This window comes from Lelliottia sp. 489 (assembly GCF_050435885.1).
GTDB classification, from domain to species: Bacteria; Pseudomonadota; Gammaproteobacteria; order Enterobacterales; family Enterobacteriaceae; genus Enterobacter; species Enterobacter nimipressuralis.
Map to the genome: position 1 here is coordinate 230,685 of NZ_JBNDLC010000004.1, position 114,481 is coordinate 345,165.

The 114,481-nt window shown below is 54.6% G+C and carries 110 protein-coding genes, 4 tRNA genes and 1 pseudogene (2 of these 115 only partly in view); 56 read left to right on the forward strand and 59 right to left on the reverse strand.

Annotation, left to right across the window (positions count from 1 at the left end):
* Positions 1–504: the 5' portion of a deoxyribose-phosphate aldolase gene (deoC, locus tag ABIE11_RS14735; protein WP_103947176.1), read on the reverse strand. 276 nt of this gene lie to the left of the window's left edge; 504 of the gene's 780 nt are visible here — the first part of the coding sequence; the start codon lies at positions 502–504; the stop codon falls past the left edge of the window.
* A 261-nt stretch (positions 505–765) separates the two neighbouring features.
* Here deoC and ABIE11_RS14740 point away from each other — a divergent pair, with 261 nt between their 5' ends.
* Together ABIE11_RS14740 and ABIE11_RS14745 are read left to right on the forward strand one after the other, a co-directional pair.
* Positions 766–2,313, forward strand: coding sequence for a YjjI family glycine radical enzyme (locus tag ABIE11_RS14740; RefSeq protein WP_429184773.1), 1,548 nt, complete (start codon positions 766–768; stop codon positions 2,311–2,313).
* Positions 2,288–3,148 carry a YjjW family glycine radical enzyme activase gene (locus ABIE11_RS14745; protein WP_429184774.1) on the forward strand — a complete coding sequence of 287 codons (861 nt, stop codon included), beginning with the start codon at positions 2,288–2,290 and terminating at the stop codon, positions 3,146–3,148. The genes ABIE11_RS14740 and ABIE11_RS14745 overlap by 26 nt, the downstream gene beginning before the upstream one ends.
* Here the strand turns inward: ABIE11_RS14745 and ABIE11_RS14750 are convergent.
* The 8 genes from ABIE11_RS14750 to ABIE11_RS14785 all read right to left on the reverse strand — a co-directional run bounded on the left by ABIE11_RS14750 (position 3,143) and on the right by ABIE11_RS14785 (position 9,487).
* Positions 3,143–3,925, reverse strand: a complete 783-nt coding sequence (locus tag ABIE11_RS14750) for a TatD family hydrolase (protein WP_181827301.1) — start codon at positions 3,923–3,925, stop codon at positions 3,143–3,145. The two genes, ABIE11_RS14745 and ABIE11_RS14750, sit on opposite strands and share 6 nt — an antisense overlap.
* Complete coding sequence (locus ABIE11_RS14755) at positions 3,922–4,974, reverse strand: patatin-like phospholipase family protein (protein ID WP_107702304.1); 1,053 nt, start codon at positions 4,972–4,974, stop codon at positions 3,922–3,924. The genes ABIE11_RS14750 and ABIE11_RS14755 overlap by 4 nt, the downstream gene beginning before the upstream one ends.
* A gap of 143 nt (positions 4,975–5,117) precedes the next feature.
* The gene (locus ABIE11_RS14760; protein WP_002887716.1) at positions 5,118–5,279 is read right to left on the reverse strand and encodes a DUF1328 domain-containing protein; all 162 of its coding nucleotides are present in this window, start codon (positions 5,277–5,279) and stop codon (positions 5,118–5,120) included.
* A gap of 83 nt (positions 5,280–5,362) precedes the next feature.
* Positions 5,363–5,980, reverse strand: a complete 618-nt coding sequence (gene osmY, locus ABIE11_RS14765) for a molecular chaperone OsmY (RefSeq protein ID WP_102104543.1) — start codon at positions 5,978–5,980, stop codon at positions 5,363–5,365.
* A gap of 305 nt (positions 5,981–6,285) precedes the next feature.
* A complete protein-coding gene (prfC, locus tag ABIE11_RS14770; RefSeq protein WP_102104542.1) occupies positions 6,286–7,875 on the reverse strand; it encodes a peptide chain release factor 3 in 1,590 nt (529 codons plus the stop codon).
* Positions 7,876–7,966: 91 nt separating this feature from the next.
* Positions 7,967–8,644, reverse strand: coding sequence for a pyrimidine 5'-nucleotidase (gene yjjG / locus ABIE11_RS14775; protein WP_100777741.1), 678 nt, complete (start codon positions 8,642–8,644; stop codon positions 7,967–7,969).
* Positions 8,645–8,661: 17 nt separating this feature from the next.
* Positions 8,662–9,105: a ribosomal protein S18-alanine N-acetyltransferase gene (gene rimI / locus ABIE11_RS14780; protein WP_102104541.1), complete on the reverse strand. Its 444-nt coding sequence runs from the start codon at positions 9,103–9,105 to the stop codon at positions 8,662–8,664.
* Positions 9,074–9,487 carry a DNA polymerase III subunit psi gene (locus tag ABIE11_RS14785; RefSeq protein ID WP_100777743.1) on the reverse strand — a complete coding sequence of 138 codons (414 nt, stop codon included), beginning with the start codon at positions 9,485–9,487 and terminating at the stop codon, positions 9,074–9,076. Before ABIE11_RS14785 ends, rimI begins: the two co-directional genes overlap by 32 nt.
* A 102-nt stretch (positions 9,488–9,589) precedes the next feature.
* Between ABIE11_RS14785 and rsmC the strand changes: the two genes are divergently transcribed.
* From rsmC to ABIE11_RS14805, 4 genes are all read left to right on the forward strand, one after another.
* Positions 9,590–10,618 carry a 16S rRNA (guanine(1207)-N(2))-methyltransferase RsmC gene (rsmC, locus tag ABIE11_RS14790; protein WP_429184775.1) on the forward strand — a complete coding sequence of 343 codons (1,029 nt, stop codon included), beginning with the start codon at positions 9,590–9,592 and terminating at the stop codon, positions 10,616–10,618.
* A gap of 156 nt (positions 10,619–10,774) precedes the next feature.
* A tRNA-Leu gene (locus tag ABIE11_RS14795) sits at positions 10,775–10,861 on the forward strand.
* 29 nt (positions 10,862–10,890) lie between these two features.
* Positions 10,891–10,977 (forward strand) — tRNA-Leu (locus tag ABIE11_RS14800).
* A 33-nt stretch (positions 10,978–11,010) separates the two neighbouring features.
* Positions 11,011–11,097: transfer RNA gene (locus tag ABIE11_RS14805), tRNA-Leu, on the forward strand.
* A 43-nt stretch (positions 11,098–11,140) separates the two neighbouring features.
* On the opposite strand, the gene ABIE11_RS14810 is transcribed toward ABIE11_RS14805, so the two are convergent.
* Complete coding sequence (locus ABIE11_RS14810; protein WP_100780767.1) at positions 11,141–11,410, reverse strand: DUF1435 domain-containing protein; 270 nt, start codon at positions 11,408–11,410, stop codon at positions 11,141–11,143.
* A 216-nt stretch (positions 11,411–11,626) separates the two neighbouring features.
* On the opposite strand from ABIE11_RS14810, the gene ABIE11_RS14815 reads away from it, so the two are divergent.
* Positions 11,627–12,691, forward strand: coding sequence for a GGDEF domain-containing protein (locus ABIE11_RS14815; RefSeq protein WP_102104538.1), 1,065 nt, complete (start codon positions 11,627–11,629; stop codon positions 12,689–12,691).
* 98 nt (positions 12,692–12,789) lie between these two features.
* On the forward strand, positions 12,790–13,578 hold the full coding sequence (fhuF, locus tag ABIE11_RS14820) for a siderophore-iron reductase FhuF (RefSeq protein ID WP_181827298.1): 789 nt from the start codon (positions 12,790–12,792) through the stop codon (positions 13,576–13,578).
* A gap of 81 nt (positions 13,579–13,659) precedes the next feature.
* On the opposite strand, the gene ABIE11_RS14825 is transcribed toward fhuF, so the two are convergent.
* Positions 13,660–15,003 (reverse strand): PTS sugar transporter subunit IIC, encoded by a 1,344-nt coding sequence (locus ABIE11_RS14825; protein ID WP_100777747.1) that lies wholly within the window; start codon positions 15,001–15,003, stop codon positions 13,660–13,662.
* A 328-nt stretch (positions 15,004–15,331) separates the two neighbouring features.
* On the opposite strand from ABIE11_RS14825, the gene ABIE11_RS14830 reads away from it, so the two are divergent.
* Positions 15,332–15,790 (forward strand): YbaK/EbsC family protein, encoded by a 459-nt coding sequence (locus ABIE11_RS14830; RefSeq protein WP_100777748.1) that lies wholly within the window; start codon positions 15,332–15,334, stop codon positions 15,788–15,790.
* Positions 15,791–15,836: 46 nt separating this feature from the next.
* Here ABIE11_RS14830 and bglJ read toward each other — a convergent pair whose 3' ends face one another.
* Both bglJ and ABIE11_RS14840 read right to left on the reverse strand, forming a co-directional pair.
* Positions 15,837–16,460, reverse strand: coding sequence for a DNA-binding transcriptional activator BglJ (bglJ, locus tag ABIE11_RS14835; protein WP_129035777.1), 624 nt, complete (start codon positions 16,458–16,460; stop codon positions 15,837–15,839).
* 11 nt (positions 16,461–16,471) lie between these two features.
* A complete protein-coding gene (locus tag ABIE11_RS14840) occupies positions 16,472–17,194 on the reverse strand; it encodes a response regulator transcription factor (RefSeq protein WP_100777750.1) in 723 nt (240 codons plus the stop codon).
* A 400-nt stretch (positions 17,195–17,594) separates the two neighbouring features.
* Here ABIE11_RS14840 and ABIE11_RS14845 point away from each other — a divergent pair, with 400 nt between their 5' ends.
* The 9 genes from ABIE11_RS14845 to opgB all read left to right on the forward strand — a co-directional run bounded on the left by ABIE11_RS14845 (position 17,595) and on the right by opgB (position 25,084).
* Complete coding sequence (locus tag ABIE11_RS14845; RefSeq protein ID WP_429184776.1) at positions 17,595–18,371, forward strand: threonine/serine ThrE exporter family protein; 777 nt, start codon at positions 17,595–17,597, stop codon at positions 18,369–18,371.
* Positions 18,362–18,835 carry a threonine/serine exporter gene (locus tag ABIE11_RS14850; protein ID WP_100777752.1) on the forward strand — a complete coding sequence of 158 codons (474 nt, stop codon included), beginning with the start codon at positions 18,362–18,364 and terminating at the stop codon, positions 18,833–18,835. Before ABIE11_RS14845 ends, ABIE11_RS14850 begins: the two co-directional genes overlap by 10 nt.
* A gap of 65 nt (positions 18,836–18,900) precedes the next feature.
* Positions 18,901–19,542: a TetR family transcriptional regulator gene (locus ABIE11_RS14855; protein WP_102104535.1), complete on the forward strand. Its 642-nt coding sequence runs from the start codon at positions 18,901–18,903 to the stop codon at positions 19,540–19,542.
* 41 nt (positions 19,543–19,583) lie between these two features.
* Positions 19,584–20,036, forward strand: coding sequence for a MarR family winged helix-turn-helix transcriptional regulator (locus tag ABIE11_RS14860; protein WP_429184777.1), 453 nt, complete (start codon positions 19,584–19,586; stop codon positions 20,034–20,036).
* 84 nt (positions 20,037–20,120) lie between these two features.
* Entirely contained in the window at positions 20,121–20,549 is a 429-nt protein-coding gene (locus ABIE11_RS14865; RefSeq protein ID WP_100777755.1) for an organic hydroperoxide resistance protein, read from the forward strand.
* Positions 20,550–20,673: 124 nt separating this feature from the next.
* A complete protein-coding gene (gene dnaT / locus ABIE11_RS14870; RefSeq protein WP_429184778.1) occupies positions 20,674–21,213 on the forward strand; it encodes a primosomal protein DnaT in 540 nt (179 codons plus the stop codon).
* A gap of 1 nt (position 21,214) precedes the next feature.
* Positions 21,215–21,952, forward strand: a complete 738-nt coding sequence (dnaC, locus tag ABIE11_RS14875; protein WP_100777757.1) for a DNA replication protein DnaC — start codon at positions 21,215–21,217, stop codon at positions 21,950–21,952.
* Between the two features lie 83 nt (positions 21,953–22,035).
* Positions 22,036–22,521, forward strand: a complete 486-nt coding sequence (locus ABIE11_RS14880) for a DUF2501 domain-containing protein (protein ID WP_100780768.1) — start codon at positions 22,036–22,038, stop codon at positions 22,519–22,521.
* Between the two features lie 271 nt (positions 22,522–22,792).
* A complete protein-coding gene (gene opgB / locus ABIE11_RS14885) occupies positions 22,793–25,084 on the forward strand; it encodes a phosphatidylglycerol--membrane-oligosaccharide glycerophosphotransferase (protein WP_123429536.1) in 2,292 nt (763 codons plus the stop codon).
* A 94-nt stretch (positions 25,085–25,178) separates the two neighbouring features.
* Here opgB and tsr read toward each other — a convergent pair whose 3' ends face one another.
* A complete protein-coding gene (tsr, locus tag ABIE11_RS14890) occupies positions 25,179–26,849 on the reverse strand; it encodes a methyl-accepting chemotaxis protein (protein ID WP_102104533.1) in 1,671 nt (556 codons plus the stop codon).
* A gap of 239 nt (positions 26,850–27,088) precedes the next feature.
* Between tsr and ABIE11_RS14895 the strand changes: the two genes are divergently transcribed.
* From ABIE11_RS14895 to ABIE11_RS14915, 5 genes are all read left to right on the forward strand, one after another.
* Positions 27,089–27,991 (forward strand): helix-turn-helix transcriptional regulator, encoded by a 903-nt coding sequence (locus tag ABIE11_RS14895; RefSeq protein ID WP_429184858.1) that lies wholly within the window; start codon positions 27,089–27,091, stop codon positions 27,989–27,991.
* A gap of 211 nt (positions 27,992–28,202) precedes the next feature.
* Positions 28,203–30,356 carry a carbon starvation CstA family protein gene (locus tag ABIE11_RS14900; RefSeq protein ID WP_429184779.1) on the forward strand — a complete coding sequence of 718 codons (2,154 nt, stop codon included), beginning with the start codon at positions 28,203–28,205 and terminating at the stop codon, positions 30,354–30,356.
* A gap of 97 nt (positions 30,357–30,453) precedes the next feature.
* A complete protein-coding gene (locus ABIE11_RS14905) occupies positions 30,454–30,657 on the forward strand; it encodes a YbdD/YjiX family protein (RefSeq protein ID WP_100777762.1) in 204 nt (67 codons plus the stop codon).
* A 10-nt stretch (positions 30,658–30,667) separates the two neighbouring features.
* Entirely contained in the window at positions 30,668–31,621 is a 954-nt protein-coding gene (yjiA, locus tag ABIE11_RS14910; RefSeq protein ID WP_102104531.1) for a GTPase, read from the forward strand.
* 360 nt (positions 31,622–31,981) lie between these two features.
* Positions 31,982–32,527 carry a YfaZ family outer membrane protein gene (locus ABIE11_RS14915; protein ID WP_100777764.1) on the forward strand — a complete coding sequence of 182 codons (546 nt, stop codon included), beginning with the start codon at positions 31,982–31,984 and terminating at the stop codon, positions 32,525–32,527.
* 59 nt (positions 32,528–32,586) lie between these two features.
* Here ABIE11_RS14915 and ABIE11_RS14920 read toward each other — a convergent pair whose 3' ends face one another.
* The 3 genes from ABIE11_RS14920 to ABIE11_RS14930 form a co-directional block, all read right to left on the reverse strand.
* The gene (locus ABIE11_RS14920; protein WP_429184780.1) at positions 32,587–35,127 is read right to left on the reverse strand and encodes a penicillin acylase family protein; all 2,541 of its coding nucleotides are present in this window, start codon (positions 35,125–35,127) and stop codon (positions 32,587–32,589) included.
* 217 nt (positions 35,128–35,344) lie between these two features.
* On the reverse strand, positions 35,345–36,715 hold the full coding sequence (locus ABIE11_RS14925) for an NAD-dependent succinate-semialdehyde dehydrogenase (protein ID WP_100777766.1): 1,371 nt from the start codon (positions 36,713–36,715) through the stop codon (positions 35,345–35,347).
* A gap of 136 nt (positions 36,716–36,851) precedes the next feature.
* Positions 36,852–36,992: a hypothetical protein gene (locus ABIE11_RS14930; RefSeq protein WP_181827292.1), complete on the reverse strand. Its 141-nt coding sequence runs from the start codon at positions 36,990–36,992 to the stop codon at positions 36,852–36,854.
* A 400-nt stretch (positions 36,993–37,392) separates the two neighbouring features.
* Between ABIE11_RS14930 and xapA the strand changes: the two genes are divergently transcribed.
* From xapA to ABIE11_RS14950, 4 genes are read left to right on the forward strand one after another with little or no spacing between them, the layout of a single operon-like run.
* Positions 37,393–38,226 (forward strand): xanthosine phosphorylase, encoded by an 834-nt coding sequence (gene xapA / locus ABIE11_RS14935; RefSeq protein WP_102104528.1) that lies wholly within the window; start codon positions 37,393–37,395, stop codon positions 38,224–38,226.
* Positions 38,227–38,270: 44 nt separating this feature from the next.
* Entirely contained in the window at positions 38,271–39,470 is a 1,200-nt protein-coding gene (gene tsgA / locus ABIE11_RS14940) for an MFS transporter TsgA (protein ID WP_102104527.1), read from the forward strand.
* 20 nt (positions 39,471–39,490) lie between these two features.
* Positions 39,491–40,426 carry a LysR family transcriptional regulator gene (locus ABIE11_RS14945; RefSeq protein WP_429184781.1) on the forward strand — a complete coding sequence of 312 codons (936 nt, stop codon included), beginning with the start codon at positions 39,491–39,493 and terminating at the stop codon, positions 40,424–40,426.
* Between the two features lie 47 nt (positions 40,427–40,473).
* On the forward strand, positions 40,474–41,745 hold the full coding sequence (locus ABIE11_RS14950) for a DUF445 domain-containing protein (RefSeq protein ID WP_107702320.1): 1,272 nt from the start codon (positions 40,474–40,476) through the stop codon (positions 41,743–41,745).
* 27 nt (positions 41,746–41,772) lie between these two features.
* On the opposite strand, the gene ABIE11_RS14955 is transcribed toward ABIE11_RS14950, so the two are convergent.
* The 8 genes and pseudogenes from ABIE11_RS14955 to ABIE11_RS14990 all read right to left on the reverse strand — a co-directional run bounded on the left by ABIE11_RS14955 (position 41,773) and on the right by ABIE11_RS14990 (position 53,027).
* Complete coding sequence (locus ABIE11_RS14955) at positions 41,773–43,401, reverse strand: alpha-glucoside-specific PTS transporter subunit IIBC (protein WP_429184782.1); 1,629 nt, start codon at positions 43,399–43,401, stop codon at positions 41,773–41,775.
* Positions 43,402–43,434: 33 nt separating this feature from the next.
* Complete coding sequence (locus tag ABIE11_RS14960; protein WP_429184783.1) at positions 43,435–44,523, reverse strand: glycoside hydrolase family 88/105 protein; 1,089 nt, start codon at positions 44,521–44,523, stop codon at positions 43,435–43,437.
* Positions 44,520–46,907, reverse strand: coding sequence for a hypothetical protein (locus ABIE11_RS14965; protein ID WP_429184784.1), 2,388 nt, complete (start codon positions 46,905–46,907; stop codon positions 44,520–44,522). Before ABIE11_RS14965 ends, ABIE11_RS14960 begins: the two co-directional genes overlap by 4 nt.
* A 250-nt stretch (positions 46,908–47,157) precedes the next feature.
* Positions 47,158–48,830, reverse strand: a pseudogene (locus tag ABIE11_RS14970) (hypothetical protein).
* 69 nt (positions 48,831–48,899) lie between these two features.
* Positions 48,900–49,967 carry a DUF2955 domain-containing protein gene (locus tag ABIE11_RS14975; RefSeq protein ID WP_312069867.1) on the reverse strand — a complete coding sequence of 356 codons (1,068 nt, stop codon included), beginning with the start codon at positions 49,965–49,967 and terminating at the stop codon, positions 48,900–48,902.
* On the reverse strand, positions 49,957–51,024 hold the full coding sequence (locus ABIE11_RS14980; protein WP_123429545.1) for an HlyD family secretion protein: 1,068 nt from the start codon (positions 51,022–51,024) through the stop codon (positions 49,957–49,959). Before ABIE11_RS14980 ends, ABIE11_RS14975 begins: the two co-directional genes overlap by 11 nt.
* A gap of 2 nt (positions 51,025–51,026) precedes the next feature.
* Complete coding sequence (locus tag ABIE11_RS14985) at positions 51,027–51,491, reverse strand: MarR family winged helix-turn-helix transcriptional regulator (RefSeq protein WP_100777776.1); 465 nt, start codon at positions 51,489–51,491, stop codon at positions 51,027–51,029.
* 126 nt (positions 51,492–51,617) lie between these two features.
* Positions 51,618–53,027: an aldehyde dehydrogenase family protein gene (locus ABIE11_RS14990; RefSeq protein WP_429184785.1), complete on the reverse strand. Its 1,410-nt coding sequence runs from the start codon at positions 53,025–53,027 to the stop codon at positions 51,618–51,620.
* A 99-nt stretch (positions 53,028–53,126) separates the two neighbouring features.
* Between ABIE11_RS14990 and ABIE11_RS14995 the strand changes: the two genes are divergently transcribed.
* The gene (locus tag ABIE11_RS14995; protein ID WP_429184786.1) at positions 53,127–54,029 is read left to right on the forward strand and encodes a LysR family transcriptional regulator; all 903 of its coding nucleotides are present in this window, start codon (positions 53,127–53,129) and stop codon (positions 54,027–54,029) included.
* On the opposite strand, the gene ABIE11_RS15000 is transcribed toward ABIE11_RS14995, so the two are convergent.
* Positions 54,016–54,495, reverse strand: coding sequence for a carboxymuconolactone decarboxylase family protein (locus tag ABIE11_RS15000; RefSeq protein WP_429184787.1), 480 nt, complete (start codon positions 54,493–54,495; stop codon positions 54,016–54,018). The genes ABIE11_RS14995 and ABIE11_RS15000 overlap by 14 nt on opposite strands.
* A gap of 101 nt (positions 54,496–54,596) precedes the next feature.
* On the opposite strand from ABIE11_RS15000, the gene ABIE11_RS15005 reads away from it, so the two are divergent.
* Complete coding sequence (locus ABIE11_RS15005) at positions 54,597–55,988, forward strand: PLP-dependent aminotransferase family protein (protein ID WP_123429549.1); 1,392 nt, start codon at positions 54,597–54,599, stop codon at positions 55,986–55,988.
* Positions 55,989–56,093: 105 nt separating this feature from the next.
* Complete coding sequence (locus tag ABIE11_RS15010) at positions 56,094–56,348, forward strand: DUF4282 domain-containing protein (protein WP_102104517.1); 255 nt, start codon at positions 56,094–56,096, stop codon at positions 56,346–56,348.
* 45 nt (positions 56,349–56,393) lie between these two features.
* Here the strand turns inward: ABIE11_RS15010 and ABIE11_RS15015 are convergent, their stop codons facing one another.
* On the reverse strand, positions 56,394–56,564 hold the full coding sequence (locus ABIE11_RS15015; RefSeq protein ID WP_100777782.1) for a DUF1127 domain-containing protein: 171 nt from the start codon (positions 56,562–56,564) through the stop codon (positions 56,394–56,396).
* 176 nt (positions 56,565–56,740) lie between these two features.
* Between ABIE11_RS15015 and ABIE11_RS15020 the strand changes: the two genes are divergently transcribed.
* The gene (locus ABIE11_RS15020) at positions 56,741–58,156 is read left to right on the forward strand and encodes a PLP-dependent aminotransferase family protein (RefSeq protein WP_181827279.1); all 1,416 of its coding nucleotides are present in this window, start codon (positions 56,741–56,743) and stop codon (positions 58,154–58,156) included.
* Positions 58,157–58,195: 39 nt separating this feature from the next.
* On the opposite strand, the gene foxA is transcribed toward ABIE11_RS15020, so the two are convergent.
* The 9 genes from foxA to ABIE11_RS15065 all read right to left on the reverse strand — a co-directional run bounded on the left by foxA (position 58,196) and on the right by ABIE11_RS15065 (position 69,214).
* Positions 58,196–60,304 (reverse strand): ferrioxamine B receptor FoxA, encoded by a 2,109-nt coding sequence (foxA, locus tag ABIE11_RS15025; protein WP_429184859.1) that lies wholly within the window; start codon positions 60,302–60,304, stop codon positions 58,196–58,198.
* A gap of 121 nt (positions 60,305–60,425) precedes the next feature.
* Positions 60,426–61,397: an AraC family transcriptional regulator gene (locus tag ABIE11_RS15030; RefSeq protein ID WP_429184860.1), complete on the reverse strand. Its 972-nt coding sequence runs from the start codon at positions 61,395–61,397 to the stop codon at positions 60,426–60,428.
* 98 nt (positions 61,398–61,495) lie between these two features.
* Positions 61,496–62,164 (reverse strand): OmpA/MotB family protein, encoded by a 669-nt coding sequence (locus tag ABIE11_RS15035; protein WP_181827277.1) that lies wholly within the window; start codon positions 62,162–62,164, stop codon positions 61,496–61,498.
* An 8-nt stretch (positions 62,165–62,172) separates the two neighbouring features.
* Entirely contained in the window at positions 62,173–63,807 is a 1,635-nt protein-coding gene (locus tag ABIE11_RS15040; protein WP_429184788.1) for a hypothetical protein, read from the reverse strand.
* Complete coding sequence (locus ABIE11_RS15045) at positions 63,804–65,069, reverse strand: hypothetical protein (protein ID WP_429184789.1); 1,266 nt, start codon at positions 65,067–65,069, stop codon at positions 63,804–63,806. The genes ABIE11_RS15040 and ABIE11_RS15045 overlap by 4 nt, the downstream gene beginning before the upstream one ends.
* 10 nt (positions 65,070–65,079) lie before the next feature.
* A complete protein-coding gene (locus ABIE11_RS15050; protein WP_429184790.1) occupies positions 65,080–66,009 on the reverse strand; it encodes an ATP-binding protein in 930 nt (309 codons plus the stop codon).
* A gap of 296 nt (positions 66,010–66,305) precedes the next feature.
* Positions 66,306–67,190, reverse strand: coding sequence for a hypothetical protein (locus ABIE11_RS15055; protein WP_429184791.1), 885 nt, complete (start codon positions 67,188–67,190; stop codon positions 66,306–66,308).
* The gene (locus tag ABIE11_RS15060; protein WP_429184792.1) at positions 67,187–67,924 is read right to left on the reverse strand and encodes a DUF3944 domain-containing protein; all 738 of its coding nucleotides are present in this window, start codon (positions 67,922–67,924) and stop codon (positions 67,187–67,189) included. Before ABIE11_RS15060 ends, ABIE11_RS15055 begins: the two co-directional genes overlap by 4 nt.
* A 168-nt stretch (positions 67,925–68,092) precedes the next feature.
* Complete coding sequence (locus ABIE11_RS15065) at positions 68,093–69,214, reverse strand: JmjC domain-containing protein (protein WP_429184793.1); 1,122 nt, start codon at positions 69,212–69,214, stop codon at positions 68,093–68,095.
* A gap of 118 nt (positions 69,215–69,332) precedes the next feature.
* Between ABIE11_RS15065 and ABIE11_RS15070 the strand changes: the two genes are divergently transcribed.
* Positions 69,333–69,716: an SH3 domain-containing protein gene (locus ABIE11_RS15070; RefSeq protein WP_429184794.1), complete on the forward strand. Its 384-nt coding sequence runs from the start codon at positions 69,333–69,335 to the stop codon at positions 69,714–69,716.
* Between the two features lie 29 nt (positions 69,717–69,745).
* On the opposite strand, the gene ABIE11_RS15075 is transcribed toward ABIE11_RS15070, so the two are convergent.
* Both ABIE11_RS15075 and ABIE11_RS15080 read right to left on the reverse strand, forming a co-directional pair.
* Positions 69,746–70,351: an ATP-dependent Clp protease proteolytic subunit gene (locus ABIE11_RS15075; RefSeq protein ID WP_102104512.1), complete on the reverse strand. Its 606-nt coding sequence runs from the start codon at positions 70,349–70,351 to the stop codon at positions 69,746–69,748.
* A gap of 64 nt (positions 70,352–70,415) precedes the next feature.
* The gene (locus ABIE11_RS15080; protein WP_107702332.1) at positions 70,416–71,186 is read right to left on the reverse strand and encodes a DeoR/GlpR family DNA-binding transcription regulator; all 771 of its coding nucleotides are present in this window, start codon (positions 71,184–71,186) and stop codon (positions 70,416–70,418) included.
* 269 nt (positions 71,187–71,455) lie between these two features.
* On the opposite strand from ABIE11_RS15080, the gene ABIE11_RS15085 reads away from it, so the two are divergent.
* A complete protein-coding gene (locus ABIE11_RS15085; RefSeq protein WP_429184795.1) occupies positions 71,456–71,842 on the forward strand; it encodes a VOC family protein in 387 nt (128 codons plus the stop codon).
* Positions 71,843–71,944: 102 nt separating this feature from the next.
* Positions 71,945–72,766: a GNAT family N-acetyltransferase gene (locus ABIE11_RS15090; RefSeq protein ID WP_429184796.1), complete on the forward strand. Its 822-nt coding sequence runs from the start codon at positions 71,945–71,947 to the stop codon at positions 72,764–72,766.
* Here ABIE11_RS15090 and ABIE11_RS15095 read toward each other — a convergent pair.
* Positions 72,751–73,173, reverse strand: coding sequence for a FosA family fosfomycin resistance glutathione transferase (locus ABIE11_RS15095; RefSeq protein WP_429184797.1), 423 nt, complete (start codon positions 73,171–73,173; stop codon positions 72,751–72,753). The two genes, ABIE11_RS15090 and ABIE11_RS15095, sit on opposite strands and share 16 nt — an antisense overlap.
* Before the next feature lie 204 nt (positions 73,174–73,377).
* Here ABIE11_RS15095 and trpS point away from each other — a divergent pair, with 204 nt between their 5' ends.
* The gene (trpS, locus tag ABIE11_RS15100; RefSeq protein WP_429184798.1) at positions 73,378–74,382 is read left to right on the forward strand and encodes a tryptophan--tRNA ligase; all 1,005 of its coding nucleotides are present in this window, start codon (positions 73,378–73,380) and stop codon (positions 74,380–74,382) included.
* Between the two features lie 38 nt (positions 74,383–74,420).
* Here the strand turns inward: trpS and ABIE11_RS15105 are convergent, their stop codons facing one another.
* Positions 74,421–75,815 (reverse strand): MFS transporter, encoded by a 1,395-nt coding sequence (locus ABIE11_RS15105; protein WP_102104506.1) that lies wholly within the window; start codon positions 75,813–75,815, stop codon positions 74,421–74,423.
* A 45-nt stretch (positions 75,816–75,860) separates the two neighbouring features.
* Positions 75,861–76,949 (reverse strand): cellulase family glycosylhydrolase, encoded by a 1,089-nt coding sequence (locus ABIE11_RS15110; protein ID WP_429184799.1) that lies wholly within the window; start codon positions 76,947–76,949, stop codon positions 75,861–75,863.
* 197 nt (positions 76,950–77,146) lie between these two features.
* Between ABIE11_RS15110 and ABIE11_RS15115 the strand changes: the two genes are divergently transcribed.
* Entirely contained in the window at positions 77,147–78,157 is a 1,011-nt protein-coding gene (locus ABIE11_RS15115; RefSeq protein ID WP_429184800.1) for a LacI family DNA-binding transcriptional regulator, read from the forward strand.
* 268 nt (positions 78,158–78,425) lie between these two features.
* Here ABIE11_RS15115 and dcm read toward each other — a convergent pair whose 3' ends face one another.
* Positions 78,426–79,736, reverse strand: coding sequence for a DNA (cytosine-5-)-methyltransferase (dcm, locus tag ABIE11_RS15120; RefSeq protein WP_429184801.1), 1,311 nt, complete (start codon positions 79,734–79,736; stop codon positions 78,426–78,428).
* A gap of 96 nt (positions 79,737–79,832) precedes the next feature.
* On the opposite strand from dcm, the gene ABIE11_RS15125 reads away from it, so the two are divergent.
* The 4 genes from ABIE11_RS15125 (at position 79,833) to ABIE11_RS15140 (ending at position 83,395) form a co-directional block, all read left to right on the forward strand.
* Positions 79,833–81,353: an McrB family protein gene (locus ABIE11_RS15125; protein ID WP_429184802.1), complete on the forward strand. Its 1,521-nt coding sequence runs from the start codon at positions 79,833–79,835 to the stop codon at positions 81,351–81,353.
* Between the two features lie 5 nt (positions 81,354–81,358).
* Entirely contained in the window at positions 81,359–82,606 is a 1,248-nt protein-coding gene (locus ABIE11_RS15130) for an LlaJI family restriction endonuclease (protein WP_429184803.1), read from the forward strand.
* A gap of 123 nt (positions 82,607–82,729) precedes the next feature.
* Entirely contained in the window at positions 82,730–83,149 is a 420-nt protein-coding gene (locus ABIE11_RS15135; RefSeq protein WP_429184804.1) for a tyrosine-type recombinase/integrase, read from the forward strand.
* Between the two features lie 33 nt (positions 83,150–83,182).
* Positions 83,183–83,395 (forward strand): hypothetical protein, encoded by a 213-nt coding sequence (locus ABIE11_RS15140; protein WP_429184805.1) that lies wholly within the window; start codon positions 83,183–83,185, stop codon positions 83,393–83,395.
* Between the two features lie 23 nt (positions 83,396–83,418).
* Here ABIE11_RS15140 and ABIE11_RS15145 read toward each other — a convergent pair whose 3' ends face one another.
* Together ABIE11_RS15145 and ABIE11_RS15150 are read right to left on the reverse strand one after the other, a co-directional pair.
* Complete coding sequence (locus tag ABIE11_RS15145; protein WP_429184806.1) at positions 83,419–83,709, reverse strand: hypothetical protein; 291 nt, start codon at positions 83,707–83,709, stop codon at positions 83,419–83,421.
* Positions 83,710–83,719: 10 nt separating this feature from the next.
* Entirely contained in the window at positions 83,720–84,130 is a 411-nt protein-coding gene (locus ABIE11_RS15150; protein WP_429184807.1) for a hypothetical protein, read from the reverse strand.
* Between the two features lie 196 nt (positions 84,131–84,326).
* On the opposite strand from ABIE11_RS15150, the gene yecR reads away from it, so the two are divergent.
* The gene (yecR, locus tag ABIE11_RS15155; protein WP_429184808.1) at positions 84,327–84,647 is read left to right on the forward strand and encodes a YecR family lipoprotein; all 321 of its coding nucleotides are present in this window, start codon (positions 84,327–84,329) and stop codon (positions 84,645–84,647) included.
* Between the two features lie 26 nt (positions 84,648–84,673).
* Here yecR and ABIE11_RS15160 read toward each other — a convergent pair whose 3' ends face one another.
* The 6 genes from ABIE11_RS15160 to rraB form a co-directional block, all read right to left on the reverse strand.
* Positions 84,674–84,934, reverse strand: a complete 261-nt coding sequence (locus ABIE11_RS15160) for a hypothetical protein (protein ID WP_429184809.1) — start codon at positions 84,932–84,934, stop codon at positions 84,674–84,676.
* Between the two features lie 9 nt (positions 84,935–84,943).
* The gene (locus tag ABIE11_RS15165; protein WP_429184810.1) at positions 84,944–85,270 is read right to left on the reverse strand and encodes a hypothetical protein; all 327 of its coding nucleotides are present in this window, start codon (positions 85,268–85,270) and stop codon (positions 84,944–84,946) included.
* 520 nt (positions 85,271–85,790) lie between these two features.
* A tRNA-Leu gene (locus ABIE11_RS15170) sits at positions 85,791–85,875 on the reverse strand.
* Between the two features lie 106 nt (positions 85,876–85,981).
* Complete coding sequence (locus tag ABIE11_RS15175) at positions 85,982–86,713, reverse strand: topoisomerase II (RefSeq protein WP_231276095.1); 732 nt, start codon at positions 86,711–86,713, stop codon at positions 85,982–85,984.
* Positions 86,714–86,740: 27 nt separating this feature from the next.
* On the reverse strand, positions 86,741–87,499 hold the full coding sequence (gene miaE / locus ABIE11_RS15180) for a tRNA isopentenyl-2-thiomethyl-A-37 hydroxylase MiaE (protein WP_123429573.1): 759 nt from the start codon (positions 87,497–87,499) through the stop codon (positions 86,741–86,743).
* Between the two features lie 170 nt (positions 87,500–87,669).
* Positions 87,670–88,095 (reverse strand): ribonuclease E inhibitor RraB, encoded by a 426-nt coding sequence (gene rraB / locus ABIE11_RS15185; protein WP_100777805.1) that lies wholly within the window; start codon positions 88,093–88,095, stop codon positions 87,670–87,672.
* Between the two features lie 99 nt (positions 88,096–88,194).
* Here rraB and argL point away from each other — a divergent pair, with 99 nt between their 5' ends.
* The 3 genes from argL to ABIE11_RS15200 all read left to right on the forward strand — a co-directional run bounded on the left by argL (position 88,195) and on the right by ABIE11_RS15200 (position 90,176).
* Positions 88,195–88,290 (forward strand): putative translational regulatory protein ArgL, encoded by a 96-nt coding sequence (gene argL / locus ABIE11_RS15190; RefSeq protein ID WP_228483316.1) that lies wholly within the window; start codon positions 88,195–88,197, stop codon positions 88,288–88,290.
* Positions 88,260–89,264 (forward strand): ornithine carbamoyltransferase, encoded by a 1,005-nt coding sequence (gene argF / locus ABIE11_RS15195; protein WP_429184811.1) that lies wholly within the window; start codon positions 88,260–88,262, stop codon positions 89,262–89,264. Before argL ends, argF (ABIE11_RS15195) begins: the two co-directional genes overlap by 31 nt.
* A 153-nt stretch (positions 89,265–89,417) precedes the next feature.
* A complete protein-coding gene (locus tag ABIE11_RS15200) occupies positions 89,418–90,176 on the forward strand; it encodes an IclR family transcriptional regulator (protein WP_100777807.1) in 759 nt (252 codons plus the stop codon).
* A 4-nt stretch (positions 90,177–90,180) separates the two neighbouring features.
* Here ABIE11_RS15200 and ABIE11_RS15205 read toward each other — a convergent pair whose 3' ends face one another.
* The 5 genes from ABIE11_RS15205 to ABIE11_RS15225 all read right to left on the reverse strand — a co-directional run bounded on the left by ABIE11_RS15205 (position 90,181) and on the right by ABIE11_RS15225 (position 97,092).
* Positions 90,181–91,800, reverse strand: a complete 1,620-nt coding sequence (locus ABIE11_RS15205) for a glycoside hydrolase family 43 protein (protein WP_429184812.1) — start codon at positions 91,798–91,800, stop codon at positions 90,181–90,183.
* 12 nt (positions 91,801–91,812) lie between these two features.
* Positions 91,813–93,195 (reverse strand): glycoside-pentoside-hexuronide (GPH):cation symporter, encoded by a 1,383-nt coding sequence (locus ABIE11_RS15210; protein WP_429184861.1) that lies wholly within the window; start codon positions 93,193–93,195, stop codon positions 91,813–91,815.
* Positions 93,196–93,549: 354 nt separating this feature from the next.
* Positions 93,550–95,517 (reverse strand): YjhG/YagF family D-xylonate dehydratase, encoded by a 1,968-nt coding sequence (locus ABIE11_RS15215; protein WP_123429576.1) that lies wholly within the window; start codon positions 95,515–95,517, stop codon positions 93,550–93,552.
* Between the two features lie 14 nt (positions 95,518–95,531).
* Positions 95,532–96,440, reverse strand: coding sequence for a dihydrodipicolinate synthase family protein (locus ABIE11_RS15220; protein ID WP_319424072.1), 909 nt, complete (start codon positions 96,438–96,440; stop codon positions 95,532–95,534).
* Between the two features lie 199 nt (positions 96,441–96,639).
* On the reverse strand, positions 96,640–97,092 hold the full coding sequence (locus ABIE11_RS15225) for a YhcH/YjgK/YiaL family protein (protein ID WP_409256016.1): 453 nt from the start codon (positions 97,090–97,092) through the stop codon (positions 96,640–96,642).
* 675 nt (positions 97,093–97,767) lie between these two features.
* Between ABIE11_RS15225 and arcA the strand changes: the two genes are divergently transcribed.
* The 10 genes from arcA (at position 97,768) to ABIE11_RS15275 (ending at position 106,261) form a co-directional block, all read left to right on the forward strand.
* Positions 97,768–98,988 carry an arginine deiminase gene (gene arcA / locus ABIE11_RS15230; protein ID WP_100777812.1) on the forward strand — a complete coding sequence of 407 codons (1,221 nt, stop codon included), beginning with the start codon at positions 97,768–97,770 and terminating at the stop codon, positions 98,986–98,988.
* Between the two features lie 10 nt (positions 98,989–98,998).
* On the forward strand, positions 98,999–99,910 hold the full coding sequence (arcC, locus tag ABIE11_RS15235) for a carbamate kinase (RefSeq protein WP_429184813.1): 912 nt from the start codon (positions 98,999–99,001) through the stop codon (positions 99,908–99,910).
* A gap of 104 nt (positions 99,911–100,014) precedes the next feature.
* Complete coding sequence (gene argF / locus ABIE11_RS15240; protein ID WP_100777814.1) at positions 100,015–101,019, forward strand: ornithine carbamoyltransferase; 1,005 nt, start codon at positions 100,015–100,017, stop codon at positions 101,017–101,019.
* A 47-nt stretch (positions 101,020–101,066) separates the two neighbouring features.
* The gene (locus tag ABIE11_RS15245) at positions 101,067–102,470 is read left to right on the forward strand and encodes a YfcC family protein (protein ID WP_100777815.1); all 1,404 of its coding nucleotides are present in this window, start codon (positions 101,067–101,069) and stop codon (positions 102,468–102,470) included.
* 106 nt (positions 102,471–102,576) lie between these two features.
* Complete coding sequence (locus tag ABIE11_RS15250; RefSeq protein WP_095280563.1) at positions 102,577–103,056, forward strand: arginine repressor; 480 nt, start codon at positions 102,577–102,579, stop codon at positions 103,054–103,056.
* 100 nt (positions 103,057–103,156) lie between these two features.
* The gene (locus ABIE11_RS15255; protein ID WP_095280562.1) at positions 103,157–103,261 is read left to right on the forward strand and encodes a pyrBI operon leader peptide; all 105 of its coding nucleotides are present in this window, start codon (positions 103,157–103,159) and stop codon (positions 103,259–103,261) included.
* A gap of 34 nt (positions 103,262–103,295) precedes the next feature.
* Complete coding sequence (pyrB, locus tag ABIE11_RS15260) at positions 103,296–104,228, forward strand: aspartate carbamoyltransferase (protein WP_100777816.1); 933 nt, start codon at positions 103,296–103,298, stop codon at positions 104,226–104,228.
* A 12-nt stretch (positions 104,229–104,240) separates the two neighbouring features.
* A complete protein-coding gene (gene pyrI / locus ABIE11_RS15265) occupies positions 104,241–104,702 on the forward strand; it encodes an aspartate carbamoyltransferase regulatory subunit (RefSeq protein WP_100777817.1) in 462 nt (153 codons plus the stop codon).
* A 190-nt stretch (positions 104,703–104,892) separates the two neighbouring features.
* Entirely contained in the window at positions 104,893–105,279 is a 387-nt protein-coding gene (locus ABIE11_RS15270) for an enamine/imine deaminase (protein WP_100777818.1), read from the forward strand.
* Between the two features lie 496 nt (positions 105,280–105,775).
* Complete coding sequence (locus ABIE11_RS15275) at positions 105,776–106,261, forward strand: SymE family type I addiction module toxin (protein ID WP_429184814.1); 486 nt, start codon at positions 105,776–105,778, stop codon at positions 106,259–106,261.
* 79 nt (positions 106,262–106,340) lie between these two features.
* Here the strand turns inward: ABIE11_RS15275 and ABIE11_RS15280 are convergent, their stop codons facing one another.
* From ABIE11_RS15280 to mgtL, 4 genes are all read right to left on the reverse strand, one after another.
* Positions 106,341–106,691 (reverse strand): hypothetical protein, encoded by a 351-nt coding sequence (locus tag ABIE11_RS15280; protein WP_429184815.1) that lies wholly within the window; start codon positions 106,689–106,691, stop codon positions 106,341–106,343.
* A 544-nt stretch (positions 106,692–107,235) separates the two neighbouring features.
* Positions 107,236–109,620 carry a beta-N-acetylhexosaminidase gene (locus tag ABIE11_RS15285; RefSeq protein WP_429184816.1) on the reverse strand — a complete coding sequence of 795 codons (2,385 nt, stop codon included), beginning with the start codon at positions 109,618–109,620 and terminating at the stop codon, positions 107,236–107,238.
* A gap of 196 nt (positions 109,621–109,816) precedes the next feature.
* Positions 109,817–112,525: a magnesium-translocating P-type ATPase gene (mgtA, locus tag ABIE11_RS15290; RefSeq protein WP_142503557.1), complete on the reverse strand. Its 2,709-nt coding sequence runs from the start codon at positions 112,523–112,525 to the stop codon at positions 109,817–109,819.
* A 213-nt stretch (positions 112,526–112,738) separates the two neighbouring features.
* The gene (mgtL, locus tag ABIE11_RS15295; RefSeq protein WP_220186778.1) at positions 112,739–112,792 is read right to left on the reverse strand and encodes a mgtA regulatory leader peptide MgtL; all 54 of its coding nucleotides are present in this window, start codon (positions 112,790–112,792) and stop codon (positions 112,739–112,741) included.
* Positions 112,793–112,983: 191 nt separating this feature from the next.
* Here mgtL and treR point away from each other — a divergent pair, with 191 nt between their 5' ends.
* Together treR and treB are read left to right on the forward strand one after the other, a co-directional pair.
* On the forward strand, positions 112,984–113,931 hold the full coding sequence (treR, locus tag ABIE11_RS15300) for a trehalose operon repressor TreR (RefSeq protein WP_100777823.1): 948 nt from the start codon (positions 112,984–112,986) through the stop codon (positions 113,929–113,931).
* Between the two features lie 125 nt (positions 113,932–114,056).
* Positions 114,057–114,481: the 5' end (the start) of a PTS trehalose transporter subunit IIBC gene (treB, locus tag ABIE11_RS15305; protein WP_429184862.1), read on the forward strand. Its footprint extends 994 nt past the window's final position; the window shows 425 of its 1,419 coding nt (coding positions 1–425); its start codon is at positions 114,057–114,059; its stop codon lies beyond the right edge, outside the window.

The following is a 114,481-nucleotide window of genomic DNA, read 5'->3' on the forward strand; positions in this document are numbered from 1 at the left end:
GGTTTTAATGAAATCCGCACCCGCTTTGATAGAGATTTCAGATGCTTTACGAATCAGCGCTTCTTCTTTCAGCTCGCCCGTTTCGATAATCACTTTCAGCAGCACGTTAGCCGCCGCACAAGCGTCTTTACAGGCTTTCACCAGGTCAAAACCGACCTGCTCGTTGCCGGCGATCAGCGCACGGTACGGGAACACCACGTCAACTTCATCAGCACCGTAGGCAATCGCCGCGCGGGTTTCAGCCAGCGCAATGTCGATGTCGTCATTGCCGTGCGGGAAGTTGGTGACGGTTGCGATACGCACGTCAGGCGTGCCCTGCGCGTTCAGCGTCTTACGTGCAATCGGGATAAAACGCGGATAGATGCAGATGGCAGCGGTATTGCCCACTGGCGTTTTCGCCTGATGGCACAATGCGATCACTTTTTCATTGGTGTCGTCATCGTTCAGGGTGGTCAGGTCCATCAGTTTCAACGCGCGCAGGCTGCTTGCGGTTAAATCGGTCATAACATTCTCCAACGGCTTCGCCGTATAAATTTTCACCGTGCGGGTCTGTGAGTATTCTAACATTCACCCGCATTCACACTTCGACATTCATCACAGTTAATGAAAACTGCATACAAATTTGCATTACTGTAATGAGATCAACTTCAAACTTTAGTCCTCAGGCTGCTGGCTAAAACAGCAATCACCCGCGTCGGATCAAATGGTTTCGCATGATGAGTTCCTACAATCGGCCCATCAACCGCAGAATAAAAGGAAGCGAACATGTCCACCTCCTGTCTCGATGCTTTGCAACAACGTTGCCAGCAAATTGTGACAAGCCCGGTACTGACAGCCGAGCAAAAACGTCATTTCCTGGCGCTGGAAGCGGAAAACAATCTACCCTACCCCGCGCTGTCACAGGCCGCGCGTGCGGCACTGGACGAGGGTTTCATCTGCGATATGTTTGAAGGCCATGCGCCCTTCAAACCGCGCTACGTTCTGCCGGACTACGCTAAATTCCTGGCAAACGGCTCAGAGTGGTTAGAGCTGGAAGGGGCGAAAGATCTCGATGAGGCCCTGTCGTTACTCACCATCCTCTACCACCATGTTCCATCCGTCACATCGATGCCGGTGTTTCTCGGCCATCTCGACGCGTTGCTGCAACCATATGTTATAATTCTAACACAAGAAGAAATTGATAGCCGAATAAAACGTTTCTGGCGTTATCTCGACAGAACCCTGCCAGACGCGTTTATGCACGCCAACATCGGCCCTGCGGATACCCCAGTCACCCGCGCAATTTTACGCGCTGACGCAGAGCTGAAGCAGGTCGCACCGAATCTCACCTTTATTTACGACCCGGAAATCACCCCTGATGATTTGCTGCTGAGCGTGGCGAAAAATATTTGCGAATGCAGTAAACCGCATATTTCCAACGGTCCGGTGAATGATAAAATTTTCACAAAAGGCCGTTATGGCGTAGTGAGTTGTTACAACTCCCTGCCGCTGGCGGGCGGTGGCAGTACCCTAGTTCGCCTCAACCTCAAGGCTATTGCCGAGAGCAGTGAATCAATGGACGATTTCTTTACCCGCACGCTACCGCACTACTGCCAGCAGCAGATCGCGATTATCGATGCACGCTGTGATTTCCTGTATGAGCAATCCGGCTTCTTTGAGAATAGCTTCCTGGTAAAAGAGGGGCTGATTGATGCGGATCGTTTTGTGCCGATGTTTGGCATGTACGGTCTGGCCGAAGCGGTGAATACCCTGTGCGAGAAAGCCGGGCTGAACGCGCGTTACGGCAAGGATGAGCAGGCCAATGCGCTGGGCTACCGCATGAGCGAACAGCTTGCGGAATTTGTCGAAAATACGCCGGTGAAACACGGCTGGAAGCAGCGCGCCATGCTGCATGCCCAGTCCGGAATCAGCTCTGACGCGGGTACTACGCCGGGTGCGCGTCTGCCGTATGGCGATGAGCCGGATCCGATTAGCCATCTGCTGGCCGTCGCGCCGCATCACAAATATTATCATTCAGGCATCAGTGATATTTTGACGCTGGACGAAACCATCAAGCGTAACCCGCAGGCCGTGGTTCAGCTGTGTCTTGGGGCGTTTAACGCCGGGATGCGCGAATTCACGGCCAACGTCGCCGGGAACGATCTGGTGCGTGTGACCGGGTATATGGTGCGCCTGTCAGATCTGGAGAAATACCGCGCGGAAGGCTCTCGTACCAACACCACCTGGCTTGGCGAAGAGGCCGCACGCAATACACGTATCCTTGAACGTCAGCCGCGCGTGATGAGCCATGAACAGCAGATGCGCTTTAGTTAGTCAGGTTATCCCCTTCTCCTGCGTGGACGGGCCGGGCAGCCGCCTGGCGCTGTTCCTGCAGGGGTGTAACCTGCGCTGCAAAACCTGCCACAACCCGTGGACCATTGGCCGCTGCAACGATTGTGGCGACTGCGTGCTTCACTGTCCGCACGATGCCCTGACCATTCAGGCCGGGCGCGTCTGGTGGCAGGAGAGTATCTGTCAAAAATGCGACACCTGTTTGCACGTCTGCCCGCAACAGGCCACCCCGATGGCGCAGCGTTTCAGCGTAGAGGAAATCCTTGGGCAGATTCGCACCGTCGCGCCTTTTATTGAAGGGATAACCGTCAGCGGCGGCGAAGCCACTACCCAGCTGCCGTTTGTGGTGGCGCTGTTTCGCGCCATCAAAGCGGACGCCTCCCTGAAACATTTAACCTGTCTGGTAGACAGCAACGGGCTGCTGAGTGAAACCGGCTGGCAAAAGCTGCTGCCGTTTTTTGAAGGTGCCATGCTGGATCTGAAAGCCTGGAACAACGAGCATCACCGTTTCCTGACCGGGCGCGAAAACCCGCAGATTAAAGACAGCATTCGCTGGCTGGCGCACCATCAGCGTTTAACGGAACTGCGGCTGCTGGTGATCCCGGATCATTGTGATTATCTGAAACATCTGGAGTCGCTGATCGCCTTTATTCACGCTCTCGGCGATGTGCCTGTCAGGATCAACGCTTTTCACGCCCACGGGGTGTACGGCGAGGCGGCCAGCTGGCGCAGCGCCACGGCAGAGGATGTAGAACCTCTGGCCTGCGCGCTGGAGAAACAGAGGATCGCGGTGATCCGTCCGGCGCTCTATTTATAGGGTGATGCCAAACAGATCTTCAGTGTTTTGCAGCAGCGCATCGGCGAGGGTTTCTGCCGGCTCAGCACGTAATTCACACAGCGTCGTAAAGACACGCGCCGCCTGCTCCGGGCGATTCGGCTGGCCCTGAAAACCGTTCAGTGGCATGTCCGGCGCGTCAGTTTCCAGCAGCAAGGATGACAGGGGCAACTGCGCCATCACGTCGCGGGTTTTACTGGCGCGCGGATAGGTGATTGTGCCGCCGACGCCAATTTTGTAGCCCAGCTCGATAAAACGTTGCGCCTGTTGCAGGCTTCCGGAAAAACCGTGCACTACGCCGGTTCGCGGCAGATCGGCGCGTTTGAGATGCATCGCCAGTTTGTCGTGAGTGCGTCTCGAGTGGAGGATCACCGGCAGATCGTGACGTTTAGCCAGTTTTAGCTGCGCATCCAAAAGCGCCTGCTGGCGGTCGAATTGCGGATCGTCACGATAGAGATCGAGACCGATCTCACCGATCGCCACCAGCTTGTTTCCGGCGGTGAGAATACAGGCTTCCAGCTGGTCAAGATGCGCATCCTGATGCGTTTCCACCACAATGGGATGCAGGCCCAGCGCGGCGTAGAGTGCCGTGTGGCTGCGGGCCAAATCGAGCACCCGCTCAAAATTCGCCGCTTCAATGGCAGGCACGATAATCGCCTGCACACCCGCCTTCGCTGCCTGCGCAATACTTTGCGCTTCGTTGCCGGTAAACGGCGGGAAATCAAAGTGGCAATGGGTGTCGACAAAGCGAAAAGTCACGCCAGATCCTCGTTATCAAAGGTCGTATCGTTCGCCTGCGGGGCATCCACCAGCGGCATCGTCAGGGCGTCGTTGGCCACAATCGCCGGCGGCGTGATGATGCGCTTATGCCGATAAATAGGCGGACTTTCGGCCAGCAGTTTCCCCACCGTTGCCAGGAAATAGCGAGCGCACAGACGCCCGGTTTTATAGTCATCGCGCAGCGCAGGTATGCGACTGCCCAGCGCCATGCTGTTAAGGGGTTTCGGCGGGTAGATTTCAAAGATTTTCAGCTTGCCCGGCGGCTTTTCGATAAACCGCTGCATTGCGCTGTAGCTGGTTTCATGCTGATGAGCGATGTTCACCAGCGGCTGCAGGCTACTGTCCCCAAGCCATTTTTCCATGCGCTTAAACCACTGCGGGGTGTAGTACATTTGCGACGGCACGGTGCGGATCACCACGATAGTTTGCGCGCCACGGCGGGCAGCTTCCTGAACGGGGACGGCGTCGCTGATTCCACCGTCCAGATAGTTGATGCCGTCGAGGGCCGCTGCGGTCCGGTAGAAGCCAGGAATCGCGCTGGATGCACGCAGAATATCCAGCCAGTTCTCTTTTTGCGGTGAGAAGTAGCCCGGCGTGTAGTCATCGCCCCGGCTGGCGCACATCCAGAACTCTTTTCCCGTATCAAAAAGGCGAGAAGCGGTGTCCATCGCCAGCGGCATCTGGCTGGAGGTGGAGTCTAAGAGCCAGTCCAGATCGATGAGATTTCCGCCGCGTACAAAGCGCAGCGGATTGAAGAAATCGCGAGAAGTGGTGTAACGCATGATCACTTTGCGTGCGTAACCGGGCTGGTTACAGACGTAGGCAGAGAGGTTTTGCGCCCCGGCGGACGTGCCAAAGAAGAGATCGAAGGGGTTAAATTGCGCGCGCATGAATTCATCCAGCACCCCGGCCGTGAAGATGCCTCGCTGCCCACCGCCTTCGCATACCAGCGCGAGCCGGCCGACGCGAAAAGGTTTTAACGCCAACGGCGCGATATTGCCGAGCGTAACCGGAATTCTCTGCCCCACTGCTACACCTGTTTTTCATTCTTCTGTTATTACACAGTAGCGCAAACTGGCCCTATGACTCAAACCAGAAAAAGCCAGTCGCAAGGACTGGCTTTTAGTGTGGTGTTGTCGGCTGTGTTTTCCGACGGGCTGATTACGCTTATCTAGGGACGACGGCGTCCGGTAAACAGGCTGACCAGGAACAGGATAATACCGACAACGAAAACAATTTTCGCCGCGCCGGCCGCTGTACCCGCCAGACCACCAAAGCCCAGAGCGGCGGCAATTAACGCGATAACCAGAAATATAATGCCCCAACGAAACATAAAACTCTCCTTTACCATAGTTAATATCAGCCGCTATATGTGAGCGCTCAGGTGCTCACAAGCGTTGTGTCCAAAAGTCGTTCTTATTTCGCTTTCAGATCGTTTTTGACGCTTTTAACGCCATCGACGGCTTTAGCGATAGTTTCGGCGCGTTCCACCTGCGCCTGGGAATCAACCGTACCGGAGAGCTGGACCACACCGTCGGTGGTTTCAACTTTCACTTTACGAGACGGTACGATGTCATCTGCTAATAGTTTAGCTTTGATTTCGCTGGTGGTTGCGGTGTCGCCTGCATAGCCTTTCACAGACGCGTCTTTAGCATCACGCACGTGCAGTTTGTCGCTGACTGAGGTGACGCCTTCAACGCCTTTCGCCACGGTGACGGCTTGTTCAGCCTGCGCCTGGCTTTCCACGAAGCCACTCAGGGTGACCACTTTTTTGTCAGTTTTTACGGAAATGTCGGTGCTCTTGATGTTTTCATCATCCACCAGAGCCGCTTTCACTTTTGCTGTGATAGAGCTGTCATCCATGAAATTACCGACTTTATTCATAGAGCTATCGATTTTTTGCCCTGCGCTGTCCGCGGTGGATTGCGCCTTATCCGTAGTAGTGCTTTCTGCCAGGGCAGAACCACTTACCAGGAGGCCACCCAGAGTGACTGCCAGCAGAGTTTTAGAAATCTTAAGTCTTGTCATATTCATCGATGTATTCCTGTAGTTTGCTCGGAAGTTGAGCGTCAAAACATCCCTTCATACTAGTTTTTAATCTTGCGAATAAACACACGGCCGGGATGAGAGACTCATGAACACGCATTGAACAGGACTATCATCCGCGCCCGGTGTTAAACACTGAGTTAAATATAGATCACATTGACAAAGCCGCTTTCAGAATCGGGCAAAAAACGAGCAATAACGCTAAAATCGCGTTGAATTAAGAACATTCCGCAAGGGATTAATAAGGCTGGAGTTTAAGAAGAGCACGGCGGGCGCCGTGCTCTGAGAAAGGATTAGTGCTCGCGGGTTTTGCGGAACTGAACGTCAGGATAGCGTTCCTGGGTCAGATTCAGGTTAACCATGGTTGGGGCGATGTACGTCAGGTTATCGCCGCCATCCAGCGCCAGCTGGATTTCGTTCTTACGTTTGAACTCTTCGAATTTCTTCACGTCAGCACATTCAACCCAGCGCGCCGTCGCCACGTTCACCGATTCGTAGATCGCTTCCACGTTGTACTCGCTCTTCAGACGCGCAACGACCACGTCGAACTGCAGCACACCGACCGCGCCCACGATCAGATCGTTGTTGGCAATTGGACGGAAGACCTGCACCGCGCCCTCTTCGGAGAGCTGGACCAGACCTTTGAGCAGCTGCTTTTGCTTCAGCGGATCTTTCAGACGGATACGACGGAACAGTTCCGGCGCGAAGTTCGGGATACCGGTGAACTTCATCATTTCACCCTGGGTGAAGGTGTCGCCGATCTGAATGGTGCCGTGGTTATGCAGGCCGATGATGTCGCCCGGATAGGCTTCTTCAACGTGTGAACGGTCGCCCGCCATAAAGGTCAGCGCGTCGGAAATGACAACGTCTTTCCCGATACGCACCTGGCGCAGCTTCATGCCCTTTTCATACTTACCGGAAACCACACGCAGGAAGGCCACGCGGTCGCGGTGTTTCGGGTCCATGTTGGCCTGAATCTTAAAGACGAAGCCGGTGAATTTCTCTTCTGCGGCTTCGACAAGACGGGAGTCAGTTTTGCGCGGCATCGGCTGCGGCGCCCACTCCACCAGACCGTCGAGCATATGATCCACACCAAAGTTACCCAGTGCGGTACCGAAGAATACCGGTGTGATTTCCCCGGCCAGGAACAGCTCTTTGTCAAACTCGTGAGAAGCGCCTTTGACCAGCTCCAGCTCATCGCGCAGCTGAGAGGCCAGCTCTTCGCCCACGGCCACGTCCAGATCCGGGTTATCCAGACCTTTCACGATACGCACGTCCTGGATGGTGTGACCTTTACCGGTCTGGTACAGATACACTTCATCTTTATAGAGGTGGTAAACGCCCTTGAACAGCTTACCGCAGCCGATCGGCCAGGTAATTGGCGCACAGGCGATTTTCAGCTCGCGTTCCACTTCGTCCATCACTTCCATCGGATCGCGGATGTCACGGTCGAGTTTGTTCATGAAGGTCAGGATCGGCGTATCGCGCAGACGGGTGACTTCCATCAGCTTACGGGTACGATCTTCTACCCCTTTCGCGGCGTCGATGACCATCAGACAGCAGTCAACCGCCGTCAGCGTACGGTAGGTATCTTCGGAGAAGTCTTCGTGGCCTGGGGTGTCGAGCAGGTTCACCAGGCAGTCGTGATACGGGAACTGCATCACGGAGGTGGTAATGGAAATACCACGCTGCTTTTCCATCTCCATCCAGTCCGATTTGGCGTGCTGGCTGGAGCCACGGCCTTTTACCGTACCGGCGGTCTGAATCGCCTGTCCGAACAGCAGTACCTTTTCGGTGATGGTCGTTTTACCGGCATCCGGGTGAGAAATAATGGCAAAAGTACGGCGCTTCGCCACCTCTTGCAGATAAGGAGACAACGTCATAATCAAATCTTCTTATATAAGCGCGGCAGCAGGCCACGCATCATGGAATACGAAATTGCGGCTATTTTACCCATCAATGGGGGGCAGGCAATCATTGTTTACACAGGAGTTGCTCCAGTTCGTTCAATGACGATACGGTCCAGGTCGGTTCGATGCCTTCAGGCAGCGCGCGACCGTGTGCGTTCAGCCAGCAGGTTGCCAGCCCGGACTTCATCCCGCCCAGAATATCCGACTCGGCGGTGTCTCCGACCATCAGCACGCGCTCACGTGCGGGATGGCCGGCTTTTTCCAGCGCATAGTCAAAAATACGCGGATCGGGTTTTGGCACGCCCACCTGTTCAGAGATCACCAGCGCGTCGAAATGATCGCGCAGGCCCGTGCGTTCAAGGCGGATCTGCTGCAGGGCGGTAAAGCCATTGGTGATGATCCCGAGCTTCACTTTGCCTTTAAGGGCATTAAGCAGGGAAATCGCCCCAGGCAGCGGTGCGCAAATCTCCGCCATCGCGTTGAGAAAAGCCTCGTTCAGCGCACCGGGAGAGACATTCAGACGCTCGGACCAGCCCTGAAAACGCTGGTGCTGGAGCTGTAACGCAGAGATGGCACCGTTCTGGTAATCCACCCAAAGCGGTTTGTTCACCGCCTGATAGTCCTGAAAATCTTCTGCGGTAAAGGTGACGCTATAGTCTAAAAACATCCGCTGTAGGCCGCCAAACGAATCAAACGTAAACAGCGTTTCGTCGGCGTCAAAGAAAATCCAGTCCCATTTCATCGTTACAACCTTATTTGTTATCCAAGCGGCAGCGCCATGATGATGGCGTCTTCGCGTCCCTCGGCAGTCGGGTAATAATTACGGCGAATCGTCGCCTCGTTAAAGCCTAAGCTTTCGTAGAGTGCGATGGCGGCCGCATTGGAGGCGCGAACCTCCAGCCACAGCGTGAAGACATCACGTGTCTCCAGCTCGCGTATTACATGTTCCAGCAGTTCCCGGGCCAGGCCACGGCGCTGGTATGCAGGATCGACGGCAATGTTAAACAGCGTCGCTTCATCCAGCACGACCTGCGTAATGGCAAATGCCGCCATTTCGCCATCGACATCCAGATGGAAATTCAGATAGCGCTCGCCCTGATTGCTGGCGAATGTTTTTTCGCTCCATGGAAAGGCATGGGCGCGCGTCTCGATCGCGAACGCTGATGCCAGATCAGACGTCGTGAGGGAAGAAATCGTGTTCATATTCACAGATTTGTTGCCATAGCGCGCTTCGCGCCTTTGGGTTTGCTTTCAATTCTTCCAGTGGCGGCGTAAGCAGCTGACCGCCCTCAAGGGGAGTCTCATCCGCAACGCCAAGCCGCCAGCTGTTGCAGCGGCTCTCCGGCGGCAGCATCGCCACGCGCTCGGGCGTCAGCTGTAACACCTGATCGGCGCTCACTTTCAGCGTACGCAGAACGTCGCTGACCAGCGTCTCAGTGAGCGAGGGCAGCTCTTCAGCCACCATGACCAGACGAACGTGTGCCGGAATGGAGATAGCGATTTCACCCTGCAACGCCGTCGGGCGACGCAGAGACCACTGGGTGATGCCCAGTTGCTGTAACTGCCAGTCACGTCGGGATGTCATAGGGAAAACTCCTGTCTGTCAGGCGCGCAAATATAGCAAATTCGTCGTATATCCGCCAACAAACTACTATAATCCCCGGCTGAGTTTATTGAGGAACAATTCATGTCTGCATTTACCCCGGCAAGTGAAGTCTTGCTGCGTCACAGTGATGATTTCGAAGAAAGCCGTATTCTGTTTGCCGGAGATATGCAGGACGATCTGCCTGCCCGTTTCGAATGCGCCGAAAGCCGCGCCCATACCCAGCAATTCCATCACTGGCAGGTGTTAAGCCGTCAGATGGAAGATCGCGTGCGCTTCAGCCTGGTGGCGGAGCAAAGCGATATCGCCGACTGCGATACGCTGATCTACTACTGGCCAAAGAACAAACCTGAAGCGCAGTTCCAGCTGATGAACCTGCTCTCCATGCTGCCGGTTGGCAGCGACATTTTCGTCGTCGGCGAGAACCGCAGCGGCGTGCGTAGCGCCGAACAGATGCTGGCGGAATACGCGTCGCTGAACAAAATCGACAGCGCGCGTCGCTGCGGTTTGTACCACGGTCGTCTGGAAAAACAGCCTGAGTTTGATGCCGAAAAAGCCTGGGGCGAATATCAGCTCGAAGGGCTGACAATCAAAACGCTGCCGGGCGTCTTTAGCCGCGACGGTCTGGATGTGGGCAGCCAGCTGCTGCTCTCCACCTTTACGCCGCACACCAAAGGCAAAGTGCTGGATGTCGGCTGCGGCGCAGGCGTGTTGTCTGCCGTGCTCGCCACCCACTCCCCGAAAGTGCGTCTTACCCTGTGCGACGTGAGCGCGCCGGCCGTTGAAGCCAGCCGTGCCACCCTTGCCGCCAATGAACTCGAAGGCGACGTTTTCGCCAGCAACGTGTTCTCAGAGGTGACGGGGCGTTTCGATATGATTATCTCCAACCCGCCATTCCACGACGGCATGGAAACCAGCCTTGAAGCGGCACAAACGCTGATTCGCGGTGCGGTACGTCACCTCAACAGCGGCGGTGAGCTGCGCATCGTGGCCAACGCCTTCCTGCCTTATCCTAATCTTCTGGATGAGATTTTCGGCTTCCATGAAGTGCTGGCGCAGACCGGTCGCTTTAAAGTTTACCGCACGGTTATGACGCGTCAGGCGAAGAAGTAATTTGCCGCCAGCCCGGCAGCGCATCGCGCTCCGGGCTATACAAATGCCGATTTTTGCAGCAATCAAAACATCCTGGGCAATTATCTGTTGACGGAAAGCTGAAAACATCTAGAATGCGCCTCCGTGGTTGCGATACTTTTTAAGTATTGATGGTATGCGACGGTGGCGGAATTGGTAGACGCGCTAGCTTCAGGTGTTAGTGTCTTTACGGACGTGAGGGTTCAAGTCCCTCCCCTCGCACCACAAACCATGTTTGATATTGTTCTCACCGGGCGACGGTGGCGGAATTGGTAGACGCGCTAGCTTCAGGTGTTAGTGTCTTAACGGACGTGGGGGTTCAAGTCCCCCCCCTCGCACCAACGAGGCAATATCAAAAAGAATAAGATAACAGTGCGAAGGTGGCGGAATTGGTAGACGCGCTAGCTTCAGGTGTTAGTGTTCTTACGGACGTGGGGGTTCAAGTCCCCCTCTTCGCACCACTTATCTTATCTCCTCCCTGATTAACTCCCTGTCATTTCCCTTTTATTTCAAACTCATCATTATTACCAGCATCCCACTGATCAGCGCGACGCAAGACGGCAGCAGAACGAAATGACGCAACTGCTTGTGCCAAATCATTCCTGATGTGACCAACAGACCCGACACGATAATCGCTTTCCAGACGTCCAATGAGAGATCGGCAAATGTCAGCCCAGCGATGACGATCCCCGGCAGCAACACACCCCATCCACTTCCCAGCGCCTTGCTCAACATGTTTTTCTCTCTCAACGCGATAATGATAACCAATATCATATGATAGGTTTTCTCATTTGTCAGCACTGGCCGATACAATCAGGCAACCTTTACCTTTCCCGTAATGACAGGATATGAGTAAGGTGATAAATTGCACACCTGTTAACTATTTATAATAAATTTCTGATATTTTAGTCCCTGATTATTGCGCAGTATTTCATTCACATCGGCAGCCATTAGTTTGATTTAATTCAGAATTACTAAAAATATACCGACATGACAGCACAATCCTGGCGTTCATTACGTCACAAGAAATATCAGTTATCTTTACGTTTATTTTTATTCCTGAACGCCGTGTCAGCACTTTTTACTGTGTTCAATCCCTTATACAGCGTGCATACGCTGACCCTGCCTGTCGCGCTTATTTTCACGCTCAGCCTGTCGCTGCTGGTCTGGCACTGGAAGAATAAAACCCGGCAGATCAATATTCCGCTGATTTCATTCATCTTTGGTGGAATTTGGGCCTGGCACATCGCCTGGAAATTTATGCTGGTCACGCAGGATCCTTATACCTTCCTGCTGCTGGCCCTGCTAAGCGTCCTGTTTATCGGCTCGCTGGCGTTTGCCAGTGATATCAAAGCATTTACTATCCACTCGCTGCCGACATTTCTGGTCTGTCTGTGGTTTTGCCCGCCCGAGTACTGGCCACGCATCGTTTACTCCCTCGCGCTGCCGATGATTGGGATTGCAATCCATCACGTGATTCAAAGACGTAACGATCGTTTTGCTCAGGACTTGCTGTACCGGCTGCTTGAGGAGCGGGAGACGCTCAACGATCTAAGTATGATGGACCCGCTGACCGGCCTGTATAACCGCCGTGGCCTGCAAAGCAGGCTGGAGAATCTGCCTACGCTTGAGCAGGGAGAACATTTCGTTCTGCTGCTGGATATCGATCATTTCAAGGCCTATAACGATCACTACGGCCATATGATGGGCGATCAGGCGCTGATTCGGGTTTCGGCTGCAATCCGTGACGCCGTGCGCTCACGCGATATCGTCGCCCGTTTTGGCGGGGAAGAGTTTATGGTGCTGCTGACCAGCGTCACGCTCGATCAGGCGCGCCAGACCGCCGAGCGTATTCGCCAGAAGGTCTACGACCTGAAGATCCCGCATATGTTTAATGAGAGCGTGGCGACCAACGTCACCATCAGTATTGGCATTGCGATTTATGAGTCAGAGGATATCGAAGCGGCGCTCGAAAAAGCGGATAAAGCGCTCTACGAAGCCAAGCACATGGGCCGCAACAATATCCTCTTAAGCCCTGAACTCCAGGCAGGATAAGCCCCACCTCCCGCTTTACCGACAAAAGGCTTGCGATCGGTTTGCTCTATAGCTAGGATTGGCAATCATTATCATTTAGATTTGTATCCTATTCTCCTATGGCTACTCGTTCCGCACAAATCGTTGATCCTGTCATCTGGCTAGCCCCTCCTGGCGCCGGGCGTTCAACGCTTGCGGATTCCGTACGGGAAACCATCGCCGAACATCGCGCTTACCTGCTCGATTTCATCAAGCTGGATGAACCCCATCCGCACCAGGCCATGACGCTGGCGCAGTGGTGTCGCCCGGCAGAAATGCACTCTTTGCTCGCGGTCTATTCCGATCATATCTATCGAAACCAGCCTAATCTTGCGCGAGAAAATAAACCGTTACTCTCACTGTGGGCGCAATGGTACATCGGGCTGATGGTGCCTCCGCTGATGATAGCCCTGTTAACCCAGGACGCCGCGCTGGACCTTTCTCCGGAGCATTTTTTCGTCGAGTTTCATGAAACCGGCCGTGCGGCCTGCTTCTGGATTGACGTCCATGAGGATCGGAATACGACGGTGCTGTCCGCGCAGGAGCGTATGGAAACGCTGGTGAAACAGGCGCTCATTCCAGTGGTAAATGCGCTGGAAGAGACTGGCGATATCAACGGGAAGCTTATCTGGAGTAATACCGGGTATCTCATTCACTGGTATCTGACCGAGATGAAAGCAGTGCTGGGCGATGAAACCGTCGAGGCGCTGCGTCAGTCCTGTTTCTTTGCCAAACAGCTTTCAGATGGCCAGGATAATCCGTTGTTCCGCACCGTGGTTCCGCGCGACGGATTACTGGTCCGTCGGACCTGCTGCCAGCGCTATCGCCTGCCGGATGTTCAGCAGTGTGGTGATTGTACGCTGAAGTAATATCTTTACAGGCTGCCCTCTTATAACGGGGGAAAATGCAAATACAAAAACGGCAACCGAAGTTGCCGTTTTGCTTTTTGATTAAGCCACCTGCTGGCTATCCTCTTCAGCGCGCTGTGCTTCTTCGGCTTCCTGCTCCAGCAACTGCTTCTCGTACACTTTAAAGAACGGGTAGTAGATGATGGCCGAGACCAGCGCCAGCAGGATGACCAGCACCGCCGCACGGAAGTCCCAGCCCAACGCCCACGCAGCACCCACCGGGGCCGGAGCGGTCCATGGCACCACAGAAATCACACGTCCAATCAGATCCAGCTTCATGGCGGCCCATGCGAGCACTGCGTTCACCATCGGTGCCAGCAGGAATGGAATGAAGAACACAGGGTTCATCACGATTGGGGTACCGAAAATTACCGGTTCGTTAATGTTAAAGAAGCTTGGTACAACGCTTAAACGGCCAATGGACCGCAGGTGTGCGGAACGGCTGCGCAGATAGCAGATCACCAGCCCCATCGTGGCGCCCGAGCCACCGATGACGATAAAGAAGGTCCAGAACGCTTCCATAAAGATATGCGGCAGTGGCGCACCCTGAGCCAGCGCGGTCTGGTTCATGCCCAGGTTAGTCAGCCAGAACATCTGCAGCATGCCTGACACAATCGCAGCGCCGTGGATCCCGGCAAACCACAGCAGGTGACCAATCAACACAGCCAGCAGAATTGCAGGCAGAGAATCCGCCGCCGACACCAGCGGTTTAAAGATCGACATAATCGCCTGAGGGATCAGCATGTCGAACTGAGACTGAATAAACAGGCTCAGGGGATAAAGCGTAAGCACCACGACCAGCACCGGGATCAGCAGATCAAATGAGTTTTTGATCATCGGTGGCACCTGGTCCGGCAGACGAATGCCAATATTGTGTGCCTTCAGGAAACGCATCATTTCCACGCAGTACACGGCCACAAGAATCGCAGTAAAGATCCCGGTCCCGCCCAGGCTATCGACCGGCATCGCCCCTTTGGTTTTCGGTGCAGCAACCAGTAAAAATGCCATCAGCGACAGCATCGCGCACATGAACGGGTCGAGCTGATGCGACTTAACGTAGTGCTTACCCAGGTTGTAGGCGATAGCCGCACAGATGTAGATCGACATGATTCCCATGGTCATATCGAACGGGGTCAGGATCTGCCCTTCGAACTGTTTCGCCATATCCAGCCACGCACGGGCAAAGCCCCATGTGGTGTCCGGTGAGAAAGGCGGGTAAGCAAACACCAGCAAGAAGGAGCCGACAATCATAAAGGGCATCGCGGAAATAAATCCGTCACGAATCGCCATCACGTGGCGCTGAGAGGAGATACGCCCGGCGACGGGACTGACATAGTTTTCAACGAACCGGAAAATAAGATTAAACGCAGCATGGTTGGCAGACATAGTGGGGCTCCTGTCAGACGTTCAGTTTGGACGCAGACGCGCCACACGGTGATCCATACATCATTGTCACCACCTTGCTGGTTCGTGTACCAGCGGTACCGCTCGGACAAATTGGTTTCATATTCGACTCTTATTATTGGATACAGGGGAAGTTACATCGTCAGTATTAATCTCTCCATCACACTCTGCAACCGGTTACTGTAACCGGTTTCCGTGAATGTGAAGGCGATCCAGAAAACGAGTGAACAGAATATTTGTTACCTAAGAGATATTTACAGAGCATAATTTCTTATGACAGATTACGCAGGATATTTGTCAGGAGATAACAATGAGTTTGCAGTCCGTACGGCAATTTTTTGCTGACAATGCCCCGGATATTGATGTCATCGAGCTTAGCCAAAGCACCGCAACGGTTGCATTGGCCGCAGCCGCCCATCATGTCGAGCCGGGACAGATAGCGAAAACCTTATCACTGAAGGTTAAAAACGAGGTGATTCTGGTGGTCGCAAAAGGCGATGCACGCCTGGATAACAAAAAACTGAAAAATGCGTTTGGCGCGAAAGCGCGGATGCTGTGCAGTGATGAAGTGGTGACGCTAACCGGGCATCCCGTTGGTGGAGTTTGCCCCTTCGGCCTGGAGACTCCGCTGGCCGTTTACTGCGACGTTTCCCTTAAACAATATGAGGAAGTGCTTCCTGCGGCCGGGTCAATTCACAGCGCAGTGCGTATCGCGCCTGAGCGAATGGCTGAGCTTACATCGGCTAAATGGATTGATGTCTGCATCTGATCGCTGCGCCAGGTTCCTCTGGCGCAATGATGCACAATGAAAAGCACTACGCCGCCTTAACAGTTAGTTTCAGCTCACGCATGGGCAACTGCCCCAGAATATCTGCCGCATGCAGCAGCCCCACATCGGAACTCACCCCCAGCTTCACCATCACATTATATTTATGCGCGCGAACGGTTTTGATATTGCGTTTAAGCTGCTCCGCAATTTCGGGAATGGAAAGGCCCGCCGAAAGATGGCGCATAATCGCCCGCTCCATTGGGCTTAACATTCTGGATAAGCTTCCTTGCCAGTGGGCAAAGGCGTTGTTATTGACTCGCTCGGTTTCGCTTAACAGAATGATCAGCAGTTTTTGCAGCTCAGCCAGTGAGGCCGACTTACTGATTATTCCGTGAAGACGGGAAGGCGTCAGTTGACCGATCAATCTTGCCTCAACGTCGTCTGCCGCCAGAATAATGCGCTGTATACCACTGTGGGTTAGGGCCAGTTCTCGCAGTGACACCAGACAATTTCTTCGTTCTTCTCGCACATCTGAAAGCGAATAGATCACCGAGAAAAAAGGAGTCTGTGAAAGCGCGGCCTTGAAACTGCTAAAGTTTTTAAACAGATGAAGGCGATATTCGCTAAATGGCGCGATGGCAAAGAGATGTTCAAGCCCCACGGCACTCATCGTGCATTGGTCTATGACAGCAATATCTCTTCCTGAGGCATTTGTTTCCATTCCTTTTGCTCTCCATAGGCTGAGATTAAGTTCAGCTCTCTCATTCCCTGTGTACTATTGATCCATGCGTACATTTCTGCATTTCCGTGCAGAGATAAACGACGCATCGCACTATTTTTTTGCGCACTGACGGTTTTATTGCTTTTTTTCAGTAACGTGGCGATTTGGTTTATTCCCCAGCCTTTTCCAAGCAGACGTAATACTTTACGTTCTGAGAGGGTCAGTATTACAGGGACTTTATACTCATTATCATCAACTCGCGGCTCAGGTGATAACAGCGTCTGACTTATCCGATCAGAATACTCGCTCCCCGCGCGGATCGCGTTGATGACGCCTTCGATAGGTTCCATATCCGAAAGCAGTGTGCTTTCGGGGCGTATGAGCAACTCAACAGCGAGAGGGTAAAGAGGACGTGAGACCAGAAAAATCCAGTGGATATCCCGGTATTGACTTAATAACAGATAATAGTGTTCAAGCGCGCCGCGAGGGTTGACGTAATCACCTGAAATATCAGCAACCACGACAGATGCACGATTTAAATTCTGTAAAGTCAGATCGTCATGTGTGCGGCAAAAAGACACGTCATATTCTGGAAAATGGCTGGCCATGATGCCGCCCAGACCGGTTTGCATCACCGGGATTTTACTGATAACGATTACTGATTTTCCCTTCACTGGTGACATAGATTCTCCGAATCCTTTCTTCATCTAATTAATGATATTAAAATCACGGCTCAGACATGGGCATTATCCTGACCCTAAGTTATTAGTACAGGTTATATTAACGATAACAACTATAATCCTGACATTGTTAAATCCGAGGATAATATAATACAAAAATCAGAATAACATAATAGTCCTTGCACAAAATATTAAACGCATCAAACTAAATTAATAAATTATATATATCATCAATTAGTATTCACGAAATAAATAACAAACACCCCAGTCCGCTCTGCGCCTGCCGTTGCATCCTGTCACTGATTGCACAAATGTTGATCTGACCCAGAGCCAGACAGGCTGCCGTTTGTGCTAAAAGTAAACATTCCAGACACTCTGGCAGTTCTCATTTTCAGGGCAACCAATGCAGGCAGATCAGTCGTCACAACGCGCCGCCACGCGACTATGCATACAGTGCGGTCTTTTCTTATTACAACACGGCGCAGAGAGCGCATTGGTCGAAGAGCTGTCGACCCGCCTGGGTCTGGCGCTGGGGGTGGACAGCGTAGAAAGCTCTATCTCGTCTAACGCCATCGTGCTGACCACCATAAAAGAGGGCCAGTGTCTGACGTCGACGCGCAAAAACCAGGATCGCGGCATCAATATGCACGTGGTCACCGAAGTGCAGCACATCGTCATCATGGCTGAACACAAGCTTCTGGACTTGCCCGGCGTTGAAAAACGGTTCAACCAGATTAAGCCGCTGCGCTACCCGCGCTGGTTAGTGGTGCTGATGGTGGGGCTGTCCTGCGCCTGTTTCTGCAAACTGAATAATGGCGGATGGGATGGCGCGGTGGTGACCTTTTTCGCCAGCGCCATCGCCATGTACGTACGCCAGCTCCTGACACAGCGCCATATGCATCCGCAGATAAACTTTTGTCTCACTGCCTTTGTCGCAACAACCGTCTCCGGTCTGCTGCTGCGCCTGCCTGTGTTTGTCAGCACAGCGAGCGTCGCCATGGCGGCCAGCGTCCTGCTGCTGGTACCGGGTTTTCCGCTGATCAACGCCGTCGCTGATATGTTCAAAGGGCACATCAATACGGGTCTGGCACGCTGGGCGATTGCGAGCCTGTTAACCCTCGCGACCTGCATCGGCGTGGTCATGGCCATGACACTCTGGGGGCTGCGCGGATGGGCATAATCGACTTTTTATTCGCTCTGGCACAAGACATGGCGCTGGCTGCCATTCCTGCCGTGGGCTTTGCGATGGTCTTTAACGTGCCGCAGCGCGCCCTGCCCTGGTGCGCCCTGTTAGGTGCTATCGGTCATGGTTCGCGAATGGTAATGATGACCGCCGGGTTTAACATCGAATGGTCAACGTTTATGGCCTCGATGCTGGTCGGCTGTATCGGCATTCAGTGGTCGCGCTGGTATCTGGCGCACCCGAAAGTGTTCACCGTGGCGGCGGTGATCCCGATGTTCCCCGGCATATCCGCCTACACAGCGATGATCTCGGCGGTGAAGATCAGCCACTTCGGCTACAGCGAGCCGCAAATGATCCTGCTGTTGAGCAATTTCCTCAAAGCCTCGTCCATCGTCGGCGCGCTCTCCATCGGTCTGTCGATTCCCGGTTTGTGGCTCTACAGAAAGCGCCCACGCGTTTGAATTTGTGTTCTCCCGCTGCCATGGCGATAATCCCTGCATTCTGTTTGGCGATGTAAGGAGTGGAAGTGGCTAACCCTGGCAGCGAATTCCCCGACCACCAAGATGATTCCAGCCTGAAGGACAAAATTTTTCAGAGCGCGATTACCCTGTTTGCCGAATACGGTCTGAACGGCGCGCGAATGGAGCAGATTGCCGAAAAAGCCGGCACCACCAAGCGCATGGTGGTTTATCACTATAAAAACAAAGAGAACCTCTATCTCCAGGCGCTGGAGTACGTTTACACCGAGATCCGCGCCAGCGAAAAACAGCTCAGCCTGTCAGGGCTGCCGCCCGTTGAAGCGCTGGTCCATCTGGTGGAAGCGACCTTTGATTACCACGCCGATCATCCGGATTACATTCGCATTATCTGCATGGAGAACATGCAGCGTGGCCGCTTTATGCAGCAGTCCAGCTATCTGCGTCAGGTTAATCGCAGCGCACTCGAACTGCTGGAAGCGATCCTGCAGCGTGGCAAAGAGAAGCAGCTATTTAATCAGACCGTTGATGCGCGCGACCTGCACCGTTTGATCAGCAGTTTCAGTTTTCATTACGTCGCCAACAGCTATACCTTCACGCTGCTATTTGAAGACGGCGCCGATGAGCAGGCCCAGCGCCAGCACTATCGCAAAATGGCCGTTCAGGTGGCCCTTCGCTATACCTGCCCATAAAATCGCTTGCAATTAAATCGCGCACTATCTATATTCATTTCATGAACGCGAAAACGAACGACACCACCGCTGCGCTGCTGCTGGATAACCAGCTCTGTTTTGCTCTCTACTCGGCAAATCTGGCGCTCAATAAGCTGTACCGGCAACTGCTGGCACCGCTTAACCTGACCTACCCGCAGTATCTGGTGATGCTGATTTTGTGGGAGCAGGATGACATTACGGTGTCGGAGATTGGCGAACGTCTGTTCCTGGATTCCGCCACCCTCACCCCGCTGCTGAAGCGTCTGGAAAGCGCTGGTCTGCTTGTCCGTCAGCGCTCGCGCCAGGACGAACGCCAGGTCGCCGTCACCTTAAGTGATGAAGGCCGCGCCCTCCAGCAGCAGGCGAAAAGTATTCCCCAGGCCGTGGGCTGTGCCGCACAATGCGATGCGGATTCCATGCTCGCTCTCAAGCAGCAGCTTGAGCAACTGCGCCAACAGCTTCATCGCGCCTGAGGCTATAGTTAATAAGATTTTGTTTACCCATATATATCGCGCACTATTTAATAGCGCGAATAACCGTAAGATGAGGAACCTGCCATGTCTTTAGAAAAAGTTGTTTATACCGCCAAAGCCAAAGCCACCGGAGGCCGTGATGGCCGTGCGACCTCTTCCGATGGCGTTCTGGATGTCAAACTGGGCGTACCGAAAGAGATGGGCGGTATGGGTGGCGAAGTCACCAACCCAGAGCAGCTGTTTGCGGCGGGCTACTCTGCCTGCTTCCTGGGCGCGATGAAATTTGTCTCTGCCCGTGACAAAATCGCGCTGCCGAAAGATGCGTTTATCGAAGGCGAAGTTGGTATTGGTCCACTGCCAACCGGTTTTGGTATCGAAGCCAAACTGAATATCCACGTGCCAGGTATGGACGAAGCCGAAGCCAAAAAGCTGGTCGACGCGGCGCATATCGTTTGCCCGTACTCTAACGCAACCCGCGGCAATATTGATGTGACGCTGAATATCATCGCCTGATAAGCCCCGACGTATGCAGCCCCGGTGCGCGCAGTGCCACCGGGGAAATCCCCCTCCGTCCCCCCTTCTCTCTGTGCTACTATGACCCCATATCACGACGTCGTATCCCAGTAGAGAAAGTGTTATGTCATCCAGACTCCTGACCACCAGCGTCGCCGGAATCGATGCCTTTGTGCGCGATCCCCGTGGCATCTTAACCAAAGCCGATGGCGGTACTCTCGCCGTGTTTGCCGACAACGCGCCCGCGTTTTACGCCATCACGCCTGAACGCCTGGCACAGCTTTTGGATATTGAAGCGCGTCTGTCGCGCCCGGTCAGTGACGTCGCGTTAGATACACAATTCTTTGAAGAACCGACCAGTGCGCCGGTTGCCGTCCCGATGGGCAAATTTGCGATGTACTCTGGCTGGCAGCCGGATGCGGATTTCCAGCGCCAGGCCGCCCTGTGGGGCATCGCCCTGACGCAGGCCGCCACGCCGGAAGAGCTGGCCGCATTTGTCGCGTACTGGCAGGCCGAAGGCAAAGTGTTCCACCACGTGCAGTGGCAGCAAAAGCTCGCGCGCAGTATTCAGATCAACCGCGCCAGCAACGGCGGCCAGCCTAAGCGCGATATCAACACCATTTCCGAACCCGATAATCAGATCCCACCAGGATTCAGAGGATGATATGAAAAACGTCGGCGACCTGATGAAACGTCTGCAAAAAATGATGCCTGCCAACGTAAAGCCGGCCTTCACCTCGGGTGAAGAGCTGCTGGCCTGGCAAAAAGAGCAGGGAAAGATGCGCTCCGAAGCCCTGACGCGGGAAAACCGCGCCATGAAAATGCAGCGTACCTTCAACCGCTCCGGCATTCGTCCCCTGCATCAGAACTGTTCCTTCGATAACTATCGCGTGGAAAACGACGGTCAGATGATGGCCCTCGCCAAAGCACGCCAGTATGTCGAAGAGTTCGACGGCAGCATCGCCAGCTTTATCTTCAGCGGCAAACCGGGCACCGGCAAAAACCACCTTGCGGCGGCCATCTGTAATGAGCTGCTGCTGCGCGGAAAATCGGTTCTGATCATTACCGTCGCCGACATCATGTCGGCGATGAAAGACACCTTCAGCAACCGCGAAACCACGGAAGAGCAGTTGCTGAACGATCTGAGCAACGTCGATCTGCTGGTCATTGACGAAATCGGCGTCCAGACCGAATCCCGCTACGAAAAAGTAATTATCAATCAGATCGTTGACCGTCGATCCTCGTCGAAGCGCCCGACCGGCATGCTCACCAACCATAAAGCGGAAGAGATGACCAAGCTGCTGGGTGAGCGCGTCATGGACCGCATGCGCCTCGGCAACAGCTTATGGGTGAACTTCACCTGGGATAGCTACCGCGATCGCGTTACCGGCAAAGAGTATTAGGATATTTCCAGGAATGGCGCGCCTTTCACAGGTATACACTGAAGCCACTTCCAGCCCGACAAGGGCCTTTTAGAGTGCATTTTATGAAAAAAAATCTTCTTCTCAGCACAGCATTTAGCGTCGTTCTGCTCACCGGCGCCGCTCACGCGGCCTCCTGGCAGGAGTCACTCTCCAGCGCAGCGAACGAACTGAGCAAAAGCAGCGGTAGCGCCCAGAGCGGCGGGCTGTCTGCTTCGTCCCTCACCAGTCTGCTGGGCGGCAGCAATCAGAGCCTGAGCGCTGGCACCATGAACAACGCGGCCGGTATTCTGGGCTACTGCGCCAAGCAGAAGCTGGCATCGGTCACTGACACGCAGAACATTAAAAACCAGGTATTAGATAAGCTGGGGCTGGATACGCAAGAGCAGAAGCAGGACACCAACTATATGGATGGGATCCAGGGCCTGCTGAATGCCAAAGATGGCCAACAGCTGAACCTAAGCACCCTCGGTGACTCCGCGCTGGCGAAACAGGTGAAGACCAAAGCCTGCGATCTGGTGCTGAAACAAGGCGTTAATTTCCTCTCCTGATCCATCCCATTTTCTGCCACAACACGCCGCGATTGTTCCGTTACTCTGACAACGCGGCGCCAGACTCGTATTTTTCTCATTCTTTTACGTCTCAGCCCGCGTATAACGCGATGCGACGGCGATCAAAATTTCCACTTTCTAAACCAAATCCTAACAACAGCACATTTTAGTGACACTAGAATTGCAGCTATGTGACTTCGCCATTAAATTGTATCAACCAAAAAATAATCAGTTAGCCAGCTAAGCGACTGGCGCTATTGAGGATAAGCTGTTGTCAGAGTTTATTTCCCTTGCCCTATTCCTGGCTTCCGTTGGCATCTATGCCTGGAAGGCCGGCCGCAACACCTGGTGGTTTATTGCCACATTACTGGTGTTGGGTATTTTTATTGTTTTAAACATTACCCTGTACGCCAGCGATTACTTTACCGGTGACGGCATCAACGACGCCGTGCTGTACACACTCACCAACAGTCTGACAGGCGCAGGAGTTAGTAAGTACATACTTCCGGGCGCAGGGCTGGTTCTGGCGCTGGTGGCGGTGTTTGGCACCCTCGGCTGGGTACTGCGTCGTCGCCGCCATCTTCCGCATCATATGGGTTATAGCCTGTTGGCCCTGGTGCTGGCGCTCGGTTCCGTCGATGCCAGCCCGGCCTTCCATCAGATTACGGAACTGGTGAAATCCCAGTCCCGCGACGGCGATCCCGATTTCACGGCGTATTACAAAGAGCCGTCGAAAACCATTGCGCACCCGAAACTGAATCTGGTTTATATCTACGGCGAGAGCCTTGAGCGCACCTATTTCGATAACGACGCCTTCCCGAACCTGACCCCAGATCTCGGCCCGCTGAAAGACGAAGGGCTGGACTTCAGCCACACGGCGCAGTTGCCGGGCACCGATTACACCATCGCCGGGATGGTCGCCTCTCAGTGCGGCATTCCGCTGTTCGCGCCGTTCGAGGGTAACGCCTCCGCGTCGATGTCGAGCTTCTTCCCGCAGAATATTTGCCTCGGCGATATCCTCAAAAACTCCGGCTACGAAAACTACTTCATGCAGGGCGCCAACCTGCGCTTTGCCGGGAAAGACGTATTCCTGAAATCCCACGGTTTCGATCACCTTTACGGTGCTGAAGAGTTAAAAACCACCGTCGCCGACCCGTCTTATCGCAATGACTGGGGCTTCTACGACGACACGGTGCTGGACGAAACCTGGAAGAAATTCGAGGAGCTGTCCAAATCCGGTAAACGCTTCTCGCTGTTTGCCTTAACCGTGGATACACACCATCCGGACGGCTTTATCTCGCGCACATGCGAGCGCAAAAAATACGCGATCAACGGCAAGGACAATCAGTCGTTCAGCGCCGTGACCTGCAGCCAGGAACATATCGCCGCGTTTATCAATAAAATCAAAACCTCGCCGTATTTCAAAAACACGGTGATCGTGGTCTCTTCCGACCATCTGGCGATGAAAAACACCGCGTGGGATGAGCTGAACAAGCAGGATCGAAGCAACCTGTTCTTTGTGATGCGCGGCGACCAGCCTCAGCAGGAGGTCATCGCCACGAAGCGTAACACCATGGATAACGGCGCAACGGTGCTGGATATTCTGGGCGGCGATAACTTCATCGGACTGGGGCGCAGCACGCTCTCCGGCCAGTCGCTTTCTGAAGTCTTCCTCAATATGAAAGAGAAGATTCTGGCGTGGAAACCGGACGTGATCCGTCTGTGGAATTTCCCGAAAGAGATGAAAGATTTCACCATCGACCAGCAGAAAAACATGATTGCCTTCTCGGGCAGCCACTTCCGCCTGCCGCTGCTGCTGCGCGTCTCCGATAACCGCGTCGAGCCGCTGCCGGAGAGCGAATACTCCGCGCCGCTGCGCTTCCAGCTGGCCGACTTCGCCCCGCGCGATAACTTCGTCTGGATCGATCGCTGCTACAAAATGGGCCAGTTGTGGTCCCAGCCGCTGTCGATTTCAACGGACTGGTGCGTGTCGCAAGGCCAGCTCGGCGGCGAACAAATCGTGCAGCGCGTCGATAAAGATCAGTGGAAAGGCAAAACCGCGTTCAAGGATACGGTGATTAATACCGACCGCTATCAGCGCAACGTGGATATGCTGAAAGTGGTCGATAACGATATTCGCTATAAAGCTGACAGCTTCGTGTTTAACGTGGCGGGAGCGCCGGAAGAGGTGAAGCAGTTTAGCGGTATTTCGCGCCCGGAATCCTGGGGACGCTGGTCAAACGCGCAACTCGGCGATGAGGTGAAAATCGAATACGCCCAACCGCTGCCTGAGAAATTTGATCTGGTGATCACCGCGAAAGCCTTCGGCCCGAATGCCAACAAACCGATCCCGGTGCGTATCGGCGACAAAGAGCAGACGATAACCCTCGGCAACGAAGTGAGTACCACCACGCTGCATTTTGAGAACCCGTCGCGCAGCAATACGGTCGTGATCGTTCCGCCCGATCCGCAATCAACGAACGAGGGCAATATTCTCGGGCATTCGCCGCGCAAACTGGGGATTGGGATGGTCGAAATGAAAGTGGTACAGAACGCCGGTTAACGGCACATCTGCGTGTATGTCGGGTAAGCACAGCGCCACCCGACAACATCACAAATGCCTAAAGCGCCCCGCCTGAACAGGGCGCTTTTTTACATCAGAAGGTTTCCCAGTTTTCACTGGACGCGGTCGTCGCGGCAGCGGCTTTACGCCCCTTCGCCGAGATCACTGGCGTTTTCAGACCGGCGTTATCACGTGATTTCTGCTGCTCTTGCTGAATGCGGAAGACCGCCACAGCCTGCGTCAGACGGCTCGCCTGCTCTTCCAGCGCGGCGGCTGCCGCTGCGGACTCTTCCACCAGTGAGGCGTTCTGCTGCGTCACACGGTCCATCTCCGCCACAGCCAGGCCGACCTGGTCGATACCGCGGCTCTGCTCATCAGACGCAGAGGCGATTTCGCCCATAATGTCGGTCACGCGGGTCACCGCATTCACGATTTCACCCATCGTTTCACCGGCGCTTTCCACCAGAGTAGAACCCAGCTCAACGCGGCCTACGGAGTCTTCGATCAGGCTCTTGATTTCGCGAGCCGCCTGGGCGCTACGCTGTGCCAGGTTACGCACTTCACCTGCCACCACCGCAAATCCACGGCCCTGCTCACCTGCACGCGCAGCTTCGACGGCGGCGTTCAGCGCCAGGATGTTGGTCTGGAAGGCAATACCGTCGATCACGCTGATGATGTCAGCGATTTTCTGCGAACTGCCGGCGATGTCACGCATGGTTTGCACCACGTTATCCACCACTTTCCCGCCTTTCTGCGCGGTCTCGGATGCACTCAGCGCCAGATTACTCGCCTGACGGGCGTTTTCGGCGTTCTGCTTCACGGTAGCGGTCAGCTGTTCCATGCTGGCAGCGGTCTCTTCGAGAGACGCGGCCTGCTGCTCGGTACGAGAAGAGAGGTCGTTGTTGCCGACAGAGATTTCGCTCGCGCCGCTGTAAATCGCGTTCGCGCCGTTACGCACGTCACCCACGGTGCTCACCAGCTCGCTCTGCATATGACGCAGGGTATCGGCCAGCTGTCCCATCTCGTTGGTGCCTTCGACGTCAATGCGCTTCACCAGATCGCCGCTGGCGATATGACGGATGCTGTCGATCAGACGATTCAAAGGCGAGATCAAGGATTGCTTGATGCCCAGCCAGACGCCAACGATCACCACGAGCACCGCGATCAGCACGCTGATCAGCACCCAGATCGCCTGAGTGTAAGAGCTGTTGCTGTCATCCACGGCGGTCTGATACAGATGATCGTTCTGCTGCAGATAGTTCACATACTGCTTCTCAAAACCATCCTGATAGCTCTGGGTCGGCTGATCGAAGAAGTCATTGATCTTACCTGCGCCCAGCAGCTGGATCAGCTCGGCCAGCGCACCGTGATAGATATCATAGTTACGCTTGATCTCCATGGCGGCAGCGTCGCTCTGACGCGGATCGCGCGGCAGTGCTTCGTAATCGGCCCAGTTTTTCTCCGCCTGCTTCAGGGAAGCGGACGCAATCTGCATCAGCTCTGCAACGGTCGCGCCGCTGCCGATATTGCTCTGATCCATCATGTAGCGAATACCCGCGCGGTTCAGGGTATTACGGGTTTGCAGCAACGCGACCCAGCTGCCGTTCAGCGTGGATTGTTGCTGGCGAATAGTTTGTAGGACAGTGAAGTTTTCTTTGTCATGCTTCAGGGCATTAAAGAAAAGACCACCGGATGTCAGTTGTAACAGGCCAAAAATAGCCAAAACCAGCAACAAGCTGGTGACAATCTTGATACGATTTAACATGTTTTCTCTTTCCATCAGACAGATAACAGAATTTTCGGCCTGGTTAGGGAAAACTTTACGAAAATCGTGTTGATGATTTGAACATTTACGGATGATTTCGCAAAAAACTATTAATGTTTATCCTAAATCGCGCCGTTATATATTCCATAAGATAAATTTTATCTCTGTCGCACTGACATATTCTGTCAGTGGCATCCTTATTCTTCAGAGATCCTCACCGCACTAAACGGGAATATAATATGACAACTCCAGCCCGCAGCCGCTCTGCTGAACGACTCGTCGATATTCTTATGGAGCTACATTTAAACGGCGTCGTTAACCGCCGCGATCTGATGCAAAAATATAAAATAACCGAACGTACGGTATATCGGGATCTGAATGCGCTGTCGCCGATTGTTCAGCATACGGGAAATGGTCTGTATCGCCTGATTCACGCCCAGCAAAATCCCAGCGGGCAAGGGCTGCACAACGCTGTCGCTAACTTTTTGAATGCTGACAGTTATTTCCCTGACAGAGGCACGGCGTTCTGGCAGAGTCTGGAGGCGCGCGTGGAAGAGAACCATATTCTGATCCTCAACAACGACGCTGAGCACTCGGTTCAGAATGATATTCGTCGTCATCTCACTGCAATTGAAAAAGCGATAAAAGAGCGTCACGTTTGCCAGATAGTTTATAAAGACAAAACTCGGCTCATTAATCCATACAAATTAATTAACAAAAAAAATATATGGTATTTACAAGCTACGGAAAATGGCAGGCTGAAATCCTTTTCATTAAGCCAGATCAGTTGGCTGGATATTCAAAAAGAGACTTTTTCGCTGGATAGCGATACGGCTCAATTACTGGAAAAAAATCTCGACCCGTGGGTGAGTGAAGAGGCCTTCGAGGTAAAAGTGTTTACCAACCATAGTATCTCGCACTACTTCACGCGCCGGGACCTGTTGCCGGAGCAGGAGGTGGTCGCAGAAAGCGAAGACGGGGTGACGATCCGCTGTCAGGCGGCACATGAAAATCAGATCCTGCCGCTCATCTTCTACTGGCTGCCGAACATTCAGGTGCTGGAGCCTCAGTGGCTGCGGGATAAACTCTTCGACACGCTCGAAGGTTATATGACAAATGCTACCGCCGACGCCCTCGAATAAACGATGTGATCTCAATCACATAAACCAGACCGCTGGCGGCGAGCCTTAACCACTCGCCCCGGCCTTTGACCGCTTAACCACCGCAATCAACCACTCACCCATTTACCTTCCTTTACACGCGCGACGATCTGGCAAGATCGCCTCAGCATTAATCAATACCTCCTCAAAATAAACTCAGGCCCTTTTTCCAGCTAAAAAACCAGGTCTAACTATGGATACGAAAAAACTACTTAAGCACGTACCCTGGGCGCTCCTCGGGATCCTCGGTGCTTTCTGTCTGGCGGTTGTCGCATTACGCCGGGGCGAACACGTAAGCGCCCTGTGGATCGTGGTCGCGTCGGTTTCCGTCTATCTGGTAGCGTACCGCTACTACAGTCTTTACATCGCGCAGAAGGTCATGAAACTCGACCCGACGCGTTCCACTCCGGCGGTCATTAACAATGACGGCCTGAACTACGTTCCTACCAACCGCTATGTGCTGTTTGGTCACCACTTTGCCGCGATTGCTGGTGCAGGCCCGCTGGTTGGGCCGGTGCTTGCCGCGCAGATGGGTTACCTGCCGGGTACCCTGTGGCTGCTTGCCGGCGTGGTTCTGGCAGGCGCGGTGCAGGACTTCATGGTGCTGTTCATCTCGACCCGTCGTAACGGGGCCTCTCTGGGTGAGATGATCAAAGAAGAGATGGGCCGCGTGCCGGGCACCATAGCCCTGTTCGGCTGCTTCCTGATCATGATCATCATCCTTGCGGTGCTGGCGCTGATCGTGGTGAAAGCCCTGGCAGAAAGTCCGTGGGGTGTGTTCACTGTCTGCTCGACCGTACCGATTGCGCTGTTCATGGGTATCTACATGCGCTTTATTCGTCCGGGCCGTGTCGGTGAAGTGTCCGTGATTGGTATCGTGCTGCTGGTGGCGTCCATTTACTTCGGCGGTATCATCGCTCACGACCCGTACTGGGGCCCGGCGCTGACCTTCAAAGACACCACCATTACCTTCGCATTGATCGGCTACGCGTTTATCTCCGCCCTGCTGCCGGTCTGGCTGATTCTGGCCCCGCGTGACTATCTGGCGACGTTCCTGAAAATCGGTGTCATCGTCGGTCTGGCGATTGGTATCGTGATCATCAACCCGGAACTGAAAATGCCAGCCGTGACCCAGTACATTGACGGTACCGGTCCACTGTGGAAAGGCGCGCTGTTCCCGTTCCTGTTTATCACCATCGCCTGTGGCGCCGTCTCTGGCTTCCACGCCCTGATTGCCTCCGGCACCACGCCGAAGCTGATGGCCAACGAAACCGACGCGCGCTTTATCGGTTACGGTGCGATGCTGATGGAATCCTTCGTGGCGATCATGGCACTGGTTGCAGCGTCCATCATCGAGCCGGGTCTGTACTTCGCGATGAACACTCCGCCTGCGGGCCTAGGCATCACCATGCCAAACCTGCATGAGATGGGTGGCGACAACGCAGCGCTGATTATGGCGCAGCTGAAAGACGCCAGCGCACACGCGGCGGCGACCGTCAGCTCCTGGGGCTTTGTGATCTCGCCTGAGCAAATCATGCAGACCGCAAAAGACATCGGTGAGCCATCGATTCTGAACCGTGCCGGTGGCGCACCAACCCTGGCCGTCGGTATCGCACACGTGTTCCACAAAGTGCTGCCGTGGGCTGACATGGGCTTCTGGTATCACTTCGGTATTCTGTTCGAAGCGCTGTTCATCCTGACCGCGCTGGACGCCGGTACCCGTGCGGGCCGCTTCATGCTCCAGGACTTGCTCGGTAACTTCGTGCCATTCCTGAAGAAAACCGACTCTCTGGTGGCGGGTGTTCTGGGTACTGCGGGCTGTGTGGGCCTGTGGGGTTACCTGCTGTATCAGGGCGTCGTTGACCCGCTGGGCGGCGTGAAGAGCCTGTGGCCGCTGTTCGGTATCTCTAACCAGATGCTGGCTGCCGTGGCGCTGGTCCTGGGTACCGTGGTGCTGGTGAAGATGAAACGCACCAAATACATCTGGGTGACGGTCGTTCCGGCGCTGTGGTTGCTTCTGTGCACCACCTGGGCGCTGGGCCTGAAACTGTTCAGCACCAACCCGCAGCTGGAAGGCTTCCTGTTTATGGCTAACCAGTACAAAGCGAAAATTGCCGCAGGCGGCGGTGAACTGACGGCACAGCAGATTGCCAACATGAACCATATCGTGGTGAACAACTACACCAACGCCGGTTTAAGCATTCTGTTCCTGGTCGTGGTCTACAGCATCATCTTCTACGGCATCAAAACCTGGATGAAAGTGCGCAACGCCGAAGGACGTACGGATAAAGAAACCCCGTATGTGCCTGTACCGGAAGGCGGCGTGAAGACCTCTTCACACCACTAAAACCCTGGCGGGTGGCGGCTACGCTAACCCGCCCTACGCAATACCTGTAAGCCCGGCAAGCGTAGCGTCGCCGGGCTTTTTCTATCTGGATGGCACAATGTTTGGTAACTTAGGCGAAGCAAAAAAATACCTCGGTCAGGCGGCGAAAATGCTGATTGGCATTCCGGACTATGACAACTACGTTGAACATATGCAGACCAACCATCCGGATAAACCGTACATGACCTACACAGAATTCTTCCGCGAGCGCCAGCAAGCGCGCTACGGCGGCGATGGCAAAGGCGGCGTACGCTGTTGCTAAAGGAGAGAACATGACCCCCATTGCAGTCACCCTGTTAACCGGCTTTCTCGGCGCGGGCAAAACCACCCTGCTGCGCCACATCCTCAACGAACAGCACGGCTTTAAAATCGCGGTGATCGAAAACGAATTCGGCGAAGTCTCTGTTGACGACCAGCTGATAGGCGATCGCGCCACCCAGATCAAAACCCTGACCAACGGCTGCATCTGCTGCACCCGCTCAAACGAGCTGGAAGACGCTCTGCTCGATCTGCTCGACAGCCGCGATCGCGGTGATATCGCCTTCGACCGCCTGGTGATCGAATGCACCGGCATGGCCGACCCCGGCCCGATTATCCAGACCTTTTTCTCCCATGAGATCCTCTGCCAGCGCTACCAGCTGGACGGCGTGATTGCGCTAGTGGATGCGGTCCATGCCGACGAGCAGATGAACCAGTTCACCATCGCCCAGTCGCAGGTGGGTTACGCAGACCGCATTCTACTGACCAAAACCGACGTGGCTGGCGACGCCGAAAAACTGCGTGAACGCCTGACGCGCATCAACGCCCGCGCGCCGATTTATACGGTGGTTCACGGCGATATCGACCTGGCGCAGCTGTTCAACACCAACGGCTTTATGCTGGAGGAGAACGTCACCTCAAAACCACGCTTCCACTTTATCGGCGATAAGCAGAACGACGTCACCTCCATCGTGGTCGAGCTGGATTATCCGGTCGATATCAGCGCCGTGTCCCGCGTGATGGAAAATCTGCTGCTGTCGTTTGCCGACAAACTGCTGCGCTACAAAGGGATGCTGTGGATTGACGGCGAGCCAAACCGCCTGCTGTTCCAGGGCGTTCAGCGCCTCTACAGCGCCGACTGGGACCGTCCATGGGGTGATGAAACGCCGCACAGCACCATGGTCTTTATCGGGATTCAGCTGCCCGAAGAGGAAATCCGGGCGGCGTTTGCTTCACTCAAGCCCTGATCGCAGGACAACATAACCGCCCTATCTTTGGGCGGTCATGGCAAATATCGCGTAATGTCGATTAGAGAAATGTAATTTTTCGTCATTTACAAAGTTTTTTTGAAATAATGATAATCCTCATTAATTCACTTCTCATCATTATTTCCGCGATATTCAGGCTTTGTTTAGCTGATAAATAAAACGAAGTCTAAACGTGAAAAGATAAATGGTTGACGCCGTGACAAACCCACTTTAGCTCAACAACAATCATACCGAAAAGTAACAAAACCAGCATAAAACCGCGAGTCACGTCACATTTGCAGTCATAAACATCGCTTGTTAAGGTGTCCTCAGATTAATTTGATGACGAGGAAATACACCATGAAAAAGATTAACTTCATTCTGCTTTCTGTTCTGACCGTAACATCTGGCTCCGCACTGGCGATGGGCGCATCTATTGAGCAGGGTAAAAACTTCACCAACTTAAATATCGAAATGGGTAAATCCACCTCCGGTATTTATGCTGAAAGTAACTGGCTCAAAAATACCGATGACGGTACTCAGACGGGTGGTGTAGGTGCAGGTTATAACCTGGAAGTGGGTCCGGTAATGCTGAATGCAGGTGCGAAAGCCCTCTACCTCGGCCCGAAAAAAGGCGATAACGGTGTCGCATTCCCGGTCGGCGGTGGTGTAAACGTGGCTCTGACCGACAGCATTAACGTCTTCGGTGAAGGTTATGTAGCGCCTAACGGCCTGAACAACAGCGTGAAAAACTACGTCGAAGCCAATGGCGGCGTGAGCTGGACGCCAGTTAAACCGGTTACGCTGAAAGTGGGCTATCGCCACGTAAGCGTTGACGGCAAAGACGGTCGTCCAAACCACACCCTGATTGACGGTGCCTACGTCGGCGGCGGCGTAAGCTTCTAAGGCTTGCGAACAAAACAAAAAACCTGCCCCAGGGCAGGTTTTTTTATATGAGAGATTCGCTAACGCTGAACCTGCAAAATCTCCTGCGATTCCTGATTGGCACTCACCTCCTGCGGCGTTAACCACAGCGGCTTCCGGCCAAAGGTTTCGTACATTTTCAGCTGATCGTCATAATGCTTACCCGGCGTCCCGTCCGGGGCCACAAATCCACTTTGACCGGGCGCAACCACATCCCACGCCAGCACCGGGCTTGCTCCCGATTGAGGGGAGAAGACAATCATGTCGTTTTCCGTTCCTCGGTTCTGATATTCGGCCTGATGACGCGCCTCTTTCGCCGCCGCCTGCGGCACGCCAAAGAAGTTGTTCGCGCGGAAGGTCAGCGCCATCGCGGGTGTTTCCCAGGCGTTGATATCCGTGCCGTAGCGCGCCGAAAGCGTCTGCCACGCATCCTGCAGGGCCGCGAGGACGACCGTCTCCTGCGACTGTCCGGCAAAGAGATCGACCTCCTGCGGGATCGCCGATTTATCTCCCTCCAGCGCTTCGAAGAGGATCTTGGCCCCGACGCTGATGTTCAGCGAGCCGGTCGGTCCGTCCTGCGTCGTTTCATATCCGCTGGCGCTGTACCAGGTGTTAAAGGGTGCCGGTACGGCGGCAACCACCGTGCGCTTCAGCATACTGGTCAGCCAGGCATTGAGAATGGCGGAACCGGGCTGATCATAGGTTTTCCCGTCGTCGCGTAAGCGATTTTGACCGTCCCAGCTCGTCAGCTTTTGCACCAGTTGCTGGCGGGGATCGCTCTGCGGCAAACTGGCCGCCGCTTTTTGCAGCGCAGGCAGGAACAGACGCAGGTTCAGATCCTGACGGCTGGTTTTTTGGATCAATCCCCAGGCTTGTTCGTAGGTCAGCGTGGGCTGTTTATCGATAAGCTGCGTGATTTCAGTAACGCGATCCGCCCCGCCCCATAAGAACGCGAACAGATCCGAGGCCGGATAATCTTTCTGCGGAGCGTTGTTCCAGTTAGCGATATACCCCGACTGCGGGTTATACACCTTCGGATTGAGATCAAACGACAGCAGCCCCTGCCAGTCCCACTTTCCGGTGCCGGGCACCGGCAGGCGCGGATCGTGACCCGGCTGGCGTTTCGGATATGCGCCCCCATGAACGTAACCGATGTTGCCGTCGATATCCGCGTAATACCAGTTGATAGTGAGCGCCTGCTTCGCCGCCTGCGCCGTCCAGCTCGGCCAGTCTTTGGCCTTCATCTGGTGCGTCCACGCCAGCAGGGAAGCCACCTCTTTCCCCTCCCATGCGCGCGCTTTGGCGTAAGCGGTGTGTGTCGCCGGATCGACGTTGATCACGTTGCCGTGAACGGTTCGCCAGACGGTAAACGTCTCCGGCTGCCCGTCTTTCACGGCGATCGTCTCTTCGCGACGCTGCATTTTGATCCACTCGCCGTTATGCAGATATTCACCCGGTTTGCTCTCGGAGGTCTGCTCCGCAAAGATATCCACATCGTCACCGAACCCCGCCGTCGCGCCCCATGAAATGGTCCCGTTGTGGCCGAATACCAGCCCCGGATAGGCAAACGGCGTGTTGCCGGTCACGTCATAACCCGCACCGTGTAGCCCAATGCCATAGGTATACGCCGGTGCGTACCAGCCAAACTGCGGGCCGTTGACCATAATCGCTTTCGCGTCCTGCGCCTTTTTCTTGCCAATCACCCACATATTGCTGGTGGTCGGGTAACCCGCCAGGCCGTTGGCCCCGCTACGGGCAAACTGGGCGGCGATCGTTTCGCGGTTTTGCCCGGCAGTGAGCGCCAGCAGTGCGCCATCCCTGCCTTTCGCCGGTCGGTCGAGCATCGGTGCGGGGAGATCGTAGCGCGGGAGCAGCGCGGCGGTTTGGCTGTCTTTCAGATCGACAGTGATCGGATAGCGACTCTCCTGCGCGGCGATGGTGGTCGGCGCCGCCGGATTCACCAGCCATTTCAGCTGGTTAAACACCCCCATCCCTTTTTGCGAGCCATATCTATCTTTTAACGCCGTGAGAAGCGCCAGGTTGTCGATTTCACTGGTGCTGTCGGAGAAACGGTTGGCCATCGTGCCGACAAAAACCATCGCCACATCAAAGGGCTGCCAGTGTCCAGGCTTAAAACCAAACTCGGCAAATTGCGCAGGCAGACGCTTACCCGGCTCGGCGTTCACTTTATCAACCCAGGCGTTCATGCCGTCGGCATAACCCTGAAGGATCGCTTTGTCATCGGCAGAGAGCGCGGCGATCTGCGCGTGAATCGACGCCGGCCAGTAGTTCTGGCGGATATCCTTATCAAAACTCACAAAAGATTTTCCGAGCACTTCAGACACCGTGCCCTGGGTGCTGCGACGGGCCATCTCCATCTGGAACAGGCGATCCTGCGCCACCACATAGCCGTAACCGTAAAAAAGACGATAGGTATCATCGGCGTAGATATGTGGCATGCCGTAGCTATCGCGAACGATCTTGACCTCTGTCGGGGCGGTATTCGCCAGCGCCGCGAGGCTCCAGCTTAGCGTCAGGGAAGCCACAACACAGTTCACGATCATACGATTTGTATTTTTCATTGTATCCTCTTGCAGGTGTATGATTTTCGATTTGATACTAGCAAGAGGCAAATTGTTATCCAGAACAGCCAGTTTGTTTCACTGCGAACTGTGAGTCTGGTAACTAATTCATGATACGAATATATCCATTATGTGATACCAGGCGAATCACAATCATTTGTTGATTGCAAAAAAAAGGGCGGCTCGTAAGCCACCCTGTTTAGTGCTGTGAAATCGGTTAGCGGCGAACGACCACCAGCTTCTGATTCACAAACTCTTTAATGCCCAGATCCGACAGCTCGCGGCCGTAGCCGGAGCGCTTCACGCCACCGAACGGCAGTTCTGCCGCCGTGTCGGTCAGCCAGTTGATGTAGACCATCCCGGTTTCGATTCGCGAGGCCATTTTCTTCGCACGCTCAATGTCCTGGCTAAACACCGCCCCGCCCAGCCCGTAGTTCGAGTCGTTCGCCAGGCTCACCGCTTCGTCGTCGTTTTTGACGACATAGAACTGCGCCACTGGCCCGAAGAACTCTTCAAAATAGGCCGGATTCTCACGGGATATATGGGTCAGGATTGTCGGCTCAAAGAAGTTGCCGTCGCGCTGCACCGGCTTGCCGCCCACGTGCACTTTCGCGCCGTTTTTCACCGCCTCGTTAACCTGTTTGGTTAACGTCTCCAGCGCATCTTTCGATGACAGCGGCCCCAAAGTGGTGCTCTCATCCAGCGGATCGCCGATTTTGACCTCGCGGAACGCCTCGGTGAAAGCCGTCAGGAACTGATCGGCCACTTTTTCATGGACGATAAAACGTTTCGCGGCGGTACACACCTGCCCGGCGTTGTTGAGTCGGGCATTGACGCCGATCTTCACCGCTTTCTTGAGATCCGCATCGTCGAGCACGATAAACACGTCGTTACCGCCCAGTTCGAGGGTCGATTTTTTGATGTGCTTCGCCGCCTGCGCTGCGACCACGCTCCCGGCCTTCTCAGACCCGGTAAGGGCTGCACCCTGCACGCGCGGATCGGCAATGATCTTCGCGACCTGATCCTGTGAGATAAAGAGGTTCGTCCAGGCACCGTCCGGCGCACCGGCTTCACGCACCAGATGGGCGAACGCCTCCGCGCAGTGCGGCACGATGCTGGCGTGTTTCGCCACCACAGGGTTGCCCGCTGCCAGGTTTGGCGCCAGCACACGCATCAGCTGGTAGAACGGGAAATTCCAGGGCTCAACGGCCATCACCACGCCGATAGGATGGTGCTCCACCCAGGCGTCACCCAGTTCCGATTTGTACTTCACAGGGGCGAGAAACTGTTTCGCATTGTCTGCGTAATAGCGGGCGATTTGCGCGCAAAGCTTCACTTCCCCGCGACTTTGCCCGATGAGTTTCCCCATCTCCTGACTGGCGATTTTTGCCAGCTCTTCGCTCCGGCTATCGATCAGATCCGCCAGCTTATGCAGCACCGGCAGACGCTGTTCGATAGCGCCTTTCGCCCAGTCGGAATGGTAAAGGGCATCCGCCGTTTTTAGCGCCGCCTCGACATCAGCATCGGTATGGGATTTGTACTCTTTAATGAGCTTGTTGTTAGCAGGATTCACTGTCTGGTAAGCCATGTAGGTCTCCTTAATTACCGCTTAGGGTATTAAGGGTAGTCAAAATGGCCGGGGGTGGGCGTAAAGTTGGGTATATACGGACGTTTCTTAGAAACATGTTGTAAAAAAGGCACATCACCCGATGTGCCTTACCTGTTTATTCGTCAAAAGAGCAGTAACCGCCTTTATGATGCGAGCCGGTCCCGCCGTGAGGGTGCTGTCCTTTTGGGCAGGCCAGTGCTGTAAATGAAGTCATCGTAAATAAAGCCAAAAACATTGCTACAAGAATCTTTTTCATGTATTCCATCCGCGAAATTAATAATTCCTATTTATATTTCCCCGCGTAAACAAACGGGAAGGGAAATTATACTCCCGGTGAATAGGGTTATTAATTAACGGATGTCGCAAATAGATTAACGATCGTGCTACGCGATAAATTTTTTATGAAAGAGGCATTCACCCGTTCAGAATGGCAGCGGCAAAACCGCAGAGCCACAAGGCTCACCATTGACGCCCATCACAGTTCCTCTGCGTCATTTCCCCCACTACCTCTGGGCTGCTCATCCTAACCCGTTGAAAATCCACATACCCAACAGCCATCCATTCGGAAAATACTATCAATAATCCATTTTATCCAATTGGATATGCAATCACTCTCTCCACAGAATGTGTTTAAACCTACGCATTCAGGAGTTCCCATGTCTATTTCCGTGATTAACAACACCCCGTATGAAGCCGTTGAAATCATTCAGGCTGCCAAACCCGGCTTTAAACCGCGCATCGCGTTTATCCTCGGCTCCGGCCTTGGCGCGCTGGCGGATAAGCTTGATAACAAAACCGTTATCTCTTACGAAAAACTGCCGGGCTTCCCGGTCAGCACCGTGATTGGTCACGCGGGTGAAGTGGTGATGGGTTCGCTGCACGGCGTGGATCTCATCTGCATGAAAGGACGCGGGCATTTCTATGAGGGCGTCGGGATGGGCATCATGACCCACGCGGTGCGCACCTTTAAGCTGCTCGGCTGCGAATTCATGTTCTGCACCAACGCCGCCGGTTCACTCAACCCGAACATCCCGGCGGGCAGCCTGGTGGCGCTCAATGACCACATCAACACCATGCCGTCCACGCCGCTGGTTGGGCCGAACGACGACCGTTTTGGGCCGCGCTTCTTTAGCCTCGCCAACGCCTACGACAACGATCTGCGCGCAAAACTGCACCACACAGCGGGTGATCTCAACATCACTCTGCACGAAGGCGTGTTCGTCTCCTACCCAGGGCCAAACTTCGAAACGGCGGCAGAAATCCGCATGATGCAGAACATGGGCGGCGATGTGGTCGGCATGTCGGTGGTGCCGGAAGTGATTGTTGCGCGCCACTGCGGCCTGAAAGTGCTGGCGGTCTCGGCCATTACCAACATGGCGGAAGGGCTGAGCGACGTGGAACTCTCCCACGAACAAACCCTGAAATGTGCGGCGATGGTCACTGACGATTTCATTCGCCTGATTAGCCAGTTCGTGAAGAACTGCCGCTAACTTCCCGTCCAGCGGCGGGCACGCGCCCGCCAGGAGAAATGCAGATGTCAGAAAATTACTCTCGCGGCAGTCTGAATGCGATTTCGTATCTGAGCTACTACTTCGTCGGCGCACTGGTCTCGACGCTGGGGATTGTCCTCGGCCCGCTCTGCGCCGCGTTCAATAAGGATCCGAGTTTCATCGGCCAGGTGTTTACCCTGATGAATATCGGCATGTTCGTGCCGATCATGCTCGGCGGCATTCTGATGAAAAAATGGGGTCTGCAAAAGCCGCTGGTGATCGCCGCCGCGCTGACGATCCTCATCAGCGCCCTGCTGTTCGCCACCCCGACGCTGACCATGTTCAGCGTGGCGGTCGCCATTATCGGTGCCTGCGGCGGTATTTTTATGACCATCGGCAGCTACCTGGTGGTGCGCATCAATCCGGACGAAAAAAGCCGTTCATCGAGCCTGATCTTCACCGATTTCTTCTTCAGTCTGGCGGGCGCGACGCTCTCCTTCCTGCTGGCGTGGCTGTTCAAAATGGGTGCGAGCTGGATTGCCATGTACGGCATCATGGGCGGGCTGGGCGTGCTGATGCTGATCCTCACCCTGCGCAGCCGTTACCCAAGCACCGTTGCGCCAGAACCGGCGCATCAGGACACCACCCGCAAAGAGCCGTGGGGTCGTTCCGTCTGGCTGCTGTGCGGCGCGCTGTTCCTGTTCCTGCTGGCGGAGCCGATTTTCACCATGTGGACGCCAGGCTATCTGCAGTGGCGTTTCCAGATGCTGCCAGAACAGGCGGCGCTGTACACCACCGTCTACTGGGTGGCGAAAGCGACCGGACTGTTCCTCAATCAGTTCACCGTCAAATGGATGAAACTGCGCACCTTCCTGCTGATCTGCACCGCCGTCGGTCTGGTGGCGATTGCGCTTATCAGCAACAGCGCCAATACCACGCTGATTCTGATTGCCTGCGGCGCGTTCGGTTTCTTCAACTCTGGCCTGTTCTCTGGGCTGATGAGCTACGGTTCGCTGCAGGTCAGCCGTAGCTCCCCGACGCTTATCTCCGCGCTGCTCACCTGCGGCACCGTCGGCACGCTGCTGTTCGCCACTGTCTCGTCGCTGGTTAACAGCCGCTACGGCCTGCACGGCGCAGTGAATGCCTCCACCTGCGCCTACGCGCTGCTGATGGTGACGCTGCTTGCGGCCATCGCCTGCAGCAAGGCTGAACGCCTGCACCGGGGCGAGGCGGTCGCGGTTTGACAGGCTCCAGGGAGGGTTGCATGATATCGCCACCCTCCTTTTTCTCGGTGCCCGGTATGCTCGATTCACAGGCCAACAGCCGCATTCGCTTCCGGATGCTGCGCTATTTCCAGACCCTCGCCGATGAGCTGCATTTTGGGCGCGCTGCCGCCAGGCTGAATATCTCCCAGCCACCGCTGAGCATGCAAATCAAAGAGCTGGAAGAGCTGCTTGGCGTGGAGTTGTTTGAGCGAACCAGCCGAAAAGTGGTGCTGACTCACGCCGGAAAAGTGCTGAAAGCGGAAGTCGACCGTCTGCTCAGCGCCACCGAACAGTCCCTTAACTATGTGCGCCAGATTGGCCGCAGTGAAAAGCAGCACATCAATATCGGGGTGATTGGCAGCGCGATGTGGGGACCGTTGCTGACGCGCATGAAGGCATTCCGCGAGGCCAATCCGGACGTCAACTGGACGCTGCACGAGCTGGGCCAGCAGGAACAGACCGAGGCCCTGCGCGCGCGCACCGTGGATATCGCCATCAACCGCAACGTGATCCCTCACGTCGAAGCCAAAATTCGCTGCCAGATGATTGCCCGTGAGGCGGTGTGCGTGGCGGTACATGAGAGCGATCCGCTGTGCCGCCGCACCAGAATATCCCTGAAAGATCTGGTTGATCGGGCGTTTATCTCCCTCTCTTTCACCCACAGCGACTTTGCCCGTCAGGTGTATGACAGCTGCCTCGCGCTGGGCGTCTCACCGCTAGTAACGCATCAGGTCTTTGAACCGCAGACCGCGCTGGCGCTGGTCAGCACCGGGAATGGCGTATCGCTGTTACCCGAATCCTGCGCGCTGATCCACTGGCCGGGCGTGGTATTCCTGAAACTTACCGAGACTATCCCCGCCGATCTCTACGCGCTGTGGTACGACGAGCCGCTGCCGGATCTGTTCAGCCGTTTTCTGGCAGCCCTGCGCGACTGATCACACTTTTTTGCACTCCTCCCACGTTCCGCTCTATCCTTAACCCTATGGAAAAATTAGCTGAACTCAAACGCGCCAAGCTGTTGGCGCTGTCGCTGCTGCTGGTTGCCGCCGCGATTTTCATTGCCACGCTGTTTCTGCCGCAGACGATCTGGGTACGCGGCGCGAAGGCGATTGCCGAGGCGGCGATGGTCGGCGCGCTGGCGGACTGGTTCGCCGTGGTGGCCCTGTTCCGTCGGGTGCCGATCCCGTTTATCTCGCGCCATACGGCGATTATCCCGCGCAACAAAGATCGGATCGCCGATAATCTCGGCCTGTTCGTGCAGGAAAAATTTCTTGATACTCAGTCTTTAGTTGCGCTGATCCGTCGCTACGAACCCGCACAGATGATCGGCAACTGGTTCAGCCAACCGGATAACGCTCAGCGTGTCGGGCAGCATCTGATTCAGGTAATGGGCGGTTTCCTGGAACTGACGGACGACGGGCGCATTCAGCGCTTACTGAAACGCGCCGTACACAAGGCCATCGATAAGGTCGATTTTACGCAAACCAGCGCAGCGATGCTGGAGAGCATGACCAAAAACAACCGTCATCAGGTGCTGCTGGACGCGGTGATCAACCGGCTGATCACCCTGATTCAGCGCGACAGTACGCGGGACTTTATCGCCGCGCAGATCGTTCACTGGCTCAAAACCGAACATCCGCGCAAAGCGATGATGCTGCCGACCGAGTGGCTCGGCGATCAAAGCGCCGAGCTGGTCTCCGATGCGGTGAACGCGATCCTCGACGATATCAGCCACGACCGCACGCACCAGATCCGTCAGGCGTTTGATCGTGCCACGCTGAAGCTTATCGACAACCTGAAAACCGATCCGGAGATGGCGACTAAAGCGGAGAACATCAAACACTACCTGAAGAATGACGAAGCGTTTAACCGCTATCTCGGCGAGATGTGGGCCGACCTGCGCGCATGGCTGAAAGCCGATATGCAGAGCGACGACTCCCGCGTGAAGCAACGCATCGCCAACGCCGGGCAGTGGTTCGGCGAAACGCTGGTGGCCGACGCCAGCCTGCGCGCCTCGCTGAACGAACATCTGGAGCAGGCGGCGCATCGCGTGGCACCGGATTTCGCGGCCTTCCTGACGCGCCATATCAGCGATACGGTGAAGGGCTGGGATGCAAAAGACATGTCACGACAGATCGAGCTGAATATCGGCAAAGACCTGCAGTTTATCCGCGTTAACGGCACGCTGGTCGGCGGAACTATCGGGTTGATTCTGTTTCTGCTGTCGCAAATTCCGGTGCTGCTCCCCCACTAAAAAAAGGGGGCTGAGTGCCCCATTTTGTTATGAGTTTACCGGCTGCGGCGCAGGCGAATCTCTCCCCGCCTCGCGCGCGCGAATCACTTCTGCCTCAAAGAATTCCCGGACCACGGTGACCGACAGGCCGATCACGATTTGCAGGTTCCTGCCATTACGAATCGTCCCTAACGCCCCCGCAGCTTTCAACGCGTTGTCATCCATCACGCACGAGGGATCGTGGATCACCAGCCGCAGGCGGGTCTGGCAGTTGCTGATGGTTTCAACGTTTTCCGCGCCGCCGACGCACTGCAGGATCGCAATCGCCTTCTCGCGATCGGGTTGTTTGCCCGCCGCCTTTTTATCGCGGTAATCCTGTTTCGAATAGAGACGCACCTCGCCTTCATCCTCGTTACGCCCCGGCGTCAGGATGTTGTATTTGAGGATCACGTAGCGGAAGACCATAAAGTTGATCGCCGCAAAACCAAAGCCGATGGCCAGATGGATCCAAATCAGGTGCGCGTGGTTTTGCGCGTAGAAGATCCAGTTGAACAGGATCATGTCGTTCATCCCGCCGCCCATAAAGCCCACCACTCCGGCCATGTACAGCGCCATGCACAGCACCGCACCGATCAGCGCGTTGAGCAGATAAAGCACCGGCGAAATAAACAGATAGGTGAATTCGATCGGTTCGGTAATGCCCACGCTCATCGCGGTGATGATCGCCGGGATCACCAGGGCCGCCACTTTTTTCTTCTGGCTTTTATTCGCCGTGGCGTAAATCGCCAGCCCCGCACCCAACGAGCAAAAGACGCTGATATTGCCGTAAAGGGAGTAGCCCGCCGCTGGGAACTGCTCACGCAGCGGCACGGCAGAGGCCGCGTAGGTCGAGACGTTCTCGATCCAGTGGGTGTAGAGACCGCCATCCACCACCGCCGGGCCGAAGAAGAACGGGAAATAGACGAAACGGTGTAGCCCCGTCGGCACCAGAATTCGCTCCACAAACGCAAACAGCCCCATTCCCAGCACGTCGGCTTCGATGTAGAACGTTTGCATGGCGTTGATGCCCAACTGCACTTTTGGCCACACCAGACAGGTGAGCCACGCCAGTGGGATCATCAGGAAGAAGGCGATAATAAACACCAGCGCCATCCCCTGGAAAATCGAAAAGTAGTCGTGGAGTTTTTTCTCGAAAAAGCGGTTGTGGATCCAGGTGACGATCCCGCCGACGATCAGGGAAAAGACGATACTGGTGTCCAGCGTTTTGATGCCGCCCACCAGCGCCAGCCCGCTCTGCCCGCCCACTTCCTGGCTGAAGTTGACGCCGAAATCAGCGCCCCAGAAGGTGAGCATCCCATTGGTAAAATAGTTAAACGCCATGTAGGAGAAAAAGGCCACCAGCGCCGCGCGCGCCTGGGCGGATTTCGCCAGGCCAATCGGCAGGGCCATACAGAACAGCAGCGGGAAGTTGCGGAAAATCGTCCAGCCGCCAGACTTCAGAATCGTCATTACCTTGTAAAAAGTCGCGTCCGGATGGGCCAGATCGCCCATGATATCGGGCATGGTGAGGATGTTGGTGACGGCCAGCAGCAATCCTGTGAACGGCAGGAAAGCTATCGGCACCGCCATCGCGCCGCCAAACGTCTGGAAGGCGCCCATGATGTTGAGTTTTTTCATTTATTATTATCTCCAGCAATCCGCTCTCGCGGGTCAGGTCACAGAGGTTTTGCCAGGCCAGTCACCCTGCTCCCTCTCCAGCAGGAGCAGCATCGTTAACGCCTGAGCGTAGGGAACGGGGGCCATCGCGATATCGCAGTAATACTGGATATCCCAGCCCAACATGGTGCCGCGTGAGGCTTCGAGGACGATGCCGCCCTCGTCAATGCGCGCCATTACGGCGTCAAACGCCCGCAGCGCGTAAACGCTGACGGAATCATCCAGAATGCCCATTCGAACCCCGCGCAGCATGCCGTAGGCAATCCCCGCCGTGGCGGAGGATTCCTGAGGTGAGAGCGGATCGTCGAGCACCGTGTGCCACATGCCGTTGTCAGCCTGGAGCGTGCACAGGGATCGCACCTGGCGCGCCACCACCTGTGACAGATAGCGACGCACGCCGGTGTCTAAATGCCCGCCCATCAGTTCGATAAATTCGGGGATTGCCACGGTGATCCACGCGTTGCCGCGCGCCCAAAACGCCCCGGCAAAGTGGTGTTTATCGACAAACGTCCAGCCGTGATACCACAGCCCACTGGCCGGATCGCTGAGATAGCGGGTGTGCAGCAGAAACTGGTATCCCGCCTCGTCAATCAGGTCCCGACGCTTGAGCACAATCCCTGCCACGCCAAGGAAAAGGCAGGTCATAAACAGTGTGTCGTCCCAGAGCTGGCCGGTATTGGGCTGCTCTTTCACCACGTGCTGGAAGCCGCCCTCTTCGGTTTTGGGCAGATCACGCAGCAGGGCATCGGCCCAGTCGTTAACCGTTTTCAGCAGATCCTCACGCTGGTGCTGCCCCGCCACCAGCGCCAGCACGATCATCGGTGCGGTGGTGTTGATCTGTATCTCCGGTAACCCTTTGGCGATCTGCGTCTCATACCATGCGAGGATCGACTGCTGCAGCGCCGCGTCCTGCTGTTGCGCGGCGTAACGCCAGAATCCGTAAAGCCCGACGCCGATTTCCCACTCCCACTCCTCAAAGTGGATCGCAAAACCGTCGCCAACGCCCACGTCATTCAAATTCTTCAGACGGCAAAACCCGCGCACCACGCGGTCCAGCGTGCTCATCCGTTCATCCTTGTTCATGCGTTTACGTCCTTGAAAATAATGCGTGGGGCAGTGCTGTGCAGAGCGGGAAACGTCGCGGCGAGATCGTGATCTTTCTCGATCGTCATTGCGCCCATCCGGGCGCTGAACGTCGCAAAAGCCACGTCGTCGCCGTAGCCCGCTTCCACGTACCACGCCACGTCGCGTCCCGCCGCGCGACACTCGGTTCCGGCCGTAAGCCCGTGGTCGATGGTGTGCAGGGGAGCGGAGCAGATCACCGCCGCAAAAGCCTGACCGGCGCGAACGATACGAGCATGCGTCGAGGCGATGACACGATCAAAAGCCTGTACCTGCAGGTGAAGATGCGTCCACGGTAGAGCCTCTTCGTCAGCGATGTGCCAGCGCATCACAGCGCCGTTTTCCTGCTGCATGACATGCGGCATTACGCCGTTTCCCGCCCAGAATGAAGGCCGCTTTTCGCCGCCTGGCTCGGCTTCACCCGGATGATTAATCCAGATTTTGGCGTCAGGACGGGAAGCAAATTGCAGGTCGAGCAGATGCTGTTGATGGCCTGGCTCACCCGTGTGGTGATCGACGCAGGAGGACAAACTGACGCCCGGCGCTTTCCAGAGGCAAATATTCCCGCCGCCGCAGGTGTACCAGGCGGCCAGTTCGCCTTCGCAGAGCGTGGCGTACCCCTCTGACTCGGCAGGCGGCACGTAGTCGCTGGCGCAGAACAACGGCAGCGAGGCGCATTTGCGGTTATAGCTGCCGCCACCCCAGGCCACCGCGCCGTAAGCCGACAGCTCGGTGAGTCTCCCTGCCAGCAGCTCTTTTTCGTAGACGCGGCCCATGGTTCCGGCGGCGACGCCGTTCTGGTAATGCAGTGAGCTTAATAACATTAAGCGGTCAATGAGCTGCCCTGCGCGGGTGCGAATCGCCTGGCTCTCGGCCAGCTGATACAGTGCGAACAGGCCAATATAATCAACGGGATAATAGGGTGCGGAGTTCCACTCGACGAAACCATGCTCGTCGATGGCGTCGAACCACTGCATCAGACGCGCTTCGGCAATCGCCTGCTGTTCGCGCCCAAGGCGGCCCGAGGCGATAAACTGCTCGTCCGGGAAAAACTGCCCCGCCAGATACTGGGCGGTGTGGAAACAGAGCGCGTGGTTTTCGCTCCAGAACCACATCACGTCGCAGCCCTGTTCGTCGAGCCAGTAGCGATAGCCCAGCAGAGTCGATTTCACCCGTCGCCAGAGGGCTGGCGGGAAATGCTCCCCCTGGTGATAGCGCCAGATCCACAGCAATGGCACCAGCGAAAAATCAGAGCAGTCTTCGCGTGCGCTGATGCGCTTGAGAGTGCTGTTCAGCAGGATTTCACACTGAGGACCGTATTCGTGCAGGTGCATCATCGCCAGCAGGCGGCAGGTGCGATCCATGCCTTGCGCGGCGATATAGCGCAGCGCTTCCTGTTTGCGCCCTGCAAGGGTGGTGGCGCGGGCAAGCGCCGGCGCATCGGGCATGACGTTGATACCGAAGTGACGCGTGAGTGTCACTTCACCGCGCTGGAGCGTCAGACGTAGCTGATAGTGCGCCTCACCGATATCCGCCGGTAACGGCAGGGCGATCGCCGTTTCCCCGACGTTTAGCGCGCCAAAATCGAGGGTTCTCGGCGTAAAATTGTCGTTGCCCATGCCGCGCAGTTCCCCGCAAAGCACAACCCCCGCAGGGACTGGCACACTGCCGTGCAGCCGCACGCAGTGGTCAATGGCCGCCAGTTCCGGTCGCAGCCCGCCCGCAAACTCACTCAGACAATCGACCGCCTCCCCCGACATGCCGGGCAGTGCCACGCCCAGGGACACGTCATCCAGATAGACCATCTGCAGAGCAAAAAGGGTGTCGCGCTCAAACAGCTCGTCGAGATGGATCAGCAGGCTATTTTTGCCCGCACTCAGCGGCAGGCGTACCTCGACATGCTGCAGGGTATTGCGCGTAAACGGCGTATGGCAGAGGGTTTCTGCTCCCTCAATCCATATCCGCACGCCGCCGCAGGTGCCCACACGAAACGAAAATTCCCCGGTGTATGGCGCGAAAAGATCAACCGTTAGCCAGCGCTGAAGGTGGAAAGGCAAATGGCGAAAATCAGAAAATGAAACGCTGTCGTTCTCACCGCTAAAGGTCACTTCTCGGCACGGCAGCGCCTGGGCGGGATCGACCGCGCGCCGGGCGTGCGTCTGGCGAAAGACGCGGCGGCAGAACGCCTCCGCTTTCGGGCCGGAGCCGTTGCGAAAGTGATAGTCTATTTCCGGGTCGATGGCTTCGCCGGTATAGAATTCAGCAAAGCGCTCTTCCTTTGCCGCGGAAAAGAGAAAACGCGTCAGCGCTTCGCCCTGTTTAAGTTGCCAGTCACCCTGTGACATATGTTCCTCGCCTTCATACGACTTTTCGATTGCGGGCCAATCATCAGCGGGATTGCACTTTTCGGCGAGCAGCCAATAGTGGGGATTGGCCGGAACTGCCTGGCAACTCACAAAGCGAGCCACCACCGGGGAGACGACGTGACGACGATCACGCCTTACGTGAAATGAAAACAGAGAATGTGACGATGGGCGCACAGCCATTGCGCCGTGCACGTGTCTTGCGCGACGTTCGTCACATTTTTGGCCGGTTTTAGCCCTTCAGCGCCTTAAGCTCCTCGCCCAGGCTATCGGCCAATGCCCGTACGCGTGAGGCATCAAATAGCACGTGCAATCCGGGCGAGGCGTCCGCGTGTTTCGCGCATTAGTCTTCCATTTCTGAGGCGCTGCGATACAGCTCCTGAATGTTGATCTGGCAGATCTCGCGCATGCTCCAGCTGTTTTCCACCTCACGGGCAAAGCGCAGAGTGAAGAAGGCTTTCTGAGCGTGCAGGAACAGGTGGCAGTAAAGCGCAAAGCCTTGCCACTCCTCCAGCCAGCGGTTTTTCAGGGCATACGGGAACGCGGCGATCTCCGCGAAACGCAGCGCGCGTTCACGTAAGCTCACAGAGGCGTCGCGGGCGTCATCTTTCTCTTTGGCGATGCGCGTCAGGCAGGCGGCGGATGTTTCCACATCGCTGGCGTCAAAGGAGATATCGCGCTCGGAGCCTGGCAGCCAGTGGTTGCGATTGAGCTGTCCGTAGAGGCTCCACACCGCCTGACCGTAGCTTTCCGGCACTTGACTGTGGCGGTGAAACACGTGGTCGCGGACGTAAATCGCGCTATAGAGCACCTGTCCGGCCTGCTCCAGCAGGGAGGTGAACTGGTGAAATACCGGCGGTTCAGGGCGCCAGCCGTAGCTTTCGTCGAGCCAGTACGTCAGCAGCTGATCGCGCGACAAATGGGCGCTATCATTCGCCAGCATCCGGCTGCATGCCAGCAGATTACATTCGCTCAGGGTGCCCATGATCCAGTGGTTATCGACCCCTTCCCAGCTGGTTTTGCACACCGCGCCGCGGATCGCTGGATTGCTGCGACACCACAGCAGACGGCCCTGCAGCTCGTCGATGCGCGGAAACGGGAAAATCCCCCAGCCCACCTCTTCGCCCACCAGATCGATATCCGCCCACACTTCGCGCTCGCGGACTGCCAGCAGCGCCGGGTTATTCGGAAACGATGGCCAGAAGCGCTCAGGAGTCAGTTTGATGGAGACGCTAACGCTTTCGGGCAGCGGCGGATCGCCTCCAGCACGTTGCCGAGATCGTGATTGCTCGCCGGGAACACGCGCAGCACCAGATGCTTGTTCTCTTTCTGCATCGTCCGCGAAAGCGCGCTGAAACAGCGGCTATAGAGGGAAAAACTGCGCTCGTCACGCTCGGGAAGCCGGGCGTTGTCTTGCCCCTGTAGCTCCCAGTTCGGGCGCGAAATGGGCAGCAGGCCGTCAGTATTGGAAATCGCCACCAGCAGGCCGCTCAGTGCCGGAATGCGCTGGCAAATCAGCGACACTTTCTCGCTCAGATACGCGCACCAGAAATCGACGTCAAAGCGCACGCCGTGGCCCGGCTCGAACAGATGCGGATGCGCCAGCAGCAGGTCGGTCGGGAAGTTGAACTCTTTTGCCTGCAGATAAAAACGCAGCCCTTTTTGCTGGCACAGTTTACCGAGTCGATTGAGATGGACGCAGCGGGCGCGCTGCTGGCTGGAGAGGCGATCGTTGTACTGAAGCGGGGTGTAGCCCTTGGGCGAAACCAGCATGTCGAACAGATCCACCTGCCCGACAATCACGGTATTGAAATCATGCGCGACGGCGTAATCCACCAGCTCGCAGGCCTTATCCCAGTTCCAGTAAGCCTGATTATTTAGCTCCAGCGCCCTTGTCTGCCACATCTCCCTGCTCCTTTTGTCGCCCAATTGACCGGCCGACAGTCATAGCACAGAACGCAGAAAATAGGTGTGTCACGGTTCTCGAATGACGTAGCGGGTCGGCTCAAAAAGGTTCAGGAACAGATGCACCAGGAACACCAGCGTCAATGTGGAGACCAGCGCCACCGTCACCGAGACGATGCGGTAGAGATCGCTGAACACCAGATCGCCGTCAGGATGCATGTTCTGACCAAACATAATGCCGATGGTGGTGATGCTGGCGAACCCGACGCCCGCGCCGACTTTTTCCATGACGTGCAGACGTGCGCCAAACGCCAACCCGAGGCCAATCAGCGGCATCATCAGCAACATATGGCTGCTGTGATCGTAAAGCACCAGCTGCATTACCAGAATGTACAGACAGCCGAGGATCACCCCGACCACGCGCCACAGGGAGCTTATCACCGCGCCGCGATAGTTCATCGGAAAGAGGATCAGCACCCCCGCCATCAGCGCCGACAGGGAATCGCTGAGATCGCTTATCTGAAAGACGACAAAAATCAGCGTCGCCACGGTACCGGAGAGCAGGGATTCATGGCGCACGCGGGCAGCATTTTTCTCAATCAGCGGCGGCGGCTTGCGCGGTTCGACGTCCGGCAGCAGGTAGTTCATCAGCGCGCTTAAACAGACCGCCATGATGCTGGCCTCGACGTTTGAGAACAGCAGCGTGTGCCAGTTCGTGGTCGGATAACTCATAAAATTGAGCATCACGCTCTGACACACCACGCCCATCGAGCCAAACAGGAACAGTGGCCCCTTACTCATAAACCGAAAACGCATCACGTAAAGGGCAAACACCACCAGCGTCATGATCAGCGGCCATTGTGATAGATAGCCAATGATCAACACCATTTCGATGCAGTTCAGCGACGCGCTAAAGATAAACTGCTTCGCCACATGGCGGTTAAACACCGGCACCAGCGACAGCAGCATGATCGGGTAGACCACGTAAAAGACGCCGTAGCTGGTGTTGTAAAACGTCGAAATGCTCAGCGCGATCATCCCGGCAAAGACGATGCGCAGGGTCTGGCGAAAGTCGTTCGCCGTGTAGACGATGTTGCCGTGCGGGGTAAAGACCCGCGCGAGCGTATTAATAGACATAATGCAGCAGGCTCACGAGGTGAATTTGCAACCCGGAGAAGAAGCGGGCGAACGGCCCTTCGCTATTGTACAGCTGCACCGTGGCGCGGGCACCGGTTGGCAGGTGTTTCGGCAGCGTTTCGTCCAGCGCAATGTGAATGCGCATGCGCTGCGCGTCGCGCACCCAGCGGTTGGAGGTTTCAGGCTGAGATAATTCGCCGTTTACCGCCTCCTGTCCCGCCAAAATCCCGGCGTCACTGCTGGTGACGTGCGCGCGGAAAACGCGGCCCGGGAAGGCGTCAAACACCACCGCAGCGTCGGTGCCCTGATGGGTATGGCGCAGGCTTTTCTCGCGGAAATCGGCGACGATATCAGTCTGGTTATTCACCAGCGCCAGCGCGGCAGAGCCTGACGAGGCGTAAAAACCGGGGCTAAGCTGCACGTTGCTCACGGTGCCGTCGGCCAGCGCGTAGACCTTCGTCCAGCTCAGGTTTAGCTCCGCCTCTTCCAGTGCGTTGCGATATTTTTGCAGCGTTACGTTGCGCTTCTCATCCCGCTCACCGCGCTCGATGCGCAGGTTATGGATATTAGCTTCCAGATTCGCCACCGACTGTTCGCTGCTCTGCCAGGTGGTGCGCACTTTATCCAGATCCGATTGCGAGACGTTCTGCAGGGTGCTCAGGCGCTGATAGCGGTCAAAGGTGACTTTATCGTTGCGGGCGGTCAGCTGCGCCGTTTTCAGATTGGCCTGCGCGGCGACAATCTGCGCGTCCAGCTGCTGGTTCGAGAGCCGGGCCTGTTCCAGAGCGATCTGGGCGGCTTCGACCTTATTGCGAAACGGCGTCGGGTCGAGTTCGAACAGCACATCGCCCTTTTTAACCTGGCTGTTGTTGTGGACGTACACCGCCGCGACGTTGCCGGAGACGCGCGCGGATACCGGCGTCACCACACGCATCACGGTGGAGTCCGGCGTCAGCGGGATCCAGATATCCGCGACGATAAAATAGACAAACATCAGCAGGAAAGAGGCAATACTCACCCTAACCCAGCGGGCAAACTTTTGTTCAGGAGTCATTATTTTTAGATCTTGTTGTCTTCTTCGCGGATTGACCGCAAATTGCAGGCGATTTGATTTAATGTTGCGCAGAAAATCTCAAGATGTTCAGGCGCGATATTATATGACACGCGTTGCTGAAAATTTTCGACCACCTGGGTGAGCGTTTTCAGGACCGCGTGACCTTCCGGCGTGAGGGTGAGCAAGCGGATGCGCTTGTCATAAGGTGATACCGTGCGCAGCAGATAACCCTGCTTTTCCAGCTGAGTCAGGGTGCGCATCAGCGGCGGCAGTTCGATACCCTGCACTTCCGCCAGTTCGCTGACCGAGACGTTATCGCCAAGCGATTTGAGCTGCATCATCACCGTCCAGCTCGACTGGGTGAGTCCCGTATCGAGAATGGCATCATCAATAACCGCGCGCCATTGACGCACAATCATCGCCATCCGCATGCCCATCGGCCTGCGGCAAAACAGATCATCTTCGCTCACGGGAACCCCCTCTCATCACCGTAAGCAAGATAATAGTTATCAGGGTAACTATCAAGAAACGAGAGGGGAAAGAGCAGGAATTGCGAATTTATTGGCCGGTGGGCACGGCGCCCACCAGGCGGGGTTTTATTCAATAATCGTTTTAGGCTCCATAAACGCGCTGATCCCCCACGCGCCCATCTCGCGGCCTACGCCCGAGTGTTTGAATCCGCCGAAAGGTGCTTTCGGTTCGTGGGCGAGCGTATTAACCAGTACCCGGCCAGCCTCAATTTGTTGTGCAACGCCACGCGCACGTTCGCCGCCCAGCACCAGCGCGCTCAGGCCATAATCCGTATCGTTGGCAATGGCGATAGCTTCGGCCTCATCGCGATAGGCGATAATCGACAGCACCGGGCCAAAAATCTCCTCGCGGGCGATGGTCATCTGGTTATCGACATCCGTAAACAGCGTCGGACGGACAAACCAGCCGTTTTGTGTGCCCTCCGGACGCCCTTCGCCCCCTGCCAGCAAACGCGCCCCCTCTTCTGTGCCTTTGCGGATGTAACCCTGCACGCGCTGCCACTGTTTTTCGCTGACCATCGGTCCCACTTCCGTCGCCGGGTCACGCGGATCGCCCGATTTTACTGCCGCCATCGCCTGCGCCAGCGCCGCTTCGCATTCCGCTTTGCGCGAGCGTGGCACAAGAATACGCGTTCCGGCCACGCACGCCTGGCCGCTGTTCATCAGGCCAGCCTGGATTGCCAGCGGAACCACCTGGCTTAAATCGGCGTCTTCCAGCACAATCGTCGGCGATTTACCGCCTAACTCCAGCGTTACGCGCTTAAAGCTCTCAGCGGCGTTGCGCAGAATGGCTTTGCCAGTAGCGGTTGAACCGGTAAAGGATATTTTTGCCACATCCGGATGACGGCTGATAGTCTCCCCCACCGTCTCGCCGCGCCCGGTGACGATGTTAAACACCCCTGGTGGTAATCCGGCTTCGCTCAGGGCTTCGGTGATAATCTGCGTCTGCCATGCGCTCATTTCGCTCGGTTTGATCACTGCCGTACAGCCCGCCGCCAGCGATGCCGCCAGTTTGCCGCAGATAAACCCTGCATCGCTGTTCCACGGCGTGATAAGCCCCGCCACGCCAAGCGGCACCATCTGTACCGTGGCGGCCCCGACCTGTGTCGTGAATTCAAACGCCGTCAGCGCGTCGATGGCCTGGGCTATCACCTCTGCCGGATAACTCGCCATCCACGCCGATCGCGACGCTGGGGCACCGTACTCTTCGATAATCGCCTCCAGTAAATCGTCATGACGCGCCGCGACCGCCGCATGCATCCGTTTGAGGGCAGCAATGCGCGCCTCGCGTGTGGTCCTCGCCCATGCCGAAAACGCAGCCTTGGCCGCGCTGATGGCGCGTTCCGCGTCGAGTTCATCCGCAAGCCGCACCTGCCCGAACACCTGCGCGGTCGCCGGGTTGTAGAGATCAAAACGCTCTGTGCCGTGCGGTGTGACAAATTCACCGTTGATAAAAATCCGATCGATATGATGCATAACACCTCCTGAGGCTGGAAGAGCCCAGTCTGGCACGCCTTTTACGTTTCGATAATCCACGCTATCCTGCAAAGGTTATTGCGATTTTCAGGACAATCTATGCACCGTTCAGGACTGACAGAGCTGGAAGTGGTGATGGCCGTGGTGCGGCGCGGCAGTTTTCGCGGCGCAGCGCAGGAACTTAACATGTCGGCGACAGCAGTGAGCAATGCCATCGTCGGGCTGGAAAGCCGCCTGCAGACGCGGCTGTTTAACCGCACCACCCGCAGCGTTGCGCTGACGGACGCCGGGCAGCGCTATGTGGCGCGTATCGGCCCGGCATTGCAGGCGATCCGCCAGGCCAGCGAAGAGATCCACAGCGAGACGGACGAACCTGCCGGAACGCTGCGCCTGAACGTGCCGAACAATATTGGCACCCTTTTTCTGGACGATCTGCTGATCGACTACATGATCCGCTACCCCAAAATGCGCGTGGAGACCGTCAGTGAAGCGCGCCTGATCGACATTGTCGCCGAGGGGTTTGACGCCGGGATCCGCCTGGAAGAGTCTGTCCCACAGGACATGATCGCCATCCCGCTCACCGCCGATATCCGCCAGTTGGTCACTGCCACACCGGACTATTTTGCCCGCCACGGTATTCCGCAAACGCCGGATGATTTGCGCCACCATCAGGGGATTGGAATGCGCATGTCGCACGGCGGGATTTATCGCTGGGAGCTGGAACGGCGCGGCGAGCGCTATGCCCTGGCCGTCCCGCCGCGTTTTGCGACGTCGGATCTGTTTGCCTCGATACGGGCGGTGAAAGCGGGGCTGGGAGTCGGTTTTTTACCGGAACTTTATATCCAGCAAGAGCTGGCATCGGGGGAACTGGTGAGCGTGTTAAATGACTGGACGCAGCCCTTTGCCGGGCTGCGCCTCTACTATCCCGGCCACCGGCACGTCCCGCCGGGGTTGCGGGCGCTGGTGGCGCTGGTTCGCGAACGCGGGATTATTCCAGGTTAGCTTTGTTCAGGCCGTAAGCCGCATCCATTGCACCCGGCTCCATGCGCGAGGTAATGCCCAGACGGTTCCAGGCGTTGATCGCCACAATGGCGAAGTTAAGCTCTGAAATCTCGGTGTCGGAGAAGTGCTCAGCCACGCTGCAGTACAGTTCGTCGCTGATGCCGTGGACGCTGATTTGGGTCAGCGCTTCGGCAAAAGCCAGCGCCGCTTTTTCACGTGCGCTGAACAGCGGCGACTCGCGCCAGGCCGCCAGATGATACAGGCGCAGCTCGCGCTCACCGGCAATTTTCGCCTCTTTCGAGTGCATATCCAGACAGAACGTGCAGCCGTTCAGCTGGGAGACGCGGATATCGATCAAGTGCTTCAGGGCCGGGTCGATGGTGGTTTTGCCAATCGCCATGCTCAGGTCGGACAGGGCTTTGGCAAGTGCAGGTGTGGCTTTATGGTGGTTAACGCGAGTGCTCATTGTCTTTCCTCTTTTTGTGCGGCATATCAAATGCGATGGGGCAAATCTACGCCGATCATGACATAGTAAAAAGACACAAAAACCAGGAAACGAGGTAGGACATGAAATCGGGCTATCACGATATCTACACCCGCTATCGCGACAACATCACGCGCGGCGTGCTGAAGCCCGGCGACAAAGTGCCTGCCATCCGCGTGCTGGCCGAAGAGCTGAAAGTAGCGCGCAAAACCGTCGAAACGGCTTACGCTATCTTGATCGGAGAGGGCTATCTGGTGAGCGAGGGGGCGCGCGGGACGCGGGTGAATCCCGATTTAACCCTCCCGGCGAAACAACCGGCTCCCGCTGAGCAGGCCACCGGCACGCTGCCGGAATCGCTCATCAGCCAGCGCGAGCGCGCCGGTTTCCTGCGTCCGGGTATTCCGGCACTGGACAGTTTTCCCTACAAAAAGTGGCTGCTGCTGGCAGGCCAGGCGACGCGATCGATGCGCCAGGAAGAGATGCTGAACCCGCCGGTCATGGGCTGGTATCCCCTGCGCCAGGCGATTGCCAGCTACCTGAACATTTCGCGCGGATTGTCCTGCACGGCGGAACAGGTGCTGATCACCAGCGGGTACAGCGGCAGCCTGCGGCTGATCCTCGATACGCTGGCAAGCCGCAGCGATAAAGTGGTGTTCGAAGATCCGGGCTATTTTATGGGACAGCAGCTGTTAAAGCGGATCGTCCCGCGCCTGCACACGGTGCCCGTGGATCGCGCCGGGATGGACACGGAGTATCTTCTGCGCCACCACCGCGACGCCCGTTTTGCCATCGTCACCCCTTCACATCAAAGCCCGCTGGCGGTAACGCTTTCCCTGCCGCGCAAACAGCAGTTGCTCGACTGGGCAACGCATAACGAGGCGTGGATCATCGAGGACGACTACGACGGCGAGTTTCACTACACACGCAAAGTGCTGCCGTCGTTGAAAAGCCTCGATCGTCACGACCGGGTGATCTTTATGGGCACGTTCAGCAAAACCGTGATGCCGTCCTTGCGCATGGGTTATCTGGTAATGCCCGCCAGCACCGTGGAGGCCTTTACCGACTGCGCGGATATTGTTGCCAGCGGCCAGCCGGTGCTGACGCAAAAAATTCTCACCACCTTTCTTAACGATGGCCACTTTTTCCGCCATCTGAAAAAGATGCGCACACTCTACCAGCAGCGTCGCGACTGGATGATCGCCGCACTACAGGAGGTGTATGGCGAGCGATTTTTTACTGAGCAAAACGATGGCGGAATGCATATCGTGGCATTCCTGAGCGCAGGCAGTTGCGACCGCGAGATCGCCCGCTGCTGGCAGGCGCAGCAGCTACAGGTCAATGCGCTTTCAGAGTGGTATCGCGGTTCCGGTAAACGCTATGGGCTGGTGATGGGCTATAACAACGTGCGCAGCTATGACGAGGCGCTGGAACTGCTGCGACGCCCGCTGGCCGAGACCCTGCGCCTGCTGGAGTAGCCAGTATCGGACCCGATAAATTTCGTAGGTGTGCGTGGCAGAACATCTCTTTATACTCTGCGGGCTTATTTCGTCGGGTTCCGACATTTTTCTAAGGACAAGAAAATGAAGTCAATTTTAGGATTTGATTATCTGTTAACGCCGCGCGTGCTGGTCTTTTTCTACTGGATCGCCATGGTGCTGATTCTGATCGGCGGTGTGTATTCCATGTTCACCGAGCATCTGTTTACCGGTTTTATCGGCATGATTTTCAGCCTGATCGGCTGTCGCGTGATGTTCGAGCTGATTATGGTGGCGTTTAAAAATAACGAATACCTGCGCCGCATCGCGGAGAACACCAGCAAAACGACCGCAGAGTAATCTTCAGGCATTTATCTGCTCCCCCGCAGATAAATGCCCTGCCATTCAGATATTGCATGCATCATTTCGCGTTAATCCGACATCCTTCAGCTGTTCGTCGCTCATGCCCTGCAACACACGTCGCGTCTGCTGGCGGCGACGCCATTTGATAAACGCCTGCCAGATAAAAACGAAGCCAATAAAAGGTCTGTTTGGGCGGTTTTCGTTGAATTCCATGATGTTCTCCTCACGCTGTTTGAGGCTCTATCATCGTCGGAAACCGGCTTTACAATACAGATTCAAAAACAACTTTTCTTTAACATACAGATCCGCTAAAAATGAATCTGCATGGCGATTTTCGCCCTTATCTGTACTGGTTTAACCATCTGTATGGTCACATTCGAGGATACAGCATGACGCGCTACCAACATCTGGCCAATCTCCTGGCGCAACGCATTGAACAGGGGCTGTATCGCAGCGGCGAGCGGTTGCCGTCGGTGCGTGCCCTTAGCCAGGAGCATGGCGTCAGCATCAGCACCATTCAGCAGGCCTATCAGATCCTCGAAAATCTTCAGCTGATTACCCCCCAGCCGCGTTCAGGCTATTTTGTCTCGCAGAAAAAAGCCCTGCCGCCCGTTCCGGCGATGACCCGCCCGGTGCAGCGCCCGGTGGACGTCACCCAGTGGGATGAAGTGATGATGCTGCTCGATGCGCGCGGAGATCGCGAGATGGTCTCCTTTGGCGGCGGCTCGCCGGATCTGACCCAGCCGAGCCTGAAACCCCTGTGGCGCGAGATGAGCCGCATCGCGCAGCATAATCCGGCGGAAATGCTGAGCTATGACGTGCTGGAGGGGCGTAAAGAGCTGCGTGAGCAGATCGCGCGCCTGATGCTCGACGGCGGATCGACCGTCGCGGCAGACGAGATCGTCATTACCAACGGCTGCCACGGCGCGCTCTCTCTGGCGCTGCTCTCCGTGTGTAAGCCGGGGGATATTGTGGCGGTAGAGTCGCCGTCGTTTCACGGCACCATGCAGATGCTACGCGGGTTTGATATCAAAGCCATTGAGATCCCAACGGATCCTGAAACCGGGATCAGCATTGAAGCGCTGGAACTGGCGCTGGAGCAGTGGCCGATCAAAGCGGTGATCCTGGTACCAAACTGTAATAACCCGCTCGGCTTTATCATGCCCGAAGCGCGCAAACGGCAGGTTCTGGCGCTGGCCCAGCGACACGATATTGTGATCGTTGAAGATGATATTTACGGTGAGCTGGCGGCGGAATACCCACGCCCGCGCACCATTCACTCTTTCGATATCGACGGGCGCGTGCTGCTGTGCAGTTCGTTTACCAAAACCGTCGCCCCTGGGCTGCGCGTCGGCTGGATTGTGCCAGGTCGCTATTACGACCGGGTGATGCACATGAAATACGCGGCGGGCGGGTTTAACGTTCCCGCCACGCAGATGGCGGTGGCGGCGTTTATCCGCGACGGGCATTACCACCGGCATGTGCGGCGTATGCGTCAGATTTATCAGCAGAATATGGAGCGTTACACCTGCTGGGTGCGGCAATACTTCCCGGCTGAGATTTGCGTGACGCGCCCGCAGGGAAGTTTTTTGCTGTGGGTGGAGTTACCGGAGCAGGTGGATATGGTGTGCGTCAGCAAGCAGCTGTGTGCGCTGAAGATTCAGGCTGCGGCGGGATCGCTGTTTTCCGCATCCGGGAAATATCGCAACTGTCTGCGGATTAACGTCGCGTTGCCGCCCAACGAGAGAAATCGTGAGGCGCTGAAGAAAATGGGCGAGGCGATCTATATCGCCATGGAGGAGTAGTGTTGCCGGGGGGCGGCAACACTCTCCATGCGCCTCACATCAGAACTTCCAGGACACGCTGCCGACGATACTGCGCTCTGCGCCGAAGTAGCAGTAAGAGAGCGAGTTACAGGCCGCCACGTAGCTTTCGTCCGTCAGGTTGTTCACGTTAAGCTGCGCGCTCAACCCCTTCACACCCAGCTTCGACAGATCGTATCCCACCGCCACGTCCACCAGCGTATAGGACGGCAGCGTGTGCGTGTTCTGGCGATCGCTCGTTACACCGTTCACGTAACGCACGCCGGAACCGAGCGTCAGGCCGTCAAACGGACCGGTTTTGACGTCGTAGCTCAGCCAGGTGCTGGCCATATTGCGCGGGGCGTAGACGGCGCGTTTGCCCTCCTCTTCCGGGCTGCTCTTCTTATAACGAATGTCCGTGTAGGTATAGGCCGCCTGCACGCGCAGGCTGTCGGTGAGCTGGCCGATGGCTTCCAGCTCCACGCCTTCCGATTCGATCTCCCCGATAGAGCGGTACGGATCTGTCGGCTCCTCTTTGGTGGCGATGTTTTTCTGATTAATGCGGAACACCGACGCGCTGAACTGGCTGTTCATCCCCTCCGGCTCCACTTTCACGCCTGCTTCCCACTGCTTGCCCTTCATCGGGTCCAGGATCTGGCCGTTCTCATCGGCAAAGCTGGTCGGCGTGAAGGCCGTGGAGTAGCTGATGTACGGCGCAATGCCGTTATCGAACAGGTACAGCAGCGCCGCACGGCTGCTGAAGTTGTTCTTATCCAGATCGCTGCGGCTGCTGTTGAGCTTGTCGATATTGGAGACACTCACCTGGTCGTAACGCCCGCCCAGCGTCAGACGCCAGCGGTCGATGGACATTTGATCCTGCAGGTAGTAGCCCGTCTGGCGCAGCTTGTGCTTCTCTTTGCTGTACATGGTGATGTAATCCGGCTTCGCGCCGTACACCGGGTGGAAGGCATTGATCGGCGGGAAACCACCGTAGTAGCCGGTGGTGTTGTTGCTGCGATCCTGATAATCCAGACCGATTAGCACGCGGTGGTTCACCGCCCAGGTATCGAAGCTGCCGTCCACCTGGTTATCCAGCGTGATCGCGTTCATCTTCTCGTCGGAACCGGAGTAGCCGCGATTCAGATCCGTTTCGTTCAGCCATCCTGCAGCATAGACCTGATTCAGCTCGACTTTAGTATGCAGATAGCGCAGCTTCTGGCGCACCGACCAGCCGCTATCAAACATATGTTCGATGTTGTAGCCGACCATGTTCTCGCGGCGGTCATATTTGTCGTAATCGTCTTCGCCTTCAAAGAAGGTATTGGAAATCTTCTTGCCGTCGTGGGGAACCACGGTGCCTTCGTACGGCAGGCCAGAGTGGCTCCCGCCTTCCGGATCGCGATGCAGATAGGCCATCAGATCGAGACGCGTATTGTCGGTGATACGCCAGGTGAGGCTCGGCATCAGCGCGTAGCGCTCTTCCTTCAGCGGACCAAACTGCGAATCGGCGTAGCGGGTCATCCCGCTCAGACGTGCGGCCACGCGGTCGTTATCGTCCAGCGGACCGGTGACGTCGAACATCGCCCCGCGCTGATCGTTATTCCCGGCGAAGAGTTTGATCTCACCGCCCGGATCAAATGAGGGTTTGCGCGAGGTCAGCGCCACAATACCGCCCGGCGAAGAGCGCCCGTACAGCACGGATGCCGGGCCACGCACCACTTCGATATTTTCCAGGAACCAGGGATCGACGACCAGCGAGCTGTGGGAGTTGGTGTCCCCCATCATTTTCAGGCCATCGAGATAGACGTTATCCAGGCTGCCGTCGGAGAAGCCGCGCATCACGATGTAATCAAAGCGGTTCGACGCACCAATCTGGTTGCTGTAGACGCCAGGCGTATAGCTCACCGCCTGGCGCACGCTGGTCGCGCCCTGCTCTTCGAACTGCTCGCGCGTCACGATCGACACCGACTGCGGGGTTTCGATATCCGGCGTTTCGAGTTTGGTGGCGCCACTCTGCATTTGCGAGGTGACAACGACGGTTTCGGTTTTCGGCGTATCCTGCGCCAGCAAAGGGAACGCAACGCTGCCGGTCACCCATCCCATCAGCAGTGCCAGCCGTGATTTAGCGAACATGAAAGTCTCCAAAGGTATTTCTAATTGTTAATAAGAATTATTACCTTTTTGAGATCGCAAACAGCTATGCGCGACGCCAGGTGACGTATGCGAAATGACAAATCGTATGCGGGAGATTCGCGCGATGGCGAAAAGTGAGTTAGCCGTGTCGGCGCAGATCGCCGGGGGAGATACCGTATCGACGGCGAAACGCAGTGGCGAAATTGGTCGCGTGCTGATAGCCGGACATCCACGCGGCCTGCTGCACGCTGTGCCCTTCCAGCAGATAGCGGCGTGCCAGCTCCAGACGGCAGTCGCGCAGGTAATCAAACACCGTTTTGCCATAGGCGTGGCGGAACTTCGTCCGCAGGCTGCCAGAGCTCATGGCCGCCTGCGTCGCCAGCTGTGCGAGGGTGTACTCCTGTTCCGGCGACTGTTCCAGCATGCGCCGGATGCGTTCCAGGCGGGCATGTTCTCCGCTCGGCGGCAAAGCACTGCGTCCTGTTTGCGGCTGGCACTGATTCAGACCGTGGCCGAGCAACTGATACATCAACCCTTCGAGCAACAGCGTGCGCGCCACGGCGCTCAGCCCTTTCTGCTGCGCATGCTGAATGCCGATCAATACATTTCCAGGCACCGGCCAGACGAACGTTGGCGCATCCAGACGCTGCCATTCCTGGAGCAGCGTTTCCAGTAAGCTCTGGCGATCGGCATTATTCGGATAGACGCCAAAGGAGAGGGTTTTCAGGGTGCAGTCCGCGTCGTGACGGGCGCTCATCGCCTGCTGTTCGCTCAGCTGTGAGCTAAAGGCCATCCCCGGCAGCACCTGATATTCTTGGCCGTTCAGCGTTAGCGTGACGCAACCTTCCAGCACCACCAGCATATAAAGTGGGCTGCTGTGGCGGGAGGTGGTTTCGTAGGGCTGGAGCACGCGCACGTCGGAATGCGTCAGGGAAATACCGGAGGAGAGGGTCATCTCTTCGACATCGCCGTGCAGAACGGGGCTGTCCCAGGCGTTATCTGCCAGATGCGGAAAGCGATAATCAATACCGTAGCGCTCGCCGAAGCCAATAAAATCCTCAACGCAGAACAGGCGTTTGGTTGAGCTATCAGGCTGTGCGGCAAGATTCATGATGGCGTTTGCGTGGGCGGATGACACACGAACATTAACACCGCGGCGGCGCAAAGGCTACGCCAGCCCTCTAATTGACACTGAGGGCTGGAGGAAGATTATAATTCCGAATTCTGATCCTGCCGTGCGGCAGCGTGTGTCAGAAATTGTACCTCCACGCGACGGTTTCGCTCATCTCCAGGCGAGATTCCTCTCAACGGTTGAGAGTCGCCAAACCCCGCAACAATCACGCGGTGAGATTGACGGTCATTGAGATTGGCAATCAGCAGCTTGCGAGCCTCACGCGCCCTTGCCGCTGATAGCGTATAATTGTCGTCATACACGGTACAAAACCGTGCATAATCAACAACCGGATTATTGACCCCGAGATTATCTGTGTGCCCCTCAACAAAAACTTGGGTATTGATTGATCCGCTGACGAACTCCTGAATACGTGGAGCCAGACGCGCAAGCGCATCCTTCGCCTGATCGGTGATACAGGCACTTCCGCGAGCAAAGATTTTATCCCGGAGCGTAATTTTACCGCTGGCCATATCAAATCCCACCAGCGCAGCATCACCCTGCTCAACCATCTCTTGTTGCATACTGTGCATCAATGAATTCAACTTCTGTTGAGCTGCAGCCTGACCGCTGTTTTTTTCCTGCTCGCGCTTTACCTCGGCCACTTTATTCTGCAATACCGACAACACCAGCATCAGCATCACCACAGCCATTACACCGGCCATCAGATCCGAGATAGACACCCATTCGTTTGGTTTATCTTTCATAGACAAAATTAAGCCTCGGCGTGTTCAGATTCAAGGCGTCTTCTGTAGTACTGAGCGTCCGTCACCAGAGTGGTCATATTGCGCTGAATATCTATCATCGCTTTCATCACCATTTTGCGCTCTTCCGACGTTTGCTGTCCTGAAACTTGTTCATCCATCCGCTTGCAGAGCACGGACAGTTCTGTCGTCATGCCCTTCACGGTTTCCGGCAACGTGCCCAGCACATCGAATGCATCATTAAAGCGCTTAATGTAGAATTCCATTTTACGGTTTCCTTCTGAGACAGCCGCCAGCCCGCTAGCAATCTCCTTCGTCACGCGTTCGATATAGGTGGTCATCGAGGTGACTTTTGCATTCAGCGTAATACTCGTTTCGGAGAACTCATCCATCGCCTGACGCTGGATTTTAGCGGCGACTTCAGTTCTCTCCTTCACCGTTGTCATGGTGGAATCAATCTGTGACGACATATTGTTGACCGATAGGCTGATCTGCGACGTTGCAGCCTCTAGTTGATCAGCCATTTTGTTCATGTTCCCACTGAATGCGTCATTCATACTTGTAATAGCATCATTCAGCGAGGTTTCAATCTGGCTCATGGTAGCGCTCAACTGGCTGGTTGAGTCCGCCAGTTTGTCGCTCATCTGCTGCACGTTGCGGGTGAAGTCAGCGTTCATTTCATTCACTACTTGTGACAGCTCACGTTTAATTTCTGTCATCACCACACCCAGATCGGTTCCCAGCGTCGAGACCACTCTTTCGAGGCTGGCCGCAGATCCTGAAACTTTTTGCGAGGCATCACTCATCGTTGTCGCCGCCTGCTGCAAGGCAGCTAAGTTTTCTTCGCTGTTGCGTGTGTAGGTTTCCAGTAAATTACGGGATTGAACGTTGATATCAGCAATATCTTTCAGCGCATTCAGATGGTGTTGATGGCGCTGCGCTTCATGTTCCTCACTGCGTTTAGCCTGTTGGATAAACTCTTCACGTAGAGCTATCGTTTGCTGGGTCATTGCCTCCACCAGACGATCGGTGGCGGCATTTCGCCCAGTTTCATCCTGCTGGCGCTGCTCAATCTTGTCTTTAATTTCTAACGCATATTCTTCATGCAGCGTGTGCTGAAGCTTCGACATGCACCAGTTCAGGCGGCGTTCTTCATAACTATTTTTTGACTCCCATAGTTTGAGCGCAATGAAAGCGATAATCCCCCAGGTAGAGGTTTTAAACTTGGTGCCCAAACCCTGCATCATGTCCATCAGGTCACGCATGGAGGAGTCCATCGCCCCGATGCTGTTACCCGAGTTATGCAAAATGCCGGAGGCTTTATCAAGGGCCAGCCCCAGGCCCAGGAATGTCCCCAACAGACCAAGAATCAGCAGCATACCCGGCATAACGGAGGCCATTTTTTCAGCTTTCGTCGCCACCGACTGGCTGAGCTCAGCGGCGGAACCGATTTCTGCGCAAATCCCCGGCTGTGTCGTATTTAACCCGTTCCGCTCCCAGGTTTGCTGCCAGCAGATTTCATTCGCATTACGTTTAACGCTTAACACGGTATAGGCTACGGCCAGCAGCATAACGGCGAAAAAGCCCAGCTGCAGTATATCCATACCCGGCATCAGAAAATGCCCGATTTCGACTAACAAGTTCATGCCATCACCTCAACCAGCAGACCGGCTTCAGTACGTTTCTGGCAATCTGCACCAAAGATATTGGCAAAATCGTTGATCAGGCCTTGCTCTTCCTGGGAAAGTGAAGCCCACGCGCGATCGTTTTGCGAACAATCGATCAGTAACGTCCCTACCATCGCTCCTTGCTCAAGCAAATATTCTTTTCCTTCCGCAATCAACTGTTGCTCATCTTTTTCCAGCATTTGCAGGAATCCTTCAGCCGCATTGACGTAATTACGACGAGCCAGTAAATCCTCTCCCAACTGCTCCAGCGCGACCGTGTCCCGTGGCAGACTGATGGCAAGATCATTGAGAGCACTGATTTCTGATGGCTCCAGCTCTTCATATTTTTGAGCACGAACCAGGCGGTTATGCAGCAAACGCTCTTTGGAGAGAGTACTGTTTTTCTTTTCCCACTCTTCCTCAAGTATCTGACGGCTTTTCTCCCAGGCCACAATCAGCTCTTCAAAGATGAACGGAATAATCGGTTTGCCAAACAGGCGGTGGGTCATTTCATCCAGACGCATCGTGTCCGCATCGCTAAACTCAGCGTTCTGCTGAATCAATGCGTTGGCGGCATACACCATAAAATGCATATCTCCATCGACATCGCTGACCGTCTGGACGGCTTGCATACGGGTTTCGTAGAACGCGAGTAGCTTTTGCACGGCACGCAGACGCAGGAAATACTCAAAGTCCTTCAGCGTATCGCCCTTTACGGCAATATCCACTTCGGCTTTGGCAATCATGTATTTATTAATCAACGCAATGGCTTCAACCGCCTCTTTTTCACTACCGTGAAGTTCTCCACTCGCCTCCTGCATCGCCTTAGCATGACGGCGAGCCTCTTCCAGAGCCTCTTTATCAAGCTGTTTTTGGTGAGCGTCTTTACACCAGGCAATCACCCATTCAAAAGCCTTTTGGAGTTTTTTGACCAATGGATGTTTATCCGCTTTCTCCAGCCATGCCAGCGCACGATCAAGCCCCACTAATGCTGCTTTAATCCACGGCAGGGTAATCATGCCGCTCAGTACCTGCAGAATTTTACGTCCTGTGGCAATATGCGGTTTGATGCGCTCCCACATCTGGCTCACTTTCCCGACAAACCCTTCTGCTTTTTCCGCCATAAAACCAATCGCTTTGCCGACGACTTCTTTGGTCTTACTGACGACACTCGAAACCACATTAACGACTAACGAGGCGGCAGAAGAAACACAAGAGCTAACACGACTCCAGAAACCCATAATTAAACCCTTAGCTCAAACCGAGCATTTTTTTTGCTGTGTCAATGTGAGGAGGAACGGTTACAACCGTGGCTGAAATCGCGCCGTAGGCATCCCGAATTTGCGACAGCGCGCTTTCAATATGCCCCAGCGTGAGTTTTTGTTCTGATTCCAGAACGGCTTTTGGTAAGGCCAGACGCATGGCATTACGAATATCTCGGCCAGATAGACCTTCAGAAAGTGAAGTGGCTTGATCGAGTAGATTGTCTCGCTCATCGGCAAGAGGGATGGCTCCCACCAACAGTTTGGCCCAAATTCGGTAACGCTCGTCGACACCAGGTAAGGTGAAACCGATGTGGTGCGTAATGCGACTAAGAAAAGCAGTGTCGTAATTTTTGACAAAATTGGTGGCGAAAATAACGATCCCGGTATGCTTTTCCAGCTCAATGAGCAGCGTGGAACGCATGGCGTTAACTTCGTTATCAATCCCCTGAGTAACTGAAGAAAGACGCTTGCCGAGAAGCGTGTCGGCCTCATCGAAAAACAAAACTGCATTTTCATGGCTCGCCTGACGAAAGAGCGCCGCAATATTCTTCGCCGTTTCGCCCATAAATTTGCTTTCCAGATCGGCAATGCTTACGGTCATAATGGTGTGTTGCAAAGATCCAGCCAGCGCCTCAGCAGTGAGTGTTTTACCAGTTCCCGGCGGTCCAAAAAAATTCAGCACAATACCGTTGCCTAGTGGGTCAACCGAAGAAAACCCCCATTCGACATAGATCTTATTGAAATACTCTATTTTGGCTTTGGCTTCATCAAGCTGTGCAATAACCTGCGCCGTAAGCGCTACATCACTTTCCAGCGTAAATCGCGGAGTTACTGCTGACGCAAAAGCCTTTTTATCCTCGACAACGGATTTCTCGAGCCCCTGCGTAAACTGTGGTCGAATACGTCCCAAAGACATGCTTACCTCGCACCAGACGGTCACAAATTTGGATTAAGTTTTTTTGTAATAGTGATTAACGGCAGCGCTGCGCAAAACTCCATTAAATTTCATGAAGTATTAGGTCGACCTACCAATATTGGGTGGCATAAATAAATTAGATCGGATGGCTGACAAATAGTGTCAGGGAATATTCGGCGGGAAAAAGAAAAATAGGCGGCAGCACACTGCCGAAGGAGTGGCGTTATTCATATAGTGATATGCCCACCAGTGAGAGGGCTATACCCTCGCACCAGGCGAGCAACGCTATAAGACAGTCAGGCTTTCAAAGGAACTGCAGTGAATGATTGAAGGTCTTGTAGAAGCATGGCGTTATCTTGAGATTTAAATAAAAGTCGTAAGTCTTCCTGCTTACGGTTAAACGCAAGAGACTGAGGGTCGGAACGCCCGCTGATACTTTCTTTGACCTTGTCATTGCACCATTGACGATAGTGCTCGAGTGTCAACGTATAACGACGTGCATTTTGATGCATCAGATGCTCAGCCAGCCGGAATTTCCCGTAGCGATCGCAAAGTTGGCTTTCGACATAAATAGCTTTAGGCATGATATCAAGCATGATGGTAATAAAATCGAGTACCTGCTCTAAATGCCTGTCACTGAGCTTATCAGCGTATGAAAGTAAATTATCAATAAACGAAAGGACTTCATTTCTTTCACTGCCCATTTGGGCAATCAAATTTGCGGCAACATCGTGCGTTTCCTCAACCAGAGACTTATCCAACAGCATGACTCGAGCCGATTCAACCACTCCAAAATAGCGTGACAGTTTTTCCATATAGAAAATAACGTTCTGGGCATGAACATCTCCAGAAATGACATCGAGACTTTGTTGCAACTTATCAATTTTTTGTGCCAGATACACCGTCTGCATAACCATTGCACCTACAATGACACCCGTTGATAATCCCACAGCAGCCAGTTGCATCGTCTGGGCCATTTGCATCAGTTGCTTTATTTCGCCGATCGATGCCGTATCAAGTACCACCTCTTTCAGAGGTAAATGCTGGGCAATACCTGATTTTCCTGACGTTGAATGCCAGTAAGCTACGCCATCACGTATGACAGCATGTCCCGTTTCGATAGCACTTTTCACTTCTTTGTAGACATTGATCCAGTCTATGGTTAGCAAGGTCTCTTTCAAAAGAAATCTTCTTTTTTGTTCAGCATCTGTTGGCGCATCGCGGCTATTTGAACCACTGCAGGAAGCGTTACGCGAAAGGCTGGACCGCTGATAGCAGGGATGGTCAGCAACGCAGTAATGGCGATACCTATTGGGCCAGCAAACACACCAATCATTCGAGCAAGCCCCGCATTCGCCGCCAAGGTCAGTCCTCTGCCAAGGACAGTTCTGGCAACCGCATTCGCCACAATCATTGCGACCTGATACGACATAAATCCGCCCAGGCGAATAGCTGCAATAATAGAAGTGAGCGCTGCGCTGCTGGCGAGATTGCCGTCAATCTTCAGCTCGCTGCGGATCTTTTTCCGCTCTTCTTCGCTCATCTTTTCCCAGGAATCGCTAAACAATTTCGCCAGTAATGCCTGTTCAATATCCACCACCTCGGCTGAGAAATCTGTTTTGACCGATAACTTCTTACAGACATCAGACAATATCTCTTTGTACGTCACTCCATTACCACGGAAAAGATTAACTAATGTATCGCCACCAAAGTGCTGAAGTTCAGCTCCAATAAGTTGCCAGGCCTGTCTATAATCTTTTCCCACATCCTGGAATGCTTTTTCACCGGTTAATGATTCGGTGTAACGTGTGGAGCCATCTTTATCTGTGGTGAGGTATTTAACGAGGACTTCCAGCATCTCATTATCTGAGTAGCGAAGTAGCTCAAGATCTTTATCTGCTCTAAATTTGCCCATAATCTCTTACCATCGAAATGTTAATGCTAGATCTGATAACGAAATTTGTTTCACGCGAGTTATCAATAGTTGTTAACGGCACCAATGCCGAAAACTGCAATAAATAATATTGTTGGCATTAAGAGGGCGGTCTTTGCTGAAAACAAAGACCGTCAGAGGGGAATATATTTACTCCTCGAAGTACCAGTAACCCTGGTTAATCAGATCCGTCAGTTCCACTATAAACGCCGGGTTTTGCAGCGCGTCGCCGAGTTCGTCCTGGCCAAACTCGGTGTAACGGCACAGCACGTCGGCCGCTTTCGCATCTACCGTTTCGAGCAGTTCGCTGTTGATAAAGAAACTGCCGCCCACGTTCAGCACGCGCAGACCGCTCAGGCGTGAGAGCGTTTCGCCGCCCTGCAAGGCATCCAGCACCTCTTCAGGTTCGTAAGCCGGTTCCGCCGCGGCGATATCCAGCTCGTGACGCGGAGTGCTGACAAAACTGCCGAACCATTTTTTGAAATCTTCCGGCTGGCTGATCATCTCGATCATCATGTTGCGCAGACGATCAAGTTCGTACTGCTCTACGCGGCCAGGGTGTTCGCGACAGGTTAGATCCGGATCGCTGTAGTGCTCGCCGCCCAGATCGTTTTCCAGCGCGTAGTCGGCAAAGCTGCTGATCAGATCACGACCGTTAGGCCCACGGAAGCCCACGGAATAATTCAGCGCCGTTTCGTGGGTAAAACCGTCGTGCGGGAATCCAGGCGGAATGTAGAGGATATCGCCCGGCTCCAGATCTTCGTCGATAATCGGCGTAAAGGGATCGACGTGCAGCAGCGCCGGATGCGGGCAGAACTGACGCATCGGCAGCTTGTCGCCCACGCGCCAGCGGCGGCTGCCCATCCCCTGAATGATAAACACATCGTACTGATCGATATGCGGGCCAACGCCACCGCCAGGCACGGAGTAGGAGATCATCAGATCGTCCAGACGCCAGTCTGGCAGCACGCGGAACGGGCGTACCAGCTCTGCGGACGGCATGTGCCAGTGGTTCACCGCCTGCGCCAGCAGCGACCAGCCGTTTTCACCCAGTCCGTCAAAATGCTCGAAAGGACCGTTGCTCGCCTGCCACTCACCGTTGAAATGGCTGACCAGACGGCTGTCGACTTCTGGCTCCATCGCCAGGCCCGCGAGTTCATCAGGCGTGATCGGATCGACAAAATTCGGGAAGGCATTTTTCAGCACAACGGGTTGTTTTTGCCAGTATTTTTCGAGAAATTCCGGCCAGTTGAGATTCAGTTGATACGCCATGGAAAGCACCAGTGAGAAGGGAAACAGGTCCGATTATGAGAGACGAGCCGTGAGGCTGCTTTGTCGTGGGTCAATTGGCCGCCAAATCCCTCCCCTTCAACCGTTCGCATGACACACCGTGACAGTTTCAGCCTTTAAGGTTATCGCCCGATCCCTGGCGACTTATATCGTTAATGACTATGAGCGCGCTGTTACGAGGCCTGATATGAGCCATTACACTGAACTTCCTGTTTCAGGAACGGTTAGCACCACGATGGGCGTTTTCACACGCAGGGAAAATCCGTCGGTTTTTTCGCCCGTTGCGAATGCGCTACCTGCCGGAAGTCGCGTGATGGTTCAAGGGGCGGTGGTGGGAGATGCGGTGGAAGGCAATGCGCACTGGTATCGGGTGGGCGAGGATACCTTTATCTGGGCCGGAGCTTGTACACGGCTGGAGCCGTATCCGGAATTTCCGGAGGTGATAAGACCCAACTGGACAGCGATTATTTTACATGAACGTTAGCGCCCGAAACCGGGCGCTAACAGGAACACTTAATCCAGTTTCAGTTCATCATACTGGGTGATGATTTTGCCCACGACGCCGTAATCCAGCGCCTCGGCAGGAGACATCCAGAAGTTACGGTCGGTGTCTTTCTTCACTTTTTCCAGCGGCTGGCCGGTCGCATCGGCGATCAGCTTGTTCACGCGGTCCAGCATGCGGATGATTTCACGCGCTTCGATTTCAATATCCGTTGCCTGACCACGCACGCCGCCCAGCGGCTGATGGATCATGAAACGGGTATTCGGCAGCGCATAGCGGTGCTCTTTTTTCGCCGCCAGGAAGATAGTGATCCCGGCGCTCGCCACCCAGCCGGTCCCGATCACGTGCACGTCCGGGCGGATAAACTTGATAAAGTCATGAATGGTATCACCCGCTTCCACATGGCCGCCCTGGCTGTTGATATACAGCTTGATCGGATCGTTGCTCACGCTTTGCAGCAGGATCAGTTGGGTGATCACTTTCTCGGCCAGCGCCTGGTCAATTTCACCGGAGATAATGATCGAGCGAGACTCAAGCAGTTTTTGCTGAAGCGCGCCCGCGCCGTTTTTCCCTTCTGATTTTTCTGTGTTGTCGCGATCTTTCTGTGTGAAGTGCATTGTTATTATCCTCGGCTTTTAGCGCTCAAAGTGAGAGTGTAGCCTGTTTTGCCTGGCAAAGTCGTCAGGCGCACACAATGCGAACATCTTGGGTCGCGAACGCGTTAAGAACGTCCTGGTTCATACTCGCTTCAACCACCAGCACATCGATATCACCGGTTTTGGCGACCACGAAGCGCGCGACGCCGGGGATCTTGTCGGTGGTCAGCGCCACGATGGTCTGATTGCTTTGGGCTATCACCGTTTTCTTGAACTCGCAGTCGGCAAAATCAAAGCCGGTCAGCCCCATTTCTGGGTCCATTGCGCAACCGCCGATAAAAGCCTGATCGAAGATAATCCCCTGGATCTGGCTGGCTGCCGTCGCCCCAACCGCGCCGCCGGAGGCGCGCTGAATCTGCCCGCCGGTCATGATCACCTCACACAGCGGGTGGCGCAGCAGCTCCGCCGCAATTGCCGGCGAATTGGTCACGATTGTCACCTTAAGATCGGCAGGCAACGCTTTCGCCAGAGCCAGATTGGTGGTGCCGGTATCCATAAAAATGCAGCTGCCGGGTTTGATAAAGGTTGCCGCTTTCTGCGCGATCATGTCTTTTTTTGCAGGATTTTTTTGCTCGCGGCTAAGGAAGTTTCCCGCATCCGGCAGCTGAAGCACCGCGCCACCGTAGACCTTTTTGCATAAGCCCTCTTTGCTAAGCTCATGTAAATCACGGCGAATTGTGTGCTCAGACACCTTCATCTGGGTGGCTAACTCCGTGCAGACCACCCGGCCCTTCTCCTGAAGGATCTTGCGGATCAGGTCTTGTCGTTGTTCCGGAAAAGCAGCATAATCGAGCATAAAGAGTCCTGTTAAAATCCAAATCGAGCATCAATGCGCATAATGTTGCATGACGCTCACCCTGTCAATCGATGCAACCTAGAGGGGAGCGTGATGATAAAACGCAGCAAGCCGTCTCACCCGCTTGTGGCTACTCAGCCTTACGACGGATTCTGGTTTCAGCCCGTCAGCCACACTGAACGATCGCAGCAAAAAGTGCAGCGGGAAGAGTTGCCCGCCCGGTTCCAGGAACATCACCCAACAACGCCCAGCAAACAACGAGGCTTAATATGAAAATTGCACATGTCGCCCTCTGGACCCGCAACCTGTCCGCGCAGGTTCACTTCTGGGAAACGGTTTTCGGGGGTCGCAGCAACGAGATTTACATCAGCAAAAATCGCCCCGGCTTTGCGTCGCACTTTATTACGCTCACCGACGGCCCGACGATTGAGCTGATGACGGTCCCGGAGCTGGCCGACGCCCCCGCTTACCCGGAATTTGTCGGCTGGGCGCATATCGCCCTCGACGTCGGCAGCAAAGCGAACGTGGATCGTATGGCGGAACAGGCGCGGCAGAACAGTACCCTGCTCAGCGCACCGCGCATGACAGGCGATGGATTTTACGAAGCGGTGATCGCCGATCCCGACGGGAACAGGATTGAGCTGGTGGGGGAGTAATTTCTGCCCTTCCCAGTAAGCTGAAAACGCGTGGCATTCAGAAATACAGGAGAGGGTTCATCCGCTACACTGATGTCCTCTCCCTTACCGAGGATGACCCTCATGGAACTGACTGCAGTCAGCGCCCTTCACTTCAGCGTGACGGAACTTACTCGCATTCTGGAACGCTGCTTTCAGGACTATTTCGTCCCGTTTTCGCTCACGCCCGAGGCTTTTGCCCTGCGTTTTGCCGCAGAGGGGATGAGCGTGGAAGACTCCTGCATCTGGCTGCAGAACGGTGAGCCGGTGGCAATCGCCATTATCGCCCGACGCGACGACCTCGCCCGTCTCGCGGCGTTTGCTATCGTTCCGCCACTTCGCGGGAAAGGGCTGGCCCGCACGATGCTCGCACCGCTGTTCGCCACGTTGAAAACCAAAGACGTAGCGCGTTTTTATCTGGAAGTGATCGCCGAGAACCACGCCGGGATTGCGCTGTACCGATCGCTGGGGTTTCGCGATTCCCAGGCGCTGTACGACTTTAAAGCCATCGCGACGGAGCTTGCACCGGGCGCAAAACTTCACACTACCACGCTGGATGCGCTCTACCGTGCGCTCTTTTCTGCGCCACAGGAGACCACGCCCTGGCAGCTCGATCCGCTGGCGCTGCGCTCGTTACCCTGCAAGGTGTTAACCACCGGACAGGGCGCATGGGCAGCCATCACGATTCACGGCCCTGCGCCACAGCTGCGCTATCTGTTTGTGGAACCGGCATCGCGGCACAAGGGAGAGGCACTGCGCCTGTTGCAAACACTGAGCGAGCAGTATCCAGCAATCAGCACCCCGGTCGCGGTGCCGGAGCGTTTTGCGCGGCTGTTTTTGGCGGCAGGCTACGCGCAGATGGACATTTCGCAGCGTGAGATGGTTTGCGATCACGCCGGTGAATAAAACTGCATCCCGGCATAGGGCTTTTCCCGACACGCCGCCAGTCGCGCGGCGAGATCGCCCACATGCAGTTCCAGCTTATGCCCGTCTGGATCGAGAAAATAGAACGACGCCCCTTCGCTTTTATTGCTTTTCCAGACGGTGACGCCCGCCTGCTCAAGCCTGTGTGAAAACGAGTCAAAATCTGCCGGTTCGACGCTGAACGCATAGTGGGTATAGTCGCTTTCGTTGGGCGGAACATAGTCGCGGGTCTCGTCAAACGACAGGCACAGCCAAAGATCGCCGCAGGTAAGATACGCGCCGGTGTCCCACTGCGCATGCAGTGATAACCCCAGCAGATCGCGCCAGAACGCCACGCTGGTTTGCAGATTGCTGACGGCCAGCGTGAGGTGGTTGAGTGATTGCAGCATACGATCCCCTGTTGTGTTTCGCTCAGAACATGATACGGTAATTCGATGAACAGAAAACATCTCCCCGCTTTACATCACACCCAGTGGTGGCTGCCTTCTTAAAGGCGGCCCGGAAGTGTTTTCCATCTTTTCAGATAGCCGCCGAAAGGCGGCTATTGCATTTCAGAGACGTCTTTCGGCTTTTAAAACCTTAAGGAGTCTTTCATGAACCCTAAAACGACTATTCTCACCGGCGACCGTCCGACTGGCCCTTTGCATCTCGGCCACTATGTCGGATCGCTACGCCAGCGTGTTGCGTTGCAGCATGACTATCAACAGTTTGTGCTGGTCGCAGACCTGCAGGGCCTGACGGATAACGGCAGTAACCCGCAAAAAATACGCGACAACATCCCCGAAGTGCTGGCCGATTATCTGGCCGCAGGTATCGACCCCGATGTCACCACCCTCTGCCTGCAATCCGCCCTGCCGGCGCTTGCCGAGCTGACGATGCTGTATATGAACATCGTCACCGTGGCGCGCGTGGAGCGTAATCCGACGGTGAAAAATGAGATCGCGCAGAAAGGGTTTGCCCGCTCGCTGCCCGCCGGTTTCCTGGTGTACCCCATCAGCCAGGCGGCAGACATTACCGCGTTTAAAGCCGAAGTGGTGCCCGTCGGCGATGACCAGTTGCCGATGATCGAACAAACCAACGAAATCGTACACAAGATGAATAGCCTGCTGCCCGCCCCGGTGCTGCGCCACTGCAAAGCGATGCTGAGCGACACCAGCCGCCTGCCAGGCGTCGACGGTAACGCCAAAATGTCGAAATCCCTTGGCAACACGCTGCATATTTCGGCCAGCGAAGAGACGATTCACCGCGCCGTCAGCGCCATGTATACGGACCCTAACCATTTGAAAGTGAGCGTTCCGGGCCAGATCGAGGGCAACGTGGTCTTCACCTGGCTGGATGCGTTCCATGCGGATAAAGCCAAAGTCGCGGCAATGAAAGCCCACTATCAGCAAGGCGGGCTGGGCGATAGGATCTGTAAAAACGAACTGGAAGCGTGCCTGCAGGAGCTGATCGCGCCGATGCGCGAGCGGCGGGCGACCTACATCCAGGACAAAAGCCAGCTGATGGAGATACTGAAAAAAGGCAGCGAACGCGCCCATGAAGTCACGCAGGCGACCTTAAAAGAGGTAAAACGGGGGCTGGGCGTACCGGTGTTCTGAAAGCGCGTTGACGCCTGGCGAGCAGGCGTCAACGTCGGTTAGTTGACTGACACCGGGCGATCGAGACGCTCGTCGCCCTGATTCTCCTGCGTCGTCGCATGACGCCGCTCCGCCAGCAGACGGCAAATCTCAGCGTGTTTCTCTTCGGTAAAGGTGAAGCGCGACATGCAGCCCAGGCGGATCAGCGAGCCAATGGCTGGAAGCAGGCAGATGCCGAAGAATAACCCGGTGAGCACGCCGTCGCTCTGGGTTTGCGCCTGCGGCACGTAGCCGATCATCGTCAGGAACACGCCGATTAAGCCCCCACCCACGGCCACCGACATCTTGCCGGTAAAGGTCTGCCCGGAGAAGGTGATCGCCGCGCAGCGTTTATGGGTGTGGTACTCGGCGTATTCGATGGTGTCGGCGATCATCGACGAGGTGAGGATATTGCTCATCATCACGAACAACGTGCTCAGGCCGAGCAGCAAGAACAGCAGCGCCGTGTGCTGATAGCCCGCGAACCACATTACCGCGCGCACGGCGATATCCAGCCCGCAGAGGATCATAAACAGTTTTCGTTTCTGCATTTTGCGCGTCAACATCGGCGCAATCAAACACACCACCGCCGCCACGATCCCCATCACGCCAATCGCCATCTGCAGGCTGCCGTCGCCCAGATTGTAGATAAAGAAGTAGATGTAAATCCCGTTGGCGACGTTGTGGAATACGCAGAAAAAGAACGACAGCAGGATGATAAACAGCGGCTTGTTCTGGCGCAGATTGTGGAAGGTGTCTCGCATCGTCACCTTCTCGGTGCTCGGCGGCACGCGCTCTTTAATCTGCATAAACCCGTTCAACATCAGCGGCAGGCCGAACAGCATCATCACCAGCGCCGCCATAAAATAGCCTTTGTCGTTGCTGTACTGAGCGAAAAACGCCGCCAGTTTCGGGAAGAAGATATTCGCGCAGGCAATACCGGCGTTAACCCCGAGCATGGCCGCCGTGACCGCGCGGGTGCGCTGGCCGGAGTCATTAGTCATCACCGATGACATGGACCAGAACGGGATGTCGGAGATGGCGTACAGCGTCCCCCACAGAATGTATGTCACCCCGGCGTAGAGGATTTTGGTGGTCATGTCCGCTTCGATTTTATAGAACGAGAGCAGCGTGACGCCGGTAATCAGCAGCGGAGCGATAAGTAAAAAATGCCTGAACTTACCGAAACGACTGTTAATGGTGTCCATAAAACTGGCGAACAGCGGATCGTGAACCGCATCCCAGACGCGGGCAATCAGGAAGATCGAGCTTGCCGCCAGCGCCGAGATCCCCAGCACGTCGGTGTAAAAATAGTTAATAAATGAACCCACTAAACCAAAACTAAAACACTGACCTAAACCATAGCCAAAATAGGACCACAACTCGCGAGACGGTATTTTCATTGTCGTTGCCATAGTGCGTACCTTGTTGTCCGGCGGCGTACCGCCGGATCGTTATTGTTATGCCTGCGGCTGCGGGGCGATTTGGCGGAGCTTGCGCATCAGGGCGATTTCGCTGCGCGAGAACGGGATGCCGTTCTCTTCAAAGACGTCGTGGAACCACAGGCGGCAGTAATCGGTGGAGCCGGTCATGATCACCGGCCACGGCAGCCAGGTCTGGGTTTTGCCGCGCACCAGGCCCCACTGATAGGGCGCGACCTTCGCGGTGTACATCAGCGGTAGCTGCTCTTCGATGGTGCTGCCGACGTGACGCGCCAGCCATTCGGTGCAAAACAGGGGGCGGCCAAGTTGCTGTAACTGCTGAATAATTGCCGTCATACGTCCGGTATTGGTGTAAGCGTGATAACTCACGACATCCGACAGGCCCAGCGCGGTTTGATCGAGCGGATGCTGGAAAAACGTCTCCCCTTCCTCTTCCGGTGGTACGCGCCATGCGCAGACCGTCAGGGGTTGCTCAGGATCTTCTTCGCGCGCCCACTGGAACGCCAGTTTCATCAATTCATGCGCGTAGGTTTCCAGTTTTTCGTCATAGAGCACTTCCACGGTGCCCGTTGCAAAAATACCGCGGTTGCCCGGTTCGTTATAGAGATCCCAGAGCAGAACGCGCTTATCATCGCGAAACTGGCGGATAACGTCGCGGATATAGCGCTCAATTTGCGGCCAGCAGTCGCGATCGCACACTTTATCGCGCCCTGGGCTTGCCGCCGCCTGGCTGTTGTGTTTGCCCGGCACCGGGGGCTTTTGCGGGCCAAGATACGGCTCGTCGCCCGAGAACCCGCAGTCGTCCATCAGCGTCAGCATAGTGCTGAACCCGTGGCGGTCAGCCAGCGTCAGAAAGTGCTCAATGCGCGCCAGTAGCCCGTCGCGATCGTGCTCCCAGACGATAAACGGCAGATTTATGCGCAGGGTGTTGTAGCCCGCCTCCGCCGCCCAGCCCAGCTCGCGGTCGATGGTTTCGGCATCGAACGTCTCCTGCTGCCAGATATCGGTCCAGTTCACCGCCGTCGATGGCAGATAGTTAAATCCGCACAGCCACCCTTTTTGCTGATACCACGCCTGCGCCTGTTCCTTGCTCCACTGCTGTTTCATCGTCGCCTCACTTGCTGATAATATTTAGCTAATAAATATTAGTTGCGTTATAAATGAGCAAACAGGCGCATTCAGAAAAGCGACAGCAATCACAAAGTTCAGGCTTGAGCGCGTAAGAAACGTGATCGACCGCGCTTTCGCCTGACCGATGACAAAGCCGTGAGGTATGATGCTGTTTCTGAAGGGGGAGCGGACGGATGAAGCGGAAAAACAAAATCACGATGAACGATATTGCGCGGGCGGCGGGAGTGTCGCAGGCGACGGTATCGCTGGTGCTCAACCAGTCCCGCAACATCAAACTCAGCGACGAGACGCGCCAGCGGGTGATCGGCGTGGCCGCAGAGCTGGGCTACGATCGCCTGCCCGCCATTCACACGCCGCGCAACCAGGAAGAGGTGGCGCTGCTGGTCAGCTCCCTGCAAAGTTACGATCCCTTTATCGACGCCATCAGCCAGGCGCGGGATGCGGCCTGGCGCAACGAGACGCTGCTGACCGTGTACGATTACGGCGACGACGTGGAGCTGGCCCTGAACATCATTCGCCAGCTGGAGAAGCGCAACTGCGTGGGGATTATTCTCGCCTCCCCCGTCACCACGCTGGTGGACATGACCGATTTCCAGGACTGCACGCAGCTCCCGCTGGTGTTGCTGAATCAGCGCGATCCCGGCTCACCGCTGCTGCCATCGTTCATTCCCGACGACTACGCCAACGCCTTCCAGGTGACGCGTCATCTGATTGCCCAGGGGGCAACACGCATTGCGCACATCACCGGCGAGAGCTGGATGGAAGCCACCCGCCAGCGTCAAGCGGGTTACCAGGCCGCCCTCGAACAGGCCGGGCTGGCGTACGACGAGAGCCTGGTTCGCCCGACCAACTGGCAGTTCAGTGAGTCCTACACGGCCACCGAGTCCCTGTTGCAACTCCCTACCCGCCCGGATGCGATCTTCTGCGCCAGCGACTGGCTGGCGATCGGCTGCTATCAGGCGCTGGCGGTGAACGGCGTGATAATCCCGGACGATATGCTGCTGGCGGGCTATGACGATCAGAAGATTTCCGAACAGCTCACCCCGTCGCTAACCAGTATTCAGCTGCCGTACAGCGAGCTGGGACGGCTGGCGGTGGAGTATTTGTGCAATCAGGAAGATGCGGCGACGCATGTGACGCTGGCGGGGCGTTTGCGAGTGAGGAGATCGAGTGAGCGTATTTGAATAAAAACTATATTCAAATACATCTCTAATCTTGCTTATTAGGTTTTATATTCATCTGGGCTTAAATGAATTTATTGATTCAGTAAACCGGTGCTGTTTAACGTGCTACGGATATGCACCAACACGTCCGTATCGTTTTTGATGCTTACCGTGGGTACAGTTTGTCTAAGTATTACTGATGAAGGCTGTAAAAGACTCAAAACTCAATTGAGTGGAGAAGGCGCCGATGGGCGCCTTTAAAATAATAATAAAGTTTTAAGAGCAATCTCTAACTTCCAGTACGTTTTTTTTCTTTAGAAATTATTTTTTCTGCATCACTCATCGCTCTCAGAAGTTCTTCTGAAACAGCACGTATAACATTAATACATACCGAGTTGCCAAATTGCTTATAAATTTGCCCCTGAGACACAGCATCAACGATATATTCGTCTGGGAAACCTTGAAGACGAGCACATTCACGTGGAGTTAGTTTTCTAGGATTTTTTCCAATATCCGATTGATCAATAAGTATTTCGGAACCATCTTTATAATATCGAGCACTTATAGTATTCGTATACTCGCTATCGTGATTGAATAAAGAATAGCCAAAACCATTGCCTTTTTTCTCGTGTTCAAGTTTCCTTTTTTGATGACCAATCCACAGTTTATCTGAGATCGTAAACTTATCTTCAGCTTCTTTGATATTACTCAAATCCTCCAATATAGAACCTACTTTAGTCGGTGTCATCGGTGGCGTTGGCCATTCAAACACTGCATCAAAATCCACACCGCAGAAATAGTCTTTATCAAAACCTACAATGAAAATTCGCTCACGGTTTTGGGGAGCCCCAAAATCCCCAGCTCTAAGTACTTTATAATCAACCCAATAGTTGAGCTTTTCTGAAAGAGCCGTACGTGCATCTTCGCTAATAGGAATATCATCCGGAACAGAGTAGCTACTGTTCCCTCGTAAAATATCCAGTATTGTTTGTAAAGTTCGCCCTTTATCATGCCCTTGTAATTGTTTTACATTTTCAAGCATAAAGGCTTTAGGTCTTTTAGCAGCTAAAATTCTCTGTATTTCGAAAAACATTGTTCCTCGAGTATCATTAAATCCTTTTTTTAAACCTGCTTGCGAAAACGCTTGGCAAGGGAACCCACCTAACAGCACGTCATGATCAGGAATATCTGACGCATTTATTTTTGTTATATCGCCATTTGGCATTTCACCAAAGTTGGTTAAATAAGTTTTCTGTGAGAATTTATCCCATTCAGAAGTGAAGACACAGTGCCCCCCCTGTTGCTGAAAAGGAAGTCGTATGCCACCTATTCCCGCAAATAGATCAATGAAAGTAAACTCGGATTCGCTTAAAGGCTGCTGGCGGAAAGGGGCATTCTCCAAGTACTTAGTCATTTGCTTTTCAACTTCCAAAATGGACTGCCATTTAGTCGTTGATGGTACATGCTCTTCTTCTTCCCATCCACGGATCGTTCGCTCCCCAGTAGAACCAAGCCCCAACAAGTTGGCCAATTCTGTGCGACCAAGGCCTAATCTTTTTCTAACTTCTTTGATATATTGAGACTTACTTACGTTGTTCATTCAGCGATACCTTATCCGGTTTATATCCCGGCAATCCTAGCGCTGTATGTATAAACAGTCAACACGAAATAGCCTAACGGAAGAGGAACTGGCTACATGGAGACAACAATGTCGTTAACTCAAATACAGCTATTGCAACAACTGAACAGTACATGGAATGAAGAATCTGATTTCAAGGTTAACTTTTTGAATACAGGGTCTTTTTTTGAAATATCAAACAGTGCTCAAAAGGCTCATGATGTTTCTTTCCAAAGCATCCTTCAAGCGCTACGGGATATCCTAAGTAATGCTCAGGCAAAGCGTTTTATCAATTGTTCACAAAGATCTCCTGCACCATTTAACAACAACGTACAAGAGGCAAGAGATCTGTTTAGCGGACTTCAAAGTGCGGGCGAAGTCAATTGCAATGAGTGGAAGTACTTTGAAAAGCTGATGCGTGTACTGGGAGAAATGGTGTTTACCCATCCTCGAGCAAAAGTTGCAGCTCAGGAACAGTCCAAACTATTTTTTAATGCAATATCAAGAGTTGTACATATAGCTAATGGAATTAACCCATTCGATTTAGACAATCGAATTCCATTTACTGATACTAATATTACTGAAGCAATTATTTTTTTAGAAATAGCAATTGAAGATTGTACTCTTAGCATCCCTACCACATTCACTTCGGCAACCATTAGTAATAATGATAATATAAAGAGTCAATTAAACACTATCTTCCTAGGTGCTCCAGGCACTGGTAAAAGTTGGGCAATTGAACAACAAACTGTAGGCGCTATTAAAATCCGAACTGTTTTCCACCCTGAAACACAGTATAGTGATTTCGTTGGAAGCTTGAGACCAAAAATGGAAGATTTCGGTTCTGGTCGAACAGTAGGGTACACCTTTCGTCCAGGCCCTTTTACTACTGCATATGTCCAAGCAATAAAAAACCCCTCACAACGTGTTTATTTAGTTATTGAGGAAATAAACCGAGCCCCTGCCGCATCTGTATTTGGTGATCTTTTTCAGCTAATAGAACCAGACGCAACTTATGAAATTGATATTGATCCAGACATGCTTGATTACATAAATGGAAGCATCTCGCCCCAAAGAATCGAAAAACTAGCAATTCCGGCTAACCTTACATTGTTGGCAACGATGAATAGCAGCGATCAAGGAGTAAATACTTTGGATACTGCCTTTAAGCGTCGTTGGGCTATAAAGTATATGCCTATTGATTATGATAATGCCACTTCAGGCCTTCTTTCACTTCCTATTCTAGGCACAAATTTATTAATTGAATGGCGAGACTTTGCTAAAGTTATTAACCAAAAATTGATGGAAATTGATGTTCCTGAAGACCGATTATTAGGACACCGATTTCTTTCTTTAAGCGAAATTGCAGACATCAACTCTTCACGTGACACACTTCGCTATAAACTTTTAGTATATCTTTGGGACGATGTACTTAGACACGGTAGACGTCAGAGTATCTTTGCTTCGGAGGTGAATGGTGTACCATTAACTACTTTTGGACAGCTTGTTTCAGCATACTCAGATGGTTATTCTATTTTCAAAACTGAGGTCGAAGAGTTATTATTAGCGGCAGGACAAATCCAACAGGTAGATAATTAATCGCTATGGATATAAAACTTTATGAGGACAGATGCGCTATTAATTCACTACCAGATCAAATTCTCCAAGCTTTTGAATCTGAAGGGATTATACAAAGCATTCATGATAGACTCGATTTCTGTGGCCTTGTAGTTATCAACGGCACCTCTAACATTTTCCTTCCTAGAAATAGCGTTATTCCCGTAGATTGTAACCCAAAAAAGATCGGTTCGTCTCTTATTCGAGCCATTCATAAATACGTGCAAAACAGATATCGTTCAAATATTGCAGATGGTACATCTGACCGCATATTGGGAGATAGTTTTCTAAGTTTAGCATTTTCTTTACTAAATGATTATGTTGCATATGGACTGTATATTAAGAGATCATCAGACATAAAAAAGAATCAGGGAAAAACATGCTGGAAACGAACAATAAATAAAATACAGAGCTTTCCTTCCGACAGCTCGCAAATATATATTGACACTTTTGGATATAAAAAAAATATATCATTAGATAATGATATAACTAGAATACATGCAAAAGTAATTCGAGATCTAGAGCATATTATAGGATGGATTTATTTTGCAGAAGATCCAAAGATACAGCAAGATTTAGCTGATATTTCACTACCGAACTTTGATGTTAAATATCAGATTCAGTCTTTAAAAAAAGAACTAAACAATCTATATGCCGATCGAGAAATTAGACTCATAAAAAATTTATGCGCATATTTATCTCTGAGTGAGAGTCATTCATCTAATAATATTGTTATTGGTATTAACAAATTTCACTCTATGTGGGAGAAAATGATCGACAGTTGCATGATCTGGAAGTTTGAAATAAATCATTTATTAGCAAAGCCCTCTTACAAAATGAATGGTTCATACCAAGCAGCATCTCAGAAAGGCGGGCGAACAGATACTGTTCTCAAAGCTCCAAGCGAAAATATATTTTCTGTTATTGATGCCAAATATTATGGTGCTGATAACATATCTAATCTTCCAGGATGGCCAGATTTAATAAAACAATTTTTTTATGCTCTCGCCCTGAAAGAGATTTATTCATCTGCTACTATTTACAACTATTTCATATTTCCGGGAGCCTTACAAATTGTAGAATCAGCGCATTTACAAGATCCTGTTTCAGAAAAATTATTGGACGAAATATATATGCCAATAGAATGCATCTACATTGAACCCTTGACGCTTATTAACAACTATATTTCTAACAAAAAGCTTCAAAGCCTCTCCAAGGATTTATTAAAAATATAATTATTGATTATAATGAGTAACGTTAAGAAACTGATTAAAACGTTGCAATAAGAGTCACACAAAAAAAAACTGCCTTTTGGCAGCTTCTCTATCGGTGTAGAGGCACAGCTTCGTGGCGTAGATATGCGTTCCTGGCGTTGGGATGAGCTGCATATTGGTAGCAAGCTTTTGCGTATCACCCAGGACAAGACCAAGGAAGCGGTAGAGGTGGAACTCACGGAGACAGCAAGGGAGGTGCTCAAGGTTCGTTATAACGAGCGCGGGGAAAACGTGTATGTGTTCCAGAATGACAGCAACCGGAGCAAGGGCAAGCCGATTAGCCGTTCTAAAATCCATGCAGAGATTCAGTATGCAGTGAACAAGCTCAAAATGCGGGGCTTGCTTCCACAGGATGCAGTGATCGCCATGCACAGCGCGCGTAAGACCGTAGCGGCTATCGCTCACGCCCACGGCGAAGACCTGGAGGTGATTAGTAAGATCCACCGAACACACCCGCGCCTACCTGGGTATCACTCAGGCCAAAGTAGACGCACTACGAACTAAGTATTCAACGGGCATTAAGGGAGGGGCACGCGCATGAAACGCTTGATTGTGCTGACGCTTGCAATGCTGCCAGCCCTGGCGACTCACGCCGGACAGATAACTATGGTCAACCCTCAGGAGGAACAGACGGAGAACGGAAAAACGCTATGCACGTATCAGAACAGCAACTACTTGTTCACCTACGTTACGAGTGCTCAAAGTTGCCCGTATGCCAAGACATTCGACACTGATTATTCGGAGAAATAACAGACAGGGGTTGCCCCCTGCCTTCATGCGTTCACTAACCATTTTGAAGGAATTTCGAGCCATTCCTGACTTTCTTCATCAAAGTAAAATACATCATCAACCCCATGTTCAATGAGATTAACATTTCGTTGAGTGTTTCTTATTCCGCCATTTTCCATACGTTCTTGAGCAGGAATATGAGTCGGTTCAACATGTAAGTTAACAAGATGGGCTAAGACACTGTTGATCAAATCAACCCCATCAAATTGATACGCTGATTCAGCAGGCTTACCCTTGAAGTTATACCTAATATTTACTGTCTTGTGATCAATCATTCCAAATCTCCTATGCTTCAAATTCGTTACGGCATACTTTACAGTACCAACCAGCACTGTAACTACCGCCTCCAGCAAAGTATTGCAAGTGTATGAATTTTGTATCTTTTTCTTTACATGCAGGGCAGAAGGGTGTTTTATCTCCTTCTTTCCAGTAAAGTCCACTGTCAAACGTAAAAGCGTGCTTATCCTTTAACTGCTCTTCAAGCTGCTTATTTTTCTGTTCAGCGTCGAAAAGTAGCGTTTGTGTTGTTATCGCTTCGATCTTGGCGTTAGCAAGTTCGACCATTAGATTGGCTAACTCAAGTTTGAGCGTAGCCTTGTCCAGTTCATCACTGTTATTTGCCAGCTTCTGAGTAATGCTTACCGCTTTATCAAGAATCCCTATAGCTGCCGCCGTGCTTGCTAATACACCTGCCATAACATCTCCTACGTATGTATCGATTTGAAGAATATGTTACTGCCGATTTAATGTGCGTACCAGTAAGGGGAAGACTTCCACAAAGACGAATACACTTCCGTCGTCACATCACAATCAGAATCCACTTAAACTTCTTAAAGTTATGTTTTACCATTGCAGACGCTTCAGAATAAAACAATCAATCGGGATGATTTCTATGTGTAAAGGTTTGTTGGTGTTGGTAGCTACAACTTTGCTTCTCTCTGGGTGTGCTGTACAGAAACAACTGGTTCCTACTGGTGGTAGCAAGGCCGATGGGACTGTAAAAATGAGCTATTCTTTCGGGATGTTCGAATCCCCTAAAGTGAATGTTCAGCAAGGCGCTCAAGCAGCAGCACAACGTTGCGCTGCATGGGGCTATTCTGGTGCTGAGCCGTTCGGCGGTTATACTTCAGTTTGTTCTCAACCATCCTCAAGTGGATGTATGGAAACAATGGTCACAATGGAATATCAATGTACTGGTGACTTGAAGAAATAACATAAGGGGGCATAGCCCCCTTTTAGTTATACAGTCCACGGATTTGTTTGCATTTTTCTCATTTTGTATTTGATGCCACACACGGTTAAAGTCAGTTTCTCAGTGTCGATCACTCCCTCAACTTCTTTGTAGTCGAATGGGAATTTCACTTTATTGTCGTTGATTTTGTACAAGCCGCCTAGGATGTTAGGGCCATGGTTGACCTGCAAATAATCTCCCTTGACTGTCCAACGTCCTTCTACCTGGTATTCAATAGCACTGCCATGATCAGTGAAGTAAATACTCATGATGATTCCTTACTCTTTGAACTCGATTTCTTGATCATCAAGTTCCCCATTGCGAGAAATCTTGACTGAAAAACGCTTGAAGGTTTTGAAAAAATCCTCAAGCGTCATTTTGACTTTTTCCCTTCTTAACCCATGTTCATCGTCTGAAACAAATGCTTCAACATCAAAGAAACGCTCTGCTGAGTAGAAGGAAATACCTTTCACAATCTCACCTTCTTTCAACACCCCTTTGTCTCTCAGAAAGTCGCTAAAGTCTTCCTGATCAGCACTGTCTGCTGCAACGCTTCCCTTCCAGTCGTCATACTGAACATGAGCCTTAAAGTGTTCTTTTTGCATCTTATTTATCCTTTGCTGTGGGTAATCAAAGGTAGCGTAGCGCAGATTTTGAACAATACAAGCCCTAATGCCCGTTGGTGGTAAGACAACGCGCGGAGCCGTTAGGCGACAACCTCAGGAGTATGCCAGACAGTGAAGTTTATCAGGATGACCATGTACCCGAAGGAGCGAGGCCGAACCGCTGGCAGAGCTTGCATATGGTCTGCAAGTACCATAACCACCATAAACCTGTTTATTCCCTGCAACGTCATCTCGACGTGTGGCATGTGGAAGCATCGGCAAAAAATGCACTTCTCTGTAAGTGTTTGGTATAGGTTTATAGACGGCGGCACGTCTTCCGGCTTCAATGGAAAAGCGATACAAGGTTGAGCCTGGTAACTACTTGCCACTGCGTGCTAACATACGAAAGCCATTAACAAACATAGTGGCTTTTGTACTTGATAGGGAACTGACATTTCTTATATGCAAACGAGGCAGGGTTTTCACACTAACTCATTGCTTTTAAAGGAATTTAGTGACTTGGTGCCGAAGGCCGGACTCGAACCGGCACGTATTTCTACGGTTGATTTTGAATCAACTGCGTCTACCGATTTCGCCACTTCGGCACTGAAGGGGATGCGGAAACGTTGTGGATTATACCTGTCGCGCGCCGCCATGCAAGCGACGACGCGCTAAACCCGCGCTAAGTGCCCAAAAAAACAGCGCCCATCGTCACTCCAGCTCCGAAACCGCCAGCCGAATCACGCCGGCGGCATGGCTTTCAGGCAGTTGCAGCACTTTAGCCCACATCTCCTGCACCATATCGCACGACAACTTCTCTTTGCCCGTCGCCTTGTCTGGCATCTGCAGCAGCTGAATATCCTCGCCGTACTTCGCGGCCAGCTCCTTCATGATCGGGCGCACGTCGGCGATGGCGGTGTCGCGCTCCTGCGCCGTCACGGTGTGGCGGTTTTTGCCGTAGGCGGCGCGCATCATGTCGGCGTCGGCCTGCATGCGGCGCTGCATCATCGGCTTATCCAGCACCCGCATCGGGTTGATGCCGCCCTTCACGTCCGGGTAGAGAAAGCGGAAACAGGCATCGTCGCTCACCTTCTGAATGGCGGCGGTCTGTTCCATATTCGCCTTCATATAATCCACCACGTTCGCGTCCGGCGCGGTCTGCAGGCGCGACATCTGCAGGTGCAGGATCTGCGGTTGAATCACATCGATGATCTGTTGCTCGGAATCACCCTCTTTTTGCATCGCGAGGATCTGTTCACGGATGCGCTGCTGGAATGCGGGTTCTTGCTCCTTCAGCACCTGCCAGGCAGGCATACTGTTGAGCGTGGTGTCGAGTTGCTGTTCGGGGTTTTGTTGCAGGCGTTGTTTATCGTAATAGACCCAGCACGCCACGGCAGCGGCCAGTACGGCAACAATCACAATCGGTTTCCAGGCTCTCTTCATCGTCTCGCATCCTTTTGATCTGTCGGATTACACCGGCACGCCGCTATGAAAACGAAACTCACTGTCCGGTGTCGAGATAAGTGTGGCTTCAATTTCACCAAAAAGCTGTACGCGTGAAGAGATATCGTTGTCGCTCACCTGTTGGGCAAGTGTCAGATAGTCCTGGTAATGGCGTGCTTCCGAGCGCAGCAGCGACAGATAGAACTTCTGCAGGTCGTCGTCGAGGAATGGCGCCAGCGCGGCGAAACGCTCGCAGGAGCGCGCTTCGATGTACGCACCGCAAATCAGCTTGTCGATCAGCGTCAGCGGTTCGTGAGTGCGCACTTCCTTCAGCATCCCTTTGGCGTAGCGGCTGGCGGTGATTTTGACGTACGGAATATTGCGCGCCAGCATCGCCTCGCGCACCTGCCAGAAGTGGTGCAGCTCCTCTTTAATCAGCAGCACCATACTGTCGATCAGCGCCTGCCCCCACGGGTCGTCGGTTTTGGGCATCACGCTTTTACCAATCTGCTTATGCAGGGCGATAAAATCCGGTTCCGGCCCTTCGCGGAAGGTGAAGGCTTCGTAGGGTTTGAGCCAGTCGAGCAGCGCGTCGGCCCCACTTTTGTCGGCGACATATTTACGCACCAGCAGGAGCGCCGTCTGGGCGGCTTTGAGTTCACACACCATGTGGTCGGTGAGCAGGAGCGGCAGGTTTGCCGGGTCGCGGGCTTTATCAATCCATGCTTGCGGGGTCGGGCAGTGGAGGAAGTTAAGAACGGGGGTGAGTATCTGCGGGTAGTCCATGATGAAACCTTACAAAGCGGCAGCCGAAGCTGCCGCAATACACTTTATCCTTCACGCTGCTTCTTCGTTGGCTGCCCTCGTTCCCCCTGGTCACTTACCTGTGTAAGCTCGCCGGGACTCACTCAGTTGCCGCCTCGACGCAGCGTGAATGATGTTGTGTATTTTATTAATTAGTGGCGCACGCCGTCGTCATCTTCGTCGACGAAATCTTCATCGTCTTCGTCATCGCCGTCTTCGCCGTTTGGATCTTCGTAGTAGGTTCCCCAGCCGTCGTACTCCACTTCAAACTTCTCGGCCAGATCCATCAACTGCTCAACCTGCGCATCGATCAGCTCTGCTTTCAGCGCCCCTTCGCTCAGGATGTCGCAGCAGATGACGGTTTCGCCCTCTTCCACTTCCAGCTCTTCCGGCTCGGTCACTTCGTAACCCATTTTGAACGCTTCTACCGCCAGTTTCTCCAGCGATTCAAAGTCATCTGCAGAGAAATGGTGCTCGATGGTGTACAGCGCGTCCGGATCGCTGCCGTCTTCCAGCAGCTCTTCAATGATCAGGCGCGTCTCTTCGCGTTGCTCTTCCAGCAGTTCTGGGTTTGCCATGGCTCGTTCCTCTTTAAGTTCGGCAGATACCTCTATTTTCACACACGGACGTGTTTGCCTCCACCTAATGTAAGAAAGAATTGTGAAACAGGGTTGCAAATGAATATTCATACATATAAAGTGAATTTTAATTCAATAAGTGGCCTTTGCCATGTGAGGATAACATGTCTGAACTGTATAAAAAGCACTTCCTGAAATTGCTCGATTTTACCCCTGCACAGCTCAACTCTTTGCTGACGCTCGCGGCAAAGCTTAAAGCGGATAAAAAAAATAACACTGAAGTTCAGTCGCTTACTGGCAAAAATATCGCGCTCATCTTCGAAAAAGACTCAACCCGTACACGATGCTCTTTCGAAGTTGCCGCATTTGACCAGGGCGCGCGCGTCACTTATCTCGGCCCGAGCGGCAGCCAGATTGGGCATAAAGAGTCAATTAAGGATACGGCCCGCGTACTCGGGCGGATGTACGACGGAATTCAGTATCGCGGCCACGGCCAGGAGGTGGTCGAAACCCTGGCGGAATATGCCGGTGTGCCGGTATGGAATGGGCTAACCAACGAGTTCCACCCTACCCAGCTGCTGGCGGATTTGCTGACCATGCAGGAGCACCTGCCGGGCAAAGCGTTCAACCAGATGACGCTGGTGTATGCGGGCGATGCGCGCAACAACATGGGCAATTCGATGCTGGAAGCGGCGGCGCTGGTCGGGCTGGATCTGCGTCTGGTCGCGCCTAAAGCCTGCTGGCCGGATGAGAGCCTGGTGGCGGAGTGCAGCGCGCTGGCGGTGCAGAATGGCGGCAAAATCACCCTGACGGAAGATGTGATCGCCGGAGTGAAAGGCGCGGACTTCATCTATACGGACGTCTGGGTGTCGATGGGCGAGCCAAAAGAGAAATGGGCGGAGCGTATCGCGCTGCTGCGTAACTATCAGGTGAATTGCGAAATGATGGCCCTGACGGGCAATCCGAACGTCAAGTTCCTGCACTGTCTGCCGGCGTTCCATGACGATCAAACGACCCTCGGCAAGCAGATGGCGAAAGAGTTCGATCTGCACGGCGGAATGGAAGTGACCGATAAAGTGTTTGAGTCGGCGGCGAGCATCGTCTTTGACCAGGCGGAAAACCGGATGCATACCATTAAAGCCGTCATGGTGGCGACACTTGCGGAGTAAGCCTTCACTCTCGCTTTCTCCACACGGCAGAAAGAATCAACCGCAAAAACGGCGACCTGGGGTTGCCGTTTTGCTTTTACCGCCATTCGATTGATTTTTCAGCGAAAAAAAGGTACTTTTTCACCTGAACTCCAGCGTGGACGGTCCTTAATTATGCCTATTATTCAGTCTGTTGAACGTGCCTTGCAGATCCTCGACCTGTTTAATGAACAGGCGACGGAGCTGAAGATCACTGACATCAGTAAACAGATGGGTTTGAGCAAAAGCACGCTTCACTCGCTGCTCAAAACGCTCCAGCTGCACGGCTATATCGATCAGAATCCGGAAAATGGCAAATATCGTCTCGGCATGAAACTGGTGGAGCGCGGCCATTTTGTGGTGAGCTCGATGGATATTCGCCAGAAGGCGAAGGGCTGGCTGACGGATCTGTCGCAGCGCACCGGGCAGACCACCCATCTGGGCATTCTCGACGGGCGCGAAGGTGTCTATATCGAGAAGATCGAAGGCAAGCTGGCAGCCATTGCCTATTCACGCATTGGTCGTCGTCTTCCCGTCCATGCGACTGCCATCGGGAAAGTGTTGATCGCCTGGCTCAACGATACCGACCTCAACGCCCTGCTCGACGGCTATCAATACACCTCTTTCACCCCGGCGACGATAACCTCGCGCGAGGCGCTGCTGGCGGCGCTGGCGCAAACCCGCGCTCAGGGTTACGCCCTCGATAGCGAAGAGAACGAACAGGGTGTGCGCTGCGTTTCGGTGCCGGTGTGGAATCATGAATCCCGCGTGATTGCGGCGCTGAGTCTCTCAACCTTAACCTCGCGGGTCGATGATGACGCGTTTGCCCGCTTCCGGGGAATGCTGGAAGAGGCCGGGCTGCAGCTCTCAAAAGCGCTGGGCTACCCGGCCTGAAGCGTCACGCTGTGGCAGGCGTATAGCTGAAGTAATCAAAATCGGCATAACAGCCATCGCCGCTGATGTCTTCACAGTGCAGTCCGACAAACGCCCCCGTAAAGAACCCACGGCCGCCGATGTAATCATCCGACAGTTTCCACGCGTCATAGGTGACGGGCACGGTCTGCCACTGCTCGCCGTCAAACGAATAGCTGTAGCGATAAACTAAATGCTCGACGTCAACACGCAGCCACACGCCCAGCGCGTCGTCCGGCACGGGGATCGGCTGCTCGTGCAGCGGCCACGACGGCACGTTCTGATCGAGCTGAATCACCTTGAGCGTCCTGCCCTTCCCATCCTCGTAGTCGACAAAGCAGTAGCTCCAGTTTTTGCTGTTGTAGTAGCAGGTTAACCCGGCACTTTGCTGGAAATGGCGTGGGGCAAACTCCATGCGCGTCTCGGCGCGAAACGCGAAATGCTGCCAGCGCCGCGCCACGGTGGACTGGGTAAAGGTCGAGTTGAGGGAGTCGTTGCCATACAGCCGCAGGAATCCCCGGCGTGCCGTCAGCGATCCGAGAGAATCGTCGAACGGAATGCGCAAGGTTTGCAGCTCCGGGTTAAGCGTTGATGTATCAAAATCATCGCGCCAGTTCGCCGTCGACACGCTTTGACTCTCCACCATCTGCGGCCCCGGTACGTGGACCTGCGCGTGTTTCCCGCCCTCGACATAGGGCCAGCCGTCACGCCAGGTGATGCGTGCGATCCCGGTTTCACGCCCTAACGAACAGTACCCGCGTCCGCCAGAGGCCAGCAGCGGCACGCCCGGCAAACGCTGCGGTCGGCTGGTCAGATACGCCATATACCACTCGCCGGTGTGCGTCTCCAGCAGCGATCCGTGCCCGCTCTTTTGCAGCGGATTTTCCGGCAGATGCCAGCTGGTCATCATCGTCACCTCGGGGTGCAGCTCGTAAGGGCCATCGATGTTTTTGGATCTCAGCACGACCACGGCATGTTCGTAGCTGGTGCCCCCCTCCGCGACCATCAGATAGTACCAGCCCTCCTTGCGATAGAGATGCGCCCCTTCCGTGTAGCACAGCGGTGTGCCGGTAAACAGCGTTTTGCGCTCCGGCGAAAGCCGCTGCGTCTGCGGGAAATACTCCTGCATCACGATGGTGTTATGCGGATTGCTGTGGTGGCGAGGCCCCCACGGTCGGTAAATGTAATATTTGCGGCCATCGTCATCGTGGAACAGCGACGGATCAAAGCCACCGTTGCCCATCGGAATCGGCTCGCTCCACGGCCCTTCGATGGACGGCGCGGTGACGAGGAAATTTTTGCCATTTTTCCAAGGGGAATCGACGATTTTCACGTCCGTGTACAGCAGCCAGAACTGCCCGTCGGCGTAGCTCAGACACGGCGCCCAGATGCCGCCAGAATCAGGATTGCCTTTCATATCCAGCATCGACACACGATCCAGCGGCGTGCTCACCAGCGACCAGTTTTTCAAATCGCGCGAGTGATAAATCCGCACGCCGGGGAACCACTCAAAGGTCGAGGTGGCAATGTAATAATCCTCACCCTGCCGGCACAGGGACGGGTCCGGGTTGAATCCGCTCAGAATCGGGTTAGTGATAGTGTACATAGCGTCTCCTTCTTAATGGGATGCCGCCGTCGCCGCAGCGGGAAGATCCTCGCCCTGCGCCGCACGGTGTTTAAGCAGTTGCTGGCTGATGGCCTCGACGCGGTCATCGCTGAGTTTGTAGAGCGAGAGCATGATGAACATGCCGACGTAGAGCACCACCGGAACCACGCAGAACAGGATTTTGATGGTGGTCAGCACTTCGATGGGCTGCACGCTGCTGCTGGCGGAGTAATTGACATAGGCGAGGATCCAGCCGACCACCGCGCCGCCAATCGCCAGGCCGATTTTCAGGCTGAACAGATAGGTAGAGAACACCAGCCCGTCCAGACGGCGGCCGCTGCGACTCTCTTCATAATCGACAACATCGGAGGCCATCAGCCATTGCAGCGGCGTGGTGGTGTTAAAGACAAACAGGAACAGGATATTGAGGGCGAAAATCAGGCCGATATACGCCACCGGCGTGATGAAAATCAGCAGGCTGATCAGCGAGTACGCCACGATAATCCACTTGAACGATTTCACGCGGTCGAAGCGGCCTAACACCCGGGATGAACAGAGCGAGCCAAACATGGTGGCGATGCTGCCGTAGAGTAAGAACTGCGTGGCCATCTCCGGATGGTCCATCACGTATTTCACGAAATAGAGCGTGGCCCCACCGCGCACTACGTTTGAGCAGGTCGCCATCATTTTGAACGCGCACATAATCCGCCACTGGCTGTTGCCCCACAGCAGCTTCAAATCTTTTGATACCGACGAACCCGGCTGCACCTCAAAGGTATAACGCTCTTTGGTGGTAAAGAAGCAGACATACAGCAGCACCACACCGCTCAGGCCGAGCACGCACATCGCGCCAAAGTAGCCCAGCTGTTCGTTGCCTTTACCGATGATCCCCACCAGCGGCAGCGCAATCCCACTGATCGCCAGCGATCCCGCGGCGGCGAGGAAAAAACGCCACGACTGGAGCGCATGACGCTCTTTCGGATCGGCGGTGATCACTCCGGGCATGGCGCAGTAAGGGACGTTCACGAAGGTATAGACCAGCGTCAGCAGAATGTAGGTCACGCAGGCGTAGATGATTTTGCCGTTGGCGGAAAAGTCCGGCGTGTAGAAAGTCAGCATGCAGACGACGCCAAACGGGATCGCGCCCCAGAGCAGGAACGGGCGGAACTGGCCGTGGCGCGTGCGGGTGCGATCCACCAGCAGCCCCATCAGCGGATCGGTGACGGCGTCGAGTATGCGCGACACTAAAAACAGCGTCCCCATAATGCCCGCCGATAAACCAAACACATCCGTATAAAAATAGGCCAGCAAAAACATCGTGGCCTGCCAGACAAAACCACAGGCGGTATCACCCAGCCCGTAGCCAATTTTATCTTTCATGGTTAATTGCATGATTACCCCCAACGCAGAAAGTGAAAAAGTGCAAACGTCAGGGACCTGTTCCAGGCAAAAGCAATACCTGGTGCATCGTCAGGAATACACCCTTTTTTCGTGTGCTGATCGGACTATTTCGTGTTAATTGAGTGTAAGTAAATGATCGATTAACCAGCAATGGTCATATCTTATTTATGAATTATGATATTTTACTTTTGTGATAATCGTCGTTATATACCCACAAATTAAAAAATAGTTTTAGCTTTTATTTTTAATACGTTATGAAAACAGCAATTTATTAGATATCGCTATATTACAGGCGCAATAAAACCGCCCGCAAATAATCATCACAGGCAGTTAAATTTATTTTATGCTTTATATTCCGAGTGCTTTTTTACCGGCGTTAATCACCTCGATAATTTTATCGGTATCATAAATACAGCCTTTCCAGGTCCCGCCGCTCACCGACTGCAACGCCGCCCAAAGTCGCGTATCGTCCGGCAAGAAATCGTGGGCATGTAACTCCGGGTGCGGCGCCCGACGCGCCAGCTCCGCAGCGCCCTCTTCCGGCGTAAGCGGATGCTGCGCCGTGCCGATGAAATTCACCCGGCCAGTTAACGAAAGCCTGTCCACCTCGATCTCGATGATGTCGTTATCGCGCAGCTTGCCAATCGGCCCACCGGCCAGTGCTTCGGGTGCTACGTGGCCAAAACAGGCGCCGGTCGATACGCCGGAGAAACGGGCGTCGGTGATCAGGGATACGGTCTTGCCCCAGGAGACGTGTTTTAGCGCCGAGGTTAACTGGTAAGTCTCTTCCATTCCGGTACCGGACGGGCCTCCGCCGATAACGACCATGATATCGCCGCGCACGATCTCCCCGCTTTTGATGGCTTTGATTGCCCTCGCTTCGGAGACAAATACCCGCGCCCGGCCAGTATGACGATACACACCGTCCTCACCCACCACCGACGGATCGATCGCCGTGGCTTTTATCACCGATCCTTCCGGCGCGATATTCCCCACCGGAAAGGCCACGGTGGAGGTCAGCCCGCGGGCTTTGGCCCGTTCCGGCGGCAGGATCACATCATCAGGATCAACACCGTCCTGCTCACGCAAACACTGACGGAAACGTTCGCGACGCTCGGAGGCTTGCCACCAGTCGAGGTTTTCACCGACCGTCTGGCCCGTCACCGTCATGGCATCCAGATGCAGCAGGCCGAGATCGCGCAGATGGAGCATCACTTCCGGCACGCCGCCCGCGAGGAACGCGCGCACGGTCGGGTGATAATCCGGTCCGTTCGGCAGCACGCTCACCAGGCGCGGCACGCTGCGGTTGATCCGCGTCCAGTGATCGACATCCGGGATCGTGCAACCCGCCGCATGGGCGATCGCAGGAATATGCAGCAGCAGATTGGTCGATCCCCCAAACGCGGCGTGGATCACCATCGCGTTTTCAATGGCTTTGTCCGTCAGGATATCGCGCGTAGTGATCCCGCGGTCGTCGAGCTGCGCCACAGCGCGGGCCGACTGTCGCGAAATTTCCAGCCACACATCCTGCCCGGATGGAGCCAGCGCTGAGTGTGGTAGCGCCAGCCCGAGCGCTTCGGCCACTACCTGTGATGTTCCGGCGGTGCCTAAAAACTGGCAGCCACCGCCCGGTGAAGCACAGGCGCGGCAGCCCAGTTCAGCGGCTTCCTGCAATGAGAGTTCATGGTTAGCGTAGCGCGCGCCGATGGTCTGCACCTTTCCGGCATCTTCGCCGAACGTTGGCGGCAACGTCGCGCCACCCGGCACCAGAATGGTCGGCAGATGGTGCATGGAGGCGAGTGCAATCATAGTCGCGGGCAGGCCTTTGTCACAGGTGGCGACGCCAATCACCGCCCTGCGCGTGGGGAGCGAACGAATAAGACGGCGGAAAACGATGGCGGCGTCGTTGCGGTACGGCAGAGAATCGAACATCCCGTGCGTCCCTTGCGAGCGCCCGTCGCAGGGATCGCTGACAAAGGCCGCAAACGGAATTCCCCCGTTGCGGGTGATCTCTTTTGCCGCCGCCTGCATTTGCAGGCCGATTTCCCAGTGGCCGGTGTGATACCCAAGCGCCACCGGGCGGCCATCTCCCGCGCGAATCCCGCCCTGAGTGCCGATAATCAGCACCTCTTTACCCGTGAGTTTATTGGCGTCCCAGCCCATGCCCGCGTTCTGCGTCATACCAAACAGGTTGCCACTCGGCGACTCCATCAGCATTTGCGGCGTCAGCGGCAGCGCGCCCTGCGGCCCGGCCGCATGGGTGATAACGGAATAAAATGCATCATCCTGCGGGGTAAAAATCGTCTCTATCGCCATCTTATCCTTCCGGTTCAGCAGAGTTTCAGCTGTTGCAACAGCGATTTCAGCTGCGCCTTGCGTGACTCATCCAGCGGGCTGGCTGGCGGCAGCACATAGGTCGAAACCGGCCGCCCGCACAGAGAAATCGCCTCTTTGATCACATTCACAAACGGCGTATCGAGCTGATACATCTGCGGGATTTGCAGCATCGTCTGGTGATACTGCGCGGCCTGGGCCAGATCGCCGTCGCGGAACGCCTGCAGCAGTTTGACCGAGACCTGCGGCGCAAAGTTGCCGCTGGCCGAAATGGCCCCGTCGCCGCCCAGCAGCAGCGTATTGAACAGGTGATCGTCATACCCGCAGAGCACAGTGAAGTGCGGATGCGCCCCTTTCACGGTCTGGATCATGCTGCGCAAATGGGCCACAGAGTCGATGGTGTCTTTGATGCCGACAATATTGGCGCACGTATCGGCCAGCGTTTTCACCAGCGCGGGCGTTAAGTCCTGGCCGGTCAGCGCCGGGAAGTTATAGAGGATCACCGGGAGCGTCACGCTGGCAGCCACCTGCTGGTAATAGCGGATCAGATTCTGCTCGGACACTTTCCAGTAATAAGGGTTAATCACCACAATGCCATCGGCACCCGCACGCTGGGCATGCTGGCTGAGTTCAATGGTTTCCCGGGCATTGGTTCCACCGGTGCCAATCAGCACCGGCACCCGGCGATTAACATGCTCAATTGCAAATTCGGCAATCGCTTTACGCTCGTCGGCATTGAGCTGAGAAAACTCACCCCCGCTGCCTAAAAAGAACAGTCCGTCGACGCCCGCATGAATCATGTCGTCGATGAGCGCGGCGGTGCCGGATTTATCGAGCTGGCCTTCGGCGGTGAAAAGGGTGGAGACAGGTGGAATAATCCCCGAGAACTGCACGGTCTGCTGCATGTGATCTCCCTGTTGATACAGTTTGTTCTACATTATAGAACAGCGTTCATTTATTTGACTCTCATACTAAGCCGCGACGCGCAAAGAGGTAAACCGGGAAAAATCAGTAAGGGGCGATTTTTTAGACTGGATCACGAAATGATGAAACGAGGGATAAAAGTTGTAGCCCGGTGAGCGAGGCGCCACCGGGCGAGGGAAATTATGCCACCAGCATCTTCACGACGACTTTACGCACATGCGCCGGGCTGCCCACCGCACACAGCGGTTTATGCACTTCGCCCGGGTAAAACACCACAAAATCCCCTTCGCTTAACACCACGGTTTTTTCCTGATCGCCTTCCGGCAGGAACGCGATGTCTTTATCCGCCAGCCAGTCGGTGTCCGGCGTGCCGTGGGGTAGCGTGCTGAACGTCATCCCTTCCTGGCCTTTCATGATGATTTGAATGTCCAGATAACGGGCATGATACTCCGCGCGGCGCTCGGCGAACGGCTGTGTCATGTCTTCTGAGACCAGATAAAACAGGTTGTTGCCGTCGATATCGTGCTTGCCGAGCGAGGTAGCGTCGGTGACGTGCGCTTTGACGTGTTCGATAGCCTGGCGCAGCTCTTCCGGCAGCCAGGACTGGAGGTGATGAATGTTGCCAACGATCATGAGTAAACCCTCAATATAAAACAATGTTTCATTTTCAACTTTTATACGAGAATTCTCTCTGCCATACCACCCCTTTTTTCACCCTCTTTGCGCCAGCGCATGTTTATCGGGAAATGTGTTATCCACCTGTTAAACCCTGCCAGGCAACTATGCACCGATTATGCATAACCACGGTCAGAGGCTTTGCGTAGATTCTTATAAGCCACTGATTTCGCGGTGCTAAGTAAAAAACGCCTTGTCGGGTCACAGTTTATCAATCCGTTTAATTTCAAATAATTTGGATAGTTATTTATTAATTTACCTTAGGACAAAAATAGTTAACGGAGATGAGTGCATATTCATTCTTAGTGAAAATTTTTATCCTTTTAAATCATACCGTTAGTTATTTATGTCTGATTATTTCATTATACATAACAATAACAATCTCAAATAACCCCAGCCAATTATGCTTAATGATTCATTCCCGAATATAACCTAATTAAGCATAATCTGACGCGAATCATGCAATAGAAAACAAAGCCGACAATATCCGATCTCACGTGAGCCACATCACAAAATACAATTCTTAACTGCCTACTATGGGCCTTGAAATCAATTGAGCTTAAAGGGCTATGGATTAATAACGATTCATAGCACAGCCCTTTTTATTCTGAAAAAACAGTTAAAGGAATAATTATGGAAAAGCATTACGTCGGTTCTGAAATTGGTCAATTGCGTAGCGTTATGCTGCATCGCCCGAATTTAAGTCTGAAACGCTTAACGCCGTCGAATTGTCAGGAGCTGTTGTTCGATGACGTTCTGTCCGTCGAGCGGGCGGGTGAAGAGCACGATATCTTCGCAAACACCTTACGCGAGCAGGGAGTGGAAGTCCTGCTGCTAACCGATTTACTCACCCAAACGCTTGATAATAAAGACGCAAAAGCCTGGCTGCTGGACACCCAAATCTCTGACTATCGCCTCGGCCCCACCTTCGCCAACGATGTGCGCGGCTGGCTGGCGGATATGTCCCATCGCGAACTGGCCCGCCGTCTGAGCGGGGGGTTGACCTACGGCGAAATCCCGGCCTCGATTAAAAATATGGTGGTCGATACCCATACGGCCAATGATTTTATTATGAAGCCGCTGCCCAACCATTTATTTACACGCGACACCTCATGCTGGATTTATAACGGTGTTTCAATTAACCCGATGGCAAAACCGGCCCGTCAGCGTGAAACCAATAATCTGCGCGCAATATATCGCTGGCACCCGGCGTTTGCCGATGGTGACTTTATTAAATACTTTGGCGATGAGAATATTAATTACGATCACGCCACATTAGAGGGCGGCGACGTATTAGTGATTGGTCGCGGCGCCGTATTAATTGGCATGTCTGAACGCACCACTCCGCAGGGCGTCGAATTCCTGGCCCAAAGCCTGTTTAAACACCGCCAGGCCGAACGCGTGATTGCCGTCGAACTGCCGAAACACCGCTCCTGTATGCACCTCGACACGGTCATGACCCACATCGACGTCGATACCTTCTCCGTCTACCCGGAAGTGGTGCGCAAAGACGCCCAGTGCTGGACGCTCACCCCGGACGGTCGCGGCGGCCTGCTGCGCACCCAGGAAACTGACCTGCTCCACGCCCTCGAAAAAGCCCTCGGCGTTAACCAGATACGACTGATCACCACCGGCGGCGACGCTTTCGAAGCCGAACGCGAGCAGTGGAACGACGCCAACAACGTGCTGACCATTCGCCCCGGCGTGGTAATTGGCTACGAGCGCAACATCTGGACCAACGAGAAATACGACAAAGCCGGGATCACCGTGCTGCCGATTCCGGGCGACGAACTCGGACGTGGTCGCGGCGGTGCGCGCTGCATGAGCTGCCCGCTGGAACGCGACGGAATTTAAAGGAGCCATCATGGAAAGAAAACCCACTCTGGTCGTGGCGCTGGGCGGTAACGCGCTGCTCAAACGCGGCGAACCGCTGGAAGCGGACATTCAGCGCCAGAACATCGAACTGGCGGCCCGCACTATCGCCGGACTCACCGCCCAGTGGCGCGTGGTGCTGGTCCACGGCAACGGGCCGCAAGTCGGGCTGCTGGCGCTGCAAAACAGCGCCTACGACAAGGTCACGCCCTATCCGCTCGACATTCTCGGGGCTGAAAGCCAGGGAATGATCGGCTACATGCTCCAGCAAGCGCTGAAAAACAACCTGCCGCAGCGCGAGGTGAGCGTCCTGCTGACGCAGGTCGAAGTCGATGGCAACGACCCGGCGTTTCGCAACCCGACCAAATACATCGGTCCGGTGTACAGCGAAGAGCAGGCCAACACCCTGCGGGCAGAAAAAGGCTGGGTGTTTAAAGCCGACGGCAGCTACTTCCGCCGCGTGGTGCCGTCGCCACAGCCGAAACGCATCGTTGAGAGCGACGCCATTACTGCCCTGATAGCGCGCGATCATCTGGTGATTTGCAACGGCGGCGGCGGCGTCCCGGTGGTGGAGAACGCCAACGGCTACCGCGGTATTGAAGCGGTCATCGACAAAGATCTCTCCGCCGCCCTGCTGGCCCGCCAGATAGAGGCCGACGCGCTGTTGATCCTCACGGACGCCGACGCGGTGTACCTCGACTGGGGCAAACCGACCCAACGCCCGCTTGCGCAGGTCTCTCCGGAGGTGCTCAAAACCATGAAGTTCGATGCCGGTTCGATGGGGCCGAAAGTTGCCGCTTGCCGTGAATTTGTCGAGGCCTGCAACGGTATCGCCGGGATCGGCGCGCTGGCCGACGGTGCCGCGATTCTGGCAGGCGACAAGGGGACGTTGATTCGCAATTGATTCCTATTTTTCCCTTCACCCTGCCCCTGGCATTTCCCCTCTCCCGTTAAGAGAGGGGCGGGTGAAGGGCACCAGACAGCTCAACATTTAACAAGGATCGCCACATGACCATTAACCTGAAAAACCGCAACTTCCTCAAACTGCTGGACTACACCCCGGCAGAAATCCAGTACCTGATCGATCTGGCCATCGACCTGAAAGCCGCCAAAAAAGCCGGGCGCGAAAAGCAGACCTTAGTCGGCAAAAACATCGCCCTGATCTTCGAAAAAACCTCCACCCGCACGCGCTGCGCCTTTGAAGTGGGCGCCTTTGACCAGGGCGCGCAGGTCACCTACCTCGGCCCAAGCGGATCGCAGATTGGCCACAAAGAGTCGATGAAAGACACCGCCCGCGTGCTGGGCCGCATGTATGACGGCATCGAGTATCGCGGCTACGGCCAGGCTATCGTCGAAGAGCTGGGCGAATACGCGGGCGTGCCGGTGTGGAACGGGCTGACCGATGAATTTCACCCGACGCAAATCCTCGCCGATCTGATGACCATGCTCGAACACGCGCCGGGCAAAACCCTGCCGGAGCTGAGCTTCGCCTATCTGGGCGACGCGCGGAACAACATGGGCAACTCCCTGATGGTCGGCGCGGCGAAGATGGGCATGGATATCCGTCTGGTGGCGCCGAAATCCTTCTGGCCGGAAGCCGGGCTGGTCGAGCAGTGCCGCGCCATCGCCAAAGAGACCGGCGCACGCATCACTCTGACGGACGATGTGAATGAGGGCGTTCACGGCACCGATTTCCTCTACACGGACGTGTGGGTGTCGATGGGCGAACCGAAAGAGGCCTGGGCAGAGCGTGTAAGCCTGATGAAACCGTATCAGATCAACGGCGACGTTATGAAAGCCACCGGCAATCCGAACGTGAAATTCATGCACTGCCTGCCCGCGTTCCACAACGAACACACCAAAGTGGGCCGTGAAATCGAAATGGCGTACGGCCTGAAAGGGCTGGAGGTGACGGAAGAGGTCTTCGAATCCCCGAACTCTATCGTCTTCGACGAAGCAGAGAACCGCATGCACACCATTAAAGCGGTCATGGTGGCGACACTCGGCGACTAATCACCGCCCGGCGCGGCCACAGGCTGCGCCGGGGCAAGGAGAACATCATGGGCAAGTTCAAATTTCCTTCCGCTTACACCATTCTCTTTTTCCTGATCGCCGTGGTCGCCGCCCTGAGCTGGATTGTTCCGGCCGGGCAGTACCAGATGGCAATGAATGCCGCCCTCGGCAAAGAAGTGCCCATTGCCGGAACCTACGCACACGTCGCCGCGCATCCGCAGGGGATCGTTGCGGTGCTGATGGCGCCGATCGCCGGGCTGTACGATCCTGAGTCCGGCCAGGCGGGGGCGATCGACGTCGCGCTGTTTATTCTGATCATCGGCGGCTTTCTCGGGATCGTCACCAAAACCGGGGCGATTGACGCCGGGATCGAACGCGTCACCACCCGGCTGCGCGGTCGCGAAGAGTGGATGATCCCGATCCTGATGGCGCTGTTCGCCGCTGGTGGGACAATTTACGGCATGGCGGAAGAGTCGCTGCCGTTCTACACGCTGTTAGTGCCGGTGATGCTAGCCGCCCGTTTCGACCCGGTGGTCGCCGCCTCCACGGTGCTGCTCGGCGCGGGGATCGGCACGCTCGGTTCAACCATTAACCCCTTCGCTACGGTCATCGCCGCCAACGCCGCGGGGATTCCGTTCACCAACGGGATCGCCCTGCGCGTCGCCCTGCTGGCGATCGGCTGGATCATCTGCGTGTGGTGGGTGATGCGTTACGCCCGCAAGGTGCGCCAGGACCCGTCCCTGTCGATTGTCGCCGACAAAGAGGCCGAGAACCGTGCGCATTTCCTCGGCGATAAAGGCCAGCAGTCGCTGGAATTTACCCCGGTGCGCAAAGTGATTCTGGTGATTTTCGCCCTCGCCTTCGCGGTGATGATCTACGGCGTGGCGGTGCTCGGCTGGTGGATGGCAGAGATCTCCGCAGTCTTCCTCGCCAGCGCCATTATCGTTGGCCTGATAGCCCGCATGAGCGAAGAAGAGCTGACATCAACATTTATCAACGGGGCGCGGGATTTGCTGGGCGTCGCGCTGATTATTGGTATTGCGCGCGGTATCGTAGTCATCATGGATAAGGGCATGATTACGCACACGATTTTGCACAGTGCCGAAGGCCTGGTGACCGGACTGTCGACGGTGGCGTTTATCAACGTGATGTACTGGCTGGAAGTGGTGCTGTCGTTTCTGGTGCCTTCTTCTTCGGGCCTTGCCGTTCTGACGATGCCGATCATGGCACCGCTTGCCGATTTCGCTAACGTCAACCGCGACCTGGTCGTGACGGCGTACCAGTCAGCCTCCGGGATTGTCAATCTGGTCACACCGACGTCCGCCGTGGTGATGGGGGGTCTTGCGATCGCGCGCGTACCGTACGTGCGTTATCTCAAGTGGGTTGCCCCGCTGCTGGGTATTTTGACGGTGGTGATCATGGTGGCGTTGAGCCTGGGTGCGCTTATCTGATTTGCCGGATGGCGCTGCGCTTATCCGGCCTGCGGTAATCTTTTTGTAGGCCCGGTAAGCGTTGCGCCACCGGGCATTTTTTGTTGGCAACAGAGATGGGAACCAGATGATGGAATATGGAGAATACTCCCCAAAAGAACAGCTTCAGCTCGCGGTATGCCAGAGCCTGATCAGCGAAAACAGCTATCTTTCTCAGGAAGAGATCCGCCGCGACCTACAGGAACGGGGGTTTGACAGTATCAGCCAGTCGAGCGTCTCCCGGCTGCTGAAATTGCTTGGTGTCATAAAAATTCGAAATGCCAAAGGACAAAAGATTTATTCGATGAATCCGCAGTTGCGCCCTGCGCCGGATGCAGCCCGTTCGATCTCCGAAATGGTGGTCAGCGTGGAGCACAATAGCGAATTTATCCTTATTCATACCGTCGCCGGATACGGGCGCGCCGTGGCGCGAATTCTGGATTATCACCAGTTACCGGAAATTTTAGGTGTGGTGGCCGGAAGCAGTATTGTCTGGGTCGCGCCCCGCGTAGTAAAGCGCACGGCGCTGGTACATAAGCAAATTAATTATTTACTCAGAACGCATTAATATTCAAATAGAACCGTTTGCACTGAGTAAAGTGTGCATTAATCGCTTGATCAGAAAATCGAGCTGAGTATAATGCCCGACAATTTGCCGGGAGGAAGTCATGGTCAAGCGTGTACGACATACAGTCATACCGCGTCTGAAAACAGACGCTGGCCTGCCGTTTTTCTTCCCGTTGATAACCCTATTCCCAGAGCCCCTCATTTGAGGGGCTTTTTTTTGCCCGGCGTCAGGAGATAAACATGAATCCGCTTTATCAAAAACACATCATTTCCATCAATGACCTCAGCCGCGAAGAGCTGGAACTGGTTCTGGATACCGCGGCAAAACTGAAGGCCAACCCACAGCCCGAGCTGCTGAAGCACAAAGTGATCGCGAGCTGCTTCTTTGAAGCCTCCACCCGCACCCGTCTGTCGTTCGAGACCTCGATGCACCGTCTCGGCGCGAGCGTGGTCGGCTTCTCTGACAGCAGCAATACGTCGCTGGGCAAAAAAGGCGAGACGCTGGCGGATACCATCTCCGTCATCAGCACCTACGTGGACGCGATTGTTATGCGCCACCCGCAGGAAGGCGCAGCGCGTCTGGCGACCGAGTTCTCCGGCGGTATTCCGGTGCTGAATGCCGGTGACGGTGCGAACCAGCATCCAACGCAGACCTTGCTGGATCTCTTCACCATCCAGGAAACGCAGGGGCGTCTGGAAAATCTGCACATCGCCATGGTCGGGGATCTGAAATATGGCCGCACCGTCCACTCGCTGGCCCAGGCGCTGGCGAAATTTAATGGCAACCGCTTCTACTTTATCGCCCCGGCGGCGCTGGCGATGCCGCAATACATTCTCGATATGCTCGACGAAAAAGGCATCCAGTGGAGCCAGCACGCCAGCATTGAAGAGGTGATGGGTGAAGTGGACGTGCTGTACATGACGCGCGTGCAGAAAGAGCGCCTCGACCCGTCCGAGTACGCCAACGTCAAAGCGCAGTTCATCCTGCGTGCCAGCGACCTCGAAGGCGCACGCCCGAACATGAAAGTGCTGCACCCGCTGCCGCGCATCGACGAAATTGCCACCGATGTGGATAAGACGCCGCACGCCTGGTATTTCCAGCAGGCAGGCAACGGCATCTTCGCTCGCCAGGCGTTACTGGCACTGGTTCTGAATCGCGAATTCGTTCTGTAAGGGGAAATGACAATGACACATGATAATAAACTCCAGGTTGAAGCCATCAAACGTGGCACCGTGATTGACCATATCCCTGCGCAGGTGGGCTTTAAACTGCTGACGCTGTTCAAGCTGACCGAAACCGACCAGCGCATCACCATTGGCCTGAACCTGCCGTCCGGCGAGATGGGCCGCAAAGACCTGATCAAAATCGAGAACACCTTCCTGACTGACGAGCAGGTCAACCAGCTCTCCCTGTACGCGCCGGACGCGACGGTGAACCGCATCGACGATTACGAAGTGGTGGGCAAATCGCGCCCGAACTTACCGGAACGCATCGAGCACGTGCTGATCTGCCCGAACAGCAACTGCATCAGTCATGCTGAGCCGGTGTCATCCAGTTTTGCAGTGAAAAAACGGGCGAATGACATCGCACTCAAATGCAAATATTGCGAAAAAGAGTTTTCTCATTATGTGGTGCTGGCCAACTAATTGAGGTTGGTATTGAGATTCCGGCCTCCTGTTACACGAAATCATTCGCACCGCATCAAGGCCAAATATACCCGGAAGCACAGGAAACTCTGTGACCGGGGTATGAGGACGCGGCCAACGAAGAGGCGGCGTGAAGGATGATGTGTATAATGGCCGGGACCCTTCTTAACGCTGTAATCCTGGAGAAAATATGAGCAAAGTACTTGCGACGGAAAATGCACCAGCGGCTATCGGTCCTTACGTTCAGGGCGTAGATCTCGGCAGCATGATTATCACTTCCGGTCAGATCCCGGTGAACCCGAAAACCGGCGAAGTGCCGGAAGATGTGGCGGCGCAGGCGCGTCAGTCACTGGAAAACGTGAAAGCGATCGTTGAATCCGCGGGCCTGAAAGTGGGCGATATCGTGAAAACGACTGTATTCGTCAAAGATCTGAACGATTTCGCGACCGTTAACGCCACTTACGAAGCGTTCTTCAACGAACACGACGCAACCTTCCCGGCGCGTTCTTGCGTAGAAGTCGCGCGTCTGCCAAAAGACGTGAAGATTGAGATTGAGGCGATTGCAGTTCGTCGCTGATCGGTACTGATCCGTTAAGCATCAGAGGTTATTCCGTTCACCTTATGTTCATCAGAATATAATGGGTTCATAACCTGTGAACGTGAAAAGGGGGCTGCGCGGCCCCCTTTTCAATCCCCGCGCCCCGCAAGGAAATCGGTACTTTGCACTGCGATCACCTCCCGGCCATCTGCCCGCGGTCGGCTCGACTCGACGTCCCTGTCTCGTTTCGCCTCTGGCCGCCATCCCTGGCGTCCAGCCCTTGTCATCAGGCCTCCGGTTCGCCGATTTCAGCGGGGACCAACACCGGTGCCAAATGTAACGTTTCATTCCCTTCTATTTATCTCGGAAGCGGCTTCGCAGTTCGCGAATTCGGAGCACTGTTTGTTTATCCAGAAGAGTAGAATTGGGATTTCGCGATGAGGCTATATTCAGAGCGGAATATTTAGAAGCGCGATGCAAAGGTGTCCTACCACCCTTACACCGCTAACCACAAAAAACTGAAAAGGAGTTTCTCATGGCTACGATCGAGTTTATGCCAGATCCCACTATTGCCCAAACAGATCCTAAGAGATCAGAGGGTAATGATCATTTTCCCGAGGTGACTCGCAAAAAAAGTACCCGTCGTCTGCACGGTAAAGCCCTGAATGAGGCAATAGTTCATGCAAGAGCTGACACACCCCAGTCCAGCGCCGCATGCTGCGAACTCTATTCCCGCATAGGCCACCGCTTCCTTCCGCTCACCGGAGAGTGGCTCTCGAAAGCCGGTTTTATCGACGGCATGCCGGTAAAAATACGCGTAATGCCGGACTGCATCATTATCACCCCGCAAAACACCCGCGAGCTGTGGGGCTGCCTGGAAGGAATGAGCGTGGTGAATATCAATAAACAACGCGTAGCGGAGTGGCTAAAAACGTTTCCGGGGGCGCTGAATGATACGGGGAATATTCCGGTGGTGAGGCGGGGGAAGATGATTACTAATTCTCACGTGAATGAGAAGTAAGCCAGTACAGGAGTTTGCAAACTAACTGGGCATGCTTAAAAATGCATCAGCATGCCAGTATTTTAATAATGATATGATACTATTGAACTTTGTCCTCAGATGTGGGCATTGACGATGAGGTGGCTTTTGAGAACAATGTATCAAAATGACTTAGAAAGGTTTCTGACAAGTGTCCATGATAATAAGCGTAAGCAACCGTGCTAATGTTTGCATTATTAGGTTTGATAATATTAAAGGTTAAAATCCCATCTTTGATTACTGGTTTAAACCAAGCTTTTGAATTCCATTCTTCCGCTTTATGCGTGTAAAATTTTTTATCCTTACTCCTGATCCAGGTATTGATCTTGCCCTTAGGTTCATCTTGCTCAATTGCATTGTTAAATTCGTTTAAAAGGCTCTTAGGGTTAGAGGTAATAAAGTCAACAGCCATTGTATTTCTCCTTTAGCAACATATTTTATGTTGAACATGGTTTTATCGCTACCGTACCTAAGTCTGCAATCCAGAAAAACTAGTAGACTGGTACCAACTTGAAGTCATAAACACAATAAGTAGCGGCGAAGAACATTCTAATATCTATATATAGTAATTTTCATCAACCTAATTTGCATTAATTTTGATGTAGAACAATGCCAATCCTGGAACGCAGTAACGACTTGGATTCAAGAGGTAAACAAATTTTCTTATTCATATATTTCAACATAGCTTTTGTGACAATAAGTTAGTTGCCAGCCGAAATTATCGCACCCATAATCTGAAATAAAAATATTCTACACAAGTGTGCCGAAGATTACTTTATAGGTTTTCCCGAAAAACCTGTCCTCGACGCAAATTTAATTCCACAATGTTATTATGAAATTTCAATGCTGAATTTGAGGTCTGATTTAACGATTGAACATAGATGATTTACGTTCTAATTCAGAGTATAAAGCCGATATCAAGGATCGGCCCTATCTTACCAAACATCATCATAACCCTACTGATTCCGCGTCGCCCTGAGCAACTTCTCCAGTGGATAAACCGCTGCAATCACCACTTCATCTTGAATCTTCGCCGCGTTATCCAGCTCGGTCTGAATCGAGGCGATCTCCTTATCGTCCAGCGTGCCTTGCCGCGCCACCAGATCCGTCAGGCGCAGGCCAATCGACGCCAGTTTGTCCACCTCCTGAATCACCGGTTTGATGGCTTTCAGCTGATAGCTGTTTTCACTCAGCGCCAGCGCGTCGCTGGTATTGCTCTGCCAGCGCGTAAAGACGTGACGCAGCGCTTCGGCGCTTTCCGTGTCTTCGGCATCGCTTATCAGCCGCTCGGCCCATTTATCCATCTGACGCACCGTGGCGCTCTCGGCGTTCAGCGCGTCGGCGTAGCGGTTTAGCGGCTCAAACTGATGATAATTTCCGGCCTGGAATTTCAGGTGCTGACGGGTGTAATACTGCGCAGGCTCCACGGCCTGGGCGAGAATATGCAGCGGCAAGGTGTCGGCGTTATTCGCCAGACGAGTGAACTGCGCCTGCTGCTGGCTATGCTGTTGCAGCCCGACCGACACTGTCGTCCAGCTGTCCATCGCCTGCAAACGGGTGTACATATTGTCGATATCATTCACATCCTGCGCAGACCACAGGCGCTCCGCCACTGCAAACGCGCGCGGCCAGAGTTTGATATCCAGAACCGGGGCAATCACGTTTTCCGCCCACAGCGCCGCTTCGCCGCCGAGCAGGTTGGCCTGCTGATCGGCATCCGGCACCGTCGGCTGAATCCCTTTCGGCACCTCATTGAGGCGCGCGCCGGAAATCGGATAGCGGGCGTTCCCTACCAGGAAGTAGCCGGTGAGTTTGTCATCCGACACATTGACCACCGGGCGCGTTTCGCCCATCCAGGTGTCGACGGTGAAGCTCAGCTGGTTGTCGTCGCGCCATTCGATATGATCAATCGCACGGCGGGATTTGCCGCTGAAATCAATAAATCCGCGCCAGCCGGAAACGCCTTTAATCAGCGTAAAACTGCCCTCGACCGGTTTGCCTTTCAGACGCGGCATCGTGAAAGTCCAGCTCTGCGCGCTGTCGGAATCGGCGATGATGTCCATGCCGTTCAAGCCCTGCGGCACGATCTCATTGCGGTAGTGATAGGCCGTGGACTGGGGCTGATCGAGGTAAAAACCGGTGGAGAGAATGCCTTTATAGCCCTGCTTCGCCACCTCGCCGAGTGCGTCCTGCCCCTGCCAGGACTGGATCAGAATGCTTTTCGGCAGGTCGGGATGATAGATCTCGTCCCAGCCGACCATCTGGCGATGGTGTTTCTCAAGAATGGTTTCCAGTTTGCGGTTGAAATAGGCCTGCAGCGCATGACTGTCCGCCAGTTTGTTGTCGCGCATAAACTGCTGGATGGCGGTGCTGTTTTTCCACTGGCTATCGTCAACTTCATCACCGCCGATATGCAGATACGGATCGGGGAAGATCGCAGCCAGTTCGCTGACCATCGCGTCGGAAAAGGTGTAGGTCGCCTCTTTTGTTGGATCGAGAACGGGTTTCAACACGCCCCAGTGTCGCTCCATTTCATACGGGCCAGGTGCGCTCATCAGTTCCGGATAGGCCACGGCGATCGCCGACGCATGGCCCGGCATGTCAATTTCGGGAACCACGCGAATTCCCCGCGCGGTGGCGTAACGCACCACGTCACGCATCTGCTCCGGCGTGTAGAACAGCCCGTCGCTGGCGAGCTGGGTCAGTTTAGGATAGCGCTTCGAGGTAAATCGCCAGCCCTGATCGTCCGTCAGATGCCAGTGCAGGACGTTTAGCTTCGCCGCCGCCATGCCGTCGATCTGGCGTTTAATGTCCTCCAGCGGGATGAAATGACGCGCCGAATCGAGCAGCAGCCCGCGCCACGGGAAGCGCGGGGAGTCGTCAATCGACACCCACGGAATCGAGGTGTTTTCCGCGCCATTTTGAATCAGCTGGAGCAACGTTTCCATCGCCCGCAGCGCGCCAAAGCGCGTGTTAGCGATAATGTTCACACCGCTTGCATCCACGGTGAGTTTGTAGCTCTCATCGCTGTCCGGCAGCGGCTGCGGCTTCACTTTTTTGGCAATGGTCACTGAAATAGTGGGCTTTTCAGGTTTGTCAGCCTGGGGCTGAAGCGTCCAGCCCGTTTGCAGCGCGATGCGCTGGCGAAGACGGTTTGCGGCATCACCCAGATCGTCGCCGCTGATGCTGACGGAAATATTATCGCTGAGGACCAATGCGCCCTGCTGTGCGGGCCGTTCAACGTGGGCGGGCCAGGGCATTAACGGCAGATCGCCTGCCGGAGCCGCCAGCGCAGAGGTACCGAGCAAAAGCCCGGCGGTGATGAGGCTAAGACGTAACATAATGTTCCTTATCAGAATTTGACGGGCCAAAAACAGACAAAACATTTTGTTAACATGCGTACAAATTGTCGTCAAGCAAAGTGCATGACGGGGATCACAGGTTGTGGAATTTGGGAGGAAGGCTATTTTGCCGGGCGGCGACGACACCTTACCCGGCTGATTCGGAACACAGGCCCGGCGGTGCCGGGCCTGAGATTTACTGCCAGCCGTAACGACGGCTATAGAACCCTTTCACCATCTGCGTCAGCACCATGTAGCCCGCCAGAATCGCTACCAGCCATGGGAAATAGCTCAGCGGCAGCGCCTGCAGGTTCAGGTAGCTTGCCAGCGGTGAGAACGGCAGCGCGATACCCAGCACCATCACCACGCCGGTCATGATGATCAGCGGCCAGGCGGCGCGGCTCTGGAAGAACGGAATACGGCGCGTGCGGATCATATGCACAATCAGCGTCTGCGACAGCAGCCCGACCACGAACCAGCCGGACTGGAACAGGGTCTGATGTTCTGGCGTGTTGGCGTGGAACACGAACCACATCAGGCAGAAGGTCAGAATGTCAAAGATCGAGCTGATCGGGCCAAAGAACAGCATGAAGCGGCCCAGATCAGACGGATTCCAGCGCTGCGGCTTTTGGATCTGCTCGTCGTCGACGTTATCAAACGGGATCGCCACCTGGGAGACGTCGTACATCAGGTTCTGAATCAGCAGGTGCAGCGGCAGCATCGGCAGGAACGGCAGAAATGCACTCGCCACCAGCACGCTGAAGACGTTACCGAAGTTAGAGCTGGCGGTCATTTTGATGTATTTCAGCATGTTGGCAAAGGTACGGCGCCCTTCGATCACGCCCTGCTCCAGCACCATCAGGCTCTTTTCCAGCAGGATGATGTCGGCCGCTTCGCGTGCAATATCCACCGCGCCGTCGACGGAAATCCCGATATCCGCCGCGCGCAGCGCAGGCGCATCGTTAATACCATCGCCCATAAAGCCAACGACGTGCCCTTCGCGGCGCAGCAGCGTCACAATGCGCTCTTTGTGCATTGGCGTCAGGCGCGCAAACAGCGTGGTGGTTTTGGCAAGCTGTGCCAGTTCATCGTCAGAAAGCGTTTCAATATCGCTGCCCGTGACAATCACACCCGCATCCAGCCCCACTTCATGACACACTTTCGCCGCCACCAGCTCGCTGTCGCCGGTAAGAATTTTGACGGTAATGCCGCTGGCTTTCAGCGCTTTCAGCGCCGGAGCCGTCGTCTCTTTCGGTGGATCGAGGAAGGCGATGTACCCTTCGAGGATCAGATCCGACTCATCAAGGCGATGGTAATCCCCTTCTCGCCCCGGCAGGAATTTGCTGGCCACCGCCACGACGCGCAGCCCCTGACGGTTCAGGTTATCCGTCACACGCTTGATGCGGCGCAGCATGGTGTCGTCCAGCGGCACAATTTCACCGTTATGACGCACCTGCGTGGAAACATTCAGGATCTCCTGCAACGCCCCTTTGCAGATCAGCTGATGCACATTCGCCTGCTCACTCACCACCACCGACATGCGGCGACGCTCGAAGTCGAACGGGATCTCATCCACTTTTTGCCAGCGCGTTGAGAGCGCGCGCGCAGAATCTTCATCCACCCCTTCCAGCACGGCGACATCCAGCAGGTTTTTCAGCCCGGTCTGGTAATGGCTGTTCAGCCACGCGGTTTGCAGCACGCGCTCGCTGACTTTACCGGAGATATCCGTATGATTCTCCAGCACAATTTTATCCTGAGTCAGGGTGCCGGTTTTATCGGTGCAGAGGATATCCATCGCGCCAAAGTTCTGAATGGCGTCGAGGTGTTTCACAATCACTTTCTGACGGGAGAGTTTCACCGCCCCGCGCGCCAGCGTGGAGGTGACAATCATCGGCAGCATTTCCGGCGTTAAGCCCACCGCCACGGAGAGGGCGAACAGCGCCGCTTCCCACCAGTCGCCTTTGGTGTAGCCGTTGATCAGCAATACGATTGGCGTCATGACCATCATAAAGCGGATCAGCAGCATACTGACGCGACCGATACCTTTCTGGAACGCGTTTGGCTCGCTTTCCTGCTCGCTCACACGCCCGGCAAGCTGACCAAACCAGGTGTTGCCGCCTGTGGCGATAACGATGGCCTTCGCGGTGCCGCTCACCACGGTAGTGCCCATAAAGCACAGGGTATCGCTTTCGAGCGGATTAGTTTGCTGCGGATCGCGGCTGCGCGCCACTTTCTCGACCGGCAGAGATTCACCGGTCAATGACGCCTGGGCGACAAACAGATCGCGGGCCTGAATCACACGCAGATCGGCCGGAATCATGTCCCCTGCCGCCAGTTTGATCATATCGCCCACCACCAGCTGATCGATCGGCAGTTCCAGCCAGGCGCTTTCGCCTTTCGTGTTAATGACGCGCTGCACGGTGGCGGTGTTGCTGACCATCGCCTTCAGGGCGTCCGCCGCGCGGGTGGAGCGCGCCTCCTGGATAAAGTTGAGCATGGTAGAGATCGCCACCATCAGCGCGATCACGCCTGCTGCAAACAGATCTTCCGTGGCATACGAAATGATCGCCAGCACCGTCAGCAGCAGGTTGAACGGGTTGCGGTAGCAGAGCCACAGATGGACCCACCACGGGGCCGGTTTTTGCGCCGGGATTTTATTGTCGCCGTGCTCGGCGCGCGTTTTTTCTACTTCGGCTGCGTTCAGCCCTTCCGGATGACCGCCGAAGGCGCGCCAGACTTCGTTTTCGTCCATCGCGGCGGCTTTCAGGCAATGCTCCGTCAGCGTGGAGGGGATGGCAGCGCCTGCCAGGTTTTTGGCATTTGGCAGCGGATCGCGCTGAACCAGACGGCGCGGCAGGTGGCGGTTTAGCTGCGCGAGCAGCTGCTGGGTGATATTTTTCAGCATAGTAAGCCCCCCGCATCCGCAAAGGCGGACGCAGTGTTAACTTCAGGCACAGCAAGGCGGTACCTGAAGGGCACTTAAATTTTCAAAGCAGAGATTTTTTACCCCACTCTTTCAGGCTGTATGCCGGCGCATAGCCACCGCATATGCAGCTTGAAATAGGACGGGTAACGTCACTGCCTCACACATCACCGGTGAGACAGCGAAAAGGCTGGCTTACCGGAAAGGACTCAGTCTCCATGACTGGAGAGGGGTGGGATCGGGATCCATACGGCCTCCGGTAAGTGAAAAAAGGGGTTATCACCGCGCAGTTATGGGTTTTAACCATACCGTTAGTGGCGGTTCGGGCGGTATGATACGCCCGCAGATTTAAACCGTACATATACCAGACTTTGCTCATTGCGAATTAAATCGTAAGCAGTAGTCTCAATTGACGACCGTGCTGTTACAGGGAATAAAGGATGCAGAATCGCCTGACCATTAAAGACATCGCCCGTTTAAGCGGCGTGGGGAAATCCACCGTGTCGCGCGTACTGAACAACGAAAGTGGCGTCAGTGAACGCACGCGCGAGCGCGTCGAGGCAGTGATGAATCAGCACGGTTTTTCTCCTTCCCGTTCCGCGCGCGCCATGCGCGGACAGAGCGACAAAGTGGTCGCCATTATTGTTTCGCGTCTCGATTCCCTGTCGGAAAATCTGGCGGTGCAAACCATGCTCCCCGCCTTTTACGAGCAAGGTTACGATCCGATCATGATGGAGAGCCAGTTCTCGCCTCAGCTGGTGGAAGAGCATCTTGGGATGCTGCAACGACGCAATATCGACGGCGTGGTGCTGTTTGGGTTTACCGGCATTCAGGATGAAATTCTGAAACCCTGGCAGGCCTCGCTGGTGCTGCTGGCACGAGACGCCAGCGGCTTTGCCTCCGTCTGCTACGACGACGAAGGGGCGATCCTTACCCTGATGCAGCGCCTGTACGAGCAGGGCCATCGCCATATCAGTTTCCTCGGCGTGCCGCACAGCGACGTCACCACCGGCAAGCGCCGCCACGAAGCCTATCTCGCGTTTTGCAAACAGCACGCTCTCCCGGCGGTGGCCTCTTTGCCTGGCCTGGCCATGAAACAGGGCTACGAACAGGTGGCAAGCGTGCTCACCCCGCAAACTACCGCTCTTATCTGCGCCACAGATACCCTCGCGCTGGGCGCCAGCAAGTATTTGCAGGAGCAGCGCATCGACACTATCCAGCTCGCGAGCGTCGGCAGCACACCGCTGATGAAGTTCCTGCACCCGGAGATTGTCACCGTCGATCCGGGCTACGCCGAAGCGGGCCGTCAGGCGGCGATGCAGCTGATCGAGCAGATAAACGGTCGCTCTGAACCACGCCAAATCGTTATCCCCGCCCACATTTCTTAACCCTCCGAAAACGGATTATTGTGATCCTCACCCAATTTCGGGAACGTTCCCATTTTCAGCGTCTCGCTCAAAGAGTAGGCTTGCGTCCAGGTCATTACCCTCCACATCTGTCATGAGGCTTCATGATGAGCAAAGTTAAACAAACTGATATCGACCAGCTGATCGTTCTGGTTGGGGGACGCGAGAATATCGCCACCGTCAGCCACTGCATTACCCGTCTGCGTTTTGTGCTGAACGATCCGGCCAAAGCCAATCCGAAGGCCATCGAAGAGCTGTCGATGGTCAAAGGCTGCTTTACCAACGCCGGGCAGTTCCAGGTGGTGATTGGCACAGAAGTGGGTGATTACTATCACGCCCTGCTGGCGACCACCGGGCATTCGTCGGCAGATAAAGAGCAGGCCAAAAAAGCGGCGCGCCAGAATATGAAATGGCACGAGCAGCTGATCTCCCACTTCGCGGAAATCTTCTTCCCGCTGCTGCCAGCGCTGATCAGCGGAGGTCTGATCCTCGGTTTCCGCAACGTGATTGGCGACGTGCCAATGAGCGACGG

Bases quoted from the DNA above. Each gene is read 5' to 3' on its own strand.
- ABIE11_RS14740 (WP_429184773.1), top strand. From the start codon at position 766: ATGTCCACCTCCTGTCTCGATGCTTTGCAACAACGTTGCCAGCAAATT.
- ABIE11_RS14745 (WP_429184774.1), top strand. From the start codon at position 2,288: ATGAACAGCAGATGCGCTTTAGTTAGTCAGGTTATCCCCTTCTCCTGC.
- ABIE11_RS14760 (WP_002887716.1), bottom strand. From the start codon at position 5,279: ATGTTTCGTTGGGGCATTATATTTCTGGTTATCGCGTTAATTGCCGCC.
- osmY (WP_102104543.1), bottom strand. From the start codon at position 5,980: ATGAATATGACAAGACTTAAGATTTCTAAAACTCTGCTGGCAGTCACT.
- prfC (WP_102104542.1), bottom strand. From the start codon at position 7,875: ATGACGTTGTCTCCTTATCTGCAAGAGGTGGCGAAGCGCCGTACTTTT.
- yjjG (WP_100777741.1), bottom strand. From the start codon at position 8,644: ATGAAATGGGACTGGATTTTCTTTGACGCCGACGAAACGCTGTTTACG.
- rimI (WP_102104541.1), bottom strand. From the start codon at position 9,105: ATGAACACGATTTCTTCCCTCACGACGTCTGATCTGGCATCAGCGTTC.
- ABIE11_RS14785 (WP_100777743.1), bottom strand. From the start codon at position 9,487: ATGACATCCCGACGTGACTGGCAGTTACAGCAACTGGGCATCACCCAG.
- rsmC (WP_429184775.1), top strand. From the start codon at position 9,590: ATGTCTGCATTTACCCCGGCAAGTGAAGTCTTGCTGCGTCACAGTGAT.
- ABIE11_RS14810 (WP_100780767.1), bottom strand. From the start codon at position 11,410: ATGATATTGGTTATCATTATCGCGTTGAGAGAGAAAAACATGTTGAGC.
- ABIE11_RS14815 (WP_102104538.1), top strand. From the start codon at position 11,627: ATGACAGCACAATCCTGGCGTTCATTACGTCACAAGAAATATCAGTTA.
- fhuF (WP_181827298.1), top strand. From the start codon at position 12,790: ATGGCTACTCGTTCCGCACAAATCGTTGATCCTGTCATCTGGCTAGCC.
- ABIE11_RS14825 (WP_100777747.1), bottom strand. From the start codon at position 15,003: ATGTCTGCCAACCATGCTGCGTTTAATCTTATTTTCCGGTTCGTTGAA.
- ABIE11_RS14830 (WP_100777748.1), top strand. From the start codon at position 15,332: ATGAGTTTGCAGTCCGTACGGCAATTTTTTGCTGACAATGCCCCGGAT.
- bglJ (WP_129035777.1), bottom strand. From the start codon at position 16,460: ATGAGTGCCGTGGGGCTTGAACATCTCTTTGCCATCGCGCCATTTAGC.
- ABIE11_RS14840 (WP_100777750.1), bottom strand. From the start codon at position 17,194: ATGTCACCAGTGAAGGGAAAATCAGTAATCGTTATCAGTAAAATCCCG.
- ABIE11_RS14845 (WP_429184776.1), top strand. From the start codon at position 17,595: ATGCAGGCAGATCAGTCGTCACAACGCGCCGCCACGCGACTATGCATA.
- ABIE11_RS14850 (WP_100777752.1), top strand. From the start codon at position 18,362: ATGGGCATAATCGACTTTTTATTCGCTCTGGCACAAGACATGGCGCTG.
- ABIE11_RS14860 (WP_429184777.1), top strand. From the start codon at position 19,584: ATGAACGCGAAAACGAACGACACCACCGCTGCGCTGCTGCTGGATAAC.
- ABIE11_RS14865 (WP_100777755.1), top strand. From the start codon at position 20,121: ATGTCTTTAGAAAAAGTTGTTTATACCGCCAAAGCCAAAGCCACCGGA.
- dnaT (WP_429184778.1), top strand. From the start codon at position 20,674: ATGTCATCCAGACTCCTGACCACCAGCGTCGCCGGAATCGATGCCTTT.
- dnaC (WP_100777757.1), top strand. From the start codon at position 21,215: ATGAAAAACGTCGGCGACCTGATGAAACGTCTGCAAAAAATGATGCCT.
- ABIE11_RS14880 (WP_100780768.1), top strand. From the start codon at position 22,036: ATGAAAAAAAATCTTCTTCTCAGCACAGCATTTAGCGTCGTTCTGCTC.
- tsr (WP_102104533.1), bottom strand. From the start codon at position 26,849: ATGTTAAATCGTATCAAGATTGTCACCAGCTTGTTGCTGGTTTTGGCT.
- ABIE11_RS14895 (WP_429184858.1), top strand. From the start codon at position 27,089: ATGACAACTCCAGCCCGCAGCCGCTCTGCTGAACGACTCGTCGATATT.
- ABIE11_RS14900 (WP_429184779.1), top strand. From the start codon at position 28,203: ATGGATACGAAAAAACTACTTAAGCACGTACCCTGGGCGCTCCTCGGG.
- ABIE11_RS14905 (WP_100777762.1), top strand. From the start codon at position 30,454: ATGTTTGGTAACTTAGGCGAAGCAAAAAAATACCTCGGTCAGGCGGCG.
- yjiA (WP_102104531.1), top strand. From the start codon at position 30,668: ATGACCCCCATTGCAGTCACCCTGTTAACCGGCTTTCTCGGCGCGGGC.
- ABIE11_RS14915 (WP_100777764.1), top strand. From the start codon at position 31,982: ATGAAAAAGATTAACTTCATTCTGCTTTCTGTTCTGACCGTAACATCT.
- ABIE11_RS14920 (WP_429184780.1), bottom strand. From the start codon at position 35,127: ATGAAAAATACAAATCGTATGATCGTGAACTGTGTTGTGGCTTCCCTG.
- ABIE11_RS14925 (WP_100777766.1), bottom strand. From the start codon at position 36,715: ATGGCTTACCAGACAGTGAATCCTGCTAACAACAAGCTCATTAAAGAG.
- ABIE11_RS14930 (WP_181827292.1), bottom strand. From the start codon at position 36,992: ATGAAAAAGATTCTTGTAGCAATGTTTTTGGCTTTATTTACGATGACT.
- xapA (WP_102104528.1), top strand. From the start codon at position 37,393: ATGTCTATTTCCGTGATTAACAACACCCCGTATGAAGCCGTTGAAATC.
- tsgA (WP_102104527.1), top strand. From the start codon at position 38,271: ATGTCAGAAAATTACTCTCGCGGCAGTCTGAATGCGATTTCGTATCTG.
- ABIE11_RS14945 (WP_429184781.1), top strand. From the start codon at position 39,491: ATGATATCGCCACCCTCCTTTTTCTCGGTGCCCGGTATGCTCGATTCA.
- ABIE11_RS14950 (WP_107702320.1), top strand. From the start codon at position 40,474: ATGGAAAAATTAGCTGAACTCAAACGCGCCAAGCTGTTGGCGCTGTCG.
- ABIE11_RS14955 (WP_429184782.1), bottom strand. From the start codon at position 43,401: ATGAAAAAACTCAACATCATGGGCGCCTTCCAGACGTTTGGCGGCGCG.
- ABIE11_RS14960 (WP_429184783.1), bottom strand. From the start codon at position 44,523: ATGAACAAGGATGAACGGATGAGCACGCTGGACCGCGTGGTGCGCGGG.
- ABIE11_RS14965 (WP_429184784.1), bottom strand. From the start codon at position 46,907: ATGTCACAGGGTGACTGGCAACTTAAACAGGGCGAAGCGCTGACGCGT.
- ABIE11_RS14975 (WP_312069867.1), bottom strand. From the start codon at position 49,967: ATGTCTATTAATACGCTCGCGCGGGTCTTTACCCCGCACGGCAACATC.
- ABIE11_RS14990 (WP_429184785.1), bottom strand. From the start codon at position 53,027: ATGCATCATATCGATCGGATTTTTATCAACGGTGAATTTGTCACACCG.
- ABIE11_RS14995 (WP_429184786.1), top strand. From the start codon at position 53,127: ATGCACCGTTCAGGACTGACAGAGCTGGAAGTGGTGATGGCCGTGGTG.
- ABIE11_RS15000 (WP_429184787.1), bottom strand. From the start codon at position 54,495: ATGAGCACTCGCGTTAACCACCATAAAGCCACACCTGCACTTGCCAAA.
- ABIE11_RS15005 (WP_123429549.1), top strand. From the start codon at position 54,597: ATGAAATCGGGCTATCACGATATCTACACCCGCTATCGCGACAACATC.
- ABIE11_RS15010 (WP_102104517.1), top strand. From the start codon at position 56,094: ATGAAGTCAATTTTAGGATTTGATTATCTGTTAACGCCGCGCGTGCTG.
- ABIE11_RS15015 (WP_100777782.1), bottom strand. From the start codon at position 56,564: ATGGAATTCAACGAAAACCGCCCAAACAGACCTTTTATTGGCTTCGTT.
- ABIE11_RS15020 (WP_181827279.1), top strand. From the start codon at position 56,741: ATGACGCGCTACCAACATCTGGCCAATCTCCTGGCGCAACGCATTGAA.
- ABIE11_RS15030 (WP_429184860.1), bottom strand. From the start codon at position 61,397: ATGAATCTTGCCGCACAGCCTGATAGCTCAACCAAACGCCTGTTCTGC.
- ABIE11_RS15035 (WP_181827277.1), bottom strand. From the start codon at position 62,164: ATGAAAGATAAACCAAACGAATGGGTGTCTATCTCGGATCTGATGGCC.
- ABIE11_RS15040 (WP_429184788.1), bottom strand. From the start codon at position 63,807: ATGAACTTGTTAGTCGAAATCGGGCATTTTCTGATGCCGGGTATGGAT.
- ABIE11_RS15045 (WP_429184789.1), bottom strand. From the start codon at position 65,069: ATGGGTTTCTGGAGTCGTGTTAGCTCTTGTGTTTCTTCTGCCGCCTCG.
- ABIE11_RS15050 (WP_429184790.1), bottom strand. From the start codon at position 66,009: ATGTCTTTGGGACGTATTCGACCACAGTTTACGCAGGGGCTCGAGAAA.
- ABIE11_RS15060 (WP_429184792.1), bottom strand. From the start codon at position 67,924: ATGGGCAAATTTAGAGCAGATAAAGATCTTGAGCTACTTCGCTACTCA.
- ABIE11_RS15065 (WP_429184793.1), bottom strand. From the start codon at position 69,214: ATGGCGTATCAACTGAATCTCAACTGGCCGGAATTTCTCGAAAAATAC.
- ABIE11_RS15075 (WP_102104512.1), bottom strand. From the start codon at position 70,351: ATGCACTTCACACAGAAAGATCGCGACAACACAGAAAAATCAGAAGGG.
- ABIE11_RS15080 (WP_107702332.1), bottom strand. From the start codon at position 71,186: ATGCTCGATTATGCTGCTTTTCCGGAACAACGACAAGACCTGATCCGC.
- ABIE11_RS15085 (WP_429184795.1), top strand. From the start codon at position 71,456: ATGAAAATTGCACATGTCGCCCTCTGGACCCGCAACCTGTCCGCGCAG.
- ABIE11_RS15090 (WP_429184796.1), top strand. From the start codon at position 71,945: ATGGAACTGACTGCAGTCAGCGCCCTTCACTTCAGCGTGACGGAACTT.
- ABIE11_RS15095 (WP_429184797.1), bottom strand. From the start codon at position 73,173: ATGCTGCAATCACTCAACCACCTCACGCTGGCCGTCAGCAATCTGCAA.
- trpS (WP_429184798.1), top strand. From the start codon at position 73,378: ATGAACCCTAAAACGACTATTCTCACCGGCGACCGTCCGACTGGCCCT.
- ABIE11_RS15105 (WP_102104506.1), bottom strand. From the start codon at position 75,815: ATGGCAACGACAATGAAAATACCGTCTCGCGAGTTGTGGTCCTATTTT.
- ABIE11_RS15110 (WP_429184799.1), bottom strand. From the start codon at position 76,949: ATGAAACAGCAGTGGAGCAAGGAACAGGCGCAGGCGTGGTATCAGCAA.
- ABIE11_RS15115 (WP_429184800.1), top strand. From the start codon at position 77,147: ATGAAGCGGAAAAACAAAATCACGATGAACGATATTGCGCGGGCGGCG.
- dcm (WP_429184801.1), bottom strand. From the start codon at position 79,736: ATGAACAACGTAAGTAAGTCTCAATATATCAAAGAAGTTAGAAAAAGA.
- ABIE11_RS15125 (WP_429184802.1), top strand. From the start codon at position 79,833: ATGGAGACAACAATGTCGTTAACTCAAATACAGCTATTGCAACAACTG.
- ABIE11_RS15130 (WP_429184803.1), top strand. From the start codon at position 81,359: ATGGATATAAAACTTTATGAGGACAGATGCGCTATTAATTCACTACCA.
- ABIE11_RS15135 (WP_429184804.1), top strand. From the start codon at position 82,730: ATGCGTTCCTGGCGTTGGGATGAGCTGCATATTGGTAGCAAGCTTTTG.
- ABIE11_RS15140 (WP_429184805.1), top strand. From the start codon at position 83,183: ATGAAACGCTTGATTGTGCTGACGCTTGCAATGCTGCCAGCCCTGGCG.
- ABIE11_RS15145 (WP_429184806.1), bottom strand. From the start codon at position 83,709: ATGATTGATCACAAGACAGTAAATATTAGGTATAACTTCAAGGGTAAG.
- ABIE11_RS15150 (WP_429184807.1), bottom strand. From the start codon at position 84,130: ATGGCAGGTGTATTAGCAAGCACGGCGGCAGCTATAGGGATTCTTGAT.
- yecR (WP_429184808.1), top strand. From the start codon at position 84,327: ATGTGTAAAGGTTTGTTGGTGTTGGTAGCTACAACTTTGCTTCTCTCT.
- ABIE11_RS15160 (WP_429184809.1), bottom strand. From the start codon at position 84,934: ATGAGTATTTACTTCACTGATCATGGCAGTGCTATTGAATACCAGGTA.
- ABIE11_RS15165 (WP_429184810.1), bottom strand. From the start codon at position 85,270: ATGCAAAAAGAACACTTTAAGGCTCATGTTCAGTATGACGACTGGAAG.
- ABIE11_RS15175 (WP_231276095.1), bottom strand. From the start codon at position 86,713: ATGAAGAGAGCCTGGAAACCGATTGTGATTGTTGCCGTACTGGCCGCT.
- miaE (WP_123429573.1), bottom strand. From the start codon at position 87,499: ATGGACTACCCGCAGATACTCACCCCCGTTCTTAACTTCCTCCACTGC.
- rraB (WP_100777805.1), bottom strand. From the start codon at position 88,095: ATGGCAAACCCAGAACTGCTGGAAGAGCAACGCGAAGAGACGCGCCTG.
- argL (WP_228483316.1), top strand. From the start codon at position 88,195: ATGAATATTCATACATATAAAGTGAATTTTAATTCAATAAGTGGCCTT.
- argF (WP_429184811.1), top strand. From the start codon at position 88,260: ATGTCTGAACTGTATAAAAAGCACTTCCTGAAATTGCTCGATTTTACC.
- ABIE11_RS15200 (WP_100777807.1), top strand. From the start codon at position 89,418: ATGCCTATTATTCAGTCTGTTGAACGTGCCTTGCAGATCCTCGACCTG.
- ABIE11_RS15205 (WP_429184812.1), bottom strand. From the start codon at position 91,800: ATGTACACTATCACTAACCCGATTCTGAGCGGATTCAACCCGGACCCG.
- ABIE11_RS15215 (WP_123429576.1), bottom strand. From the start codon at position 95,517: ATGGCGATAGAGACGATTTTTACCCCGCAGGATGATGCATTTTATTCC.
- ABIE11_RS15220 (WP_319424072.1), bottom strand. From the start codon at position 96,440: ATGCAGCAGACCGTGCAGTTCTCGGGGATTATTCCACCTGTCTCCACC.
- ABIE11_RS15225 (WP_409256016.1), bottom strand. From the start codon at position 97,092: ATGATCGTTGGCAACATTCATCACCTCCAGTCCTGGCTGCCGGAAGAG.
- arcA (WP_100777812.1), top strand. From the start codon at position 97,768: ATGGAAAAGCATTACGTCGGTTCTGAAATTGGTCAATTGCGTAGCGTT.
- arcC (WP_429184813.1), top strand. From the start codon at position 98,999: ATGGAAAGAAAACCCACTCTGGTCGTGGCGCTGGGCGGTAACGCGCTG.
- argF (WP_100777814.1), top strand. From the start codon at position 100,015: ATGACCATTAACCTGAAAAACCGCAACTTCCTCAAACTGCTGGACTAC.
- ABIE11_RS15245 (WP_100777815.1), top strand. From the start codon at position 101,067: ATGGGCAAGTTCAAATTTCCTTCCGCTTACACCATTCTCTTTTTCCTG.
- ABIE11_RS15250 (WP_095280563.1), top strand. From the start codon at position 102,577: ATGATGGAATATGGAGAATACTCCCCAAAAGAACAGCTTCAGCTCGCG.
- ABIE11_RS15255 (WP_095280562.1), top strand. From the start codon at position 103,157: ATGGTCAAGCGTGTACGACATACAGTCATACCGCGTCTGAAAACAGAC.
- pyrB (WP_100777816.1), top strand. From the start codon at position 103,296: ATGAATCCGCTTTATCAAAAACACATCATTTCCATCAATGACCTCAGC.
- pyrI (WP_100777817.1), top strand. From the start codon at position 104,241: ATGACACATGATAATAAACTCCAGGTTGAAGCCATCAAACGTGGCACC.
- ABIE11_RS15270 (WP_100777818.1), top strand. From the start codon at position 104,893: ATGAGCAAAGTACTTGCGACGGAAAATGCACCAGCGGCTATCGGTCCT.
- ABIE11_RS15275 (WP_429184814.1), top strand. From the start codon at position 105,776: ATGGCTACGATCGAGTTTATGCCAGATCCCACTATTGCCCAAACAGAT.
- ABIE11_RS15280 (WP_429184815.1), bottom strand. From the start codon at position 106,691: ATGGCTGTTGACTTTATTACCTCTAACCCTAAGAGCCTTTTAAACGAA.
- ABIE11_RS15285 (WP_429184816.1), bottom strand. From the start codon at position 109,620: ATGTTACGTCTTAGCCTCATCACCGCCGGGCTTTTGCTCGGTACCTCT.
- mgtA (WP_142503557.1), bottom strand. From the start codon at position 112,525: ATGCTGAAAAATATCACCCAGCAGCTGCTCGCGCAGCTAAACCGCCAC.
- treR (WP_100777823.1), top strand. From the start codon at position 112,984: ATGCAGAATCGCCTGACCATTAAAGACATCGCCCGTTTAAGCGGCGTG.